The organism is Paenibacillus sp. Soil787 (assembly GCF_001429545.1).
Taxonomy (GTDB): Bacteria; Bacillota; Bacilli; order Paenibacillales; family NBRC-103111; genus Paenibacillus_E.
On sequence record NZ_LMSP01000012.1, the window covers coordinates 288357 to 403699 of the forward strand.

Below are 115343 nucleotides of genomic sequence, written 5' to 3' on the forward strand. Positions count from 1 at the left end.
GGGACGCCCGAGAAGTCTGGTAACGGTCTCTATGTCTCCTTGCTGTAATGATTCACGAATGAGTGTACTGCTAACTTTTTCGCCATCCATATGAAAGGGTCTCACCACTTCTACAGAAAATTTCCCATGACTCAACTCGCAGAGCGAATCCGGGGTACCTTTACCTTGAAAGCCAAACGTAAAATCAAAACCACATATAACACTTTCAACACCAAGTCGATCCAATACTTGATCCACGAAATGTTCTGGGGATAACCGCATTAAATTGGCATCAAAGGTAACAATGTATGTATGATTCACACCTAGCGATTCAAACATCTTCATTTTCTTACTCATCGGAGTAATTAGATCTGTATACTTATCTTGACCCATTACTGCTCTAGGATGTGGGTGAAAGGTCATAATGGCCGCCTTCAACCCAAGTTTCTTAGCCGTGCGCAGGGCTCGTCCAATGACTTCTTGATGTCCCAAATGTACACCATCGAAATCACCAATTGCCACCACTTGCTCTCCTGCTATTAGATCCATATCATCCATATTAATGGGGTATGCTATTGGTATTATGCGCATAAGTTCATTTCACCTACCCATGTCAACCTGTCCCGTGACGTTATTATTAGAGGAAAACTTTGGCTGGGATCAGGACTTGGCTAGCGCTGTTCCATTCATACAAACCAAGAAAACGATCATCAGGCGAATAAGCCCTGAAAATGTTTTGCGATGCGTCTGCATGAGCCGTCCGATTCGCTGTCATAGCTATTTTCTTCCCCTGTAGTGCATGTACGGCTTCCCCGGCAGATAGTTCAATGAATGGGATATGTGAAATCGCCTGATCCATAGGAATCATATGCGCCTGCAGTAATCCTTGAACCTTCATTTGTTCAATCTGTTCAAATGTTAAGCACTGCTCTTGGCGAATACTGCCCGTCGATGTCCGAATCAAACTTTTCATCACCGCCGGATAGCCGAGAGCCTTGCCAATATCCACACATAAGGTTCTTATATAGGTCCCTTTGGAGCAAGAAGCACGAAATTGAATCTCTGGATGATCTAGTGATAGGTCCATATGAAGAATGTCTAGCTTATGAATCGTCACTTTACGTGATTTCCGCTCTACTTCTTTGCCTTCTCGGGCTAATTCATAGAGTCGTTTCCCATCAATCTTGACTGCTGAGAACATCGGTGGAATCTGTTCGATTTCTCCGACAAAAGAACGAAGAACCTCACGGACTCTCACTTCATCCAAAGTTACCTGTGAAACTTCTTCCAATACAGCACCTGTCATATCTTCCGTGTCGGTAGAAAGACCGATTCGAAGCTCAGCTTCATATTCCTTAGGCAGCTCTTGAATGTACTCAACCATTCGTGTTGCTCTACCTATACATAATGGCAAAACACCGGTTACTTGCGGGTCAAGCGTTCCCGTGTGGCCGATGCGTTTGATCCCAAGGATACCTCTAACTTTGGCTACAACATCATGAGAAGTAAAGCCTACTGGTTTCCATACAGGCAAGATGCCTTCTAATGTCATTTTAACTCGTTCCCTACTTCCTGAACCATTTTGGCTACTGCTTCCTCAAGTGTACCTTGGATTGTACAGCCTGATGCACGAACATGGCCGCCACCGCCAAGTGATTGCGCAATCGCAGCAACGTCAACAAGTCCTGAAGAGCGGAGACTTACTTTAATTACGCCAACTGCTTTCTCTTTAAATAGCATGCCCACTTCTACGCCTTCCACATTACGCGGATAGTTGACAAGCCCATCCAAATCATCGCTTGAGGCACCAGTCAACTCTAAATCTGCTAGAGAAACAGCAAGCCATGCCAATTTACGATCATTCGCAAATGAAAGTGTAGATAAAGCTTTCTGCAGAAGTACGATTTGCGAATAGCTGACTCGTTCCAGCACTTGCTCAGCTATAACAGAGCCCTGAACACCAAGTGATAACAGCGTTGCTCCAATCTGCATGACCTCAGGCGAGGTATTCGAATACCGAAAGCCACCAGTGTCTGTCAGCAAGCCCGTATAAATGCAATCACCAAACTCCAAATTCGGTACAAGCTTCATATGTATGGCTAAATCATACAAAATTTGAACGGTTGCAGCGGCATCATGTTTAATCAAATGGCGCGAACCAAATTTATCGTTCGTTGGATGATGGTCAACATTGAGCAGCTGAGCCTGGTCATCAAAAAGAGTGCTGATCCTACCCATTCTGGAGAAATCAGCACAATCTACACTTATGATGGTTTGATAAAGCCTTTCAGGAGCTTCCTTGCCAAAATCAAGTACTTGATCACTTCCCCATAAATAGGAAAATTTAGAGGGCATAGCGCCCTCATTAATCATTGTAAAAGATTTTCCCAGTTGTTTAAGAATCCAACCGGTTGCATACGTAGAACTGGCAGCATCCCCATCCGGTTGGATGTGAGATACCACCAGGAAATCATCATGCTGCTCGATAAACTTAGCTGCTGCTGCCAGCTGCTGGCTGTATTCGGTGGCATGGTTCATTCCAATGCTCATACGTTTGGATTTCCTTCCTGATTCAGCTTGTGCAACAAGTTATCGATATGACTTCCATAATCAATAGAAGCATCAAACTTAAATTGCAGCTCTGGAATTTTACGTAAACGAATTCGTTTGCCTAATTCCGAACGAATATAACCAGAACCTACAGAAAGAGCTTTAAGTGTTGCTGCTTTCTCTTCTTCTGTCCCCATTACGCTAAGAAATACGCGAGCTAAGGATAAATCGTTCGTTACTTCTACACCCGTAACGGTCAAGAAACCAATACGCGGATCTTTCAATTCGGACTGAACGATCTGGCTTAATTCTTTCTTGATTTGTTCGCCAACTCGACCTACACGAACTCTAGCCATTTGTCATCACCTCTCAACGGACTCCATGATGAAGGCTTCAATAATGTCGCCCTCTTTAATATCATGATAACGCTCAAGAGATATACCACACTCATAACCTTGCGCCACTTCTTTTTGGTCATCCTTGAATCGTTTCAGGGAGTCAATTTTACCTTCGTGCACGACAATACCGCTGCGGATCAAGCGAGTTTGTGCGTTACGAGCAATTTTGCCTGATATAACCATACATCCTGCAATTGTACCTGAACCCGTAATTTTGAAAACATTACGAACTTCTGCCTGACCGAGTACAACTTCTTTAAAGATAGGATCCAGCATGCCCTTCATCGCTTGCTCGATTTCTTCAATTACGTTATAGATAATGTTGTGCATACGGATATCAACTTTCTCTTGATCTGCCGTTGCTTTCGCCGCAGGCTCAGGACGAACATTGAAACCGACAATAATCGCATTAGATGCAGAAGCCAGAATAATATCAGACTCCGTAACAGCACCAACACCGTTGTGAAGAATTTTGACGCGAACGCCTTCCACTTCGATCTTCTCAAGGGAGCTTTTCAGAGCTTCAACAGAACCTTGAACGTCACCTTTGATAATTACATTCAGCTCTTTGATTTCGCCGTCTTTAATGTGTTTAAAGAGGTCATCTAGCGTCACGCGTGAATTCGCCGTCATCTCGGATTGTCGAAGTGCAATGGAACGACGATCTGCAATGTCTCTTGCCTTACGCTCATCTTCATAAGCAAGGAATGGATCCCCAGCTTGTGGAACTTCTGTAAGACCCGTGATTTCAACTGGTGTTGAAGGACCCGCTTCTTTCAGACGTTTACCTTTATCATTTACCATCGCTCTTACGCGGCCGAAGCATACGCCAGCTACGAAGCTATCTCCGACTTTCAATGTACCATGTTGAATCAGGATTCTGGCAACTGGACCACGACCTTTATCCAACTCGGCTTCGATGACGGTCGCTCTAGCACGTTTGTTCGGGTTAGCTTTATACTCTTGAACTTCAGCAACAAGAAGAATCATTTCAAGCAGATTTTCAAGTCCAATCCGTTGTTTTGCAGAAATTTCGCAGAAAATCGTATCTCCGCCCCACTCTTCTGGAACCAACTCATATGCTGTAAGTGCTTGTTTGATTTGATCTGGATTTGCGCCTTCTTTATCAATTTTGTTAACTGCAACAATAATCGGAACGCCTGCCGCCTTAGCATGGTTAATTGCTTCAACGGTTTGCGGCATTACGCCGTCATCGGCAGCAACAACGATAATTGTAATATCGGTTACCTGTGCACCGCGGGCACGCATGGTTGTAAACGCTTCGTGACCAGGCGTATCCAAGAAAGTGATTTTCTTTTGGTTAACTTCAACTTGATAAGCACCGATGTGCTGCGTAATACCGCCTGCCTCACCCTCGGTTACACTTGTTTTACGAATAGCATCAAGTAAAGTCGTTTTACCATGATCGACGTGACCCATAATCGTAACAACTGGCGGACGCTCGATCAAATCTGCCTCATCGTCAATTTCTTCGAAAGTCTCGAAATTATCTTCTTCGACTTTAATCTTAATTTCAACTTCTACGCCAAACTCGGAGGCAATCAATTGAATGGCTTCCAAATCTAGCTCTTGGTTAATTGTTGCCATTGTACCCAAGAATAAAAGCTTTTTAATAACTTCAGAAGCATCTTTGTGAAGTAATTTCGCTGTTTCACCAACGGTCATACTGCCACGAACGATGATTTTCTTAGGTGTATTGTCAATTTTTTCTTTTTTAACGGTTTCTTGTTGATATCTGCCTCTATTGTTACCGCGTTGATTGCCTCTGTTTTGTCCACCAGGCCCACGATTTCCGCCGGAACGGTTATCATCAAAACGCTTAGGTGTTGGTTTGGATTTCTTAGTTGTAATTACACCCGCTTTAGCTGCTGCATCATCCAATTCGGCTGCTGTTGCACCTACGTGGAACTGCGGCTTCGCTTCTTGAATGACAGGTCTTCCGCTTTGATTATTGTTGCGGTTATCAAACGGTTTAGACTGACGGTTTGGACCAGCACTGCGGTTCGGTCCTGCATTTTGCGGACGGCCGCTATTTGCGCTCTGTCCACCACCAGCTCCCGGTCCTCCAGTACCCTGACTTGGACGGGAACCTGCATAGTTGCTATTCGTGCGTGGAGCTCCACCTTGACTGTAGCCTTGACCGCCGCTAGGACGTTGGCTATTGTAGCCGCCAGTGGATCCACTTGGACGCTGACCGCCTGAACTTCCACCTTGATAACCCGTACGTTGTCCACCTTGGCTTGATCCTTGACCACTAGGGCGCTGTCCACCTGTGCTTCCACCTTGATAGCCCGTACGTTGCCCACCTTGGCTTGAGCCTTGACCGCTAGGACGCTGTCCGCCTGGATTTGAACCTTGATAACCTGTTCGTTGTCCACCTTGTCCTTGACTGTTTGGACGTTGCCCGCCTTGCGATGATCCTTGACCACTTGGGCGTTGATCGCGCCCAGGCTGAGCTGGACGACTAGCCGTATTAGGCGTAGACTGTCCTTGAGGCGCTGTTACAGCACCATTTGTAGTTGTGCTGTTCGTTGGTTCTGAAGCAACTGGCTTCGAAGCCGGTGTTGCTGCACCTTTATTCTCTTGTGCTGGAGCCTGCGTTGCAGGGTTCTGATTCGTCGTAGATGAACTCACATTTCCTCCGTCCGTAGCTGCTCGTTTGGCAGCCGCATTGGCTTTAATATCACGAAAAAACTTTTCTACACTGCTCACTGCGTCATTTTCCATTACGCTCATATGATTGTTAACGGGAATATTTAGACGTTTGAGGATGGTTATAATTTCTTTGCTGCTCATATTGAGTTGCTTTGCGTATTCGTAAACGCGAGTCTTATCTTTATTGTCTTGTTTATTGGTCAATATGTTTCACCTCCGCAGGATTATCTTGACTCTTCTGCAGCATCTGCGCGAAGCCTCCGTCCAATACACCTATGGTGACACGCATCTCTTTCCCAATGCTGCGGCCCAATTCATACTTCGTACCTATTTCCATGAGTTTAATCCCATAGAATTGGCATTTGTCTTGAAATTTCTTACGTGTATTAGCGGATGCATCCTCCGCCATAATGACAAGTTTGGCTTCTCCCGAGCGAATCGCTTTAAACACACCTTCATCACCGGTAACTAGCTTCCCTGCCCGCATCGCCAAGCCCAATTGGGATAGAAATTTAGGATTCATCCTCAGACTCCTCTTCTTTGGAAGAGAGGAACTCATCTTCAACACGAATGAAATCTTGCTCCAATTGGTCATAAATATCGGCACCAACGGCATGCTTAAGGGCTCTATCCAGGGCTTTACTTTTCTTCGCCAATTTAAAACAAGAAACTTTACCGCACAGGTAGGCACCGCGCCCAGACTTTTTCCCTTTAAGATCTATGAGAATTTCATCTTCAGGCGTTTTGACGATGCGGATCAAGTCCCTCTTCGGCATCATTTCCTGGCAGGCCACGCATTTTCTCAGAGGGATTTTTCTCTGCTTCATTTTGCTCACCCCTTGCTCCGAACAAAAACTTAATCGACACTCACAGAATCTTGATGCATTTCTTCTGAATAAGTTTTCACTCTGCCATATTCTTGTTCGGCTTGTGTTTCACTTTTGATGTCTATTTTCCAACCTGTCAATTTGGCAGCAAGACGAGCATTTTGCCCTTTGATTCCAATAGCCAGAGAAAGCTGATAGTCAGGTACAATGACACGCGCCATTTTTTCATTTTCATGAATTTGCACTTCAAGCACTTTGGAAGGACTCAGCGCATTGGCTACGTATTCTTCCACGCTTTCCATCCAACGTACGATGTCTATCTTCTCGCCGCGCAGTTCGCTTACAATCGTTTGAACACGTAATCCTTTAGGCCCTACACAAGATCCTACTGGATCAACTTCAGCGTTGCGAGAATGAACAGCAATTTTGGATCGGAAACCGGCTTCACGTGCAACCGAACGAATCTCGACCACACCATCAAAAATTTCAGGAACTTCCAGTTCAAAAAGACGCTTCAACAGTCCTGGATGTGTTCTTGATAAAATGATTTGCGGTCCTTTCGTCGTATTTTCCACTTTCGTGATATACGCTTTAATCCGATCGCCCTGTTTGAACTTATCCGTAGGCATCAATTCAGTTAAAGGCAGAACAGCCTCAACTTTACCCAAGTCCACATAAATGTTACGTTGATCTTGACGTTGAAGGATACCCGTAACGATATCTTCTTCCTTGTCGATAAAAGCATTATAAATTAAGCCACGCTCGGCTTCACGAATACGCTGAGTCACCACTTGTTTGGCAGTTTGAGCAGCAATACGTCCGAAATCCCGAGGAGTCACTTCAATTTCAACGATATCTTCCAATTGGTAATTCGGATTAATTTCACGAGAAGCGTGAAGTGAAATTTCCAATCTTGGATCTAATACTTCCTCAGTTACGGTTTTACGGGCATATACCTTAATGAGGCCAGTATGGCGATTGATATCAACTCGCACGTTCTGTGCGGTGTTGAAATTACGTTTATAACTTGAAATCATCGCTGCTTCAATTGCATCGATAAGTAACTCCTTTGAGATACCCTTCTCACGTTCAATTTCCGACAGCGCTTCGATAAAATCCGTGTTCATTTGAACTGAGTCCCCCCTTTCAATAAGTAACGATCACTAAAAAACGATAGCTAGACGAGCGCTTGCTACTTTAGCGAACGGGATAATGATTTTCTTTTTGCCAATTTCAATAACGAGTTCTTCCTCGTCAAAAGAAAGCAGCAAACCTTCAAATTCCTTGGAACCGTCTATCGGTTCATAGGTGGTAACAAATACATGACTATTCACAGCCTTGTGATAATCTTGTGTCTTCTTAAGCGGACGTTCCGCGCCTGGTGAAGAGACTTCCAAGAAATAGGCATCAGCAATCGGATCTTTCTCATCCAATTGAACACTTAAGTATTCACTGATGCGGCCGCAATCATCTATATCAATTCCGCCTTCTTTGTCTGCATAGACACGAAGGAACCAGTTGCTGCCTTCTTTGACATATTCAATATCCACGAGTTCAAATCCATTTTGTTCAATGAAATCCTTCAGCATGTCCTCAATGACGGATTTGATTTGCGCTTGTGTAGCCACAGATAAATGTACCTCCTAAATTGACTTTTCCTTATCGTATATTTCCGAAAAGTCCTATATCAAAATGTAAAGAGTGGGTTTCCCCACTCTTTAATCACAAGATGATATCCTCATTATTGCCAATAAAAATTATACCATAACCATTCTTTGCATTACAATAGCAAACTTGTTAATCATTTTCACTTGACAGCTAAAAGTTTTTCGAAGAAAACTCACTTCGGAAGCTTAGAATAAGGACAATTGATTCGATTCCGGAAGTCCACGGAAGCATCCCATCGCGCTGAGCATCTCAATGACCGTCTTTGAGGCTTTAGATCGATTCTGGAAATCTTCGATGGAGAGGAAGTCGCCCTCCTCTTTGGCGGCGGCAATATTTTTAGCTGCATTATCTCCGATACCTGACATTGCCGCAAATGGCGGAATAAGTGACGTACCATCGATAATAAACCGTGTCGCATCCGATCGATAAATGTCAATTGGCTTGAAACTGAAGCCACGTGATGTCATTTCGAGTGACATTTCAAGAATAGATACCATCGCCTTCTCCTTCGGCAGCGCCTGGAAGCCCTTCTCTTCAATCTCAATCAATTTTTTAAGAATGGCATCATACCCTTGGCAAAGAAGTTCAAGATCAAAGTCCGCTGCACGAACACTAAAGTATGTCGCATAGTAGGCAATAGGATGATACACCTTAAAGTAAGCTGTACGAACAGCAGAGATAACGTAAGCAGCGGCATGCGCTTTTGGAAACATATATTCAATCCGTTCACAAGATTCAATATACCAAGCTGGCACATTACAGCGTTTCATCTCATCTTTCCATTCATCTGTAAGCCCCTTACCTTTACGAACACTCTCCGTAATTTTGAAAGCAAGACCTGCATCCATTCCTGCTCTATAAATCAAGAAGAGCATGATATCATCCCGACAACCAATAACCGTCTTAATGTTGCATATCCCTTTTTTAATTAACTCCTGTGCATTACCTAGCCAAACGCCCGTTCCATGGGATAATCCCGAAATTTGCAATAAGTCGGCGAAGGAGCTTGGCTGCGTTTCCTGAAGCATCTGACGAACGAACTTGGTTCCCATTTCCGGAACGCCATAAGTAGCTACTGGGGACCTGATTTGATCCGGTCTGACTCCAATCGCTTCTGTCGAGTTGAAAATGCTCATCGCTTTCGGATCATTCATAGGTATGGTCGTTGGATCAATGCCAGTTAAATCTTGCAGCATCCGCATCATTGTCGGGTCGTCGTGTCCGAGAATATCAAGTTTCAGCAAATTGGCGTCAAAGGCATGATAATCAAAATGGGTTGTTTTCCATTCCGAATTCTTATCATCTGCTGGATATTGTACGGGTGTGATATCATCAACTTCTATATAATCCGGTACAACGACAATACCGCCAGGATGCTGACCTGTACTTCTCTTCACACCCGTACAGCCCGCAGCTAGTCGGCTAATCTCAGCACCGCGCCATTTCTGACCTTGCTCTTCTTCATACTTCTTAACGAATCCGAATGCCGTCTTCTCGGCGACAGTACCGATGGTACCCGCACGGAATACATTCTTCTCACCAAAAATTTCTTTCGTAAAATTATGCGCTATTGGTTGATAAACGCCAGAGAAGTTCAAATCGATATCGGGAACCTTATCCCCTTTAAAGCCAAGAAACGTCTCAAACGGAATGTCGTGACCGTCACCTTTTAAATTCCCGCCGCAATTCGGGCAGACTTTGTTCGGAAGATCGAATCCACTCGGAACACTACCGTCCAGGAACCACTCACTATGCTGACAAGATGCGCAAATATAATGAGGAGGCAGCGGATTAACCTCGGAAATGCCTAACATCATCGCAACAACCGAAGACCCAACGGATCCCCTTGAACCTACGAGATAACCGTCCGCATTCGACTTTTTTACAAGACGTTCGGAAATCAAATAGTTGGCAGAGAAACCGAACTTAATAATCGGAACAAGCTCTTTCTCAAGCCGGGCTATAATGACCTCCGGAAGTTCATCTCCATACATTGCCTTCGCTGTATTATAACAGGTTGTCCGAATTTCTTCGTCGGCCCCTTCGATGATGGGTGTGAACAGCTTATCCGGGAATAGTTCAATGACTTCAAACCTATCTGCCAGGTCATTCGTACTGCGCACGACTACTTCAAGCGCCTTTTCTTCACCAAGAAACTTGAATTCTTCCAGCATCTCTTTGGTTGTACGGAAATGAGCATCCGGCTTTTTCATAGCTTTAAGTGGACTAAACCCGGTAATACCATTAATGGCAATATCTCTGCATACTTTCTCACGAGGATTCAGATAATGCGCGTTCCCTGTAGCAATAACCGGTTTGCCTGTCTTATAACCAATTTCACAAACACGTCGCACAGCATTTTCTAAATCTTCAACGCTGCCAACAAGACCCTTCTCTACCAGATGCATGTTGTAGCTCACAGGTTGAATTTCAAGAATGTCATAAAACTCAGCCACTTGCTCAGCTTCTTCGATCGATTTGTTAAGTACAGCTTCAAAGAATTCCCCTTTTTCACAGCCAGACGTGATAAGAAGACCTTCTCTTAATTCGACCAGCACACTTTTGGGAATTGTTGCGGAACGCTGTAAATAGGTTGTATGGGATAAGGATATAAGTTTGAATAAGTTCTTCTTCCCAACGGCATTTAGCGCGTAAACACAGCAATGGAAAGGACGTTGATTGGACAAATCTTTTCCTACATAATCATTCAATTTAGCAAGATTCGTTATTTGTCGATCATTAGCCTCGTTAATTAAATGGTATAAAACAAAGCCTAATGCAATAGAGTCATCAATCGCACGGTGATGATTGTCCAAGCCTACTTTAAATTTATCCGACAAGGTATTCAATCGATGGTTCTTCATTGAAGGGAATAGAAATCTAGCAAGCTCAAGGGTATCAAGTACGGAGTTCGTAACCTCTGGCAATCCCATACGTTTCAAATTGGCTTGAAGGAAACCCATATCAAATCGTGCATTATGGGCTACGAGAACGCAATCTCCAATAAACTCAATGAACTTAGGAAGCTCTTCCTCGATATCAGGTGCATCTTTTACCATATCATCATTAATGTTCGTCAATTGTTGAATGTTGTAAGGAATTTTCTCGTGGGGATTAATGAACGTTGCAAATCGCTCAATTTCTTTACCGTCCTGCATTTTAACACCTGCAAGCTCGATAATTCGGTTATTGGTAACCGAAAGTCCCGTTGTCTCTACGTCGAATATCACATATGTTGCTTGCTTCAGATCCATATCCTGACCATTCATCACAATAGGAACAGAGTCATTCACAACGTTGGCTTCCACACCATAAATCACTTTAATTCCGTGCTTTTTGGCTGCTTTACCTGCATCAGGGAAACATTGAATGTTACTATGATCGGTAACCGCGATGGCTTTATGTCCCCATTTAGCCGCCATTTTCACATATTGATCGATCGGTGTTAATGCATCCATCGTACTCATGGTTGTGTGAAGATGGAACTCAACACGCTTCTCAGCTGCATCGTCCATCCGATCCTTGGGAGCCATGACTTCATACAGGTCATTCGGAATCATGACAAGTTCAGGGATTTGCATGAAACGGTCATATTCGACCTTACCTCGCGCTCTAATCCACGTTCCATTCGCAAGCAAGCTCATAATCTTCACATCATCTTTGGTTTTCGCAAATACCTTCATCGCCAAAGAATCTGTAAAGTCGGTCAGGTTAAATGTAAATAACGTATTTCCATTTCTCAATTCCTTGACATCTAGTCCAAATACGGTACCCTGAACCGTCACTTTCTTCTCTTCTTCTTGAATGTTCTTGAGTGGCGTCGGCACCTCTTTGATATCAATACCCATGACAAGCTTGAGATCCGTATCTGGTAATGAGGATTCCTCTTCTTCCATGTCAATGGACATCATGATCTCTTGGGTAATCGTCTTCTCGCCTTGCTCGCGCTGCTTCGCAAATTTCTCGTACTCAGCTTCGATCTCAGTAGAATCACTAACCGCATATTTTACGTTTAATTCGGTTTGAAAAAAATTATGAAAAAAGTTCCGTATGAACATATCTACATTTTTCTTTCTAGCAAGTTCAAGTCCAATCTGATCAAGCATAATGAGCGTTAATGTATGACCTTGTACCTCAAACCTTGACTTCGACATCCAACCGTTAATCGACGCTACTTCTCGCTGCAGCCACTCCATAAATAGGCTCCAGTATTCCTCCACCAAAGCAGCGGGTTCTGCTTGCTCATATTTCCAGATAAAACGAATCTTCGCAATCTGAGCAAACTTCTCTTGAATCATTTTACAAAAAGAGCGGTAAACATTCTGAGGCACTATTTCATTTTTCACCAAATAAAAGGTCCAGTCGCGATTTTTACGACTAATTTCTACTTGCTCGATGTAGCCTTCCGCAAAAAATGACCGCACGATATCGGCTGGAATCTCGGCTTGCTGCATCAAAAGCTCAAAGCGATTCCGTTTATCAGCCAAATTACTCATGAACAGCCTCCCCATAAAAATACCAAGGGCAATGGAATTGTTGCTTCCATTTGCCCTTGATTGTAATTAATAACTTCGGCCAAAAACGACCGTATGTTTAGCGGCATCGCCGCAAACCAGACATGTTGATTTCGTTTCTGCGGGTGTGAAAGGAATATTCCGGCTTGTTGCACCCGTTTCTTGCTTCACTTGCTCTTCACAAGCGTTAGAGCCGCACCAGCCAGCTAAAGCAAACCCGCGTTTGGTCTCCAAGAACGATTTGAATTCATCAATGGAATCCACCGCTATGTAATGCTCGTCACGGAACTGCTTCGCTTTATCATACATCTGCTGATGAATCTCAGCAAGTAAATTTTGAATTTCTTCGACAAAATTCGCTTGTTGAACTATTTTCTTCTCCCCGCTTACACGAGAGACGAGAACAACTTGTCCATTTTCCATGTCACGAGGCCCTAATTCAACACGAATCGGTACACCGCGCATTTCATATTCATTGAATTTCCAACCAGGGCTTTGATCTGCACGGTCATCCACTTTAACGCGAACGCCAGCTTTCTTTAGCTCTGCATACAATTCGTCGACCCGTCCAATCACTTGTTCACGTGTTTTTGGCGGACCAATCGGAATCATGATGACTTGCGTAGGGGCAACTTTAGGCGGCAATACCAACCCACGATCATCCCCATGAACCATAATAAGTGCACCGATGAGTCGAGTACTAACTCCCCATGAAGTCGTATGGGCAAATTGATGCTGATTTTCACGGTCCAAGAACTTGATATCGAAAGCGACAGCAAAATTCGTACCCAGATAGTGAGAGGTCCCTGCTTGCACCGCTTTCCCATCTTTCATCATCGCTTCAATGGAGAACGTATCAACAGCTCCCGCGAACTTCTCAGAAGGAGTCTTCTGCCCAACAATGACTGGGATCGCTAAGAAATCTTCCGCAAATTGGCGGTATACATCCAGCATTTGCATCGTTTCGCGGCGAGCATCCTGCTCATCTTCATGAGCCGTATGACCTTCTTGCCACAAGAACTCCGTAGTTCGAAGGAAAGGCAATGTGCGCTTTTCCCATCGAACTACGTTAGCCCATTGATTAATCAAAAGAGGAAGATCGCGATAGGAGTTGATCCATTCCGAATACATGTGACCAATCATCGTTTCCGAAGTTGGACGAATAGCTAGACGTTCTTCCAGCTTCTCCCCGCCTGCTTCAGTGACCCAAGGCAGCTCTGGATTAAAGCCTTCCACGTGTTCTTTTTCCTTCTGGAAAAAACTCTCTGGAATAAACAAAGGGAAATAAGCATTCCGGTGACCCGTTTCTTTAAATTTACTATCGAGTTCACGCTGTATGTTTTCCCATATTTCAAAGCCATCCGGCTTAAACACGATACAACCGCGCACTGGCGAATAGCTCATCAAATCAGCTTTCTTGATCACATCTATGTACCAACGGGAGAAATCCTCTCCCTGTGGTGTTATCTCTTTAACAAACTGTTTATCGTTTGACATAAACCCTCCTACAATATTAGGACTATCCCTTAATTAATCTTAAAATGTCATTGTAAGTAACTGCCACCATGAGCAGCATGAGCAGTGCAAAACCAACAAAATGAACCATACTTTCTCGATTCGGATCAATTGGTTTCCCGCGCAATGCCTCTAGGCCCATAAATAGAAGTCGACTTCCATCTAAAGCTGGAATAGGCAGGAGATTAAATATACCTAAATACAAGCTTAACGTAGCTGCCCACGAGATTAAGTAAGTTATTCCCATTTTGGCAAACTCTGCTGATACTTGAGCTGTCCGGACAGGTCCGCCAAGATCATCAAGTTTAAACTGCAGCATAACTAGCTTCTTTAAACCAGTCACAATGCCAATTGTTGTTCCAACGACTTGCTCGTAGGTGCCAGTTATCACTTCACTAAAGGTTGCGCTTCTGCGGTCCCCAGAAATGACTACGCCCAGCTTGCCAGCCCCTGCTTCCATTTCGGGTGTAACTTGAAGTGTAATTGGATTCCCTGCACGATCCACAACCCAGGTCATCGGCTTTCCTGCGGAGGATTGAATCGAGGTGACAAGCTTCTCGCGGTCATCACCAATCGGCTGATTATCAATCGATATGATGATATCTCCTTTGTGAAGACCCGACTTCTCTCCTGCCTTACCTGAAAGTACGGAATCCAGCTTAACGTTCGTAAATACGCCTGACATAATAACAACGATTAAGAACAACACAATGGCGAGAATGAAGTTCATCACAGGCCCCATCACAATAGCAATTGCTCTCTGGCCAACCGTTTTCGAACCAAACTGACGATCATATGGAGCAATCTGTGTTTCTGTCCCTTTGGTTACCATCATAGCCTGTGGATCAATGGGGTAAGTAACTCGTTCTCCGTCAACATCAAGTGCTACTTGAAGCGCTCTTTCTAAATCAATTTGTTCCACGACACCAATAATCACATTTGATCGCCGATCTAGTTGATCAAGATATAGAGATGACACTTGATTTTGTTTATTTAATTTGACGGCAACCGTTTGTCCAGGGTTCACTTGGACGATTTCCGGGTCTTCCCCTGCCATGCGAACGAATCCACCAATCGGCAAAATGCGTAAGGTATAGCGCGTTTCCCCTTTTTTATATGAGAAAATTTTGGGTCCAAAACCGATTGCAAATTCTCGAACTAAGATGCCTGCACGTTTCGCAAAGTAAAAATGACCCCATTCATGAATCGTAACGAGAACGAAAAACAACAAAATAACCTTCAATCCAACTTCTATGGCTGACAAGTCGTATTTCCTCCTTCGAGTTTTCTTCAGAAAACTTACCTATGTTTGCAAAAACCATAACGTTTTCGTTTGAAAACCTGCCTTCTAAGCATCCACTTATGGACAGCATGTTCTTAGATTACCATTATTGAACTGCTGAATACAAGCTATGCCCTTTTAGCACAGTATACGAGCTGGGAGTTTGAATTAGACTTTACTTTACAAAGTGCCTAGATGATAGATTAAAAAAAGAGCCGAGCCAACCTCGCTGACCTAAGCTCTCATGAAATTAAAATACGATGGATGATGCAAAGGCTCTTGCCCAAATATCCTGCTCATGAATAACGTCTAGATGAGGGGTCGAGTGGGATTCGTGTTTCTGCAAAACAGCATCAATGATCTGCTCAATTTGCAAGAACGTAATCTCACCTTTAAGGAAACGTGCAACGGCGATTTCGTTAGCTGCATTATACACTGTAGGTGTAGTGCCTCCTTGATTGCCGCTCTCAAAGGCCATTCGTAAACATGGATACCGATTGTAATCCATCTCGCGGAAATGAAGCTTTCCGATGGCAGCCAAATCTAGCCGATTGGTCGGCGTCGGATATCGGTCTGGATAGGTTAATGCATATTGGATAGGAACTCGCATATCCGGATTACCGAGCTGAGCAATAACACTATTGTCAACAAATTCTACAAAGGAATGAATGACACTTTCAGGATGAATAAGGACATCTATTTGGTCATAGGAGAGATCGAATAACCAATGAGCCTCAATGACCTCAAGACCTTTATTGACCATCGTCGCGGAATCAATGGTAATCTTAGCTCCCATCGACCAATTCGGATGTTGGAGAGCTTGTTCGACCGTTACTCCCTCTAATTCTTCACGCGATCGATCTCGAAACGAACCACCGGAAGCGGTAAGCGTTATTTTCGCAATTTGCAAGCGATTCTCACCATTCAAACATTGAAAGATTGCCGAATGCTCACTATCAATAGGCAGCAAAGACACACCTTTTCGACGAATCGCATCCTTTACAATATGGCCTGCACTCACTAGCGTCTCCTTATTTGCAAGACCAATGTGTTTGCCAGCTTCAATCGCTGCCATCGTAGGCTTAAGTCCCTGACTCCCTACCAACGCTGTTACTACCAAGTCTGCATCTGTTGATGCAGCAACTTCCATTAATCCTTCTTCACCATATAATACCTTGGTAGATGACAAAACATTTCTAGAAACTTCGTCGGCCAGCTCTTTTGTCGCTACCGATACAACTTTTGGGTGAAACTTTTTAACCTGTTCAATTAATAATTGACTATTGTAACCACCAGATAAGGCTTCAATCTGAAATTTATCTGGGGCATGCTGGGCAATATCTAAGGTTTGTGTACCAATTGACCCTGTTGAACCCAGAATGGCAATCCGTTTCATCCTATTCCACCTCGCCTATGACTGTTAGTGAGTAAGAATTCCAAGCCAATGAATAAATGGAAATACGATAAGCCAACTATCCATCCGATCGAGTACACCACCATGCCCGGGAAGTAAGGTTCCTGTATCTTTAATCCCCTTAACTCGCTTATAAGCCGACTGTATTAAGTCTCCGACTTGTCCAACAACGGCAATTACGAATCCAAGCACCAATGCCTTGCCAAGCCCAAGCATATCCGGTGCATACCAAGCGAATCCTAGCGCGGCAATCATCGAAATAACGACGCCGCCTATAGCTCCCTCAATTGACTTCTTAGGACTGATTTGCGGCCATAGAGGATGTTTCCCGAGCTTCGAACCGACAAAATAAGCTCCTGAATCTGAAGCCCAAATACATACAAACACAACGATTGACCAAAATAAGCCATGCTCCGCTAAGCGTGTAGCAATCATATAATTGAATCCAAAACCTATGTAAATGACACCAAGTAAAATAACAGAAACCTGATCTATTGTAATCGTATTTTTTGAAGCGACTGTTACGAAAAGCAAGACAAACATAGTCAGCCAAATAATGGCGGACGCAGAAACGGGAAGTGAACCACCAAACGTTTCCCAAGGCACCGTTAAGTATAACAAGGAGATTAAACCAACAACCGCTGTTAATTTATACTTCGTGAAACCATTCATTTGCATATATTCACGATAGCCGATAATTGACAGTAACACGATTAACCCAGCGTACCAATAACCACCTAATACTAATAACGTAATGAATACGAGCCCGGCAATGACTCCCGTGACGATCCTTTGCTTCAAGATGAATCCCCCTAGATGAACACGCGCCGGAAGCATACGAAGTGATTAGATACCTCCGTATCTTCTCCCGCGGCGCTGATATTCTGCAATTGCTTGCATAAATAATGATTCCGTGAATTCCGGCCAATACGCCTCCGTAAACCAAAGCTCCGAATATGCTAATTGCCAAAGAAGAAAGTTGCTTAGTCTAAGCTCCCCACTTGTACGAATTAACAAGTCCGGATCTGGTAAATCCGAAGTTAACATATAGGAAGAAAAGCTTGCCTCATCCAAATCTTCTATTTGTAGTTTGCCATTTTGAACATCACGAATCATATCCTGAACACCAGCAATCATTTCTTTACGCCCACCATAATTTAAGGCAAAGTTCAGAATGAGTCCTGTATTATCTTTCGTCCGTTCGATAGCTCCCTCAATCGCTTTGAGTGTGTAGTCAGGTAAGCCTTCTTTCCAACCCGTCATTCGGATACGAACATTGTTTTCGATCAGCTCTTCAATTTCTAAAGGAAAAAATTCTTGAGGAAGTTTCATCAAAAATTCGACTTCTTCCTTCGGTCTTTTCCAATTTTCCGTTGAAAAAGCATACATCGTTAACACTTTAACACCGATCTCATTTGCAGCCATCGTAATTTTCTTAACATTTTTCATCCCGGAATGATGCCCTGCTACACGAGGCAAGCCTCTTTGCTTAGCCCAACGACCGTTCCCGTCCATTATGATAGCGACATGTGCTGGCACTTTATCCAATTCGATAGCTGGTATAGCTGAAGAAACAGACTTACCATTAATTCCTAACCATTTCTTAATTAGCTTGAGCACAGTTGTTCCTCCCAACTAGGGAAAGATGAAAAACCCCCAGCGAATACCCGGGGGCATATCTATCTTATACTTCCATGATTTCTTTTTCTTTAGCAGCCAAAACTTTCTCAACTTCAGCTACGAATTTATCCGTGAACTTTTGGATATCTTCTTGATGTTTGCGGGACTCGTCTTCGGATATCCCTGCTTTTTCTAACTTTTTGATCTCATCGTTAGCATCACGACGGATGTTACGAATAGCAATCTTTGCTTCTTCGCCAAATTTCTTGGTCATTTTCACAAGGTCGCTACGACGCTCTTCTGTTAAAGCCGGAATAACAATTCGAATAACCAAGCCGTCGTTAGATGGCGTTAATCCTAAATCAGACTTCATAATCGCTTTCTCAATCGATGTCATCGAACTTTTGTCCCATGGTTGAATGAGTAACGTACGTGAATCAGGTGTTGTTAAATTCGCAAGTTGATTCACAGGTGTCATCGCTCCGTAATACTCCACTTGGATGCGATCTAATAAAGATGGCGTAGCACGACCTGCACGAAGAGAAGTTAAGTCTCTTCTCAAAGCGCCAATTGCTTTATCCATCCGATCTTCTGCATTCTTTTTTACTGATTGTGGCATGGTTTAGACACTCCCTTTAACTGTAGTCCCAATTTTCTCGCCAAGGACCACTCGTTTGATATTCCCTTTTTCTGTGATATTGAACACCACTAACGGGATGTTGTTATCCATACAAAGGGAAGATGCGGTGGAATCCATGACACCAAGATTGTTACTGATAACTTCCATATAGGTTAACGTCTCGAATTTCTTCGCTGTTGGATCTTTGAATGGATCTGCCGAATACACGCCATCCACTTTGTTTTTGGCCATGAGAATAACTTCTGCTTCAATTTCTGCTGCTCTTAAGGCCGCTGTTGTATCCGTTGAGAAGTATGGATTCCCTGTACCTGCCGCGAAGATAACAACTCTCCCCTTTTCAAGGTGACGCATTGCTCTTCTACGGATGTATGGTTCAGCTACCTGCTGCATAGTAATGGATGATTGAACTCTTGTAGGCACATCCAGATTTTCCAGTGCATCCTGCAGAGCCAATGAATTCATGACCGTTGCAAGCATACCCATGTAATCGGCTGTCGCACGATCCATACCTTTCTCACTACCTGCAATACCTCGCCATATGTTTCCACCGCCCACAACGATAGCGACTTCTACATTTAATTCCACAACATCCTTCACCTGTTGGGCAATGGAAGTAATCACTTCCGAATCAATGCCATAACCCTGCTGTCCTGCCAAAGCTTCGCCGCTCAATTTTAGCACTATTCTTTTATAAAAAGGTTGACCCAACTTGTATAACCTCCGTTTCAATGCTTGAAAAGATCTCTCTTATGGGCTAAAAAAGAAGGAACACCAAGTGTTCCAACTTTTTTAAATGCCTATTATAGTTTAACTTGGGACATAACTTCTTCCGCAAAGTTCTCTTGTTTTTTCTCAAGACCTTCACCAAGGCCGAAACGTACGAAACGACGAATGGAGATGTTCTCACCGATTGCAGCGATTTTCTCATTCAGCAATTGGTCAATTGTTTTGTCTGGATCTTTAACGAATTGTTGCTCCATCAAGCAGAACTCTTCGTAGTATTTACCAATTCGACCTTCAACCATTTTATCAATGATTTTCTCTGGTTTACCTTCATTCAAAGCTTGGTTACGAAGAATTTCTTTTTCTTTCTCCAAAGCTTCAGTAGGTACTTCTTCGCGACGTACATAAGTCGGGTTTGCCGCAGCGATATGCATTGCGATGTCTCTGCAGAAAGTACGGAATTGCTCTGTTTTACCAACGAAGTCAGTTTCACAGTTGATCTCAACAAGAACGCCTACTTTACCGCCAGCGTGAATGTAAGATTCTACTGCGCCTTCTGTAGCAATACGGCCTGCTTTGTTAGCTGCAGCAGAAAGACCTTTCTCGCGAAGCAATTCGCCCGCTTTAACGATATCGCCACTTGCTTCTTCAAGCGCTTTCTTGCAATCCAACATTCCTGCGCCTGTTTTTTCACGTAATTCTTTCACTTGTGCTGCTGTAACTGCCATTGAAAGAAACCTCCCGATAGTTGTTATTGGTATGTAATACCTATTGATTCTTTAAAAAAAGGGTGGTGACAGGCTGTTACACCTTCCAACCACCCTTTTCACATTCCTATGGATTAAGCTGTTGTTTGCTCGCCTTGGTGTGCTTCGATAACTGCATCAGCAATTTTAGCTGTTAATAATTTAACCGCACGAATCGCATCGTCGTTACCTGGAATCACGTAATCAATTTCGTCCGGATCGCAGTTTGTATCAACGATACCAACGATTGGGATACCCAATTTGCGAGCTTCCGCAACAGCAATACGCTCTTTGCGTGGGTCGATAATGAAAAGTGCACTAGGCAGACCTTTCATGTTCTTGATTCCGCCCAAGAATTTCTCAAGACGATCTTTCTCTTTACGGAGAATGATAACTTCTTTCTTAGGAAGAACTTCGAAAGTACCGTCCTCTTCCCATCTTTCAAGAGTTTTCAAACGGTCAATACGTTTTTGAATTGTTTGGAAGTTAGTTAGCGTACCACCCAACCAACGTTGGTTGATGAAGTACATTCCGCAACGTTCTGCTTCTTCAGCAACGGAATCTTGTGCTTGTTTTTTCGTTCCTACGAAAAGAATCGTACCATTATCTTCAGAAACGGATTTAACAAAGTTGTAAGCTTCCTCAACTTTTTTAACCGTTTTTTGTAGATCGATAATGTAAATACCGTTTCTTTCTGTAAAGATGTATTTGTCCATTTTCGGGTTCCAACGACGTGTTTGGTGACCGAAATGTACGCCAGCTTCTAAAAGCTGTTTCATGGAGATAACTGCCATCCCCAATCCCTCCTCTAAAATGGTTTATTTGGTATCCGCCGCCTGTCGCATCTTTGCATAAAACTTACCGAAGTAAGCACCATTATGCAAATTGACGGGCGTGAGTTTTTAACACCGTGAATAAATATACCACAACTGAAATGCCTATGCAACCTTTTGTCATGATAGTCATTTTGCCCTACAACTGGCACGCATATGTGTAGAAACAACAAAAACAGACCTCATAAATAAAGATCCATTTGTCGGACTATCTATTGAGCTGTCATTAAATTGGTTACGAGTTTGGGGATATCCGTAACTCCTTCAAAAACATGGTAACCGATTTGAATTTTGGTGTTGCCACCTTGTTTATCAAGCTCCGTAACGAAAGCTTTACGATCTGTAATAATGCCAGATTTCACGAGAAGTTCACTGACAGCTGTGGCATCAAGATTTGGCTGTACATAAATAACTATTTTCGGAGCAACTTCAGGTGTATTTGCTTTGGGTTGTTCCTGAGGTTTAGCTGCCGCCATTTTGTCTGTTTCCTCTTTGACCTTTTTCAATACGGCTGCATCGAGCTCCGTTTGCGTAAATACTTTTGTATTCTTATCAAATACTTGGTAGTATTTCGCAGCTTCGCCCCTTAACTTCTGAGGATCCATTTCATCCAATGTTATTCCCGTTTGACCAGGTGCACTAGCCCGTACGGACATAATTTGCAGAAGTAAGGCTCCTATAATAATTCCAGTCCCAATTCCAAAAACGTACGACCTATTTTTAAACACGAGCCTTCTCCTCCTGTCTGGATAATTGAAGGATTAGACTGACCTCGCCTTTATTCATCCCTAGCTTCTTAGCAATAGCTTCGACGCCTTTTCCTTGATCATGCAATGAAAAAAGCTCTTGGTATCTGCTCTTCATACTCAATCCAGTATAGATGGGTTCTTCCACCACCGATTCTTTAGCAGGTGCCACAAGCTCAGAAGAAGTGACTTGAACAGAATAGGCTGAATTATCAGCAGGTATTCCCGAGATAACAGCAGGCTGAACATCAGAAAGCACGTCAGCTGCCGAATTTGTTCTATGATTCGTTTGATGATTGACATGCACTTTCGTTAATTCCTGCGACAGTTCATGCTTTTGCTTCTCCAATGATTCCAGTCTGCCTGCAAGCTTAGCAAGCTCTATCTCGTAATCTTGTTTCGTTTTGGAGAACAGATTGAGCAGCGTTTGATTCTGTTCATCCATCTCCGCAGCGAAATGCTCGATGGTTTCCTCGATCTCTTGGACTACGTTCGTCTTAATGGACGGTGCCGCTTGTTCTTTAGGCAGGAAACGCGCATAGACAATCAAGATAAGACCTAGAAGTACGACATACATCCACGGCTGCATAGCCATAGGGATCACCTTTTTCTATATGTGAGATAACTAGTTATAAGGATAAATCAATATGATGCCCTTTATACGGATGATCTGGCTGATGGCTGCCTTCAGAGGAAGCCGAATCTGTCTTCCCTTTGTTCTTAGCCTTACCTTTATTAGACTGCTGACGCTGGTCGCCATGATCCTTGAGATCTGGGCGAACGCTCTCTTCAAGCTTGCTGCTGCGATGGCGATCCTTCTCCGTTATTTGGGCAGCTTGATTCTCCAAGATCGTTTCGTCCTGTCGTGGTTTTTGCATAAGCTGATTTTGGCGGATGCCCGCTTCATCATTTTTGTGTACAGCGAACTGTAAATCGATGGCTTTAAAACTCATCGCTTACCATCTCCTTCACTCACACATAAGCACTCATCGAAATATCGCCTTCACTTAAACGGAATGTCATACGGCTTGTTGGATCTTTGACAAATTTCGTATACCGGCCAATGACAATCTTCGTTCCCCCGTACATAGTAGACAATACTTCTACTTTCGCTTTTTCGGAGTCTTCTAACGATTTCTCAATCTCTAGAATACGTTCTTTGATCGTATTTTGCTCTTCTAAAGCTTGCTTTTTCGTATGCGTCAACTTGATTCGCATAGCCACTTTTTCCGGTCCTAGTTGACCTGCTGCAGCTAATTGATTCAAAAGCGTGAGCGCTTTATCCGTTTTATCCATATTTTCCATGTATACTCTTAATTGGTTGCGTAAGTCAATCATTTCATTACGAAGCTCTGGAAGAACACCAACTTCAACAACTGTAGCAGTCGACATCGAATTCCCAATCGTTCTAGCAGTAACACGCTCCCCAGCTTGTATGGTCCCTCCAACTATGAGTCCTTTGGAACCACTACAATTTACAGCCTTGCCTGCTCTAATCGTTGAGTGCATAATACTCTGAGAAACCATTAATTCTCCTGCGACTTCAACAATAGCATCTTGAATGAAGGAACTTTTTACATTCTTACCTGCTTTGACATGTGCTTTATTCTGTCCAACAATGCCTGCACTAATATCAATAGAACCTTCGGCTTCAAGTTCTGCGGCTTCCACGCCACCAGTGATACGTATATCCCCAGCTGCACGGATTTTAAAACCAGGAAGAACATTTCCTCGAATAACCACTGTACCGATAAAATCAATATTCCCAATATTATAATCAACATTTCCATTCACTTCATAGACAGGAAACACATTAATTTTGTCACGATCTGTTCTTACCACCATGCCATCAATGGTAGAATAAAGGCCCATTTGTTCAGCGTCTGTAACTACATTCTTACCTAATTTGAATCTCGCTTCTTTCCCCGCTTTAGTAAAAAGGGTCTCACCTGTAACCGCTCTTCCCGGTGTGCCTTCCGTTGCCAGAAAACGCTGTCCGATAAGCTGTCCTTTTCTAACATTATGAAGCGATACAACTTCCTTATAATTTACCCTGCCGTCATCCAGCTCTAGTGGTTTTTTGTCATCCTCATCAAAATCAAAAATAAATTTAATATAGCCGCTCTGGCCTTCTATTGCCTTCGTTCCCGCTGCAATTGCAACTTTTTGATGATAAAAAGGTTTCGGATTTGCAGCAATTTGAGCAAGTAAAGGTCGATTTACACCGTTAACGATGTGATTCGTTTGAACTAACTCTTCCAATTGACCTGCTGTTACTTTAAAATCGTCTTCAGCATTGTTAATTAACAAATAAGCTGTTAATTTGTCATCCGAGATGGAAATACTTATGTAGAAATCCAAAGGCATGTTCCTCTCAAGCATAGACAAACCACCTTTCATGACCTTCTGATTGTATGTTATGTATCTTGAAATAATTGCGTCTTAAATCGGCCTAGTACGCCTTTAAGCCGAAGAATTGCTTTCGAATGTAATTGTGAAATACGAGAAGGTGACAAGCGCATAACCTCAGCAATTTCACTTAAGGAGAGCTCTTCGAAATAGAATAACGAGACAACCGTTCTCTCTTTCTCCGTTAATCGTTCAATAGCCTTCGCCAATGACTCCTTCAAATAAAACTCATTAACCTGAAACTCCGGGTTCTTTGCCTTTTCGTCAACAAGTAAGGAAAGACGTGTTTCCGAATCTTCCTCACGGATGGGATCATCAATCGAACAAACAGTTGTAATCGAAATATCCTGAAGCATCTGCTGAAAATCTTGCTCACTAATTTGTAAATAGTTGCTAATTTCAGCATCCGTAACGGATCGTAGATACTGCTGCTCTAGCTTCTGGTAAGCATCCTCAACCTTCTTGGCCTTTTCTCTCACAGAGCGAGGTACCCAATCCCCTTGCCGAAGTCCATCAATAATAGAACCGCGAATTCTCCAAGAAGCATAAGTTTCGAATTGCAGTCCGCGCGAGTAGTCAAATTTCTCTACGGCATCGATAAGGCCCATCACACCAAAGCTCGATAGATCCTCTCTCGAAACACTTTTGGGAAGCCCAATTGCCATACGTCCGGAAACATAATCGACTAAGGGCAAGTAACTCTCGATAAGCGACTGCTTAGCGGGAACCCAGCCCTGCTCCTTCCATTGCTTCCATAACTCGATGTTGACTAGTTGTGATTGCTTTTGTTCGATCATGATTTACGTTTCACCATCCTTAGTCTTCAGACATTCGCCTTAAGGCACCCGCCAGTTGTTCAGGGTCCAAATTATTCTTGGTGACTAGCTTAGGTGGATTCAGTGGTGAAAATTGCATTTCCTTTGAGAGTAAAGAGTTATTGCTGCCCAGGTTAGCCTTCATCATCTCCCGTGTTTCCTCATCCTCATCTGGTGTAGTCAAATCCAATGATTGACCAACGGACGATTCCGTTGCAGGATTCACAGTAGATGCTCCGCTCGCTGCATGTTCAGCTCCTATCATTACACCCAACACCCATCTAAAACCAAATGTCAGTACGAATAAAATAAGAAAGCTGTATGCACTTTTAAGACAAGTAGAAAGAAATATATTATTGCCGATCGATAAGGCAAATGTAAATAAGCCAGCCAATGACGCTACGATGACATTAATTCGCATGGTTCCAATCATCATTAAATTTCCTTTACTCCTAATTGGACACTTCGAATAACCAGGATGCCGGTTTCACTATGGAATTCTATCGTTCGACCGTAATTAGCTCCGGTATCCTCAGCACGAATCGGAATTTTGTATTTATTCAACATTTCCTTACAAGATTCTACATTTCTCGGACCAATTCTCATCGTATCATTATTCCCCGCAAATGCAAACATTTGAGCACCGCCAACAAGCTTAGCTTCTAGCCTATTCACTGCAGCTCCGAGCTTTTCCATTCTGGAAATTAACTCAGGAATAGCCGTATCCGCGTATTTAGCAATGTTCAGCGAGCCTTCACGAGCTATCTCGGACGAAGGCAGCATCACATGAGCCATACCTGCCACTTTTACGCGGCTATCATATAAGGTTACACCCACACACGAACCCAGCCCTGTTGTCTTCAATACACCTGTCTGGTGAGCAACATTCAGGTCAGCCATCCCTACTTTAATTAAATTATCTAACGTCATGGAGACTCTACCCCTAATGCCGAAAATATTTTGCCAAACGATTCCGGATCAGGAATTAAGAAGAAATGCCCTTGTACTTCATTTTTCCCTTCCATAAACTTGGTATCAATGAGAAGTGCTTGATCTCCCATTTGGCCAAATTGCAATAATCCATAGCTTAAAATGGCACCAGCCATATCAATGGCTAACGCAGGGACAGTAGGCTGCATATTCAAATTCGTAAAATCAGCAAGAGAGGATAAATAAGAACCGGCTAGAATATTGCCGATTTCATTCAAAGCAGATAATTCCAGTTCTGAATACTCTTCTTGATTTTCGATATTTAACCCAATCAAGTCCCTTAGCATATTTTTGGCAGCATCTAAATCAAGAATAAAAAACATATTTCCAGGCGCGTCTCCATCTACTCGTAAGAAGATAGCAAGAACTACCGTCTCTGCTCCGCCAACACTTTCACAGATTTCTTCAAAAGGAAGCATTCTAACCTTTGGAACAAGCATATCAATCGGCTTATCCAGCAAAGTAGATAGGGCGGTAGCTGCATGCCCCGCACCTATGTTACCTACTTCTTTGAGAACGTCCATTTGAAAGTCTTCTAAACGGCTAAACACATCCACAAGCTATTCCTCTATTCTTTCTAACTGTTGCAGTTCATCGCGATCCAATACTTGTTCTAAATTCAGCAAAACAAGCAATCTTTGTTCACCGACACGTGCTATACCATCCAGATACTTGGCTTTGATGCCGCCAACAATTTCTGGTGGATTATCAATATTGTCCGTGTCCAGATCGATAACATCATTCGCAGAATCTACGATGAGACCCACTTCAAAGTCACCGGCAGATACAATGATAATACGAGTAGCATCTGAATAAGCTTGCTCTTCAAGTCCGAATCTTGAGCGAAGATCAATAATAGGGATAACCACACCCCGAAGATTAATAACGCCTTTAATAAATGCCGGTGCTTTAGGTACGCGCGTCATTGGCTGCATTCTTTCGATCGTTCTAACTTTCTCAACTTCTACGCCGTACTCTTCCGTTCCAAGTGCGAAGACGATTACCTTTTTCTCTTCTCCCATTGTGAAACCCTCCCTAAAAGTATGTAATTATTTAATCAATGCATTCGGATCAATGATCAATGCGACTTGTCCATCTCCTAGAATCGTTGCACCGGATATTGCAAATAGTCCGGATAAATATTTACCTAATGTTTTGAGAACGATTTCTTGTTGACCAATAAATTCGTCTACCATCAAGGCAACTTGTTTGTCCCCTTTGCGTACAACAACAATTTCGGTCTCTTCTTCAAGATCCTCATTGAAATCTGGCACATCAAACAACGTACTGAGCGATACAAGAGGAATAACAGAATTACGATACTCCACCATTTTGTTACCGTGAATGTTGCGAATCTGTGTCTTCTGAATAGCCGAGGTTTCAACAATGGACGATAACGGTATCGCATATTTTTCACTACCAAGACGCACAAGCATGGCAGAAATAATAGACAACGTCAGTGGTAATTGGACAGAGAATTTACTTCCAAACCCTGGTTTGGAATCAACTTGAACATGTCCACCCAACATCTGAATCTTCGTCTTCACAACGTCAAGACCAACGCCACGTCCAGAAATATCAGAAATTTTCTCAGCCGTACTAAAACCGGATGCGAACAACAAGTTGTATACTTCCAGATCACTTAGCTTAGCTGCTTGTTCAGCTGTTACTAGGCCATTCTTCAGTGCAGTCTTCAAAACTTTTTCTCTATAAATCCCTCTACCATCTTCTTCAATTTCTATAAAGACATGATTCCCACTATGGAAAGCACGCAGTTGAATGGTACCGTGCTCACTTTTGCCAGCAGCCAATCGATCGCTAATTGACTCAATACCATGATCCACAGCATTACGCAGCAAATGTACTAAAGGGTCACCGATTTCATCAATAACGGTCCGGTCTAATTCCGTTTCTGCACCTGTAATAACCAAATCTACTTTCTTATCAAGCGATTTAGCCAAGTCCCTTATCATCCGTGGGAAGCGATTGAATACAGAATCCACAGGAACCATTCGAAGCTTCAATACAATATTTTGCAAATCACTGCTGACTCTAGACATATGTTCAACTGTTTCAGTCAGATCATTACGTTTGACCTCACTAGCAAGCTGTTCTAAACGTACTCGATCAATTAATAGTTCGCTGAACAGATTCATAAGCGCATCTAAGCGTTCGATATCAACCCGAATGGTACGACTTGCAACAGGAGCCCCACCTGCCGTTGGTTTTGCAACTACTGTTACTGGCTCAGCATTTTGTACGGTTTCGACTGATACAACAGGTGCGATCGCTTCTGCAACCGCTGCAGCTATTTCTTGTCTTGCTGTCTCAACTTCAGTTCTAGGACGGGATAATTCGGCAAGCGATTCTGAATCAACTGTAATAATGACGGCTGATTGAATTTCGGAAACGTTCAAAATTTCTTTCTCTAACGTTCCTTGATCAACCTTAGAAATAAAATAAAGGGAGAAAGAACGATCAAACTTCTCTTGTTCGATTTCTTGTACGGATGGTGTCGCTTTTACAATTTCCCCCATTCTCTCCAATGCATCGAAAACCATGTAGGCCCTTGCAGCCTTAAGGACACAATTCTCATTAACGCTTACTTCGATATAGAATACAAGAAAACCCGAATCAATGGACTGTTGAAGAATAGAAAATTGAAACTCATCTACTTCAATACCTTTTGCTGGTTCTTTCGCGACTGCCACTTCCGAAGCTTGTGCGGTTTTATAGTCACCTGTCACGATGGAACGAAGAGCAGCGACGATTGGTGAAACATCCGCTTTTCCTGTACCACCCTGAATAATATCTTCGACCATAGATTCCAATGAATCAAGACTTTTGAAAATGCAATCAAAAATGAATGGGTTCATTTCAATTTTACTGTTACGTACCAAGTCCAACACATTTTCCATCTCGTGCGTTAGGGCAGCGATATCCTCGAAGCCCATTGTTGCAGACATCCCTTTCAATGTATGAGCAGAGCGGAAAATGTTATGCACAATACTAATATCCTGAGGATTACTTTCTAAACTAAGTAAGTTCTCATTCAAAGATTGCAAATGCTCTTTCGATTCATCGATAAACATGGATAAATATTGACTAAGTTCCAAAACCACACACCTCCAATAGAATCATTATGTAACCTGTTTGTTAAATTTCATTTAATTAAGTACGCATTGAGCTAATCGATTGGCAATATCCTGCTGTGGCAGAACATGCATCGCAGCTTGGATCTCTACAGCAGCCCTAGGCATCCCGTATACGACACAAGTTTCTTCGCATTCGGCAATGGTCGTTGAGACACCGGCTTGCTTTAGTGAGAGCATGCCTTTGGCTCCATCGCTGCCCATACCTGTCATCAGGACGATGTGCCGCTTCAACTCACTCATACCAAGCAAGGACTCAAACATGACATCCACTGAAGGACGGTGGCCAGAACGGGGTTCATCTTTGGTCAAGCGAATTTTGTACGTCTTCTCCGAATCCTTGTAGATGACCATGTGCCATCCTCCCGGTGCTACATAAGCTGTTGCCGTTTGGAGCACATCCCCTTCCGCAGCCTCGACTACCTGTATCTGAGAAATATCATTCAGACGTTGGGCTAATGATTTGGTGAAATTAGGTGGCATATGTTGAACAATTAAGATCGGCGCAGGAAAACCTGCAGGAATATGAGAGATCACCTGATGTAAGGCACGTGGTCCTCCGGTTGAAGTACCAATGGCTACAAGATGATCGAAATGCGTTGAACCAGGCTTTGCAGCAAGTTTAGTATCGGGTGCTTTCATCAAACTGGCATCACTCTTGGCTATTAACGGTTGATAAACCCTCGGAGGCACAGGCTGTTTCGGAACCGGCCTTAACTTCGTTCGAACTGCCATATGCAGCTTCTCATGCAGAAGTTGTTTAACTTTATACAGGTCGAGAGATATGGAACCTGACGGCTTTCGAATAAAGTCGACAGCTCCCCACTCGAGCGCTTTAATCGTTTCGGAAGCACCCTCTTGAGTTAAGGAACTTAACATAATGACGGGCGTTGGTTGTTCTGCCATGATTCGCTGTAAAGCATCCAAGCCGTTCATTATTGGCATTTCTACATCCATCGTAACGGCATCGGGGCGTAATAGCTTCACTTGTTCAATGGCTTCTTGACCATTTTTGGCTGTTCCTATTACTTTGTACTGAGGATTATCTGAAATCAAATCGCTTATAATTTTTCGCATAAAGACGGAGTCGTCTACGACAAGAATGTTATATAGTGTCAAACTGCTTCCCTCCCTCATATGAGCATATTCGACACGATTTGCGAAAATCCTATTTCAAAAGTTTCATCATTTTATTTAAAAAGCCCTTGACACCGGATGTAGGTGTGTCAATTACTCGATAACCGTTCATATAATTATCGACTAATGTTTGAAGACTTCGTGATGCAGCCGAATTCGGAAAAGCAACAGTAAAAGGTACTTGCTTTTTAACCGCCTTGGATACAGCCACGTCATCATCAACGAATCCTAATGTAGGGATATGGATATCCAGAAATTGTTTAGCTACTAAAGAAATTTTATCAGCCGTGTGCTTGCCTTCTTTTGCATCGGTTACACGGTTAATAACAAGTTTAAAAGAAACATCATGTCCCATTGAGTTAACCATTTTTATAATGGCATAAGCGTCTGTTATGGAAGTAGGCTCAGGTGTTGTTACAACAAATGCTTCTTCGGCTGCTAGTATAAATTTCAGCGTTTCTTTGGACAATCCGGCCCCTGTGTCAAAAATGATAAAATCAACATACCCATTGAGCTGCATAACTTGCTCGGCAAAGTAATTCAATTCTTCATCGGTTAAGCGAAGTAAATCGTTAAAGCCAGATCCACCTGCTATGAAATCTAAATCATTGTAGCCTTTCTGGATAATTTCCCAGATCGTTTTTTCCTTTTTCAATAAGTGATATAAATTGTATTTGGAGGAAATCCCCATCAGCACATCAATGTTGGCAAGCCCAATATCTGCATCGAAGACAAGAACCTTATAACCTTTGGACTGAAGCGTTAAAGCAAAGTTAAGCGTAAAATTTGATTTACCTACGCCTCCCTTTCCGCTAGTCACGGTAATAATCCTGGTTGCTTTTGTGCCTTTGTCATTCTGTAACTGTACCAGGTTCCGCAACCCTTCTGCTTGATCCTTCATGCTCTAGGTTCCTCCAATAACAAATCGATGATTTGCCACTCATTCATTTCCGTAATATCGTCGGGTACACTTTGACCGTTCGTAACATATGAAAGCTGCAATGAGAACTCGTGAACAATATTTACAATCGCACCATAGGTGTCTGTTTCATCCATTTTGGTAAATAATACTTTGTCTAGCTTAAACTTATTAAAATTGTTTGTAATTGCTCTCATGTCCCGATACTTTGTAGTTAAGCTCAAAACTAGAATAGTCTCACTATTTCCTTGTGTCTTTAGCAAGGAGTTAAGCTCCGAAACATACATTTCATTTCGAAAATTGCGTCCAGCCGTATCCATGAAAATGACGTCACATTCTGCTAGATTGTGAAATGCTTTCGCTAAATCCTGTGGTGAGAAAACAACTTCAAGGGGTACATTCAAGATTGTTCCATATGTTTTTAACTGTTCAATTGCCGCAATTCGATAAGTGTCTGAAGTAATGAAACCAACCTTACGTTGATACTTCAACACTTGTTCCGCAGCTAACTTTGCTATGGTTGTTGTTTTTCCAACTCCAGTTGGACCTACGAAATGTACCACGCGAGTTTGGGGTGAAATTTGTTTGGAGCGATCAGATTGAAACACTGGCCCAAGTTTGGATCGCACGACTTGAAGAGCTGTCTCATCTGTTATAGGCTCATCTGCAAGCTGAAAATCGGCCACAACTTCATCCATGATTTGATGAACTAACGTAGGATCAACTTCTTGGTCAATTAATCGTTGCTCAATCTTCTGTAATGGTTCAGGGAGATTTGACTCCTCAGACGCATGAGTAAGCTTTCTCATCATGTCCTTCATTTGTTTGAGCTCCTCCATGAGGTGCTCATCTTTGAGAATGCCTCTATTAGGCGCATTTACCGAAACCGGCGAGTAAATCTGCTGTGAAGCGAAACTCTTTTGCGTCTCAACGCCTGCGCTTACGGTAACTGGTTCTTTTTTGGCCGAAACAGGAGCGATCACATCTGGAACATCTGGAAAATCAGATAGTTGCGATTGGGCTCTTGGAGGTTGATCTTGACTAATGACTCTTTGCTGTTGAGGCTGATGAGTCTGAGGTTGGGGTGTAAACCGCTGAGCAGCCCCTCCTGAATTCGTTGCGCCATCGATTGCAGCGATAACTTCAATCTTTTTCTTACCGAATAAACCAAGAAAACCCCCTGTGCGAATTTCCTTGGTATTGAGGATTACTGCATCCTTGCCTAAATCCGTGCGAATTTTTTGCAAAGCGTCAGGCATGGAATCGACAACGTATCTTTTTACTCTCATAAATTGACTACCCCCATACTCTGAATTTCAACGCTAGGCTCTAATTCGCTGTAGGATAATACAGGTATATCTTGCAATGTTCTTTCAAGCAATTGTCTTAAATACATCCGAATCGTTGGCGAGGTTAAAATAACAGGCTGTTGTCCGGATTGTATCAATTTAGAAACTTGCTCGCTGACACGATGATAAATAATTTGTGACGAGGATGGGTCAAGTGCCAAGTAGCTTCCTTGGTCAGATTGCTGAACAGAATCGGCAATTTTCTTTTCCACAGAAGGACCAACCGTAATGACTTTTAGAGAATCACCTAAAGAAGTAAACTGTTGTGTAATTTGTCTAGATAGTGATTGTCTTACATATTCAGTCAGTATTTCTGGATCCTTTGTATAAGAGCCATAATCAGCTAGAGTCTCTAATATCGTTACCAAGTCACGTACAGAAATTTTCTCACGCAGTAACTTAGCCAATACCTTCTGTACATCCCCTACCGACAACACGGAAGGAATAAGATCATCAACAAGTGCTGGATAAGACTCACGTACATTCTCAATAAGTGCTTTCGTTTCTTGACGACCCAGAAGTTCATGTGTATGTTTCTTAATAATTTCGGTTAAATGTGTAGCCACTACAGAAGGAGGATCAACGACGGTATAGCCAGATAGCTCCGCTCTTTCTTTGGTCGCTTCATCTATCCATATAGCAGGCAATCCAAAGGCAGGCTCAGTCGTTTCTATACCTGCTATCGAATCATCATCTATACCAGGACTCATGGCTAAGTAGTGATTAAGAAGTAGTTCGCCGCGTGCAACCGTATTGCCTTTTATTTTGATGATATACTCATTCGGCCGTAGTTGAATGTTGTCACGAATACGAATTACGGGTACAACAACCCCAAGCTCAAGCGCACATTGTCGGCGAATCAAGATAATCCGATCTAGTAAATCTCCACCTTGTTGTGTATCAGCAAGAGGTATTAAACCATACCCGAATTCAAATTCAATGGGATCGACTTGTAACAAGGAAATGACACTTTCAGGGCTACGAACTTCCTCAATTTGCTGCTCCTCAACCAATTGTTCTTCTTTGATCGCTTCGCGCTCCAAATTCTTTTGCATTTTAAAAGCAGCGTAAATTAACAATCCGGCTATCGGGAATGTAGTGTACCAATGTATTGGTGTGAATAGGCTAAGCACCATAAGAGTACCTGCAACAATATAAAGAAGCTTAGGTTGTCCGGTTAACTGTTTAGTGATATCGTGGCCTAAATTTCCTTCTGATGATGCCCGTGTTACGATAATACCCGCAGCAGTTGAAATCAACAGGGCAGGAATTTGGCTGACAAGTCCATCACCAATGGTTAGGATCGAGAATGTTTCTATTGCTTTGGAAAAAGACATCCCTTTCATCGTCATCCCAATAATAAAGCCACCGATCAAATTGATGACAAGGATGATGATGCCGGCAATGGCATCCCCTTTAACAAACTTACTTGCACCATCCATAGCTCCGTAGAAGTCAGCTTCTCGTTCAATCTTTTGTCTACGTTCACGAGCTTGGACCTCGTTGATTAAACCTGCATTCAAATCTGCGTCAATACTCATTTGTTTTCCCGGCATCGCATCGAGTGTAAATCTCGCTGCAACCTCGGCAACACGCTCAGAACCTTTGGTAATTACGATGAATTGTACCAAGACAAGGATGAGAAACACGACGAATCCCACGACGATATTGCCTTGAGCAACGAAAGAACCAAAAGTTCTGACCACGTCGCCTGCTTCTGCATGCGACAAAATGTTCCGCGTTGTGGAGACGTTTAACGCTAACCGAAACAGTGTCGTAATCAAAAGTAAAGAAGGGAAGATCGAGAACTGAAGAGCTTCTTTAGTATTCATAGCAACCAAAATAATCATTAAGGCAATCGATATATTAATAATTAATAGAAAATCCAGCAAAGGGATTGGAACCGGTACAATCATCATTAATACAATACCGATAATACCTATAAGAACCAATAAATCCTTGATCTTCATCTGATTGTACCCCCCTCCTCATTAGTTCGTTTTGCCCTTTACTTTATATACATAAGCCAATACTTCTGCGACAGCCTGGAACAGCTCAGCGGGAATAGAGTCACCAATTTCCACCTGTGCAAAGATCGCTCGAGCAAGCGGTTTATTTTCCATTGTCATAATACCGTTTTTCTTCGCAACTTCTTTAATCTTTAAAGCAACGTAATCCGCGCCCTTAGCAATAACAGTCGGGGCTTGCATATTGTTCGAATCATATTTCAAAGCAACGGCAAAGTGGGTTGGATTGGTAATAATTACATCTGCTTTGGGAACCTCTTGCATCATGCGCTGCATGGCCATTTGACGCTGCTTCGCACGGATCTTACCTTTAATAAGTGGATCCCCTTCACTCTTCTTATACTCATCTTTAATATCCTGTTTGGACATTTTGAGACTTTTCTCATATTCATACTTTTGATAAATGAAATCAAAAATGGCAAGGACAATTAATATCGCTCCAATTTTGATCCCTAGTTTTAGCGTGACGGAGGCAATAAATGAAAATGTACTCTCCAGTGGAGCATGCCCAAGGCCTAGTAGTTTAGCTTTTTCACCCATTAATGTCGTGTACACGACATAGCCAATAATCAACATCTTCATTGTCGACTTAAGAAAATCCATGACGGTTCGTAGCGAAAAAATGCGTTTGAAACCCTCGATCGGATTGATTTTGTTAAACTTCATCATCAGGGGATCGCCGATGAACATAAAGCCAATTTGGGCATAATTTCCAATAAAAGCTACTAAAACAACAAGGATAAAAATGGGAGCTAAGATGGTTAACCCTTGTTGGACTAAATCTACGAATAATACTTGAACGTTTGCGGCTGTAATGTCCATCGTCAGTTGATTCTCATAGACGTTGCGAAAAATGTTTACCATCTTCTCTTTCATATATCCACCGAACATGAGGAACGATAGAAATGAAAAGAGTAATATCAATGCCGCAGGTAAGTCCATGCTCTTCGCAACTTGGCCCTTTTTACGAGCATCTTGCCTTTTCTTTGCTGTAGCAGATTCCGTCTTTTCCCCAGCAAACCATTGTAAATCGAGCTTCAATCGAAATGTTTGGGACACGGCTTACCTCCTACTTAGGTGATGGTTGCTGTGTTCCGCTAATCAGTTGAAGCAACTTCTCCATGTAATCAAAAATCGTTGCAAATAAATGTTGAAATTGAGATATTAATTCCGGGAAAAGGATGACTAGCAGAAAAAAACCAAGAATCATTTTCAGAGGTGCGCCGATAACGAAAATATTGAATTGCGGAGCAACCCTCGTTAAGAGTCCTAATCCTAAATCTGTCAAAAAAAGGGCTGCTATAATAGGAGCAGCGAGTTGGAACGAGAGATAAAACATTTTGGATAGCGATTGAAACAAGAAATTCGAAATTTGTCCATCATAGATGCGTGCGAACAGTTGATTGTCCAGCGGTATCCAGCGGTAGCTGTCAATAATCGCTCTGATCAAAAAATGGTGCCCATCAAAAGAAAGAAAAAGCAGCACGGCAATCATATATTTAAGGTTACCTAACATTGGGGTTGAGGCCCCTGTTAGAGGATCAATTACACTCGCCATACTGAAGCCAATTTGCATATCCATAAAAGAGCCGGCAATCTGGACAACTGTAAAAAAGATATAAGCGAGAAAACCAAGTAAAACGCCAACAAGCATTTCACGAATGATCAATAGAAGGTATTCACCGTCCATGGGAAAGGGTTTACCCAACCCCATAGTCGCAAAAATGATGAATGAGATGAATACAGAAAGACCGATTTTGAACATCATCGGAACATTTCTAGAAGAGAGAATAGGAACTACGACAAAGAACGATGTAATTCGACAAAAAATAAGCAGAAAGATAGGAATAGCTTGAAAAAAGTATGTCATATCGCTCACAACCTATCCAACGAATTTGTAAAGGTTGTTGAGTAAATTAAAAGTAAAGTCAACCAGTGTATTCATGATCCAAGGTCCAAATATTAAGATAGACAGCAGAACCGCAACAATTTTGGGAACAAACGCTAAGGTTTGTTCTTGAATCTGTGTCGTTGCTTGAAAAATGCTTATGATCAGACCAACGACAAGCCCCATAATAAGCATGGGTGCACTTGCTTTAAGCACAGTATAAACAGCCTCACCGGCAATCCGAATTACAAATTCCGAGCCCATTTAGAAACCTCCGATATCTTGATCCTTAACCATAGCTTAGGAGTAATGATCTCACCACAAGATACCAACCATCTACAAGTATGAAAAGTAGAATTTTAAAAGGGAGTGAAATCATAACAGGCGGTAACATCATCATTCCCATTGCCATTAAGGTACTGGATACAACCATATCTATGACCAGAAACGGGATGAAAATCATGAACCCCATCTGGAAAGCTGATTTCAGTTCACTTATTGCGTATGCCGGAACTAATGAAGTAATCGGTATATCTTCTACGCCTGTAGGTGCCTTAGCTTTGGTATAATCTAAGAACAACTTTAGATCCTTCTGACGAGTATGTTTGAACATAAACTTCTTCATTGGTAAGGATGCTTTCTCAAAAGCCTGGGTCTGATTAATCTCACCCTTCATATAAGGCTGCAGAGCAGTCTGATTAACCTCCCCCAATGTTGGAGACATAATAAAAAAGGTTAAAAACAGAGCTAGTCCGATTAAAACCTGATTAGGCGGCATCTGCTGGGTTCCAAGTGATGTTCGAACGAAACCAAGCACGATGACAATTCTTGTGAAACTAGTCATTAAAATAAGAAAAGATGGCGCAAGACTTAAAACGGTTAATAAGAGCAGTAAGGTTACTGTGTTAGAAGATCCAGCAGCAGTGCCACTAGTCCCAATATTCACATTTAACCCAGGGATCGGATTGTTTGGATCTGTTTCAGCAGCAGAAGCTGTCAGTGATAAGAGGAACACTGAAATCATTACAATCAGAAGCGTAAGAACTAATTTATTTCTTTTCATTCATCATTCAACCGATCTGTATGTTTTTGATCAGAAAGCCATTCGTGAGCATCTTTATTACGGTTTGATACTCGCTGCAGCCTATCGTGAAATACTTGTTGAAAGGATGAAGTGATTTCTACTTCTTCCTCGATCTCTTTCTTTCTAACAGGAAGCTTGCTTATCCACTTACTTATTGCTCCAAAGCCTACGCGATCATCCTGAGATGAAGTAAGCAATTCCGAGATATACGCAACTTCATCGGCGTCATTGATCTTATCCAACAATTGAATGTTCTCACCGACGCCAACCACGAAGAGCGAATGACCAATTTCCACAATCTGAATAGATTTGTTTTGTCCGAGGGGAACCCCACCTAAAGAACGTATTGAGTTCCCGAACATAGTACCTTTATTTTTCTTAGCTATGTACTTTATAAGTACAAAGAATAAGAGAATAATTAATACGAGAAAGAATATGACCTTAACAATCATGCCAAACGAACTAAATGTGTCGGTGGCCGGAAATTCCGATGTTGGAAGACCTTGTCCCGGCTCTGTTTCAGCAAAGCTCATGGATTTGGTATATAACAATGCGACTAAGCTTATTATTACAGTAATCAGTCGTTTCGATTGGAGTCTTCTCATAGTCACAACCCTTTCGGTTTATGTAAGACTCAACCGAGCGTTGACGGTTTAACCTAGAGTCTTTTTAATTGCTTCGATAACACGGTCTGCTTGAAATGGTTTCACGATAAAGTCTTTTGCCCCTGCTTGAATAGCGTCAATAACCATGGCTTGCTGCCCCATTGCGGAACACATAATGACCTTTGCAGTAGGTTCGATTTTTTTAATTTCTTTCAATGCTTGAATACCGTCCATCTCAGGCATCGTAATATCCATAGTAATTAAATCTGGTTTCAATTCCTTGTATTTTTCGATAGCTTGAGCACCATCATTCGCTTCTCCACAAACCTCATACCCATTTTTAGATAAAATATCGCGAATCATCATTCTCATAAATGCAGCATCATCAACAATAAGAATACGGTTAGCCATGAGTAAAATCCCCCTAAATTTAAATTATTGTAACTTTTGAATTCGTTCCCATTGGTTTACAATGTCAGTAACACGAACCCCAAAATTTTCATCAATAACGACAACTTCGCCTTTGGCAATCAACTTATTATTTACTAAGATATCTACAGGCTCACCTGCCAGCTTATCCAATTCAATGATCGATCCCTGGGAAAGTTCTAAGATGTCTTTAATTACCTTGTGCGTTCTGCCTAATTCTACCGTCACCTTAAGAGGTATATCCAGTAATAAATTAAGGTTTGTATCATCAGCCTGTCCCAACGAACCCGATTGTAAATTCCCAAATTGTACGGGTTGAACATTTACATTCCGATTCGGCATCCCACTATAAGCTGCCGGAGGCTGCTGATACATGGGTTGCTGTGGCGGGTACATCGGCTGTTGAGGTGGATACATCGGCTGCCCCATTGGTGGCTGTTGATACATCGGTTGTTCATACATTGGCTGCTGTTGTTGGTACATAGGCTGCTCGTAAATGGGACTTGGAGCTGCTATAGGCGGCGTATGAGCTTCCTGTGTAGGTACTTGTGATGGTGCTGCAGGGGCAGGTGCTTGAGCCGCAGGCGCAGCCTCCATTGAAGAGTCAGAATCTCCACCCATGAGAATCGATACCATTTCTTTGGCGAATGGAACAGGTAATAATTGCATGATGTTAGAATCAATAAGATCGCCAATGGTAAGTCGGAACGATATCTTTATAAATACGTCCTCGTCCGGTAGATTTCCTTCTCCTTTCGACAAATTTAATATGTCGATTCCTGGTGGAGAGATATTGACAAATCGATTAAAGATAGTAGACATGGACGTAGCAGAAGATCCCATCATCTGATTCATGGCTTCTTGTACAGCACTGATGTGAATCTCACTAAGATTTTCATCACCGCCAGTACCATCACCGCCCATCATTAAATCAGCAATGACTTGAGCATCACGTGTTTTAATGACAAGTAGATTAATACCGTCAAAACCATCAACATAATTCACATGAACGGCTACATGAGGTTTTGGAAACTGCTCTCCCAATTCTTCTTTACCAATAATAGAAACCTTTGGTGTCGTTATGTCTACTTTCTTTCCAAGCAATGTCGAAAGTGCTGTGGCTGCACTACCGAAAGTGATATTACCAATTTCACCAAGTGCATCCTGTTCTAGGGGAGATAAATAGTCTTCAACTATAGGAGGCCCGTTAAAAGAAGTGGCTGAACTATCGTCCGAAGACTGTCTCAACAATGCATCGATCTCTTCCTGGGACAAATAATCTCTGTTATTCGTCATAATCTTCTTCTCCTTCGTTTACGATTTCTGTAATTTGTACAGCCATCTTCCCTTTTAAGGTACCGGGGCTTCCGAGATATTTCAGCTTCTCGCCCACTTTGACTTGAAGCGAATCTTCGACGGATTTATGCAGCGGGATTACATCGCCAGCCGTTAAGCCAAGAAAATCACGTATGGAAATTTCAGACGATCCCAATTCTGCAATGAGTGGCAGCTTGGTTTTTTCCAAGCGCGATTGAAGTGCTTCCACTTCTTCAGGTGCTCTCGTCTTCTTCTGGGAGACAAACCAATGATGCACAGAAAGTCGAGGCATAATGGGTTCGATGACAACATGAGGGATACACAAGTTGATCATCCCTGTTGTATCACCGATTTTGGTGCTAAGTGATATTAATGCAATGGTTTCATTGGGTGAAACAATCTGCATGAACTGCGGATTTGTTTCAAGTGCCTCTAAACGAGGTTGAATATCAATGATAGTCTTCCACGCCTCTTGTAAACTATCGAATGCTCTGCTAAAAATACGTTCCATCACAATCGTTTCAATCTCAGTTAAAGCATTAATTTTGGTTGGGGTCGTGCCTGCACCGCCCAACAAACGGTCCAACATAGCAAATGCGACATTGGGATGAACCTCAAGCACCATTCGACCCTCTAAAGGCTCCGCTTCAAAGATGTTCAAAATGGTCATTTTCGGGATCGAACGAATAAATTCGTCATAGGGCAGTTGTTCAACCTGGACAACACTGATCTGTACGAACGTACGGAGCTGGGCAGAAAAATACGTTGTTAAAAATCGTGCAAAGTTTTCGTGAATCCGGGTTAAGCTACGAATATGATCCTTTGAGAAACGTACGGCTCTCTTAAAGTCATAGGCCCTTACCTTCTTCTGCGTTTCCTCTTTTTTAAGTTCATCCGCATCCATTTCGCCTGAGGACAGAGCAGCTAGCAAGGCATCGATCTCATTTTGCGATAGAACATCAACCATTCGAGTCACCTCCTTTAAGCAAAATCAACAGCGAGTTATTGAAGTACTTTATCGGTTATCCATATTTGCTTGATTTTACCCTCATGCAGCAAGGGGTTAAGCTTGTTCATTAACGTAGAAGTTAATCCATCTGAACCTTTACTGCCTTCAATTTGTTCCTTTGTCAAATCCCCTAACGCCTGTACAATTGTGCCTTTAACAGCAGATTCTAGTAAATTATCAAATTCCGCTTTAGTCTTCGAATTCTCTAACTCAAAAGCCAAGCTGATTTTAATGAAATTCTGACTGCCAGATAAGTTGGTCAAAATATCTTTAATAATCGCTGTGTTTCCCTTTACAGCCTCAGCCGATGGTGCTTTCGTTGGCTTCACACTTGCAACAGCTTCCTGAGCTTTCACTGTAGGGTCTTTGGATTGATTGTTTTTCTCCATAAAGTTCCACAAAACAAAGGCAGCTGTCAAAATCAGAGTAATTGCAATTAGTATGGAGACAATGAGTATAAAAATTTTGTTCTTAAACACTTACGAACCCTCCGCATCCCTGGACTTTATTGTCGCTCGTACTGAGCCAATCTCCTGCATGTAGGTCCGCACTAAGCTTACCACAACCTCTGCCTTTTCGAGTACTGTGATTTTCTTACCTGTCGTCAACGTGATCATTGTGTCTGGCGTCTCTTCAATAAGTTCGATCAGTATGGCATTCAAGATAATGGCTTTACCGTTTAAACGAGTGAGAGAAATCATGTTTCTCCTCCTGTATCAGGATAAGGGGAGACTAGCTCCCCTCTTTCACATCAACTTAAAATTAATGTTTCAGATTAACGACTTCTTGAAGTACTTCATCCGAGGTCGTGATAATCCTAGAATTTGCTTGGAAACCACGTTGAGCAATAATCATTTCGGTAAATTCACCTGTTAAGTCAACGTTCGACATTTCCAGTTGTCCTGAGATTAGTGTCCCAGTTCCCGTTTCTGGATTACCTGCTGCCCCAACTTCAATTGCACCCTCTGGGTTTGCATTCGCTGTCATACGATACAAATTCCCGCCAATTTTCTCAAGACCTGAAGGGTTAATGACTTTAACGACGCCAACTTTCTGACCTGTAGTAACCGTTGCTCCTGTATTGTTAACACCGATAATATCGCCATTTTGTGCAATCGAGAATGAAACAATGTCATCTGGAAGCACAATCGGACCGGCACCATCAGCTCCCATAACATGTAGCCCATCTGCATTTACCAGGTTTCTGGTTGGATCTATAGTAAAGTTACCTGCTCTTGTCAAGTAAGGCGCATCAACCTGCTCGGTTGTACCTACTGCAAAGAATCCATCCCCGTTAACACGCAAATCAGTAGGGACATTCGTTGTCATTGCGCTTCCAGCCGTATGTACTGTATCAATAGCAGCCAAACTAACACCTAATCCTACTTGCTGAGCATTCACACCACCGCGATTCTCATCAGCAGCACTAACACCTGCAACAGTTTGACTTAGAATATCTTTAAACATAACACGGCTGCCTTTGAATCCGATGGTATTTACGTTCGCGATATTATTCCCAATAACATCCAATTTCGTTTGAAAACCACGCATACCTGAAACGCCTGAGTACAAAGATCTTAACATCTAATAGGCCTCCTAATCGGATATAAATATAATGAGCTGCTTCAATCGCTCCACAGCCCCAGGCTTCCTGCACGGTCGAGCCTGATGGTTAAGAAATAATTATGGCACTATCTATTTGCGTAAAAACATGTTCATTCATGGCGTTTCCATCAAGCGCCGTTACAACAGTTCGGTTAGGAACATTAACAATTAAAGCATTTCCACCTAAAATCATAAGTGCATCCTTGGCACCTTTAGCGGCTACTTTATCGATGGCTGTACTAAGCTTATCCAATTGTTCAGGCTTTAGTTGAATGCCTCTCTCTTTGAGTCTAACCTCTGCATGATGACTGAAACGAACAAGTTGCTCCTGAAGAAGTTTCTGAAAAGTAGGATTACCGGATTTGGTTACCGGCTGCTGTACAGGTGTTCGTCTCGTAGACGCAGGAGAAACCGCATTAGGATAAAGCTGCCCTAAGGATATTCTCTCTGTCATTTGGTTTCTCCAACATTCTCAATTTTCTTGAGCTTGTCCAGAGAAATTTCCACTCCCTTCACATTCGCGTATTGATTTCCTTCTTTAAATGAGATGGAATCAACAACACCAGACTTTTCAACCGATGCTCCAGAAGAGTCAATCTCCGACCATGTGATTGATTTACCGATTAATCCTGAAACAAAACCAAGTGATTGACGCATTAGCTTCATTTCACCAGCCATATTGGTCAGTTGCTCTACGGATGTGAATTGAGCCATTTGTGCAATAAACTCTTTATCTTGTAAAGGCTGTGTCGGATCTTGATTTTGAAGTTGTGTAATCAAGATTTTAAGGAAATCATCTTTGCCTAACGTTTGGTTGTCTTTATCTTTCGATTTTGCTTTATTTCCTGCATTGATCAAATCCGTAACATTACCTGAAATCGGGCTTGTAGCCACACTTTCACCTCCAACTGCTTCATATAGATTGCTGTTTAGGCAATAACATCGAAGGAGTTACCATTAACTATCGTTCGTATTTGAGCTACATGTTGTATTTCTTGATTAAAATCAATTGAATCTTCCTCATAGTTACCAGAAGCATTTTTACTTTGACGCTGAGATTGACTAAACGTTTGCTGTTGCCGTTGATCTTGGAACATACTGGATTGCATGTTTTGATTTTGAGTGACCTCAAGCTTCTCAACTTGCAAACCTTGCGTTTGAAGAGCTTGTCTTAACTGTGGAAGCTGGCTTTCCAGCATCTGCTTACCTGCTAAGGAATCAGCTGCAAATTGAGCTACCAGTTGTCCATCCTGCATCGAAATTCTTACATCAATATGACCAAGATTTTTAGGGAATAAAGATAGTTTAGCTTCAGAAAAACCGCCAGCCATTGTTATCTTCATGTTCTTTAATACATGCTCTGTCATTTCTTCAGTAAAATTCGCCGCACTGATTGTTGTTGTTGCCACTTTATCAACTGGAATAGCCTGTTGCGCTTTCTGCAGATCACCTATCGTAACGATGGAATTCGTTGTTGGAGCATCTTCAGTCGGCAAATCAACAAGGTCTACAAATGATTCTTCGGACGCTGTAGTGGGCTCTACAACTGGTGCGTGGAGTACATTCCTTATTGCTAAAAGCTCAAGCTTTGACTTAGTTGGTTGCATGAGTGTAAATGAATCTCCATCAACCTTCTGCTCAACACCAAGCTTGTTCACCTTTTTAACATGACTAGCTCTGTTAGCAGATGTGGTATCACTTTTACTTCCTTCTACTAAACCTTCAGAAGCCTTGGTTACTTTCGCTGCAGCATCAGTTATTGATGTTGATCCCTTCAATGTCGCCATTAACTCTGGAAGCAAAGGCTCAATCGTGCTAAGTAAGTCCTGGTTCAAAAACTTCAAAAGAGGATTGTCAGGCTGCTGTTTAGTCAAAGTTGTCAATGTCAGCAAAGTATTCTGAGCCTGCAAGTTTAATGTATCTGCTGGTTGAAGATTCAATCCATTCGGTAGTGTGAAAGCCGCATTAGATTGTGAATCACCAAGTGTACTTAACAACTGCTCAGCGTCTTCGAACCACTTCTTTACCTTCTGATCTTGTAATAATTGTTCAGCTAGCTTAGGATTACTGTTCATTGCCTCCAAAAGCATCTCTGGCAGAGATTGATCTTCCGTTCCTTGTTCGCCCTCTTGTACAGCGGCACCTTGAAGGGGTAGTACCAAGCTTTGAAGCATTTGAAGCAGCATGTTCAGAGAAAGTGCTGAATCGGATGCATTGGCATCACCAGAAGCACTCTCTTGTCCAATTTGACCATCTAATACTTGATTAAAAGAAGTATCTTTAGTTGCCGTTTCAGTCGTACTTGCTTTACCTGTTACTGCTGAAGCAGCATTGTTTCCTGTAGGTACTGTTGGCATTTGAACGTCCATTTTTTTCACCTCCCTTCGTGAAATCAATGACATTACTGAACAAGTTTAGATGAAATTGAAGCAGCGATTTCTTTATTTGCGTCTGACAAAGAAGACATTACTTTAGAACGAGAAGCGTTATCCATCCCACTGAGAATAGCTAACACTTTATCAGGGTTAGATTTATTCATTTCCAGCAGGACGTTGGAAGCACTTTTCGGTGTCATATTGGCAAAAGTTTGCCCTAAATCTGTTTTACTTACGGATGTTTCGGCCTTCGTCGCTCCATTCGTTGTCAATCTCTCTTGCAAGGCAGCAATTTGTTTATCACGAACAGGAACAACATCCTTAACTCCGATAGAAGCCTCCGCCGCTATAGCAGGGGTCATTTTTTCAAGAATAGCTCCACGACTATCTGCTTTCATCATTGAAAACACAAGAACCATTTCTTTAGGTGTCAATGCTTCAATAATAGGGGCAGCTTTACTTGGATTCATTTTTGCATATATATTCGCTAGTTGAGTAATTTGATTGTTGTATTCTTCTTCGGTTTGAGTTTTACTTTTTAGCTTCTCTTCCAAGTCAGTTAACTTCGCCTGAGCATCTTTCAATGAAGTATCCTTCTGCTCGGTTGTCGAATCTGCTTTCTGCAAAGCCGTTTGAAGTTCAGCGATTCTTGCGTTTAGCTTCGTTATCTCTTCATCTTTATTCTTGATGCTTTGCTCAGAAGTCGGTACCTTACCATCACTCGTCACTACTGCTTTTTCTTTGGGAGCAGGGACGATAGTCCCAATGACCGGTGTATTATGCAGCGCCTTCTGTATACTGCTCTTGATATCATAATCAAAAATTGACAACAGTACGAAGAGCAAAACTGCCGTAAACACAAAGGGGATGACAAACCATATCAGAAAACGTTCCAGTGCACTATAAGATGCACCCTCTATGCTTGTATCGGCCATCTCCTCTTCCCTCCTTTACCTTCCTCAATACGTTAGCCGCCTGAAACGGTTATTGGCCATTTCATCTAGAGCATCTTGCTCTTTTTTGGCGACAAAAGATTGAAATTGGTTGTAAGCCTTCTCTCTTGCCTTTGACCATACTTTCTCATCAATCATTCTTTCCGAAAGATGTTCCTGCTTTTTGAGTACGACATGCTGTGCTTGCTGCACATCCAGATGCTTGCGGGCGATCTGTTGATCAACATGGTTCATGTAATTTTGCATTAACAGCATCTTGGAAATAGATACCGAACCGCTAGATACATTTGCCATTTCGTTATGAAGGTTATCTTTTTGCTCAAACAATCCATGCAAGCTCGTTTCTTCGTTCCTTAGTTGCCCCATTGCCTCAGATAGTATCCACTCAGCCTGTGTTCGTTCATTGTTTTTCAAATCGACAATTTGCTGGAAAGAATAACGAAAATTCATTCAAGAGCCTCATCCCTTATAAAATTCATGAATCAAACGTTCTTGAGCTTCTTCAAACGTCAACTTCTCAGAGGTTTTTTGCTTCGTGAAATCCCATATTGCCTCGATATTATCCATAGCGATATCAATATTTTGGTTAGAACCTTTTTGGTATGCCCCTAAATTGATAAGATCTTCCGAATCTTTATAAATAGAAAGAAGTCGCTTCAATTGATCAGCTGCTTCCATGTGTTCAGTAGGGACTATTTCTTTCATGACTCGGCTTACGCTGGATAAAACATCGATGGCTGGGTAATGACCCTTATTAGCAATGCTGCGATTTAGGACAATGTGTCCGTCAAGAATACCTCGTACTGCATCAGCGATAGGTTCATTCATGTCATCCCCATCTACAAGCACGGTATAAAAAGCGGTAATGGAACCCTTTGGTCCCGTACCTGAACGCTCTAGCAGTCGTGGTAGCATGGCAAATACCGAAGGCGTATAACCACGTGTAGCTGGAGGTTCTCCAACAGCAAGTCCGACCTCACGCTGCGCCATAGCAAAACGAGTGACTGAATCCATCATCATCATGACATTTAAGCCGCGATCTCGAAAATACTCGGCAATACTAGTTGCAATCATCGCACCTTTGATTCGAATCAAAGCGGGTTGATCCGAGGTTGCAACAATCACAACGGATCTAGCAAGTCCTTCAGGACCTAAATCCCTTTCGATAAAGTCTAGAACCTCTCTACCACGCTCACCAATAAGAGCAATTACATTGACATCAGCGGATGTATTACGGGCAATCATACCCATCAACGTACTTTTACCTACACCAGAACCAGCGAAAATACCGACACGCTGACCCTTGCCAATTGTTAATAGGCCATCAATGCAGCGAACACCAACCGAAATTGGATTCAAAACGCGTGGTCGTGTAAGCGGGTTTCCGGGTACATTATTCGTTGAATATTGTGCCATTCTAGAGGGCAGGAAAGAACCATCTAAGGGTTGTCCCAAACCATCTAACACCTTGCCAAGCAGCTCATGGCCAACTTGGACTGTAAGCGGCTTTCCGGTACCTACGACGTCGCATCCAGGACCTATGGCATCCAAATCACCGAGTGGCATCAGAACTACTTTATTGCTGCGAAATCCAACGACCTCAGCCTTTAACGGCTTGTTAGACTTGTGCGGATAAATGTAGCAAAGATCGCCAATGCTCACATCAGGACCTTCTGACTCAACTGTCAGCCCTATCACTTGCGTCACTTTACCGTTGACTCTAATCGGATCAATCGTATGTAGATGCTCCTTGTATTTATCAACATTTGGGAGCTTGCTGCTCATGACTCGGATACCTCACTTTGAGTTGCCAATTGTCTTAACGCCGACTTAATCTCTTTTAACTGAGTATCAATTCTGGCATCAATGCTTCCAAATGAGGAACGTATCACACAGCCACGGTCTTGTACCGTAGAGTCCGGTATGATCTGTAATTCTGCTTGTGAATCAATGGAAGTCAGTAACTCTTCGCGTGCATCTTGGATATAAGCAAACTGTGAAGGCGCTACACAAAGTGCGATAATTCCTTTTTCTCGTCTGCGTGAAAGTACCATCTGAATTAAATCAATGACCCATTCTGGATTCAAAGTTAACTGACGCCCAATCACTTTCTCAGCGATGGAAGTGCTAAGCTCAATTAAGAATGGTTCTGATTCTTGAATGATTTGCTGCTTAAGCTTGTAGGTTTGTTCCAAAATGGATCGAGCCTCAGTTAACATATCACCGTATTCTTGTCGGAGTTTATCTTCGGCTTGAACAATCCCTTGTTCATAGCCCTCATCGAATCCTGATTGTCTGGATAGCGCGATGTGCTCTTCATCTTCAGCACGGCGGCTCTCCCACCAACTCGTTATCTCTGCCTGCGTTTGTTCTCTAAGCGCAGCACACTCTTGCATCGCCTGATCGATTTGTTCATGGGCAAAAGCTTCAGCGTCTTGAAGGATCTGCTCCTTCATACTTGTAGCTTCTGTTAGTTCCTGCTGCTGTTCCGGAGTCAATTGATTGGCTTCATCCGTTAACATACCAGTGCGTAATAATTCAAGTGGTGATATCGTTTTTACTAATTTCTTATCATCTAATGGAAAATAAGCGAATGATTTAATGACATTAGACAATAATATCATCTCCTCCACCACGTGCGATGATGATTTCACCAGATTCTTCTAGGCGGCGAATCGTTGCAACAATACGGGTCTGAGCTTCTTCAACATCACGTAAACGCACAGGTCCCATAAATTCCATTTCTTCCTTAAAGGTATCCGCCATACGTTTGGACATATTCTTGAACAAGGCATCGCGAACTTCTTCGCTTGCAACTTTAAGGGCAAGCTGTAAATCCGCATTCTCAATGTCGCGAATAATTCGCTGAATGGAACGATTGTCGATATTGACAATATCTTCGAATACAAACATCCGCTTCTTAATTTCTTCCGCAAGTTCCGGATCCTGAATTTCGAGGGAATCGAGAATGGTACGCTCTGTACCCCTATCAACACCATTCAGAATTTGAACGATGGAAGAAATACCACCTGCATTTGTGTAATCCTGAGTTACCGTTGAAGATAGCTTTTGTTCAAGAACGCGTTCTACCTGGCTAATGACTTCAGGAGAGGTGCTATCCATGAGTGCAATGCGCTTAGCAACATCAGCTTGCTTTTCCTGTGGTAATGAAGACAAAATGATCGAAGCTTGATCTGCCTGCAAATAAGACAAAACTAAAGCGATTGTCTGCGAATTCTCATTTTGAATAAAGTTTAGAATTTGAGCTGGATCTGCTTTTCTTGCAAAATCAAAAGGTCTCACTTGCAGAGTGGCAGTCAAACGATTGATAATGTCAAGCGCTTTTTGAGATCCCAAAGCCTTTTCCAAAATATCCTTGGCGTAAGAAATACCACCTTGAGAAATAAACTCTTGGGCTAAGCATATCTGATGAAATTCAGATAAAATAGCTTCTTTTTCATAAGAATCTACTTTTCTAACGTTCGCAATTTCTAACGTTAATTGCTCAATCTCTTCTTCTCGCAAGTGTTTAAAAATTTGAGCAGACACCTCAGGGCCTAAACTGATCAAAAGAATGGCTGCCTTTTGTCGTCCTGTTAACCCTTGCAGAGCAGCTTTGGCCATACAAGTGCACCCCTATTCGTCTACTAACCATGTACGAAGCAAATTGACAAAGTCTTCTGGTCGCTTTTTTGCAAGAGTCTCTAGCTGCTTGCGTACTTGATTTTCATTCGTAACATTTTCGATATCAATCGTTGGAAGTTGTGCTTTGCCTGCTGCGAGATTCATTTCTTGATCCAACTGTTGTTGCGCAGCTTTTCTTCGTTTTCTAATTGCGAACCCTGCAATTAATCCAATTGCAAGCGCCGCTAAAGCTAAACCTGCATAGGTTAAGTATGTAGTCGTTTTCGAAGCCAGTGTATCCGTAGGTCTTGCAAAAGAATGTGCGAATACCGTAACTTTTTTCTGTAAATCTGCGTCTGTATATGTAACCTTATTATCTGCTAAAGCGGTTCTTACGATATTTACTAGCGCACTTTGCACCGCTGCCTTAGTCTCAGCCGTCAATGAATTGGGATCATCTTTAACCGGAGGCTCAATTCCTACATTTATACTTAGGTCTTTTACAACATAAGGCGTAGAGATAATATCGTTCGTAATTCGATTGACTTCATAATTGACAGTCTTATTATTTTTCTCTGAGTTAGATTTGCCTGAGCTGGCCGCCCCTGGGTAGCCTGGAACATCTGTAGCCCCTGTACCTGGTACACCGCCTGTATCAGCACCATTGTTCTGATACGACTCGCTTGCTTCCTGTAGAGAAATTTCCAACCCTTTTTGATCCACTTGATTCGGAGCGCTGACTAGCTGTTCTTTACTTTTCTTTTGATCAAAATTCATTGTTGAGAATATACTTACATTTACTTTATCTCGGCCAAACATTGTACCCAGCATCGTATTGATATTCTTCTGTAAATCATTTCGGAATTGATTATTAATATCTGCTTGACTACTTACTAAACTCGTAGAAGACGTTCCGCCGACCTTCGAAGATACCAGACTCTGTCCATACTGGTCAGAGATCGTTATATTCTCTAAAGGGAGATTCTTAACACTATGCGAAACTAAATTATAAATTGTATCAACCTTTGCTTGATCTAGTGTGTAGCCCTGTTTCGTTTGCACGACAACAGATGCCGTTGCTTTCTCTTGCTGTTGCTGTAAGAAAGGTCCTTCTTCTGGAAGAGAGATGAGAACTTTTGAACTAGCGATTGCTTGATTAGCGTTAATCAACTGTTGAAGCTCGCCTTGAATCGCGTTCAAGTATTTGACTTTGAATTCGTTGTCTGTAATACCAAATGAACTGCTGTCGCTAAATGCACCAAAGCCTAAAGAGCCGTTCTTATTTAAACCTTGGGACTCAACACCAAGCTTTACATTTGCTACTTCGCTTGTTGGTACTTCGATACTTTTACCATCAGCGCTAAGATGATACGGAATCTTTGCTGTATCCAGATAGGACTTGATCGCTGAAGCATCACTCGGCTGTAATTCCGTAAATGCGAGTGAATATTCCGTTTTTGATAAATTAATGCTTATAATTGCCGCAGTAAGAATCAGTAGGACAACTGTTGCTATAAAAGTGATTTTCGTAGTTCTACTATAACGATTCCAATATTGCTTCACCTTTTCCCAGTACTGGAGCAGGTTCTCGTTCACTCTGTCACCTCATCGAACCAAAATTTAGCAGCATCTAAGTCAATCACAGCTGCATTCTCATCATTTCTTGGTATGCTTCAAGGACTTTGTTTCTGACCTGTACAGTCAACTCAAGCCCTAGCGATGCTTTCTCAGAGGCAATTGTCAGTTGATGAACATCGGAAAGCTCACCTTTGATGAAACTCTGATTCAAATTGTCAACTTGCTGTTGTTGCGTGTTTAAATTTGTTATGGCGTCATTAAGGAACGAACCGAATCTTTTACCAAGGTCAGCAGCCCCTTCACCAGAGTTATCCTTTGGTTGAATGGAACTCATGATGTTTAGTGGACTGTAACTTATTTTGTCAATCATGATGCAACCTCCTGTAGTAGTTATCTACCAATCTCCAAAGCTTTGGTTATCATTGATTTACTTGCATTAAGAGCGGTTACATTGGCTTCATAGGATCTAGTAGCAGAAATCATATCGACCATTTCTTTAAGCACATCAACATTAGGCATATAAACAAATCCGTTCCCATCCGCATCTGGATGAGTTGGGTTATATACTTGTTTCAAAGGTGATTTATCTTCAAAAATTTTATTCACCCTTACACCTTCGCCAGTACCATCAGCCATTGCCGATTTAAGCGACTGCGCAAAGCTGGGCTGTGACTTCGTTTCGAAAGCAACTAACTTCCTTGTATAGGGAACCCATTTCCCATCTACGAACTTAGCACGTGTTGTATCCGCATTCGCTATATTAGAAGAGACAACATCCATTCTTAATCGCTGAGCAGTAAGTGCCGATGAACTGATGTCAAATCCATTGGTTAACCTCATTGGTTATTACTTCCCTCCTAAGACTGTGCGCATTTTTTTGAACTCGCTGTTCATTTGTTGAATCATTGCATTGTATTTAAGTTGATTTTTGGCCATTAAAGACATTTCATAATCCATATCGACATTGTTCATATTGTTATTAATCGCTGTCGATTCATCTGTTTTTATTTCTGAATTTGGCAGATTTGTGGATTTCCCTATTAAGAAATGCCTAGGGTCTGTCCGATAACCTTCTATAGAGGGTGTTGATGAATCCATCTGACCTTGTAAAAGTTCTTCGAACACGACATCTGATCGCTTAAAGAAGGGTGTATCCGCATTGGCTACGTTGTTTGCTACAACCTTTTGTCTCAGAGTCGATGCATCCAGCGATCGCTCCATCAAGTTCCAACTTGGTTTGTCTAATAAAGACATTTCGATACCCCCGTCAATAGAATATTCGACTTATACTTCAACATTGTAATTATCGATTCCTTCTTATTTCGACATTATTTTCATAAAATAATTTGAAATGGACCTTATTGTAGAATTATGTAAAACATTCGGTAACCTTCCTTATCATCTAAGATATCACGTAAACTTACAATAAGAAAAAAGCCCTATCTTTTACAAGACAGGACTTTTTTATGTGTTTAACTATAGTTTTGTTTTTAATTGCTCAATACTTTGTATTAATTGCTCATTTAAAATACGGATATAAGTGCCCTTCATACCAAGCGAGCGAGTTTCAATAACTCCGGCGCTTTCCAGTTTGCGAAGTGCATTAACAATAACAGAACGAGTAATGCCTACCCGATCGGCAATTTTGCTCGCTACCAAAAGACCTTCCTTACCATCTAATTCTTCAAAAATGTGTTCCACTGCTTCCATTTCACTGAAAGATAAGGAACCGATCGCAACTTGAACGACTGCTTTACTTCTAGCTTCTTCCTCTATTTCCTCGGCACGTTCTCTTAATATTTCCATTGCGATAACTGTAGATCCATATTCAGCCAGAACTAAGTCATCATCAATGAAAGTTCCTTCGCTACGACTTAAAATAAGTGTTCCCAATCGAGAGCCGCCACCAATAATTGGTACTAAAGTCGTATGCGTGTATGGAAACATATCCTTCATTTGCTCCGTGTAATAGAAATATGGACTGTCAGGTTCTGCTGTTGATGATGTTTCCTCAATCTTCAAGAGCAGATTGTTAGACTCCATCGGAAATCTGCGTTCAATTAATATGGTCTGATTCATTTCGGGTGAAACCGGATCATTCGTTACCGCATATCCTAAAATTTTGCCTTTGCGGCTAACGACGTAGATATTCGCGATAACAATATCACGCAGCACCTCGGCCATATCCATAAAGCTAACTGCATTGCCAGCTTCTTTTTGCAGCAAGCGATTTAGCCTTCTTGTTTTATTTAATAAACTCATTTAACTGCCTCCTACTTACTTCACCATGCGATAGTTCTTTATTATAAGATATATTGACTTAAATCTCGGTTTTGTACAATATCACTAAGCTTCTCACGGACATATTCCGGGTTAATGACAATAGACTCCAATGTAAGCTCAGGCGCTTCAAAAGATAGATCCTCCAGCAATTTTTCTAAAATGGTGTGTAATCGCCGGGCACCAATATTCTCGGTATTCTGATTAACTTCAACAGCAATACGAGCAATTTCATAAATAGCTTCGTCCGCAAACTCAACCGTTATACCTTCCGTTTGCAACAAAGCAGTATATTGTTTGGTTAATGCATTTTTAGGTTCTTTTAAAATAGAAACAAAGTCTTCCAAGGTTAAGTTACTTAACTCTACTCGGATCGGGAACCTTCCCTGAAGCTCTGGGATTAAATCAGAAGGCTTTGCAATATGGAAAGCACCTGCACCAATAAATAAGACATAATCCGTCTTCACGGGCCCATATTTGGTTACAACCGTCGATCCCTCTACAATCGGTAAAATGTCTCGTTGAACACCTTCCCGAGAGATGTCCGGTCCGCTGCCGCCGCGGCTATTACTTGCGATCTTATCGATCTCATCAATAAAAATTATACCGGATTGTTCTGCGCGGTTAACAGATTCCTGGATCACTTCATCCATGTCAATCAATCTTTGCGCTTCTTCCTGCGTCAACACTTTCCTAGCTTCCTTAACAAGCAGCTTACGTTTCTTCATTTTCTTCGGGAGTAGATTGCCGAACATCTCCTGCATATTCATTCCAGCTTGTTCATTGCCTTGGCCAGCCAGCATATCCATCATCGATGGTGAAGAGTCTTCCACCTCGATTTCTACAACTTCATTCTCTAATTTACCATTAGTCAATTGCTCTGCGATTTGAGCCCTTTTAGCGGCAAGCGAAGGATCTGGCGCACTTTCTTCTTGATCCGGTTGGTTTTGCCCTCCAAACAGCATTTCAAGAGGATTACGCTGCGTTTTGGCACGCGTCGGACTTGGTGCCAACAAGGTAACAAGGCGCTCGTTAGCGAGCTTCTCAGCACGGTCTTTGACCTTTTCCATCCGCTCAACCTTAACCATGCGTACTGAAGTTTCGATCAGATCACGTACCATTGACTCCACATCGCGACCAACATAACCAACTTCTGTGAATTTGGTCGCCTCGATCTTAATAAATGGTGCGCCTACCAATTTAGCTAGTCTGCGAGCAATTTCAGTCTTTCCAACGCCGGTAGGCCCGATCATAAGTATATTCTTCGGAACAATTTCATCCCGCATAGACTCATCCACGAGGTTTCTCCGATATCGGTTTCGCAGAGCAATAGCAACCGATTTTTTCGCTTTTTTCTGACCTACTATGTATCGATCCAATTCTTGGACAATTTGTTTAGGTGTAAGGGAGCTGTTTGCCATTTTGTACCCTCCTAAAAGTTTTGCTTTAGCAAAACTAACATCGTAAGCGTAAACTGAGTTTTCCGTAGGAAAACTTGCGTCGTAAGCATAGGCTTAGTTTTGCTTTAGCAAAACTAACATCGTAAGCGTAAACTATTCAATCTCTTCCACAATGATATTATGATTCGTAAACACGCATATTTCGGCTGCAGTCGTTAGGGCAGCGTGGGCTATTTCCTTAGCACTTAGTGACGACGCATGGCGATACAATGCTCTTCCTGCAGCTAATGCAAAACTGCCGCCAGACCCAATAGCCAAAATACCGTCATCAGGTTCAATAACTTCACCATTTCCTGAGAGCAGCAGTAAACCGGATGAATCCATAACGATCATCATGGCTTCAAGCCTCCGCAGAACGCGATCTTGACGCCAATCCTTCGTAAGCTCCACCGCAGCACGCTGCAAATTACCGTGGTGTTCCTCCAGCTTGCCTTCGAATTTCTCAAAAAGTGTAATCGCATCGGCAACAGAACCAGCAAAACCAGCGATGACCTTCCCTCTATGTAAACGCCGAACTTTTTTGGCCGTGCTTTTCATAATCATGCTGTTGCCAAATGTCACTTGCCCATCTCCGGCAATAGCTCCCTTACCTTGATGACGAATGGCAAAGATTGTTGTCGCATGAAACGTAGCTTGATTAGGATCCATCTTTTCTCACCTCTCAAATGGAATCATACACCATGAAAGTCACTCTCTTTGCGCTGGTTTCGGTCTCATAAATGAGATAAACCTCTAGCGAGATCAATTCAAGAAATGACCGCATCTAGAGGTAAATGTATGAGGAAACGAATGAAAAATGCTACAAAACATAATTATAGTACCATAGCCAATAGACCAATTACAACCTACTCTGCATATGTTTTCTTAAAATTCTGAATACTCTCCAAAGCTCGATTAGCCAGCTTCTCGTATTTTTCTTTTTTATTGCGAATTCGTTCAGGTAACTGTGGAAGTAAACCGAAATTAGCATTCATCGGCTGAAAATGTTTGAAGTCGGCTGTCGTGATGTAATGTGCCATACTCCCTAAAGTCGTTTCCTCAGGTACAACCAAGCAAGACTGCCCTTTAGCTAAGCGCCCCGCATTCATACCTGCTATAAGACCAGAAGCCGCAGATTCCACATATCCTTCTACACCCGTCATTTGACCTGCAAAAAACAGATTCTCACGACGTTTAAATTGATAAGTCGGTTCAAGAAGCTTAGGAGAGTTAATAAACGTGTTGCGATGCATAACACCAAAGCGTACGAACTCTGCTTGCTCTAATCCTGGAATTAAGGATAACACCCGTTTCTGCTCTCCCCACTTCAAATGGGTTTGGAAACCGACTAAGTTATACAAAGTTCCCGCTGCATTATCTTGACGTAGTTGAACGACAGCATGCGGCATCTTACCTGTATGTGGATTTATTAAACCGACTGGTTTCATTGGCCCGAACAGAACCGTTTGTCTACCGCGCTTCGCCATGACTTCTAAGGGCATGCAGCCTTCGAAATAAATTTCTTTCTCGAATTCCTTCAGTTCAGCAACCTCTGCAGTGATTAAAGCTTCATAGAAAACATTGAACTCTTCTTCTGTCATAGGACAGTTAAGGTAAGCAGCCTCTCCTTTGTCATAGCGGGAAGCCAAGTACACTTTATTCATATCAATGGAGTCCTTCTCCACGATCGGAGCTGCTGCATCATAAAAGTACAAGTACTCCTCACCCATAAGCTCTTTGAGGCCTGCAGAAAGTGCTGGTGATGTTAATGGACCTGAGGCAACTACGGTAATGCCTTCAGGCAAAGTTTGAACTTCCTCATTGCGAACTTCTATGAGCGGATGGTTGCGAAGCGTCGTTGTAACAGCTTGAGAGAACCCGTCACGGTCAACAGCTAACGCACCCCCTGCCGGTACAGCATGCTCATCTGCACAAGTTAGAATGAGTGAATCCATACGTCTCATTTCTTCCTTTAGTACTCCGACAGCGTTGGTAAGGCCATTCGAACGTAGAGAGTTACTACAGACTAACTCAGCAAATTGATCAGTTATATGGGCTGGGGTTTTACGGACATTACGCATTTCGTATAAAGTAACAGGCACACCCTGACGGGCAATTTGCCAGGCGGCTTCACTTCCAGCCAATCCTGCACCGATGACTGTTACTCTTGGATATTCTGGCAAAATCGGACACCTCTAATCTTTCATATCATCTGAATTATCATCACTAGCTTCTTCTTTATGATCACACTGTGTACATTGAATAGTCACACCGTTCTTGCTTCTTTTCTCGATCATCATCGAGCTGCAAACAGGACATGGCTTATTGACCGGTTTATCCCATGAAACAAAGTCACAGGCTGGATACTGATCGCAGCCATAGAAAACACGCCCTTTTTTGCTTCTGCGTTCGACAATTTTCCCTATATGACAAGTTGGACATGTAACACCAATATCTTTAATGATCGGTTTCGTATTGCGGCAATCCGGGAATCCAGAGCATGCCAGAAACTTACCGAAACGCCCCATTTTATAGACGAGATGTTTACCGCATTTCTCGCAAATCTCTTCTGAGATTTCATCCTGAATTTCGATTTCCTTCATTTCCTCTTCAGCGAATATAAGCCGCTTTTCAAAGGACGTGTAGAACGTATCCAGAACTCGGACCCAGTCTTCTTTTCCTTCTTCGACGAAGTCAAGCTCTTCTTCCATATGAGCCGTAAACTCGATATCAAGAATTTCAGGAAAAAACTCCTGCATCAATTGAATAACTAATTCACCTAGCTCTGTAGGCACGAATTTCTTCTCTTCAATGGCAACATATCCACGCTTCTGAATCGTCTCCAGTGTCGGTGCATACGTACTCGGACGCCCAATACCCATTTCCTCTAACGCCCTTACTAAACGCGCTTCTGTATACCTTGGAGGCGGTTGAGTAAAGTGCTGCTTCGGATCCACGCTTTGCTTCTGTAAAGAATCTCCCTTAGTCAGAGGCGGCAGCAATTTGTCCTCTTCTGTCGTCCCGTCGTCATTGCTCTCGACATAAACTTTCATAAATCCAGCAAACTTCATCTTGGACCCATTTGCTCTAAATACGGTTTCTCCAGCTGTTAAATCAATGGTCATCGTATCCAGGATGGCTGAAGACATTTGACTAGCTACGAAACGATCCCAGACCAGCTTGTACAGACGATATTGATCTTTACTGAGAAATGCCTTCATTTGATCGGGTTCTCGAAGTACAGATGTAGGTCGAATACCTTCATGCGCGTCTTGCGCATTAGCATTTTTCTTCGTGTACTGGCGAGGTGTCTCCGGGTAGAAATCAGGGCCATATTTATTAAAGATAAAATCTTTGGCTTCTTCTTGGGCAACCTGCGAAATACGGGTGGAATCGGTACGCATATAGGTAATCAAACCAACCGTACCTTCTTTTCCTAGGTCTATTCCTTCATATAACTGCTGTGCCACAGACATCGTCTTCGACGCACGGAAATTAAGTTTCCTCGCAGCTTCCTGCTGCATAGAGCTTGTAATGAAAGGAGGAGAAGGATTACGCTGGCGTTCTTTCTCTTTCACTTCTTTCACTGTGAAAGCATCACTGCCCATCGCAGCTAAAATCAGATCGACATCCTCTTGCGAGTGTAGTTCCTTTTTCTCACCGTTTATGCTATGATACTTCGCTTCGAACACGGTTTTACCAGCATCCAAAAGGGCGGTAATCGACCAATATTCTTCAGGTTCGAAGGCCTTGATTTCATTCTCTCTGTCTTGTATCAATTTAACCGCAACCGACTGTACACGGCCTGCTGATAATCCTTTTTTTACTTTTTTCCAAAGTAAAGGACTGATTTTATAACCAACGAGTCGGTCCAATATGCGCCGAGCTTGCTGTGCGTTAACGAGATCTTGATTGATTCGGCGCGGAGTTTTGAAAGCATCCTTTACCGCATCCTTCGTTATCTCATTAAATACAACACGGCAGAGTTCTTCGGAACCAACGTCCAAATAATGAGCTAAGTGCCAGGCAATAGCTTCACCTTCACGATCCGGATCCGCCGCCAGATATATTTTTTTTACTTTTTTACTCGCATCTTTTAATTCTTTAAGTATAGAACCTTTACCGCGGATTGTTATGTATTTAGGCTCAAAGTTACGATCCACTTCTACGCCAATTTGGCTTTTCGGAAGGTCGCGAATATGACCCATTGAGGCTTTTACGATAAATTTACTTCCCAAATATTTGCCAATGGTTTTGGCTTTTGCTGGTGACTCAACTATGACTAAAGAATCCGCCATGGATCGTCCTTCCTCCCCTCTTGGTTTCAAGGTAAAGTCTATTGGCGAGAAGAAAAGCTTCGTATTAGCCTATGCTAGTATGTAAGTAGAACCCGGAAGCTGTTTAATCGCCTTTTTCATTAGTAAAGATAACAGAACTGCATGCAAATGTCCAAACGTAAATTGACCGTCCTCTAACAGCGCATCAATCGAGACAGGCTCATTCGACAACTTTCGAACAATTTTGTCTTCCTCATCCGTAAGCGAAAATGCCGGCAAAGGCTTCTTCATGGCACTCTGATCTTCCGCGCTTAACATATGTTTATAATCCTCAACAATCTCATCAACACGGGTAACTAGTTTAGCGCCATCCTTTAGAAGCTTGTGGACACCACTACTTTGGTTAGAGTCAATTGGACCAGGAACTGCGAATACATCTCTTGATTCATCTACGGCAAATTCTACTGTTATCAGCGAACCACTATCTTCTGCTGCCTCTACAACCGTAACTCCTAATGACAATCCGGCTATGATTCGATTCCTCTGCGGGAACATACCTGGCTTCATACCCGTACCAATGGGATATTCAGAAATGATAACACCCACTTGTTCTATATTTCGATATAATAATGCATTCTCACGCGGATAAATTTGATTAATCGCACATCCAAGAACAGCAACCGTTTTGGATTTACCTTGCAATGCACCAATATGGGCCTTGCTGTCAATACCTCTCGCCAATCCGCTCACGATACCGAATCCTGCTCTTGAAAGGGCAGCTGCCCACTCCTCAGCAATCTTTTTCCCATAAAGCGTAGGGGTACGTGTTCCTACCATACCGAGGAGACGCCCATTTAATAATGATACATTTCCTTTCACATATAAAACCCAGGGAGGCTGCGCAATTTCTTTAAGAATCGATGGGTAGTCTTCATCCAAAAGCGTAAGAATTTGAATGGATTGCTTCTTATATAACTGAAGCTTTTGCTCAATAAAAGTCGGTGTAAACCGCGTGGCGATTTGTTCAGCAATGGAAGTTCGTATACCTTTGGAGGCAATTGCTGCAGCCGAAAGCTTAAACAGCTCCTCAGGTTCAGGAAAGCGGCTCAGGAGCTGAAGAATCGTTTTCCAACCAACGCCCTCGAGCTCGTGAAGACCAAACAAAATAAAACGATTATCCATAAGTATATACACTCCCTTCTAGAATAACAAATGGTTGCAAAGCCAAGAAAAACAAAAAACCTCCCAAATCCCTGAAACAGGGATATGGAAGGTTGCTTACCTTCGTTAGAAGAAAACTATTTTTTTGTGATGACTTTATCCAACATGCCTTTTTCTTCAAGCACGCTTACAAGTGTAGAACCCATCTCGGACGGTGTAGCCGCAACGCGGATACCGCATCTTTCCATAGTTGCAACTTTCTCAGCTGCTGTTCCTTTACCACCAGAAATAATGGCGCCAGCATGGCCCATACGTTTTCCTGGAGGAGCTGTTTTACCGCCGATAAAGCCTACAACTGGCTTCGTCATGTTCGCAGCAACCCACTCAGCCGCTTCTTCTTCTGCCGTACCGCCGATTTCACCAATCATGATGACAGCATACGTATCTGGATCATCGTTAAAGCGCTTGAGGATATCGATGAACTCGGAGCCTTTAACAGGATCTCCACCGATACCAACAGCAGAGGATTGTCCAATACCGCGAGTTGTCAATTGGTGAACTGCTTCGTAAGTTAGTGTTCCGGAACGGGAAACTACACCTACGTGACCTGGCGTATGAATGTAGCCCGGCATAATACCGATTTTGCACTCGCCCGGTGTGATAACGCCTGGACAGTTAGGTCCGATTAGAACGGTTTTCTTGCCTTCCAGATAACGCTTTACGTTAACCATGTCTAGAACAGGAATACCTTCTGTGATACAGATAACCAGATCAAGCTCAGCTTCGATAGCTTCGATGATTGACTCTGCAGCAAAAGCTGGTGGTACATAGATAACGGATGCCGTAGCACCAGTTGCATTTTTAGCATCGATAACCGTGTTGAAAACTGGAAGCTGAACTAGCTCACCGTTTTCCAATGTGATATCTACTTTTGTTCCGCCTTTACCTGGGGTTACGCCACCAACCATTTGTGTGCCGTATTCCAGACCGCCTTTGGTATGAAACAAACCCGTAGCGCCGGTAATCCCTTGAGTAATGACTTTTGTATGTTTATTAACCAAAATACTCATGATCTATTGTTCACATCCCCTATATTATTTGAAACCGCTCGGGTTTAAATTTTATTTAACTAATGCAACGATTTTTTGTGCGCCATCCGCCATGGAGTCAGCAGCAACAATGTTCAAGCCGGATTCGTTAAGAATCTTTTTGCCAAGTTCAACGTTTGTTCCTTCAAGACGAACAACAAGCGGACGGGAAAGTCCAAGCTCTCTAGCAGCAGCTACAACACCATCAGCAATAACGTCACAACGCATGATACCACCGAAAATGTTAACGAAAATCCCTTTAACTTGCTCATCGGACAAGATGATTTTGAAAGCTTCAGTTACTTTCTCTTTCGTAGCACCGCCCCCTACGTCTAGGAAGTTAGCCGGGTCTCCGCCGTAGTGCTTGATAATGTCCATAGTGGCCATAGCAAGTCCTGCGCCGTTAACCATACAACCGATGTTACCATCAAGAGCAATGTAGCTCAGGTCATATTTAGAAGCTTGAATTTCTTTCGCATCTTCTTCTTCAAGGTCACGAAGTTCAACGATATCTTTGTGACGGAAAAGAGCGTTGGAATCAAAGTTCAATTTGGCATCAAGAGCCATAACGTCGCCAGAACCAGTAACAACCAATGGGTTGATTTCGGCAATGGACGCGTCTTTCTCTACGAATGCTTTATAAAGAGCAAGCATGAATTTAACTGCTTTATTAACAAGCTCATTAGGAATGTTGATGGAGTAAGCAAGTCTGCGTGCTTGGAAAGCTTGAAGACCGATCGCAGGATCCACAACTTCTTTGAAGATTTTCTCAGGAGAATGCTCAGCAACCTCTTCAATCTCCGTACCGCCCTCTTCAGATGCCATCAAAACGACGCTACCTGTAGCACGGTCAACAACAACACCAACATAATATTCTTTCTTAATGTCACAGCCTTCTTCGATCAAAAGACGTTTAACTTCTTTGCCTTCTGGACCCGTTTGGTGAGTGACAAGAACTTTACCGAGAATTTCGCTAGCATATGTACGAACTTCATCGAGGCTTTTGGCTACCTTAACGCCGCCTGCTTTTCCGCGACCTCCGGCATGAATTTGCGCCTTTACAACAACGACGGATGTTCCGAGTTCTTTCGCTGCTTCAACAGCTTCGTCAACGGTAAAAGCAACTTTTCCGTTAGGAACGTTGACTCCGTACTGTCTCAGGACTTCTTTGCCTTGATACTCATGGATATTCATTTCCTAAAATCCTCCTATCAGTATGGACTTTCTATACGTGCTATACAGGGAAAAAGTGTCATTTCCTATTTGTGTAGTGCACGAAATAAATCTTGCTGCCGGAATTAGTATCACACTTCTTCACAAGCCCTAACCATTGTATCACTAATTTTCGACAGTTTCCTTATTTTTTTCGTTAAGCCGTTAGAAGTTTCCTTTCACACTGAAAAACTTTAGCTATCACTTACAACCAAGGATAAACGACTCCGTCGTCCTTCAGGGACGAGCGCGTTTGTCTAGGTAGATGCGAAGCAAAAGTATAAAACTTATACGCTTACCTACATAAAAAAAAGACGCATTTTCATTAGCTGAAAAATACGTCTAACATCGACTTTTTTAGTAATGCGGCGTTGTTGGTGTATTCATTCGCGGTTCACGTTCTGCTTGTTTAATGAAGCGAAGCTCATTACCCGTGAAACTGCACACCAAGCATTGAATCGTAGGTTCTGGCTCTGGAATTGCGTCAGGATCCTTGAATTCTGTAATATTTCCTGAAAGCGCATCCTTCAAAAACGATTGAGAATAACTAGTAATTACACTGAACTTGATACGATTGGAACGACAATTGGGACAAAAATACGGTTTCTCCTGCATATCATCACCTCTAGTTCCAGTATGTGCAAGCCGTGCATTTTTAAAACGTATGCGGTGATCATTTCCGGATTGCGTAATTTTACCATTATCATATACAATAAGGGCAAAGTATAAAACGGATCAATAAGGAAGCACCTTTTATCCCACTTTATGACAGCTCGAAACAGCTGCGTAACTATGGAGAGGAAGGTGTTTTTTCATGTATGGCAAAGTCATGAGCGCTTGCTTGCAGGGAATAGAAGGACAAACGATCGAAGTAGAGGTCGATATTTCAAGTGGCTTACCTCAAATTAACTTGGTGGGTCTCCCCGACTCGGCCATTCGGGAATCTGTCGAAAGAGTGCGCTCCTCCATCAAAAACTGCGGTTACACATTCCCCATGGATCGGATTACAGTCAATCTCGCGCCAGCAGATTTACGCAAAGAAGGCTCATCATTTGATTTAGCTATTGCGGTCGGAATTTTGATTACAACGGGTCAAGTGTCAATGGATAGCATTATGAACACTTTGTTTCTAGGTGAACTAGCATTGGACGGTTCTCTTCGCCCTATACCTGGTGTTCTTTCAATGGCACATGCCGCTAAAAAGCTAGGGATAAAACGTGTATGCCTTCCCTTCGCGAATGCTCCTGAAGCTGCTTTAATAGAAGGTATTGAGGTGTGTGCGATAACTAACCTTTCTCATTTCAAGTCCTGGAACAAGCAATCCCATCACGAATTTATATTTAATGGCATTAATTATAAAGGTAGTGAAATTTCGACAATTTCTGCTGAAGAACATAGCTTTGTCGAAGATTATGCCGATGTCAACGGACAACACCAAGTGAAGCGTGCGATGATGATCGCCGCGGCCGGGATGCATAATATTCTGCTATTGTGTTACATTATCATGCTATTCCTTCAGCATTTTCAATTAGTCATTAGATTCCTTAAATAGAGTCTAGTGCTTGGCTATACAAATCAATATTCATCGCTGGAACGGTACCCAAGTTTTGCAATTGAGTAAAGAGTTTAATAAAGAAGAAAATTAACGATTCTTCGTTAGAACTGATATCAATTGTCCCATCTGGCTGTAAGAGGAACGAGCCGCTGTCTAATGCACAACCTATATTAAGGCGTTGCTTTGGTTCCAACAATTCAATTATTTCTTGAAAGCTCTTTCCGAATGCTGGATTCCAATCGGATGAAGTGGTAATTATACCAGCTACAATGTCAAAAATAGGTCTTGCTGGATAGACTCCCCCAGCATGAACGATATTCACCGATGTACGATTGAGCAAGCGGACAGACTCAGCCTTCTTTGCTGCATACTCAATGTGTTGTTTGTTAAGCGTTTGCTTTACTTCAAAGATGGCATATACGCTCTCCGCTGGAATGTATTTTACCCCTGCATGACAAAAGACAAAAGGAGAGTATTGTTGGTCGTAAATGACAAGATCTATTTGATCACTGCGTGTTCCAGTATGATCCACGATGAAGGCAGTGTCTACACAATAACGGTTTGGCAAATAAGTACCAAGAAATTCTATCCAACTTAATTCGACTGCATTGCCTTTGGTAGGTGCATGTGTAACATGATTACGGATCAATTTTAATTTCATAAGCATTTCCTGTTGCATTTCGAGAAACAGTTCTTTCATGTTGACTTTATTCGACATTATGCATCTCCCTACCAAATGATATCTTTCCAATATTTTTGAGAACGACTTTCTTTGGCTTTTTTCTGAATCGCTTCTTTTTCGTACTTAAACAAATCGTCGGATATAACATTGTTTGTGTTTGCAGGATCGATTATCTTTTTACTTAAGAACTCATCACGCAGATAATCCAATACTGCTAAAAAGTTGCTTGCAGGGGTGTTTTTTCTTTTTCCGCTTAATGCCTCTATAACAGATAACTCCAAGTAGATCGATGGAAAATCTAAGTTGTGCAGTTTACGCCAGATCTTCAGCAATACGATTTCTGTTATCCTTCCAGAATTCTTCACTTTGTTAATATGTTCGATTACATTAGTTTGAGTCCAAGTGTCTCTTTTACTGATGTAAAGGCTATGATCGTTTGTGTTGCCAGGTCTTTTTTTGGCAGGAACCAAATCAACTTGCTTCCCAGCAACATTCAAACCTATAGACACATTTTGTTTCCGCGTCTTATATCCTGCACCTTCAATATGATTAAAAAGTGAGTCATAAATTTCATTGAGGGGATTACTGGTAGTTGATTTAATTGAAATAAACAAGTCAAGGTCAGATGATAAGTTAATCGCTGTCCCTTTCGCTCTAGAACCTGACAGGTAAACATCATTTAGGCATTCACCAGCCCATTTAGAGATAAGTTTTTTTAAAGGATTGATCACATCCCTCTCTGTAGCTCCATCAATTTCAGATTTTATATGATATTTGTTTGCAATCTTAAGTACATATTCGTCCGACATACTTTTCCCCCTGTGTAAACAAAATTATGACTTTGACTTTGACTTTGACTTTGACTTTCTTTGACCTTAATAAGATATTCCCATATTAGTCCAATTAAGTCAAGCTAATTCCATACTACTTAACGTACAATGATTGTCTGATACTAAAAAAAAAACGCTCCCTGCACATTGGCAAGAGGCGTATCTATAAATGAAGTATTAAATTTGTGTCAGAGCGTCAAATACACTCAACTCATATGTGATAATGGGCTTAACCTTCGATGATTCACGTTTGTCTTTCTTCGTAATAAATGGCACGACTTCTGAAGTGATCACGAATTTAGAAATAAGGTCTAGGATTTCCTCGCGGCTATACTCTTCCTTGACGGTAAGGGCGTTCAACTTTGCTATCTTCGATTCCAGTACGTCAATATCATTTAGAATGTCTTCGTTAGTCTGTGCCAAGGTGTTGATTTGTGCTTTAATTGCTTCTTTCTTAGCGTCTATATCCTGCTTCAGCTCATCAAAAAGAGATTCTTTAACCTGACCTTTCACGACTAAACGTATTAATGTTGTTTCTTCATTATCAAGTTCCACTAGTTCAACGGTCTTGGCGTTCAATTCCTCCACGGCGGGAGCGTCTATACGATTCTGTAACGCTTCAATTTGAGATCGAAAGGCTTCAAGCTGTTTGTCTTTCTGTGATGCAAATACCGCTATAAGCCCATTAGTTGCTATATCGTCAATCTGTTCGTTAATTGCTTTCTCTTGGACGTTGATATTATCACAATGCTCCGTACCTTTCGTCTTCTTCGTTGAACAGTTATAGAAAGCCCGTCCTTTGTCGAGATTTCGGGTGTACGAACTACCACATTTGCCGCAAAAGATTTTACTCGCCAGATCGCTGACACCCTTGTAAATGCCTTTTTGATTTACGTGGCTAACCTTGCCTGAGCGAATTGTATTACATTTATCGAATAGTTCTTTACTAATGATAGCAGGTACGCGGTTCTCGAATACTTGCCACTTATCGGAATCCTTAACTTTTGGCGTAATCTTGTTAAACACAGTACCTGTGTCGTATTTGTTACGCACCAAAGTTCCATAGTATTTTTCGTTAGATAACATGCGTTTAATGAATGATGCTACAAACGGTTTACCTTGGCGAGACCGTATACCGTTTTCCTCTAAGTAATTCATAATACGGCGAATACCCAAACCCTCGGCGTACATTTCAAACACTTTACGTACTACTGAGGCTTCTTCCTCCACGATGGTCAATTCACGCGAATCCTTACTATATTGGTATCCCCATATTTTATTGTTCGTAAAAATCACGCCTTTCCGTGCTGACTCTGCTAAACCAAACCGCATTTTAGAACTCTTGTCGATGCTTTCCTGTTGGCTAAAGTTAAGAAATAAATTAAGCATAAATTCTTTATCTATACTATCAAATATCAAATTGATATCCAAGAAATAAACGTGTACTCCCTTGTTTAGTAGTTCGCGTAATACGTCAATGACTAACACATTACGGGCGAAACGGCTAGTACCTTTAACGTGTATCTGATGGAATTGCGGCTCTCTGTGCGAAGCGGTGAAAACGGATTTCTTACTATTGATTTTCGTTTCATCAAGTCCTGCGTCGTAGAGCATTCGGGAAAACTCTTCACGACGATTAAGCGAAGTGCCAGAGATTCCACGATCAGCGTATACACGGAATAGAGTAAGGTCTTTATTCTTGGATATCTCACGCTCAAAGTAGCTACGTTGGTTCTTAAATGATGTTTCTTGTTCTTCACTACCAGTTGAGACACGGCAATAAGCCGCGACCTTTATATTAGTGGATCGACTCTTTTGTTTGCTTACCAATGTGGTTTCTTGGGACATTATGACACTTCCTTTTACGTGATAATGTTTCTATATCGAAATGGTAACATTGTCATTGTTATGCGTCAATAGATTGTTCCGTAATTTCTCTCGAGCCATCGGAATATATCGTAATTGTATAAATGCAATTTGAGGTCTTTATACGGTATTCAAGTGTAATAGTACGGAACATATGATGCTCATCCTCCTTTATCAGATGTATAAGTCTTTCTACTTTGGATTTGCTCGGACACCACGCACATTTTTTATGTGTCAAGTCTTTCACAGGTGTTTAACAAGCTAATCAAGCTGTATTAACCCCCCGCGGGGTCTGGAATCGATTTTTGCCTTTTCACCCGCCACCGCACATTCCCAGTAAGACTAAAAATGTTCCCTAAATCGCGTTTTTACTTCACCGCACACCTTGCCAAAGCCTGTAAAATGGCATGAAAATCCCCTTTTCCAGTGACGGATCGGGGGGTGTTCAGTGGCTGTTCAGTTACGGATCAGATGTGTCATTTGGCGTACCAAGCGTAGTTGTCAGGGAACGGGCAGGGTCTCTTGAAATCCATCTTGTACATGAGGATCGTTTCATCGATCAGGGGAATTAGACGTTCCTCGGTAATCCCCTGTGCATAATCGATAGTCTGTGATTCATTCTTCCAAACGTAGATACCAAACTGGGGATCGTGTGACCCACTCATGAAGATTTCAATGTCATCTTTGTCCGTCAGCTTTAACAGAATACAATCAGCATCGGCACTTTTGACCTCATACTTCTTGGATAGTTCGGGCAGGATACGTACCATGATCTCCTTGTTACGAGCGTTAATCTTGGCGAATGTTAGTTTCATGTTGTTTGCATTCATTAGTTGTTTCCTCCTACTGGAATTTTGTTTAGTGTAATCTGGTAAGCCACTGCATTCTTGATCATTGTGTACTTGTACCGAATCGTTGACGGAGTCCCTAATAATTTGAGACACGCTCTGTGATTCTTGATGTCCATCTCTTGTACATTTTGACCATAGTGGATTTGAAAATCAGAAGTCGTTCCTTCCACCTGTGACCAAACCACAACGATATTACGCTCGTGATCCAATGCGTTCATAAGGTAGTTGAATGGCTGCTCCATTGTGCAGTTGATGATCGAGTTAGTGTCGATCCCTTTGTCGCATGGTTTAAATACGATCAGGTTGTTTCGTTCAGGAGAATAATACGTCTCACGAACCTTACCCGAGTTACCTTTGAAGAATGGGCGAAGATTGTCACCGTTAATTGTTAAAGCGTTAGAGTACATTGAAATCATTTGAATTCCTCCAATTTGTTTTGTTTTGTTTTGTTTTGTCTTACATACTAGATGTCGTATCGGACACGGGATTTTCACAATATGATATTCTTCCAGATTCTCACAATAATGTTTGTGACAAATTGGCATTGTTTAACCAGAGTATCTGAACACTTGAACACAATGAACTGTGTTCTCTATAGATGTAGTAATAGGGTAGAAAATCGTATTCTTGGGTAACCTGTTAGTAACCAGTGGGTAACCTTTCGGGTAACCTCTGAAAGCCATTTTTATCAAGGGGTAACCTCGGTAACCTGTCTTTCGAAAATCTATGTTCCTGAGTTAGCAAAGAGTGATAATAGATATAAATAACTATACAAATAACTTCTTTAAAATATAGGTTACTTACGTTACCCCTTACTCTCCCATGGGTTTGGAACGTCTACCAAAAAAGTTACCCCTAGGTTACCCTGAAGTTACCCTGCTTGCTTTAGCTTGTATTTCTTAGCTACCTGTCCATTGACCTTGACTGACCCGACCTCTAGCCCACGTACTTTTTCAAGCGTGTCCTTGAGCATCTTCTTACTGTGAACCGTCAGTCCATTTTCGTTCGCCCAAATCTCGTACATGTCATAGACCTCTGGAGGACGCAGACCAACGAAATAGTCAGTTGTGTGTCCCTCGATATACTCCAAGACATTATTATTGTCCGCGTGGTATTCCTTATTGTGGTTTGCAACTACTTCTGGAATTTCGATCTCCCCAGTGTGGTGCAACTTTTGGTACGCTTCTACGATCAGCTTCATCCAGTATGACTTTGCTTCTGGTGTTGTCAGTTTGGAAATGAATTTTGGGTCTTTCTTGGTCGGCTTGGAGAACATCGGCAACCATACTACCCGCCTTTGGTACGCTTCACCCTTCTCAAACGATTTCAAAGCATGGTTTGAAGTGAAGATCATCGAAGTCGTCAGGACAGCATCCTTGGACTGTTTGAACAGCATCCTTGTAGCCACATAGTCACATGTTGCCACGTTCTTGAGTCGCTTCATTTGCTCGTGGTCAATGGGTTGATCTTTAATGTCATCACCAAGGTTAAATAACTTACCCTGCATCCCCACGAAGTAGCGTTCGTCCGCGATCTCCTCGATGGAATTGGATGAACAGTTCTCTTCGCCCAGTAATAGACGAATGATTGTCAGAAGCGTTCCTTTACCATTTCCACCGTCCCCGATCAGGACGAAGAACTTTGCGATCTGTCTCTTGACTTCTGGATTCGTTATCAGACCGTGTGCCATCATTTGTAGAATCAGCTTGACATAGCCTTGATCACCTTGGGACAAATGCTGCAAGTAACTGTCCACAGCTTCTACAGCTTCGGCATCCTCGTTGTACTCAACATCAACGTAATACGGAGTGAACTCGTGAGAATCCAGTTCATAGAAATTCCCGCTTCTGAGAACACCATTCTTGAGTTTGATATCCCACCCATTGACAGGTTGTTTCACGTTACGGATACGCTTGTCCATTTGACGAATGACCTCTTCGACGTAATGAGTCTTCTTGTCAGGTAGCTCCTCGTACACCTCTTGAATGAACTCGCCAGACACAAACCGTACTCCATTGTATGAATATAACTGGTCGTTGTATTTGACAACTTTGAGCTTCTTTTTCAAGGACTCTGCAACTTGTGGTTCTTCGTTCTCCTTGGCTTCGATCTTCTGATCTCGTGCAACGGTGTCGAACTCTTTCTCTTCCATCGGTTCAGCGAACACATGCTTATTAATGAATGATAGTACCTTCTTGTGATCGGTCACGGACATGATCTTGAACTTATGGGAATGCAATTTCTGATTCCGTCCATCACCCTCGCCCAATCCATCCAACGATTCCAACTTAGTGCGAATGTACAGGAAGTCGGGTAAATCTTGACGAATGCCAGGGTTCACTATATCCCGCAACTTTCCACCACGCTTGATCGTGATTGCCTTGGTATTTGAGATGTGTTTGTACTCCACTTCGAAGCCTACTGGACATACAGAGCGAGTGCCCTTGAACGCTTTGGGCTTCTTAAAGTAGAGATGCACTCCCCGATCAGTCCAAACGATTTGGGTCTTAATGTCAAAAACTTGAATCATCTTCTCAAGCATTTCCCTTGGCTTATCATCGATGTCCACGATCAGATCATCATTGGACAGTACCCATCCCGCATCTTTGAAAGCTTCGTGCATTGGTGACTGATCTGCGATTACACTTGCGAATTTCTGACCCTCTTTGAACTCAATGTACATTATTTCCACTCCCTACTTAGTTGTTTACAATCCTTGCAAAGACCTTGACTGATGTTGCACATCTTACTCAACCATTTCAACTGATTGCAATGTTCGCAGAAATCCTTTTTCACGGGATCGTGACCTTGCCAGTGATTCTTGTGAACGATAATTTCAACTCGTGTATCCATGTCATTTCCCGCCCTTCAAAGTATCTTGCTTGATGTAGTCCAAGATCAGTTCACGAAGTACCCCACTCATGTTCAGTGCCTGACGCTTTCTGAAGAATTTCAAGATAGTCTCGTGATCCTCTTTGCTGCATTTGAAATGTACGCCTTTACCTTTACCAATCATTATTTATCGCTCCATTCGTTAGTTGTTGTGTAGACCATTTTGGTCAAAAATAAAAGCTTTGCTTCCTATACTGTTAAGCGTGTTGTGACCCCAACTTATGAGTGTCAAATCAATAAGCGTATTCGATCGGTTCACGCAGATTGATCAACTTTGGCGATTAGCTTGTCTACTCGCTTCAACAGCCAGTTCAATTTGTCGCGAGTAATGCCCAAATGGTCACATATCTCTTGTTTCGCCCCTCGCTTGCCTTTTAGGTCACCCTTGATCTCGTAGTAGCCAACGATGGCATCAGCTTCTTTAGGAGTGAATCCTGAGCGTATAAAGCGACCTCGTTTTTCTTCTTGGGCTTCAGATACCAGATAAAGTGTCACAGGATTGTTGTCCGCTAGGAATCCGTCAGAGATATGATCAAACCACTCTGTAAATGTAATTTCCCGATCATTACCTTGGATGACCGCTCTTGCCGTTCCTGCTTCGTCAGTCTTCTTTGTTGCAGGTTTTGGAGAGTAACTACGCTTCTTCATTTCCTCTTCTGTCAGTGGCACGATCAGTCCCGCGTCCAGTTTAGCTTGGTAGTATGCATCCTTACATTCGTTGAACTCGTGGACTCTGTGGTATTGGTTTATAGGACGCAATACCGATTCAACGTATCTGCTTCGAAAGTCCCTCGTAGTTACCCCCTTTAGCCCTCCTGACAACCATGTTTCAAATGATATCCCAGAGTCGTTCCCGTAGCGGTCACGATACTGATTCTCCAAGTGTGCCAAGCTGAGAATGACATTTTCCATCCGCTCATTGATTGACTTGGGTCTGTGTTGCCTTCTGACAAAGTTGAGTTCATCGATCAGTACACCGTACATGCTTCTCAAAACTTCTGTTCCCATCTCTCGTTCGCCCTCTCTCATGTAAATTGTTTCTCATGTGCCATCTGCCGTAAGCAAAGTTCAAAAGTCACAAGTGCCTGTAAAATCCTTTACGCTAACTAAAGGTCAATACCGACCTGTTTTCACAATTGCCTCCTCATTAGGACAATCACAGTGAATCTGGATAATTCACAATCGATCCCGATCCTTACACACGTATAAGGAACGAAATGAAGCTAAAATCCCATTTGCCTTACACTACTTAAAGGAAAATCGGCAAGGAATATCACAACGCGATTCCAAATGACTTCCCATTCAACTCGCTCACATCCCTATAAGGATCAAAATGAAGCGAATTTCACAATTGCCTACATTCCCTATGTCGTGAGTTTTCTTGAATTTTCACAAAACTACTTTCAAAATAGGTGATCTTCTCTCATTGAAATAATCGTAGCGAGATTGCAAAATTCACAAACGCAACTCAAAAAAGCCCTCTGCCGTAATTGGCAAAGGACTGGTTACAAGCTATATTCGAGTTTTGATCAATACAGGTTACGTGAAAAAAGTTTTCCAATCACACTCATAACTCGACCCCTCAAAAGGCTTAACTATATGTAAGGGAGAACAGGAAGCCAAACTGGTTGTTGTGGTTTACTTGGAAGTTACGCAACACCAAGACGAAATAACCGTTCCTCCCTTACGTGGGAAATTGGAAGACCAAACTGGTGGAGAAAGGTACTGTTTTTGTGGTGATTTCGGATACCATTCTTACGAACCCACCAAGATGAAACAACAATTTCCCATTATCCCTTGCATTGAACACGCATCGTCTGTGTGTTGACTGGAGCGGGTAATACCGCTTTTCATTGCTAGTCCTTCCTTTCGAGTGGAGTCATCCACAACTCGTCCCATCTCTTAAACGACGGTGGGACAATCTTTTTAAAATAACTATCAAACATATAGGAGTTGAGCATATGTCGCGATTTCCAAAAGCGAACTATACAACACACGGTGGGAAACGAATCTATCGCTCGTCATTTGATCGATTCATGGACGATTTCAAAAGAACTTTATTCAAGAAGGAGGATGTGGAATGGAGAAGCGATTTATCCCCGAAGAAACGACCCGTATCGAAGCACTGAGACAACGGGCTGTAAAGGTTCGCAACAATGCCATAGACGGTTTGATCGAACTGAACAAACTGGAGAAGGAATTACGAGAACTGAGCAAGGAGGAGGTGATACAAGATGGAGAAGGAGACTAGGATCGCTGCTGTTGACAAAATTAGCGTTCGCTCTGAGAAGCAGTTCGCCCTTATTGATCCAGAAACAAGAGAAGTTATCGGGACACTTACTCAGCAACACATGAGCGATGGTCGTATTTTCACAACCCGTGACGAGACATCATTGGGTAAACGCAAGGCAGCTACCGCTACTACAAAACGTAGCATGACAGAAGCTGACAAGAAACAGATCGCAGAACTGGACGCTTATTTGAAAGAAATGAAACGCAAGAAGTAATTGAATTGGGGGACAGAAATGGATTCACGCCCTATGAGATGACGGGCAACAATAAAACTAATCCTATAGGAGCGTGACCATACCATGGCACTATTATCAAAAAAGAAAGTATCTTTCAACGAACTGGAATCAAAAACTATCACCAAGATCAATGCATTCCTTGCAAAGAGAAATGACGCGAATGCTGCGGTATCCGAATTCACCTATGAACTTCGTGAACTTAACGATCAAATCCATGCAAAGAACGAAGAGTATGCAGACACTTACAATTCCGATCTGTTACGCGAGATTTCAGTACTGAAAAAGAAGAAAGCTGATGTAATAGAACTAGCTCAAATTCAACGTGAAGCTTTTGGCAAAGGTGATACAAAATTGGTTCTGACTGATGCCGATATTGCCGACCTGACCAAGACCCTTGCACCATATCAAAAGCGTGAAATGGAAGCACGAGAAAAAGTGTATAAGCAGATCGCAGAACTTGAGAAGTCCTTGGAAGAACTGGAAGACGCTCGTGAAGAGTATCTAACAGACTACTGGGTTCCAATGAACAGTCTTGCAATCATGGCAACTGGTGAATGGTACCCTTTAAATCATCTGAAACACGAACAGCCATTACGTGAATCGCAAGTTAAGATGTATCAGATCACGTATCATAATGCATTCCCAAAAGGACTAATTTAATGAAAAGCAAAAGGGCTTTGGTAGGATATTATCCCGCCATTGCCCCTTTTTTATGCCAATTTGAAAGACTTTATAAAATAACTGAACAAATAATTTCAAATATGTTCACATCGTTACTCAGACTTGTTACAATTGGATTCAGTCGGTTTTAGAAAGGATTGTTTACTTAATGTCTGAGATCCACAAGTTCCATTACGGAAATTCCACCATTGATTATTCACTTACATATGGAACAAAGAAGAAAGACATTACCGTTTCGGTCGATTGGGTTAACGGGGTTGGTGTTAATGCTCCAGACAACATCGAGCAAGGCGTTATCGATCGTATTCTACACAAAAAAGCACCCTGGATTCTAAAGAAACTTTATGAGTTTAACGAAATCAAGCAGCTATCAATTCCTAAGGAGTATCTAAGCGGCGAAAAGTTTCCGTATCTAGGACGACAATACCGTCTTAAAGTAAATGTCAGTAATATCCGACATGCAACTTTATCGTTCCATCAAGGTCGGTTTATTGCAGAAATTCCGATGAATTGGGACGAATCACAACGTCAGCAACAATTATACGAACTTTTCCGTCACTGGTACATCACTCACGGATATATAAAGATACAAGAACGGCTAAGGTTTTATTCTGCCAAAATGGAATGTAGTCCGTCCAAGCTAATCGTGAAAGATCAGCAAATGCGTTGGGGTAGCTGTACGAAAAACGGAACGATCAATATCAACTGGAAGATACTGATGGCTCCGATGGCGATTGTTGATTATGTAATTGTTCACGAACTGGCACATATGAAGCAGCCCGATCATTCACCAGCATTTTGGGCAACGGTTCAATCTGTGTTGCCCGATTACGAAAGTCGCAAGGAATGGCTAAGGGTTCATGGTGCTACTCTTACCTTTTGAAGTGGACTTTCGCTAAGTCCAGAACCTTTTGAGGCAGGGACTCTAGCTTATCACTCGGACATTTACTTGCCCGTAGTTGACGCTTGATTCTCTGTCTCATCTCTCTTTGTACGTCTTCCTTCTCCGTCCATTCAACGACCTGAGCAAGCCCCGAAACGTCCTCAACGATGATCTGCGTTAAGTCTTTCATAGCCTCGTTATCTTCATCGGTTTTTCCTAGTTCCTTTTGAAACATTAAATAAAAAGCATACTCTTGTTTCGATAATCCCAATTTCTCCGCTTCACTGGTGTAGCCCTTCATTCCGTTCAACAATTCTTTCAATTCCAGTACAAGCTGCACAGCTTCGATACGATCTTCTTTCCTAGATAGGATCAGCTTCTCCAGCTTTTCACGCAGCGATGTGTAGTAAACGGGGTTTTCATCCAACTTAACTTTGATCTCATGACGAATTGCATGTTCCATTTCTGAAGCCTTCGCTTCGTCCGATTTCATATCGTCGATCTTTTGCGAAAACTTGCTGGACAGAATATCAATTGGGTCATGTAGAATTTCGATTGAACTGGCTGTGATATTGTCCTCGATCAGCTTCTTTACCTTTTCGCCACAGTCACTAATGTCCAATTCATCGTCACGAAAACGTTGCTTTGCCGCCAATCTGACTTTCCCCAAAAACTTCAAATCTTCACGATACGGATTCGCGGCAGGATTCGGCATGATCATGTCCATACTTTGGGAAAACTTCTTAAAAGCAATATCGAAATCGGTACGAACATCTTCTGGTTCCAAGACTTTGATGCACGCTTCCAAGTCGGTCTTGTTTATTGAATCAAATAATCTCATAGCAGAACGATGACGGGTCTGTAGACGCGGCAGCTCGCTGGAGATAGGCAACATAGCCCCTTGGACATCCCTATCATTAAAGATGCCTAGAGCCTGTTTTAGAAAGCCTGAGACGCCGTAGTAATCAACGATCAGTCCGTAATCCTTTTTGTCGTATGTACGATTAACACGAGCAATCGCCTGTAACAGATTATGCTCTTTTAGTGGCTTATCGAGATACATAACTTGTTCGATTGGGGCGTCAAATCCCGTCAACAGCATATCACAAACGATAATGAACGCTAGCTTATCTTCCGATAACGGCTTTTTGAAACGTTCTATATACTGTTTCTGCTGGTCTTTAGTCAAATGAAATTGCTTCAACTCGTCAGAATCATTATGCGATCCCGACATAATAACAACCGACTCAGGAGCGTTTAACTTATCCAGCGTATTTTTATACAGAACAGCCGTCTCACGATTAATTGCAACGATATGAGCCTTGAAGCCATTTGGTTTTATGTGCGTCTCATAATGTTCGAGGATATCTAGGCATATGGCTTCAATCCGTTTTGGGGATGCTGTAATGGCTTCTTCGTTAGCATACTTCTGTTTGATACGTTCCCGATCTTCTTCCGAATACATCTGGAACATACGTTCAAATAACGCATCCAACGTTTTCCCTTCGATATTCAGTTCGGGCATCCTGCCATCATAAAGAATCGGAACCGTCGCACCGTCTTCGACCGCCTGTTGTATTGTGTATGTATCTATGTACGACCCGAACGTTTTTGTCGTGCTTTTGTCCTGCTTGTCGATCGGTGTTCCCGTAAATCCTAAGTAGCATGCGTTAGGAAGCACGGTACGCATGTTCGTCGCCAACCCTTTGTATTGCGTACGATGACTTTCGTCAACAAGCACAAAGACATTTGGAGCCGTACTTAATGCAGTTGCGTCTTGGTCGTCTTGAAACTTTTGAACCGTTGTCATGATAGTCGTACCTGATCCAAGTTTCAGCAGATCGCGAAGTTTTGCTACACTAGTAGCCTGACTAGGATTGGGAAATCCGCAACGTCTGAACGTATTTGTAATCTGAGTATCCAAATCTTTTCGGTCGGTGACGATCACGATCGTCGGATTCTCCAGTTGTTTCACGCGGCGAAGTTTTACCGATAGATACAACATCGTCAGTGACTTACCCGAACCTTGCGTATGCCAAACGACACCGCCGCGATCCTCTGGTGATGCCGCTGTTTGGATGCGTTCGATGGCTTTATTAACGGCACGGAACTGTTGGTATCGTGCTAACTTCTTGATCGTCTTGCCACCTTCAGGTTCGTATACTATAAAGTTCTGAATCAAGTCGAGTAGATTCTGTTTGGTTAACATCCCAGCGACTAATATGTCCTGTGGGTTTGGGCTATCTGCAACATCAGTCAAAGTTAGTGGGTACGGGTCTTTCCACTCACCGTAATGACGCAGTCTTGCACCGACTGTAGCATATTTTGCTTGTTGACCACACGTTGTAATCAACATTTGATTGTAGTAAAACAGTCGCTCCGAATCCCGTTGATAACGTTCCAACTGTTTGACGGCTTGGGCGATTGGACTGGTGATGAAAGCACTTTTGCACTCGATGACGACCAGCGGAATCCCGTTAACAAATAGAATAACGTCTGGAATGATATTATCAGTTACGCCGCCAACCTTGAATTGGTCAACTACCAGAAACTCGTTGTTGTCAATGTTATCGAAGTCGATCAATTTGACCGTCTGATTCTTTTTACCCTTGCCTAAGTCTTGTTCGATGGAAATGTAATTGACGATGTCGTTGTACAGACGTTCATTAGCTTCCATCAAGCTGGAGGATTCGATGTGGGTCACGTATCGAACGACCTTGCGTAAGTTGTTGGCATCGATCCAAGGATTGATCCGTTTGATGGCATTTTCCAGTCGACCTTCTAATACAATCTCACGTAGCGTATCCCGCTCCGCAACCAAAGCCGAGCCATGAATATATACATAGCCCAGTCGTTTCAGTTGGTCGATGATGCGATTTTCAACGAGTTGCTTCTCGTTCCAGTCGTTTGTGGGTGTTGTCATACTACGACCACCTCAGCGTTTTCGTCTACGTTGACGCGTACTTTGCCTGTAAGAAGGGATTGCATTAATGCTTTCTTTAATTCAATCTTCTTATCTCTTTCTAGTTTATTGACTCTGATTTGGTCATCTAAAGATGCAAATATCCTCACAATTTTCTGTTGTTCTTCCAAAGGCGGCACCGCAAATTTAAGCTGTTTCAGCTTATTAAAAGATAAAACTAGTTGTGACGTCCCGACTACAACTTTTGCAATTTGTTTAGACAAGTAGTTATTTAAAACTGACGCAAAAAAATCTGGATTTACACCAACAACCTTAAATACAGGGTAAAAGTAACTTATAATCCCTCTATCAATAATGTTATTAACGTTAAAAATGAAAACACCGTCATCACTTCTTGACCTATATGTGAAGAAACCTCGTGGTATAACGTGGTAGCCTATGTTTTCGTTTGTTGTAACTTGACGATTATTAAAATAATCTGTCTGAAATACAAGCCCTTTACGTGAAGATGTCAATACCGGATATTGATTATTTACTGTGGTTTTCTCTTTATATTCTTCAATATATTCACCCAATTGCTTAATTTCCCACTCCGTAGGAATCTTGCCGAACTCCGTTCCCTTGAACTCGGTGTGATCGATTCCTTTAGTTAACAACTGTTGCATCAAGCCCTGCTTGACGACTTCCGTTTGCTTGATGATCGCTTCTGTCTTGGCGATGGCGTCGTCAACGGACGTCAGGACGGCTGCGATTTTACTTTGCTCCAGAAGTGGCGGAAGTGGTAACTTAAACTGGCGTATTTGTTGATAATTTAGTCCTTCTCTCGTTTGACCTGCTTGTTCCTCACGGATTTGCTTTTGACCATAAAAAGAATTAAGAAAATGTGATAAAAAACGATAATCCACCTTACTATTTGGTCTGAGAATACAAACGTGTTGATTAACATTTGCTTCCCCAAATCCAGTTGGAACATATGTACTTCGTCCTATTGAAGCACCAGTTATGTTTAATAAGACATCATGCTCCATTACTTTTGAACGTGCCATTTTGTTATGTGTCTCATTATCAATAAAAACTATATCGTCCATCCTTAAGCCATCTTGATAAACGTTCTGACTTCTAATAAATGGAATACCTTGACTTAAATAGACAGAACTCCCGCCCTTAGGAGTTGCACCACTCCCAATAAACATTAAAAATTCATCAAAAAGATTGACTTCCCATTCACTCGGAACCTGACCGAAGTTCGTTTTTTTTATTTTTTCATTCACCATAGCCCAACTCCCTCAGATACCCGTTCATCACCAATTCGACTTCTTGCCGTTCTTCTTCCAGTTTCCTCAAATCTGCAATTGCTTCCTCCACGTCAATCTCTTCTACTTCATCGGTGGTATCTACATAACGAGCAATATTTAGATTGAAATCGTTCTGACGAATCGCTTGTATGTCAACAACACGAGAATACTTTTCAACTTCTTCCCATTTACAATAGGCATTGAGTATCTTTTCGATATCCTCGTTACGCAAGAAGTTCTGGTTCTTACCTTCTTGGTAATCGTTTGCCCCATTTAGGAAGAATACTTTGCCCTTCTTGTCAGCGTCCTTTTTTCGGTTAAACACGAGAATACACGCTGGTATGCTCGTTCCGTAGAACAAATTAGAAGGCAGTCCAATTACTGCTTCAAGTAAATCTTCTTCCGATAAACCTTGACGAATCGCACCTTCCGCCCCGCCACGAAACAGAACACCATGCGGCATAACAACTCCCGCTTTTCCCGTATGGTTAAGTGATGAAATCATATGCTGTACGAATCCCAAATCGCCTTTGTCTTTTGGTGGCAAACCGAAACGAAAGCGTCCGTACCCATCTTCTTCAATGTCTTCACGCCCCCAATTTTTCAAACTGAACGGAGGATTTGCAATCACACGGTCATACAGCATTAACTCGCCATCCTCAACCAATTTGGGGTCACGGATTGAGTCACCTTTTTCGATACGATGATCACTTAGACCGTGCAATAACATATTCATTTTACAAATCGCCCACGTATTTAGATTCTTTTCCTGACCATGAAGCGTCAAGTTACGGGGATTGCCGCCCTTGGACTTTATATAGTCAACAGATTGAATCAACATACCTCCTGACCCTGCGGTCGGGTCACAGATACGCATTCCTTCCTCTGGCTTAATCAGTTTAACGATTAGTTCAACGACTTTGGTCGGTGTATAAAATTCGCCACCCTTTTTCCCAGCATCGTCGGCAAACTTTCCAATCAAATACTCATAAGCCCGACCTAACATATCTGGCTCTGATAAATTGGCGTTCGATAAGTCGATGGACGAGAAATGCTGAATCAATTGCAGAATTACTTTATCGGGTAATTTCTCTTTATCGTTGAAGTCAATAGTTGCCAGAACGCCTTGCAGCGTAGCATTATCTTCTTCAAGAAGTTCAAATGCTATGTTAATAGCCGCCCCAACGTCTTGGGTTACGGTACGCAAGTGTGACCATCTTGCTCGTTCTGGAACGAAGAACTGATGCTCATCATGATCGTTCCAACCGTAGTCTTCGCCTTCTTCACGTTGGATACGTTCTGCCACTTCCACAAATACATCATTCAATCGTTTCAAAAACAACATTCCGAATATGTAGTTTTTATAATCTGAGGAATCGATGCTCCCACGTAAAATGTTAGCTGATTCCCATAAATGTGATTCAAGTTGCTGTAACGTCAATTTTGACATGATGATTTTTGCCTCCAGTAATCTAGTAATCGACTGTATTATTTCGCTGACATTCAGTGTAATTCCTTCTGAATCGAAAAGATCGTGTCTAATATATAGTAAATTGTGAACGGAGGAAACATTTAACCCCAAGGATATTTACAAATAAATACAGTTGAGTTATTATGGAAATAGCGGAAGCACCGCCATATCGTGTTAATTCACGTTTGGTTTGGTGCTTTTTTATTTTTACTATCAGATTATCGGGGGAAAAAATAATGGCGAAACATGTAATGACTGACGCGGATTTAGACAACTGCATCTTCTTTCAGACCGTTGTAGAGGTTAGTTTTGGAGGGGAATTAGCTGATGAGGGACTAGTGCAGGACTATACAGATGAATCAGTTAAAATCAACGGATGGCACTATTTACGTTGTAATTCTACCATCAAAAAAAGCAGAAAACGTTGATCTATCAAGCTTTTTCAGTACCTTGATAATGTATCATAACTGGCTTTTAATTGGTCCTCCCGGTACAGGGAAAACGATGCTCGTAAAGCGCATGCCCTCGATTCTGCCGCCTATGACTGACAAAGAAGCCTTAGAAGTCACGAAAATTTACAGCGCCTCAGGAAAGCTTATTGATCGCTCCTCTCTCATGCGTACAAGATCGTTTAGAGCTCCGCACCATACGATTTCGCCAGCCGGACTTGTCGGAGGCGGAACAATACCCAAACCCGGAGAAGTTAGCTTATCTCATCGCGGCATTCTTTTTCTGGATGAACTTCCGGAATTCACGAGAATGGCCCTCGAAGTACTTAGACAGCCGCTTGAGGATCGTCATGTTACAATTGCAAGAGCAAGAGCGGTTTACACATTCCCCTCCCACTTTATTCTGGCTGCCGCCATGAATCCATGTCCTTGCGGGTATTATGGAACCCAAACAGAAGGTAATGCATGCACCTGCAGTCCAGCTAAAATTGTTCATTATCGTTCTAAGATATCAGGTCCTCTGCTTGATCGTATCGATCTGCATGTCGAAGTGCCTAAACCAAGTTATTCACAACTAAAGGAACGAACCAATCACTTGTCTTCCAAAGAAATGTTAATCCAAGTTATGCGCGCACATCAAAGACAACAACAACGCTATGCTGGAACAGGCATTCAGCATAATAATGAATTGAGCGGGAAGCGGATGAGACAAATTTGCCATTTAACACCAGAAGGCGATCAACTGCTTAGTGCTTCTTTTGAAGCTTTGGGACTTAGTGCAAGAGCCCATGATCGCATCCTGCGGCTAGCCCTTACCATCGCTGATCTCGAGGAAAGTGACAGTATCCAGCCACAGCATCTGGCAGAGGCAATCCAATACCGTAATTTGGATAAAAAGCAGCGGATTGAGGAGATTGAGATTTGATGTTGTGAAAAAGAGCCTTTTGACGCGTTGTCTTTATCGACAGACGGTTCTCAAAAGGCTCCTTGTATGTGTTCTATATGAGGTGCGTCTCCATCTACGGATACTTCTACAGTGATCACATCAAATTGAATGGACTGCTCGTATTTTTGAAAACGATGTAAGTAAAATTGTGCCGTCTCTTTGACTTTCAATTGCTTGCGATAGTCGACGGATTCTTTGGCTGAGCCAAAACGACCTGAAGGACGCCTTGTTCTGACCTCAACAAAGATTAACTTATTGGCTTTCTCAGCAATAATATCAAGCTCGCCAGTGCGGCAGCGCCAATTACGCTCCACAATTCGGTAATCATGCTCACTAAGAAATGCTTCAGCCAACTCTTCGCCAAGCTTCCCCAACTGCTTCCGATCATCTTTACGAAGCTCTGTCATCTTTCATTCCTCGACGATCTCATTCGGTTATCTGAACGATAGATAAAACTTAACACCTCTGCGACCAATTGATACAGTTCTGGGGGAATTTCTTGATCTAAATCCAACTTCGACAACACTTCAACCAATGAGGAATCCTCCTGAATGGGGATCCCATTCTCCTTGGCTTTCTGCAGAATGGCTTCTGCCATGTGTCCTTTCCCTTTTGCAATGAGGGTTGGGGCTTTTTGTGCTTCAGGTGAGTAGCGAAGCGCTACAGCCTTCTTAAGAGGAGTCGGCCCAGACTCCTCAGATGCATTCTTTTGCTTGGTCATGCTCGGAAATCCACCCCTTTGTAGGCTTTTGGCTGATATAGCGCTCGAAGGTCTACTCTTCCGTCAGATGCCCCTTGCTTGGAAGCTTCATTCTCTACAACAGGCGGCTGTGGATATGGCGAGCATTTTAATGAGATAAATTGGTAACCCGCTTTATTCATAGCTGCTGTTATTTCTTCTTTGGACTCCTCCATTAAGGGAGCTAACGCAGGATGATCATTGTGGATGTTCAAGGATACGATTTTGTTGACGACATGCACATCAAGCAAAGTATTGCCCATTACTTTCATTTGCAGGTCAAACAGCAAACGACAATTGCTCGCGTCTACTTCCCCGCGCTTTCCTTTGCGGGATTGAATGTGAATGGCGGCAGATTGCTGGCCAGTACCATCCATGAAGGGGACAAACAATGTCATATGGGCAAACATAGAGCTCTTGTCACCAGTCAACATGAGCTGTTGTCCTGTAATTTGCCCAAGAGCTTGCTGCGCCGCTCCTTTGAGCGGCGCTGGCGTGTCATCTGAGGCTGTGAGCTGCAGCAGCAGACTCTTTAGTGTGTCAGCAGCAGGCTTGACAGTGTCGTCCTGCTGGGATGCTGTGGCGATCAGATTAGGCAGCTGATCGTCTGTGTTGTTGCGACCCCGTAGGATTGCGTCTGCGCGCTCATCTAGCTTCAACGCTAGATGAGACTCGTGCTCCACGCCTACGGCTTTGAGCATGCGGCTGATCCAGTTTGACTCTGGATCAGCCTCGGGCACGCTTGGCGCAGCGCTGCGTTGCTGCGCCTCTGGTGGAGCCGCCTTCTGCTTCGCAGGCGGCTCTGGTTGTACCTGCGAACCCGCCGCGGGCGGTTCGCCTTGTGCAGGCTCAGCGCTGCGCGCCTGAGCCTCTGGCGAGGCCGCCTCCGCTGCGCGGGCGGCCTTGGGCCCCGCCGCCGGCTGCGCCGAGGCGGCGGCAGCGGTCTCCGCGCGTGGCGCAGCCGCCGCGGGAAGCTCCGCGCCCGCTGCAACCGCTGCAGCGGGCGGAGCCTTAACGGCAGCAGCCGCAGGCGCGCTGCCGGGCACCACAGGCGGCGACCCTGCGGGAGCCGCCTTAGCTTCACCGCCAGCCTGCGAAGCAGCTGGCGAAACCGCAGCTGCGGCGGAAGCCCGCAGCTCCTTGAGCAGCGATAGCACCTGCTTCGCGGTATCAGCTGCTGGATGTGCTGTATCTTGCTCAAGCAGGGCTGTCGCCTGCTGCTCTAGCTGCTCCAGCACCTTACCGACAGGCGGCCCCGTGGTAACCTGTCTCAAAGCCCCCACAGTCGCCTCTGTGAGCGGCAATCCCTTTTTGTAGGCAAGGATTGCAGCCTGTGCCCATTCTTCCTTATTGACACCCTCAGGCATGCTGCGCATGACAGCCTCAAAAGCCTTCACGTTGTCCTTGGATAGCGGAACGCCTTCCTGCTGCATCTGCTGCACCATTTGACGATTCCCAGCCGTATCTTTAATCGTGAATGCCTTTAACAGCTCGCTAAGCGAATCATCAGCTATTTGCAAATCTGACGCCGTTAGTGGCTTGAGCAGGATTTGACCGCCACTAGACTCCGGCTGCACTTGCAGCATCGTAACATCCCCTTGCTTAAGGGGTGTTTCCAACTTAGCCCGAACTTGCACACCGCCAATATTAATCAACGCTTCTTGGTCACTCAGCAACTGAAGCACAACACCTTTAACAATTTGTCCTACTTTTAGTTCAAGCACCTTACTTTCAGATGCTGTTAAATCACCGACTAAACTGCGAATTAAACCACTAATATTTATGGCATCTCACCTCAAATCTTCCTAACGCTTATGTATATTATCGGCGGCTGATTGCCTTTTCGTTACAATAATAAGTTATATGAGATCCAATTCCAGCTGTTCAGACTCCACAACATTCTCTTTCTCTTCTAATTGCGCCATCACATTACGTATAAATAATTTCCGATGCAGCGGTGTAGGTCCATAACGCAAAAGCATTTCTCTATGGTGCTTTGTTGCATATCCTTTATGTATAGCAATTCCGTACTCGGGATATTGTTCATCCCATTCCACACACATGCGATCTCTGGTAACCTTAGCGATTATCGAAGCAGCTGCAATAGATTGACTAAGTGTATCTCCATGAATGATCGCGGATTGCTCTATGTCCAACTCAACATTCTCCGCATCAACAAGCAGATAATCAGGTGCTATAGCTAACCGCTGCACGGCCTGCTTCATAGCAAGTCTCGCTGCTTGTTTTATATTAATCGCATCAATCCTATCCACATCCACAATACCTATACCAACAGCTAATGCCTCATTCATGATCTGATCATAAAAGACATCTCGCTTCTTTTCAGAAAGCTTTTTGGAATCGTCCACACCTTCCAGCACATATCCCATCGGAAGTATAACCGCAGCTGCTACGACATCCCCAAATAAACAGCCTCTTCCTACCTCATCGATACCCGCAATAAGAGTAAAACCTTGCTCCCACAGTAGTTTTTCATGCTCTAGCAATGGCTTTCGCCCCTTTCCATCTCCTCATTATAAAGGATTGGCGTTTAGACAAGCCATACCCATTTTTTCACATTCTCAGTATAAAAAAGAAAAGTCACCCCCAGACCCGCTTGATTAGCTAAGTCCAAAAGTGACTGTACCTTTATCTCTTCTTATCTTTTATCTAAAGGCTTCTCCAAAGAAATACGCCCCATCTTGCCCGCTCTAAGCTCACGAATAATGATTAATGAGGCTTTGTCCAAATCCACTTTGCCCCCGCTCACAATCGCTCCGCGCTTACGACCGATAGCCTCCATGACTTTGACCATTTCCTGAATATCGTCCAAATCCTCAGGAAGGTCTTGAACCCCAAATCGTTCTTGAATACCGGCCCCATAATTCTGAACCATATATTTAACGACAAAGAGTGCAATCTCGTCTAAATGAAGCAGTTCTTCCTTAATGGCTCCCGTTGCTGCCAATCTCATTCCAACCATTTGGTCTTCGAATTTTGGCCACAAAATACCTGGCGTATCGAGCAAGTCCATTTCGGTTCCAACTTTAATCCATTGCTGCCCCTTCGTAACACCAGGCTTATCTCCGGTTGCTGCAATCTTCTTACCTGCTAATTGGTTAATCAACGTCGATTTCCCAACGTTAGGGATACCTACGATGAGCGCTCTTACGGCACGGGGATTAATCCCTTTGCTAAGCTGCCGTTCAATTTTATGGGCCCAAAGCTGCTTAACTCGCGGCAAAATTTCTTTGACGTGCGTTCCGGTCGCTGCATCAATCGGCAAGGCTGGCAGTCCTTGGTCAGCAAAATATTTAACCCATTCTGCAGTCACTTGCGGATCTGCCAAGTCATTCTTATTCAGCAGTACCAATCGCGGTTTATCTTTCAAAATCTTATCAACCATCGGGTTCCGACTGGAGAGCGGTATGCGGGCATCCAAGAGCTCGATCACAACATCAATCAGCTTAAGCTTTTCTTCAATCTGTCTTCGAGCCTTGGTCATGTGACCGGGAAACCATTGAATGGTCATTCTTCTTCACCTCAAAAATGTATGAAACTGATTTTGCTCACTGGCCAAAAAATGACTTCCGCACGGCCTACAATTTTGTTGTAAGGTATGAAGCCAATCGCTCGGCTGTCTTTGGAGTTACCACGGTTATCTCCCATTGCGAATATTTCATCTTCAGGCACTTTTTTCTCTTGAAAATCGGATAACGTATTATAGGGATGTCCTTCTTTTTTCGCCTGCTCAATCGCATCCTTGATATAAGGCTGATCAATCTCTTGACCATTAATGAACACCTTGTCACCCGTAACCTTTACGGTCTCACCTGGGAGAGCAATTACGCGTTTAATGTAATCCTTACCTTCCGGCGCATGGAAAACGATAACCTCGCCGCGTTTGGGTGAGCGAATATCATAAACAATTTTATTGACTATGAGTCGTTCACCTGTGAAAAAATTCGGACGCATGGAATCTCCATCAACAATAAAAGGAGAGAACAGGAACCAACGAATGATAATCACGAGCACTCCCGCGATCACTAATGCTTTGATCCATTCCCATGTTTCGCTTTTCGTCGTTTTAACGGGAGTCGTTTCTGTTGTTTTATCCGGCTCTATGTAAGGCTGTTCTTGATTACTGTGTTCCATCACTGATTGCCTCTTTTCCAGTTTTGGTTTATCTCTAGTATGTACCATGAAAATGAAAAGGAGACTTGCCTGAACAAGCCCCCCGTTTTCTTATCGAATTTCTTTAATTCTTGCTGCTTTACCACGAAGACCACGCAGATAATAAAGTTTCGCACGACGAACTTTACCACGGCGAGCCACTTCAATCTTGTCAATCTTCGGAGAATGGAATGGGAAAGTTCTTTCCACACCCACACCGTAAGAAATTTTACGAACTGTAAACGTTTCGCTGATTCCACCGCCGTGGCGTTTAATAACAACACCTTCGAACAGCTGAATACGCTCACGTGTACCCTCGATAACTTTTACGTGTACTTTAAGTGTGTCTCCTGGACGGAAATTAGGAATATCCGTACGGAGTTGCTCTTTCGTAATCTCTTGAATAAGATTCATAGTTGACTCCCTCCTTCCACACAGGTGTTCATTCCGCTTATTGGCATAGTCGTTCTTAGTTGTTATGCGTAGAGGACCACCAGACTCGAACTGTTGAAAAATTCACAACAGAATATATACTATCATAGACAGGAAAGAAATTCAATAGAGAAGTTTTTGGGGGCTTACTCCTCTTGTTTCCGCCCTTTCCATTCAACCACCCAAGCTTTTTCTTCTTTGGATAGTTCTCTTCCTTCAAGCAAATCAGGACGGCGTTCTAGTGTTCGGAACAGAGACTCCTTGAGGCGCCAACGCTTCACATTTTCGTGATGCCCTGATAACAACATCTCAGGTACTTCCCAATCTCTAAACTTAGCAGGCCTTGTATAGTGGGGATATTCCAGCAAGCCTGTAGAGAATGAATCCGTCACGGCTGACATCTCATTACCGAGCACACCAGGCAGCAGCCTCACTACGCTGTCTATAACAACCATAGCGGGTAACTCGCCGCCTGTTAACACATAATCACCGATGGATAGTTCTTCCGTCACTAGATACTGCCTAATGCGCTCATCATAGCCTTCATAATGACCACAAATAAACACGAGATGCTGTTCGTTAGACAGCTCCTCCGCTTTCTTCTGCGTGAACGTCTCCCCTTGTGGACACATAAGAATCACTCGCGGCTTCACTGAGTCTTGTCCATCTTCTTGATGTATAGGCAAACTCTCCACAGCAGCAAATATCGGTTCTGGCTTAAGAACCATCCCTCCACCGCCGCCATATGGATAATCATCTACTGTGTTATGCTTATTATTGGAATAATCTCGAAAATTAACCGTCTTGAGAGCAACAATCCCCTTGTCACGAGCTTTCCCTAAAATGCTGGACGAAAACACACCCTCGAACATTTCCGGGAACAGGGTCAATACATCGATTCTCATTCCATTAATCCTTCCATCAGATGAATACGAATCGTTTTGTTGGCAATGTCTACATCCAGTATCACATCATCAATGACAGGAAGCAGCAGCTGTTTGCCTTTCGGTAAAGAAACGACCCATACATCATTAGCCCCTGGTGTCAAAACCTCAGAAACAAGCCCTAACTCTTGGCCTTCTTCCGTAACGACCTTACAGCCAATGATCTCGTGATAATAGTATTCTCCCTCTTCAAGCGGCTGCTGTTCCTTAGCTTCAATCTTAAGAAGCGAGCCTTTGAATTTCTCAACTTCATTAATGTTAGAGAACTCTGCAAACTGCAAGATAAACATATTTTTATGTAAGCGGGAGGTTTGCACCGTCACCGGCGTTTGCTTATTTTGAGAATCTACAATAATCAATGCATTTCCTTTATCGAAACGCTCAGGAAAATCAGTTTCCGGAACCACTTTTAGCTCTCCGCGAATACCATGGCTATTCACAATTCGACCAACTGTCACAAGTTTTTCGCTCATATGCGCTTGCCCAACCTCCACATTAATTTACCTTCAAAACCATACAAGAAAAAGGTTAGGAACTAAATCCTAACCTAATTTCTTATGAAACGATTTCAACAGCTACCCGTTTCGTTTCTTTCACTGCTGCCGACGTGACAACTGTTCGGAGCGACTTCGCAATCTTGCCTTGCTTGCCAATCACTTTACCGACATCGCCCGGATGGACAGAAAGCCTGTACTCGATCTTGTCATCTTTCTCCACCACAGTGACACGTACTTCTTCCGGATGATCGACAAGAGCCTTAGCAATAACGGTGATAAGATCCTTCATGAACCCACCCTCCGAAAGATAACAGATTACTTCTGTAATTTCAGCTCGTGAAACTTAGTCATCAGACCTGCTTTTGAGAACAAGCTGCGAACTGTATCGGACGGTTGAGCGCCAGTTTGAAGCCATTTCAGCGCTTTCTCCTCATCAAGAGTTACAGCTGCTGGTTCAACAATTGGGTTATAAGTACCGATTTCTTCGATAAAACGACCATCACGCGGGGAACGGGAATCCGAAACCACCACACGGTAAAAAGGAGCTTTATGAGCGCCTACACGTTTAAGACGAATACGTACTGCCATGAAAAATCACCTCCTACTTAGAATAAAATGCTTATTTAAAAGGGGAATTTAAATCCCTTGCCTAGTTTCTTCATGCCTTTGGCACCTTTAGGTCCCATCATGCCGGAAAACTGCTTCATCATTTTGCGCATATCGTCAAATTGCTTAATGAAACGGTTGACCTCTTGTACCGAGTTGCCGCTGCCTTGAGCAATCCGTTTGCGACGGTTCGCATTGAGAAGTTCAGGCTTGCGTTTCTCTTCGGTTGTCATCGACTTCACAATAGCTTCAACACGTGCCATTTGTTTGTCGTCAACCTTCATATCTTTCATGCCCTTGATCTTATTCGCTCCTGGCAGCATCTCAAGAATTTGATCCAGAGGCCCCATCTTCTTCACTTGCTCCATTTGATCAAGGAAATCCTCGAAGGTGAATTCGGCGTTGCGCATTTTGCGCTCCATCTCTTTCGCCTTGTCCATGTCGATACCGGCTTGCGCTTTCTCAATCAAGGTAAGCATATCGCCCATGCCAAGAATTCTTGAGGCCATACGATCAGGGAAGAATGGTTCTAGAGCATCCATTTTCTCACCGCTAGCCACAAACTTAATTGGGCAACCTGTTACAGCTTTAACCGATAACGCCGCGCCACCGCGGGTATCGCCATCCAGCTTGGTCAGTACAACACCCGTAAGCTCAAGCTGCCCATGAAAGCTTTCTGCAACATTGACTGCATCCTGCCCGGTCATCGCATCGACAACGAGCAATATTTCATCCGGTTCAACAGCAGTTCGAACATTTTTCAGCTCGTCCATCAGGTTTTCATCAATGTGCAAACGACCTGCGGTATCGATAATGACATAATCATTACCGTTATCCTTGGCATGCTGAAGTCCTGCTTTAGCAATATCGACAGGATTTACTTGATCGCCGAGTGAAAATACCGGAACATTGAGTTGTTCTCCAAGAACCTGCAGCTGCTTGATCGCAGCCGGACGATAAATGTCACAGGCTACAAGAAGCGGCCTATGGTTTTGTTTAAGGAGCATCTTCGCTAGCTTACCAGATGTTGTTGTCTTACCTGCCCCTTGCAAACCTGCCATCATGATGACAGTTGGCGGTCGGTTCGATCGAGCTAACTTACTTTGTGTACCGCCCATAAGTGCGGTTAGCTCTTTGTTAACGATATCGATAACGACCATGCCTGGTGTGAAGGATTTCAATACTTCTTGTCCGATGGACTGTTCCTTCACCTTAGCAATAAAGTCTTTGACTACTTTAAAGTTAACGTCCGCTTCAAGCAGCGCCAATCGTACTTCGCGAAGCGCTTCGCCTACATCTTCTTCCGTCAGCTTACCTTTGCTTCTCAGCTTACCGAAAACGTTCTGTAACCGGCTTGCCAATCCTTCAAATGCCATGCGCTTCACCTCCTGCTTCTGGACTTTTTATGTTTTAATCGATCCCTACTATTGTATCAAAAAGTTCCGTTGTTTTCCTCTTTAGCTCTGGTTCGCAAACTTCAAGCACCTGAACCAGTTCCGAACGCAGCTTCATGCGTTGTTCGTGCTTATGTACCAGATGCAATTTGCTCTCATATTCCTGAAGAGTTGACTCTGCTCGTTTAATATGTTCATAAACCGCTTGGCGGCTAATTTCAAAATTCTCAGCGATTTCTCCTAGCGAGTAATCATCATGAAAATACAGTTGGAGGAACGTTCTCTGTTTATCGGTCAACAGCGGTTCATAGAAATCAAATAGCAAGTTAACGCGATTCGTTTTCTCAAGCATTTGATCGATCGACATGATCCACCTCCGTAAAGGTTGCACGCTTGACAGCAGCACAACAGAACTTATCATACTGAATTCCAAGATGAATGTCAAGCATTTGACCTTGTCAGTTTAAGAACAAAAAAAAACCTCTAACCAATAAACGGCTGAGGAGAATTTTTCATACATCAGAGAAGCAAATGATTAAACATTTTCTTCTTTTTGCTCGCCGATCCATTTGCCAAAAAGGGCATGCACGAATTGCTCGGAATCAAAAGGCTGAAGATCATCCATTTTCTCACCGAGGCCAACGAACTTCACAGGAAGTGATAACTCCTGACGGATCGCAACAACTATACCGCCTTTGGCCGTACCATCGAGCTTAGAAAGCACCAACCCTGTCAGACCTGTTTTATCACCGAAAAGCTTTGCTTGGCTGAGTGCATTTTGTCCGGTAGTAGCATCTAAAACGAGAATTACTTCATGAGGAGCATCTGGAACTTCACGCTGGATAACGCGGTAGATCTTATTCAGTTCCTCCATCAAATTCACTTTGTTTTGTAAACGACCCGCAGTGTCGCATAACAAGATGTCTACACCACGCGTTTTCGCAGCCTGCACCGCATCAAACATGACGGCAGCAGGGTCGGAGCCTGAATGCTGTTTAATCACATCCACACCAACACGCTCGCCCCAAGTTTCCAACTGCTCAATGGCTCCGGCACGAAATGTATCGCCTGCAGCCATTAATACTTTTTTTCCTTGAGATTTGAACATGTGTGCCATTTTACCGATTGTCGTTGTCTTCCCTACGCCATTCACACCAACAAACAAAATGACAGATAAGCCATTTGGATTTAACTTCAGTCCTGCATCAGCGTCACCCTTTAACAGCTCGATCAACTTTTCGGAGAGGACCGGTTGCAGTTCCGCGGGATCTTCTATTTTGCGGTTCTTCACCTCGGCGCGAAGCTGATCGATTAGCTTAAGAACTGTATTTACACCCACATCAGCGCCAATTAGAATTTCTTCAAGCTCTTCATAAAAGTCTTCATCTATCTTCTTTCGGCGGCTAAATAAATCATCCACACGATCGACGAAGGCATCTCTTGTTTTCGTTAGTCCTTCTTTGAACTTATTCGTAACCGCTTCGGCCTTGCTGGAAATACTTTCCTTTAATCGTTTAAAAAAGCTCATGGTTCCTCCTAATAAAATAACATTTACCCTAATTATGATGCGGACATGGCCGCTTCTTCATCCTCTAAACGAACGGAAACGAGCTTGGAAACACCACCCTCTTGCATCGTTACCCCATACAGCACATCCGCTTCCTCCATTGTCCCCTTGCGGTGCGTAACCACGATAAATTGCGTCATTTCAGAGAACTCACGCAAGTATTCGGCAAAACGAGATACGTTCGCTTCGTCCAAAGCAGCTTCTACTTCATCGAGTACGCAGAATGGAACCGGCTTTACGCGGATAATCGAGAATAACAGTGCAATTGCTGTGAGAGCGCGCTCTCCACCGGAAAGAAGCTGAAGATTTTGCAGCTTTTTACCTGGCGGCTGTGCAACAATCTCGATACCTGTATCCAGCATATTCTCCGGTTCAGATAGAATCAAATCCGCACGGCCACCACCGAATAATTTAGCAAATACGACGCCAAAATGCGAGCGAATCGCATCAAAGGTGGTCTTAAACCGTTTGGACATTTCTTGATCCATTTCACGGATGACCTGATAAAGCGTCGTTTTAGCTTCGATCAAGTCGTTTTTCTGAGAGTCTAAGAATTCATAACGCTCAGAGACCCTTGCATATTCTTCAATAGCGCCAAGGTTCACATCACCGAGCGAAGCGATCTCACGTTTAAGTTCACGCACTCTGCTCTGCGTACCTTGGATATCCTCAGGAACTGGGTAGCGCTCTTTTGCTAGCTCATAGCTAAGCTCATATTCTTCCCCTAACTTCTTCAGCAAGTTTTCTAGTTCAACATCCAGTCGAGTTACACGGACCTCAGTTTGATGCAGACCCTCTTCAACCTGTTTCAACTGAATACGTTGCGTCCGTGTTTCATTTTCTCCTTGCTCAAGCTTATGTAACCATTCCGTTCGCTCAGCTCGTTTGAAATCAATGTTTTCTGAGCATTGCTGCTTCTTGAGCTTGAGATCGTTAAGTAATTCAACTTGTAGTACAGTCTCTTGCTCAAGTGCAGCCATATCTTTCTCCAGCTGCTCAAGCAGACCGCGGTTCATTTCCATCTCGCGATCAACTTCTCCAAGATCCTGCTGCAGTCGACGCTGTTGATCCTGAAGTGACTGTTTCTCTTGTGAAATAGAAGCAACCTTGACCTTCAAATCCGTCAACTGGCTTTGCAGCTCTTCCTTTTCCGACTCACTCGCTTTACGGGAGTGCTCGGCATCTCGAATCGCTTGCTGCAAAGAAGCTTCCTCTTGCTGCAGTTCAGCAAGCGCTGCTTCAGACGCGACTTTCTTCCGTCCAAGATCAGCCTGCTCTTCTAGCAGCGAACCTCGATCTTGACTATCCAGCGTAAGCTGTTCCTCGACTGTACGGCTCTCAGACTCCAGAGGATTCAATTCTGCCCGAATTTGCTGCTCTGTGATACGCTTTTGCTCACCCTGTTGACGGAGCTGTTCGATCGTCATCATATCATCCGTAATCTCGCGCTTCATCACGCTGGATTGGCTGCGCAAACCGCTGAGCTGCTGCTCGGAAGTTTTAATCTCCTGATCCAGCTCCTCAATTTGACGTTGACGCCCAAGCAGATTCGTTGATTTCTTCTGCAAGCTTCCGCCTGTCATCGAACCGCCAGGGTTCACGACATCACCTTCCAGCGTCACAACCCGATAGCGATACTGTGCTTTTGCAGCGATATGATTCGCATCTTCTAAGCTCTGCGCCACGACAACATTCCCAAGCAGGCTTGAGAAGATGTTCTGGTAGGTGGATTCAAATGAAACAAGATCTACAGCAAGCCCGACAAAACCTTTGGAAGATTTCAAAGAACTAAGCTCACTGTCCGAAATCGAGCGGCCGCGAATAACATTCATAGGCAGGAACGTAGCTCGTCCCATTTGACGGCGCTTCAAGAAGGCAATGGCTTCACGCCCATCCGCTTCGGTCTCGACAACGATATTTTGCAAGGCGCCGCCGAGCGCCGTCTCAATCGCCGTCTCAACGTCAGCCGGCACCTTAACAAGCTCAGCTACGGCCCCGCGAATACCACGCAAATCCTTGCGGCTCTTCGCTTTAAGAACTTCTTTAACTCCTTGCATGAAGCCATCGTAATCATTTGCCATCTCTTTCATCGTATCGCGGCGAGATGTCAGCGCATCCAGCTTCTGCTCCCATTTGCGGACCATGCCTTGTGCTTCATCGAGCAGCCCTTGCTTGCTTTTCAAGCTTTGGGTTAACTGCACATACCTTTGTCGTTCGTTCTCAATTTCGCTTACCGTTTGTTCCAATTTAGCCGTCAACTCTTGCTTACGGACTGAAATCTTCTCGCGCTGTTCCGCCCATTTCTGACGTTCTTCATCAAGCCTTTCCAAACGACGACCGATGCTTTCCGTTTGCTGCTCAGCGTAACGAATCTCGTTCCTCGCCTGAGCCATTCGGTTTAATGTTTCCAACAATTCGCCCTTCAACTGATCTTCAGGTGAGGAACTGATACCACCGTTAACTCCAAGTAACCGCTGTTCTTCCGCGGTCAGCTTGGCTTGAAACTCAAATAGTTGGGCGCCAATTTGGATGATTTTCTCCCGCTGTTGACTCAGCTCAGCTTCTTTATCTATTTTACGCTGCTCTTGCATAGCGATTGTAGCGCTTAGCTGCTGGTGATTAGCTACATAATTCTTTTTTCGTTCCTTGAGCACTTCGCCATGCCCTTCGCACTTCTCAAAATCTTCGCTCAGCTGAAGTAAACTTTCTTGAAGCTTTTCCAGCTCCTCCTCTAACCTGCGAGTTTCCCATCGATGCTTCTCTAATTGCGCATCATGCTGATTCACAATCGTCGAAAGCTCTGTTTGTTCCTTGATTAGTTTCTCTAGCAGTTGCTTCGCATCGTTCCATGAAATGTAAATCTGATCAATTTGATGCACATACATTGCAATCTCACTGCTTTTGAGCGTCTCCCGAAGCTCTTTATAGCGAATCGCCTTTTCAGACTGCTCGCGAAGCGGTTCAATTTGATCCTCAAGCTCAGAAACCAGGTCGTGAATCCGCAGCAAATTTTGCTCGGTGTCACTTAATTTTTTCTCAGCTTCACGTTTACGCGATTTATATTTAACAATCCCCGAAGCCTCTTCAAAAATCCCACGACGATCTTCGGATTTCGTACTTAAAATTTCTTCGATACGGCCTTGTCCAATAATCGAATAAGCTTCTTTTCCTATCCCCGTATCCATAAACAATTCTGTAATATCTTTCAGGCGGCAGGGCTGCTTATTAATTAAATACTCACTTTCCCCATTACGATGCACTCTGCGAGTAACCGTCACTTCATTGAAGTCAAGTGGAAGCGATTGCGACGTATTATCTAGCGTCAGCGAGACTTCCCCATAATTGACAGCTCGACGCGCATCACTGCCTGCAAAAATAACATCTTCCATTTTACCGCCACGTAAGGACTTCGCACTTTGCTCACCTAACACCCAGCGGATACCGTCCGAAATGTTGCTTTTTCCACTGCCATTAGGACCTACAACCGCGGTTATACCGCGCACAAATTCCAGTTCCGTACGGTCTGCGAAAGACTTAAACCCGGATAATTCAATCCGTTTCAAAAACATGGTCTCACCTCAGAAATTATTGTAACATATCCCTAATAAAAATAAGAGAAAAAAACAAAAAAGGCGGCCGCAGCCGCCCCTTAAAGCCATATGCATTGCATTACCGCTGAACGGTCACATTCAATTTCGACAAGGCCCCAGCAGCTGCCTGCTGTTCCGCTTCTTTCTTGGAACGTCCTGCTCCAGTTCCCAGAAGGTCGGCATCCATGTGCACTTCAGCTACAAACTCACGTTCATGAGCAGGCCCTCGTTCGTTCACAATGCGGTATTCCAATGAACCCATGTTGTGATGTTGGATATGCTCCTGCAAGAGAGTCTTGTAATCAATAATTAACAATTTACCTTCACTGGAGATCTTTGCGAAAACGTGCTTTTCGAGAAAACCTTTTACGATATTCAAGCCTTGATCAAGGTATAAAGCTCCAACAAAGGACTCGAAAACGTCGGCAAGGAGCGCCGGGCGTGACCGCCCTCCAGTTAACTCTTCCCCTTTACCAAGTAATACAAAAGCACCGAAATCCAAATCATCAGCGAACGTAACGAGTGACGGCTCACAAACGATAGACGCCCTGAGCTTCGTCAATTCACCTTCTGAACGCCCTGGATAAGAATCATATAAAAATTCCGAAACCGTTAGTTCAAGGACAGCATCCCCAAGAAACTCCAGACGCTCGTTATCTTTATGCCCAGCAATACGGTGTTCATTGACGTAAGAAGAATGGGTAAAAGCTTGCTGAAGCAGCTCTTTTTTACGAAATGTAATCCCTATTCGCTGCTGCAGTTCTTTAATATCACGGTTCATTGCCTTTATTCACCACCCAGAGAGAATGATATTCCGTTATCTTTCTTCGTAGGAAGGCAAATTATGCTTCAAACCTTTTCAAGATAATCGTTGCATTATGTCCACCAAAACCAAATGAGTTCGACATCGCAATGTCAACCTTCGCCGCGCGGGCTGTGTTTGGCACATAATCCAAATCACATTCCGGGTCTTGGTTGACCAGATTGATCGTCGGTGCAATCAAGCTATTAGAAATGGTTAAACCACAGATAACTGCTTCTACACCGCCTGCAGCGCCAAGTAAATGCCCTGTCATTGATTTTGTAGAGCTAACAGCTACTTTGTAGGCATGTTCACCAAAAGCCTTCTTAATAGCCGTAGTCTCTGATCTATCTCCTACTGGCGTAGACGTTCCATGAGCATTAATGTAAGAAATCGACTCTGGGCTAATGCCCGCGTCTTTAATTGCTTTGACCATACAACGTGCTGCCCCGTCCGGATCTGGATCTGTCATGTGATAAGCATCACCGCTCATCCCATAACCAATCACTTCGGCATAGATGCGTGCCCCACGCTTCTGCGCATGTTCTAGCGATTCCAAAATCATTACGCCTGCTCCTTCGCCCATGACAAAACCATCGCGGTCTGTATCAAACGGGCGGCTCGCCAAGTGAGGCTCTTCATTGCGAGTTGACATCGCACGCAAAGCGCAGAAGCCAGCCACACCAATCGGCGTAATCGTTGCCTCAGCACCGCCGCAAATCATTACGTCAGCATCGCCACGTTGAATCATTTTGAATGAATCACCGATGGAGTGTGTACCTGTCGCACAGGCAGTAACAGCCGTGGAGTTCGGTCCTTTTGCTCCTGTAATCATTGAAACTTGACCAGACGCCATATTCGCAATCATCATCGGAATAAAGAAGGGAGATACGCGTTTCGGACCCTTTTCCAAAAGAATTCTATGCTGTTCTTCCCATGTATTCAATCCACCAATTCCTGAACCAACCGATACGCCCACACGTTCAGGATCCGTATCTTCCTTTACATTCAAGTTCGCGTCTTTTAGCGCATTAACCGCACCAGCAACAGCGAATTGAACGAAACGATCCATTCGACGTGAATCCTTACGATCCACATAATCTTCAATATTAAAATCTTTAACCTCAGCAGCAATACGAGTCGGATACTCGCTTACATCAAAATTCTCGATCAAACTGATTCCGGATTTACCAGAAGTCAGATTGCCCCAAAACGTTTCTAAATCTTGACCAAGGGCAGTAACTACGCCCATACCTGTAATTACAACTCTGTTCATTTGTACCACCTTCTATGTAGTAAAGCACCATTGTTTATTGTTTGAAAATGGAGAGAAAGTCCCGTCTTGATTAGAAACGGGACTCGGTAGACTATTACGTATGAGATTTTATGTAATTCGTAACTTCTCCTACAGTCGTAATCTTCTCGGCATCTTCATCGGAAATTTCTAAATCGAACTCATCTTCTAATTCCATTACTAATTCAACTACATCGAGAGAATCAGCACCTAGATCTTCTTTAAAAGATGCTTCGAGGGTGACTTCAGCTTCATCAACCCCTAGACGATCGACAACAATTCGTTTAACACGATCCAATACGTCGGACATCCGGTTCACCTCCTCTTTGGTATTATACGAGAATCTCTGACAGATTGCCAGTAGTCAATTTTGAGATTCTCTTTCTGGTAAAACTTACATGTACATGCCGCCATCCACATGAAGTGTTTGGCCTGTCATGTAGGACGCATCGTCTGATGCTAGGAAGCGAACAACTTTAGCAATTTCCTCAGGTTGGCCAAGGCGTTCCAGTGGAATTTGCTTCAACATTTGCTCCCGCATCTCGGATGACAACTTGTCCGTCATATCGGTTTCAATGAAACCTGGCGCTACAGCATTCACCGTAATGCCTCGAGAAGATAGTTCTCTCGCAGTCGCTTTGGTTAAGCCAATAACGCCCGCTTTTGCTGCTACATAGTTGGCCTGACCCGGGTTACCGAGCACACCCACTACAGAAGATATATTAATAATTCGACCGAAACGCTGTTTCATCATCGGGCGAGTAACGGCTTTTACACAGTTGAACACACCCTTGAGATTCGTAGCGATGACTTGATCGAACTCTTCTTCCTTCATCCGCATGATTAAATTGTCTCTTGTTATGCCAGCATTATTCACAAGAATATCAATTTTACCAAAACTTTCTAGCGTTTGCTTCACTAAATCATCGGCTTCTTGAAAACTGCTTACGTCGGCACGCAGCTTAATCGCTTTACGTCCCATGGCTTCAATCTGCTCAACAACTTCTCCAGCAGCGGCTTCACTTCCTGCATAGTTCACAACAACATCGGCCCCATGTTCAGCCAAATGCAAAGCAATCGCTCGGCCAATACCTCGAGATGCCCCTGTTACCAGTGCCACCTTACCCGTTAACATGATTGTGTACCTCCTGCATATACTTCTCCAAAGCTTCTAGACTGCCTACCGACACGGTTTTCACCGTTTTGTCTACCTTTTTGATCAGACCGGCGAGAACCGTTCCCGAGCCAAGCTCAATAAACGTATCGACGCCTTGGCCGATCAGATAAGCAATCGTGTCCTCCCATAATACTGGGGAGTAAACTTGCTCTACAAGCAGCCCGCGAATATCGCCTGGCTGCTTGACAGGACGAGCCGTTACGTTGGCCACAACGGGCACGGCTGCGTCACTCATCTCGATCGACGCGAGCACTTCTGCGAGGCGCTCGGAGGCTGGCTTCATGAGTGAAGAGTGAAAGGGCCCGCTCACCTCGAGCGGTATGGCACGCTTCGCTCCGGCTTCTTTGCAGCGTTCTACAGCTGCTGCAACGCCCTCTTTACTGCCCGAGACGACGATCTGTCCCGGGCAGTTCACATTGGCGAGCTCCACGACGGAGCCGCCGCTTGTGATAGCCGCGCATAGCTCCGCAAGCGCTTCGCGCTCGGCTCCCAGCACGGCTGCCATGGCACCCAGGCCGCCAGGGACGGCCTGTTCCATGAACTCGCCGCGGGCCCGCACCGTGCGGACCGCGTCTTCGAACGCGAGCACGCCCGCTGCGACCAGCGCGCTGTATTCACCCAGACTATGTCCTGCGACATAGTCTGGCTTAATGCCAGCAGCCTTGAACGCTTCCAGACAAGCGATGCTTGTTGTCAGCAGCGCAGGCTGCGTGTGATACGTGATCTTCAATTGGTCCTCAGGCCCTTGGAAGATCAGATCAGATAACGAAAAGCCCAGCGCTTCGTTAGCGCGCTCAAAATATGCTCTAGCTGCAGGATGATTCAAGTATAAATCATGCCCCATACCCACGGACTGCGAGCCTTGACCAGGAAATACAAATGCTACTTTACCCATACGAGAAAAGGATCCCCTTCCGCGATAATTTTCAGTAATTAATTGTGGATTTTAACTTAAAATTCCATTTTTCCGTCAAGTAACTATTTTTCTAACACCCTTATTAACACTATCCCCTTGGCTCAGTTCTTCAGTTCTTCAGTTCTTCAGAGCCCACTCAATTTGTTTACTGAGTCTCGGGGATAGTGCCAATAGCAGCATCACCCGAAAAACTTTTATCAGTTGTAAAACTTTCAACCAATCGTGGATTTATCCAGCTAACCCTCAGGTCTAGTGGAAGAGCTGAAAGTATGGCTTTCTAGATACCTGAGCCTTAGGGATAGTGCCAATAGCATCACTCGAAACTTTTATCAGCTGCAACCTTTTTCAGCCGACCGTGCATTATCCAACATAGTAACGGACTACCAAACCAAAGCAGCTGCACCCCAAGTTAGGCCGCCGCCGAAGCCGACTAGCACGAGGCGATCGCCTTCATTCAATCTACCCTGCTCAACAGCTTCAGCGAGAGCTACCGGGATAGAGGCCGCGGACATATTGCCGTACTTGTCTAGGTTGATCATGCATTTGTCGTCAGTCAGTTCTAGACGATTTAATGAAGATTGGATGATTCTCATATTCGCTTGGTGCGGCACGAGCAGATCGATGTCTGCTTTTTCCCAGCCTGCTTTGCGCAGCACCTCATCAGCGGCATTGCCCATGATCCGGACTGCAAATTTGAAGACTTCAGCTCCGGCCATATAGATGTAGTGCAAACGTTGGTCAATGGAGGCTTGTGAAGAAGGGTTGCGCGACCCGCCACCTTCCATTTTCAGGAGCGGACCTCCTGTGCCGTCAGCGCCCAACTCAAACGATTTGAAACCTCTATGTTCAGGCACTTCCCCAATAACAACGGCTCCAGCACCATCGCCAAAAAGAATGCATGTGTTTCGATCTGTATAGTCAGTAATTTTGGATAAACAATCAGCGCCAATGATAAGAGCATGTTTATATGTACCTGTGGCAATGAAGTTAGAAGCATTAGCTAGTCCATATACAAAGCCTGAACAAGCTGCTGATAAGTCAAAAGCTGCTGCTTTTTTGGCTCCCAGCTTCTCTTGGAGAATACATGCCGTCGAAGGGAATGACATATCAGGTGTAATCGTCGCTACTATAATTAAATCAAGTTGATCTGCCGTAATCCCAGCATTTGACAGAGCGATCAATGCGGCTTCATAACAAAGATCAGATGTAGCTTGTCCTTCGGAAGCTATTCTTCTCTCACGTATACCCGTTCTGGTCACAATCCACTCATCATTCGTTTCGACCATGGTTTCCAGTTCCTGATTAGTTAAAATTCGTTCTGGTACATATTTACCCGTTCCGAGTACCCCAACTGGTATTAAGTTCATGTTGTTATATCTCTCTTCCCGTGGCTAATTTCGGCAGATATCGTGCCAACCAAATCATTTTGTAAGGCTATTCTCGCTTGACGAACTGCATTCTTAATGGCATTCGCATCGGAGGAGCCATGGCTTTTTAGGACTAATCCATCAATTCCCAAAAACGGGGCTGCCCCATGTTCGTTATAATCCAACTTTTTGCGGAATTGTGTAAGTCCTGGCTTCAAGACAGCCGCTGCAAGTTTGGTGAAAAAGGTTTTGGTGAACTCTTGTTTCAATGCTGAGAAAATGGTAGACGCAGCGCCTTCCAATGATTTCAGCATGATATTTCCCGCGAATCCATCGCACACGATGACATCGCATTTGGCACGAAGCACTTGAGAGGATTCGACATTTCCCACAAAATGAATAGGAGCTTGTTCCATTAAAGGGTATGCCGCTTTCGTTAATTCATTCCCTTTGGTCGCTTCTGTACCCACATTCAGCAGGCCTACACGAGGCTTAGTAATGCCGTGTACTTTGGAGCGGTAAATACTACCCATAATGGCGTATTGAATCAGCTGTTCGGCTGTTGCATCCATATTAGCACCCAGATCGAGCGCAAGAACACCGTTTCCATCCATAGTTGGAATCATAGGCGCCAGCGCAGGACGTTCAATCCCTGGAATTCTTCCTACGACTAGCAGTCCAGTCGTCATCAAAGCACCTGTATTTCCTGCTGAAATCATGGCTTCCGCCTTCTTCTCACGTACCAGCCTTCCTGCTACCACCATAGAAGCATCTTTTTTGCGGCGAACGGCCTTTACGGGCTCATCCTCTGCTTCAATGACTTCTTCCGTGTGATGGATCGTTAGGTTCGTTGGCCTTTCTGTGAGATGCGCTTCAATCGCGGCGCTGTTGCCGACCAGAATGATTTGAACATCCTTCCATTCTTTGGCCGCTGCGAGTGCACCTTCCACTACGATTTTAGGGGCATTGTCGCCTCCCATTGCATCAATCGCGATTCGCATGCAGCTTGTCCTCCCTATCTAGATGTTGCTCTTTCTTCGAATGAAAGATCACAAAGTTGCCTCGAAAAACCGTTTCATCGCCAACATATGAAAACACCTCGACTCTTGCTTTCCCTTTGGATACGGAACGCACATAGGCTTTGGCGATACATTTCTCTCCGAGCTTTACAGATCGAATAAAACGGATGTCTGCAGAAGCTGTTAAAGCTATGGGATCGTCGATGACGGCAACCGCCAGGGAGTTCGCTTGCGAGAAAATATGATGTCCTCTTGCAATTTTGGTTCTTGAGAAAACATGATCTTCTTTAATTTCAAAAATCGAGATACCGCTTTGATCGAGCTGTAAATCAATCACTTCTCCAATAATTTCATCAATTGGCAGTGAGCGTACATGATCATACGTTTTGACCGCCATATGCTTCATTCGTTCCCGCAGCTCAGGAATGCCGAGTTCCAACCGATCCAAGCGGACGGTTTGGATACTGACCTGAAACGTTCGCATCAGTTCCTCGTCTGTCATAAAAGGATTAGCTTCGATGGCTTGAAGCAATTGCTGCTGCCTTTGTCGTTTAGGAAGGCGTTCGATGGCGAGCACCACCTTATCTCGTGAGATCTCATCTTATTACCAGATACTAAACTGTAGTATATTAAATTTATAGCCAAAAAGAAAGCAAAAAAAATAGCACCTCACACTAGGATGAAGTACTATGTTCAATCTTATGCTTTTACGATCTCTCTACCTTTGTAAGTTCCGCAAGACTTGCACACACGGTGTGCTAGCTTCAGTTCTCCACATTGTTCACATTTCACCATGCCTGGAACTTCCAATTTAAAGTGAGTACGGCGCTTGTCGCGACGAGTTTTGGACGTTCTTCTTTGAGGTACTGCCATATTCAAAACACCTCCTTATACGAATTTCGGGCGTTGCCTTATTCTTTGTTAAAAAAGTCCGCGAGACCTGCAAGCCTAGGATCAATCTTCTCCTGCTTACAGCCGCAATCACGTTGATTACGATTCTCTCCGCACACGGGACAGAGACCTTTGCACGCTTCGTCACAAAGTGGTATGTACGGTAAACCGACCACTACATTTTCTACAACGTAAGGCTCCAAATCGACTTTATCTCCAACCACCAAATGAATATCCTCATCTAAATCTGGATCTTCTACTTCTGGTTTTTGCATGAAGACTTCCTCAAAAGGAAGTTCGATTGTTTGGTTAGTGTGCGATAAGCATCGTGAACAGCTTAACTCCAAGTTTAGCGTTAACGTACCGTTAACTTTTGCTTCTCCATCTTCATACACGGCTTGAAGATCGACGTGTACGGGACCATAACCAAGGATATCTTGACGTCCTTCGAAAGGATCGGTCAAGGTCAATTCTTCGGTCATATGAACCTGCTTTTTAAGAGATAGCTCTTTAAAACGTATTTGCATGTTATTTCACCCCAAACAAACAAAGATTATTATATCTAGTTTGTATGCCTTTTGTCAATTTAAATTATATTATTTTTACTAGATCCAGCTTATTTCGGAGGCAAATTTGCTAGAAATTTGAGTGCATCTTCCATGGTGCCGATTTCTACAATTTTCATTTTCGTCTTAATTTGATTCGCTCTCTTGACAGCGTCGGAGTAATTCTCCACTTTGGTACCATCTTTAAAAGTTACATCCTTGGGGGCGAAGAAATATTCGGCCTTTTCTCGATCCGCGGCAATGATTTTATGCTGAATACCGCCAATTGGACCTACAGTGCCGTCGCTTTCAATCGTTCCTGTCCCTGCAATGCGATAACCCTTGGTGATATCATCCGCTACGAGTTGATTGTAAATCTCTAAGGAGAACATTAATCCCGCCGAAGGACCGCCAATCTCACCAGCCTTAATGGATACTTGTTGCTCCTCTTGGTCTGCTTTTACAGCCTGCATATCCGCTGGTACAACGCCAATGCCGGCCCGCGGCTCGCCCTGCTCGCCTTCCTGCTTAGGAAGCGCACCGAGGGTAAGCGCAGCTTGCTGTTCGATTTTTTTCCTCGAATACGTGATAGAAATTGTATCCCCTGCTTTTTTACCTTTAAGTGAGCCAAGTAAATCTTGAGCGACCTTCACTTCTTTATCTCCAGCTTTTAAAAGCACATCTCCCGGTTTGAGAACCTTTTCTCCCGATAGGCCAGGCAGCGTCTGGAGTACCATAACCCCTTCATGATTGATATGAAAAGGAATCTTCGCTTGCTTATATGCCGCTTGAATAGCACTCGCTTGGGATGTCAACATAACATACTCTTGACGCTGTGAATACTCTTGCTCCGATTCACCTTTACGCAAAACACTCGTTTTGGGCTGAATCTCTTCATAAGGATTTACGAGACCGATTAAATAATTGACCATGTTGGCATCAGCAACTCGCACCGTGGTTAGCATTAGCGTTCCCTTTTCGTCACCAGATCCTTTGGGGATCGTCACCATCGGTTTAATTTCCTCCGCGGTCCCTGGCATGAGTATAAAAAATGGAAGTCTTACAAAAAACAACAAATAAACAATGACTACTCCGACTATCGCGGATATTAAATAGCGCCTAGTCGCCGATCTTCTCGGATATCGATACGAGTCATTCGACCATGTACGAATCGTATTCTCTTCTTCGTTCTCCATACAGGTTCCCCTTCCTGATCCCTTATACAAGTGGTATCTCTTCCTTTACCTGCCAAGCGAAAGCTTGGTCTAAACCCGCATCCTCTAGCGTACAATTGAAGCATGTTTAAAGGACGAGGTGATAATATGCAGCCTAAGAATATAAGATCCAACTCCAAATTAACAACGCTGGTACTGGGGTCTTTGGCTGCCCTTGTAGTCGTGTCAATCATTTTATTCCCGGACAAAGCATTTCAGTCTTCGCTCGAGGGACTTACTATTTGGTGGAAGCTTGTCTTTCCGGCCCTAATGCCTTTTCTCATTATGACCGAGCTGTTAATCGGTTTTGGTGTTATTCAAGGGATAGGCGTTCTTCTGGAGCCGCTGACGAGAAATGTATTCCGTCTTCCCGGAGTAAGTGGATGGGCGCTAGCATCAGGCCTTATAGTAGGATTTCCTACCGGAGCCAAAATTACAGCTACCCTGAGGGAAAAAAAACTCATCTCCCAAACAGAAACAGAACGACTAATGGCACTGTCCCATTTGTGCAGCCCTTTATTCCTGATAATGGTGGTAGGCGTCGGCTTTCTGCACAGCGCTAAGCTGGGCTTCATACTTGCAGTAGTCCATTATATCTCGGCTATTTTAACAGGATTTTTGATGAGAAATCCAAAAAAAGCACAGCAGCCTTTTGCTGACTCCCATGAACTCCAATTAGCCACCTTGCGGCCTAATCATCAAGCTTCCGCTTCCGTTTGGAAAATCTCCTTATCAACGATGCGCCAAGCTTATTTACATGATGGACGTCCATTTGGCAAGCTGCTCGGGGATTCGGTAACCTCTTCCGTGCAAACCTTGATGCTAATTGGCGGTTATATGATGATTTTTTCCGTACTGATTAATGTAGTTAACATAACTCATCTTACAGAAGTATTTCGACCCGTCACACACTATTTACTTAGTTTTATGAATGTTCACACCGATACCACATCTCAGTGGCTCAAGGGGACTCTGGAAATCCACCTGGGTGCCTATGCTTTTAGCCAAGCACAAGGCCTCTCCTTACTTCCGCAAATGGCGCTTCTAAGCGCTTTTCTTGGCTGGGGAGGCTTGTCTGCTCACGCACAAGTTGCTGGCTTTCATCAAAAAACAGATGCTCGTTACCTATTCTTCTTCCAGTCCCGTGTTCTGCACGCTGTACTCGCTTTAGTTTTTACCGTTCTGTTTTGGAAGCCGCTGCAGCTGCTTTTGCTGGATTCTGAGCCCAGTTTTCTTTGGTTAGACAAAGCCAAAAGCGAGTTTCCTAAGGTTGCCTTTCCATTGAACGGCGAATCGGCATGGGGCCTGTTGGGACCTATGCTGACGCAGTTCCTTTTATTATTCACTTTGATGATGATTATTTCAACGGTTCTTAGAATTTTCAAAAAGAAAGCCATTGATTCGTAAACCCCATTAGCTTCGAGGGAATTTCTTTTTCAATGCTTCTTCCACCTCAGCTGGAACCAGATCTTCCACCGGTCCGTGAAACTTAGCAATCTCCTTCACAATACTTGAGCTCAAGTACGAGAACTGAGGCTTCGAAGTCATGAAGAAAGTTTCTACATCAGGATTCAACTTGTGATTCGTCGAAGCCATCTGCAATTCATACTCAAAGTCAGAGACCGCCCGAAGCCCACGAACAATTAGACGCACATTGCGAGCCTTCATATAATTAACCATCAAATCTCTAAAACCATCCACCTCTACATTCGGCAGATCCTTGGTCACTTTCCTAATGAGCTCCATCCGTTCTTCCAATGTGAACAGAGGATTCTTAGAAGTGTTATTCAGTACAGCAACAATCAACTTATCAAACACCTTTGCCGCTCTATGTATAATGTCAAGATGGCCGTGTGTAACAGGATCAAAACTGCCTGGATAAACGGCAACTGTGCTTCCGTGTTCTTGCCTCATCATGTTGTTCATCTCCTTAAAAACTTGCTCATATTTATTCTGCTGATCCTTTGTAAATCGTGACAGCGGTATCTCCGTAGTCGGATCTTCTCAGCTGTTTAAACCCACCGATGGTATCTTCGAGGACATCCTTAGCATCGTGTTCTACAACTATCGTGGCATTCAATTGAACGATCGATTGCTCTTCCATCTTGCTTATCAGCTCCGCGATAAATTTCATTTTGTACGGAGGATCAAGGAAGACGAGTTCAAATTGCTGCTCCCGCTTCGCTAACGCTTTCAACGCCCGTGCAGCATCCGTTCGGTAGATCTCGGCTTGGTCCTTGAGACCTGCGGCTACTAAATTCTGCCCAATCGTGTCGATGCTTTTCTTCTCGATATCAATGAAGACAGCCTTATCCATCCCGCGGCTAAGCGCTTCAATCCCGAGTCCGCCTGTACCGGCGAATAGATCAAGTACTTGTCCTCCATCAAAGTAAGGACCGATCATACTGAAGATCGCCTCTTTCACTTTATCCGTTGTTGGCCGCGTGCTGGTACCGGGTACAGCTTTTAACGACCTGCCTTTGGCTGTGCCTGAAATCACTCTCATCTTACGTATTTCCCTTCTAGCTGGCTCATTCTTTTGCTATCGTACCACAAGCTCTAATCGGACACAAAAATTTTATCCCTGTGATGTATAAATTTCCCGTAAAACGGTCATCCTTGAACTATCGACATCAGAGGATGTCGTAGACAACCGCGGAGAAGACTTACGTTTCCCCATAAGCTCTTCGTCCGGTTTCTCCTCTCCCATGAGACGGTCGTGCAAACGACCGTCGTATTAATTTACTTTACTGTAATAAAAAGATCCTGATTTAAACAGGACCTAGAATATCGTCCGAAATCATCATTCGTGGCGGGCAGACTGTAAAATGAACGAATCCCCACTGGCCTACTCGGCCAGTGGGGTATTTTATGTCTTCGCATATACTCTTTCACAGCCTCTACCACAACTTAGCTCCACACGGCTTTCTCGCCAGCTGACGAGCAGCCCAAGTCGTACTTGTAGGATTTATCCTGGTTGAATACCAATAAAACTTATTTAGATTTATTTAACGCTGGGATCAAAAGGTCGGCTTTAGGAGAACCGATACCTGTTACTAAATCGTATCCAGCCTGAGCGGAATAGCCTCCGTTGCTTCCTTTGTTGATATCGTGATAATCATTTGTGTAGCCTAAAGAGTCGGTAGCACCCGCAATACTATATAAATTTGCAATTGCATTATAATTTGTTAATGGAGTACTGCGTCCTTGATCGGCAAGAGCGATCATGGCTGCCCAACAAGGCGCTCCGAAACTCGTTCCGCCGACTTGGAACCATCCTTTTTGTCCCGAGTACGACGTACTGTCGTAAACGGCTACTCCCGTGTTCGGATCGGCATCCCACGAAACATCCGGGGACCCTCGATACGAACCTACAACGGTTTGCCAAATATCTTCATAACTAGGCCTTGATTCATAGGAACTCGCACCGCCTCCCGAACCGGACCAACCACTCTCGCTTACATAACTTCCGGTCGAATCGGCATTTAATGTTGTCCCACCGACAGATAATACATATGGCGACGAGGCGGGCCAGGACATACCAGAGCCATTGTCTCCCGACGAAGCGACGTATACGACTCCCGAGCGTTGGAAGTGTGAATCGTAGCTAGCTTCGCTGGAAAATTCGGAACCGCCCCAACTGTTCGATACGACTTGCGCTCCATGAGAGGTTGCGTAATCTACCGCTGCAAGCAAATTGGAAAGAGTCGCCGACTTCGCAACGACTAACAAGATTTTGGCTTGTGGTGCCACCGCGTGCGCCCACTCGACGTCGAGTGATGTCTCCAGCGCCCAGCCGCCATCCGCCTTGTTCGGTTTTCCATTCGGATAAGCAATCGTAAGGTCTGCGGGAGGAAGGCCGAACTGAGTATTGAAGACTTGGAGATCGTTCACGATTGTCGGACTGCCGTATGCATCGATTATGGCAATTGTTTGTCCGGCACCAGTATAAGTAGAAGATAACCGATCCAAACCGTACATTTTTTTGATTTGCGCAGGCGCAAATCCATTTTGATAATTAGGAGTGGCACCGTTATTTTTGATATGAATAGGTGGATGTGCATCCTGAAGCGGCGCCGCCGAAGAAAAGCCGACTATGCACAAAAAACATAAAAAAGCACATGCCAGAACCGAAAAATATTGTAACCATTTTTTCATTATTATCCTCCCAAAAGAAAAATTAAATTCCAATTTCTTCTTGATTCTACAATGATAAATATATGGATTGAATCATACAAAATGCCCATTTTTCACAATCTTCTGACATTTTTCTTTGAAAAGCATTACATTCTCCCTAGGTCTGTAATTAGCCCTCTATAATTGTTGCAAGGAGGGCAGTTCCACAGGGATGATCTAAAAGTCTTTCTTGTCACACCATTGATATTACATAGTTAATGTTGACTATCAGTCGGACTTAGAAGCGATCGCGCAAGCGGTCGCCGTTATTATTTTATATGTATTAACTATCGTTCGATATCGATTGCAGCGGTGTCGCGGGTGTCGGGCAGAATGTAAAATGAACGAATCCCCACTGGCCTACTCGGCCGGTGGGGTATTTTTATATCTTCGCATATACTCTTTCACGGCCTCTACCACAACATCAACCATCTTCTTATTCTGTTTCGCGGCGAATATCTTTAACTCAGTATGGAATTGATCATCGAAATCAAATGTTGCTTTTTTCTTATTTACAGGTTTCTGTATACCTGTATTTACAGTTTCCTGTATTTCTTGACTCCGCCGTTTTCCTAATAACTGCTCAATCGCATCACGCTTGGACACGCTGCTCCAGCTCCTCGACAAAATTTCTATAATTGCTTAGTGCCGATGTATCCGTATTACTGTATTCCTGTATTCCTGTAATAGAAAACTCCTTGATTCTATTTCTTCGCTTTATTTCCGTTCGAAACACAGCTCCCTCGTATTCTCTCCTTACCCTATCAATGATTGTTCTAGAATCGATCATTGTTGGCAATATGCCGCATAAAACAAGGTCCAGCTTTTTAACCTCTTTGATGTGAATCATTGTTGCAATGTATCTATCCAGCGCGTCATAACACATTGGTTCGCATTGCAGCATGACGACTGCATAGTCTGAAGCCACTAAACCATTAATAGTGTGCTCTCCGAGATTTGGAGGTAAATCAATAAGTATGTAGTCGTATCTGGCCTTAATTATATGTAGTGTATCTCTCAAAATGGTCGAACTCATTGAAGGATTTTGATGGATAAGCATGGGCAGAGTTGCAAGCATTTCATCAGCCGGAATGAAGTGAAGGTTGTAGGTTAACTTGCGGATGTAGGGGGTGGGATTTCTGTTTTTACACGCCTCAAAAATAGTCATTTTGGAGTAATCGTGTATATCTCGTTGAGTAAGAAACTGTGTCAAATTACCTTGGCTATCGAAGTCCACACAGAGAACCTTGTACTTCTTAGAGAGAAGATACCCCGTGATGGCTGTGGTTGTCGTTTTGCCAACGCCGCCTTTTTGATTACCGATTGAAATAATGGCTCCCATTACCCATTCCTCCTTATTTCTGTAAACCTTTATTCCTGTATATAGTTCTACAATAAATCTATTTAAAAGGGGGTCATGCACGGTCAAGTCGAGAGTGAATACCGCAACAAACCTTCATTTTCGCCGCGGGGCACTTTAAATTCCAATCAATTTTGGAACAACAAAAACGGAGCCACGCGGGATTGCGGGCTCCGTTTTCTAATTAATTATGGAATATCACACATACCATTTTATAGGTATTATCGTAGCTGCAGTTTCTTATGGGAAATACTTCTTATTCTATCCCACTTGTTTATTCAGAATCATTCGTATCATTGGTTTCCTCTTCCGGTAGCTGCTCCTGAGCAACTAGGGCTGGGGAATCGATAAGCGCCTGGAACTTTACTTCAATTGGCTCTGGCCGACTACGACCATACAGTCGTACATAAATCTGCTCTATCTCCTCACCGGTGAGATCACCTTGTTTTAGCAGCTCCTCAGCAATGGTATGGACGAAGTCGGCGTGTTCCCTTACTAGATTCTTTACTTCGAGCATTTGATCCTTCAGAAGCTCGTTAATCTTTGGTCGGAGTGCCTTAAGTGCATCGGCCCGCGAGCCCGTTGCAAGCCAACTGAACAGTTCATCGCCCATACCGACCATACCGAGGTAAGCGCCGGCCATCTCTGTAGCCTGCTGCAGATCGGAGGTGACACCGTTTAATTTTTTCCCTAAGAACACCTCTTCCACTGCCCGGGCTGCCAGACAGACTTGGATCTCCGCTAGGATCTCACTATCGCTTCGGTTATACCGTTCATGCATCGGCTTGGTGGCAGCTAGACCGAGCGCACCGCCTCGTCGGATAATCGTCACTTTCCAGACACGGTCGTGGGGCTTCAATAGGTACTGCGCAACCGCATGGCCTGCCTCATGGTAGGCGACATTCCGCTTCTCGTCATCTCTCATGGAGCGGAGCGGCTGTTTGAGTCCCCACTCATAGGTCTCCATGGCAGCCCGAAAGTCCTCGTAACTAGCTTCCTGGGCTCCCCGTTGGTGGGCGATAACAAGCGATTCATTGACGATATGTTTGATCTGTGCAGGGCTGTAGCCAACCGTATCGAGCGCCGCTGCTTCCGGAGTCAGCGTATAGTCCCGTTTCACTTTTCGGAGATAGTACTGGAATACGTCCACCCGGCCATCATAGTCGGGGGTATCGACCCAGAGCTGCCTGTCGAAGCGGCCGGGCCGGAGAAGAGCAGAGTCGAGTACATCGGGAAGATTGGTCGCTGCGACCGTCAGCACCGGCGGACGCTCTGCCTTCTTTCGCCGCAGCCCGAGCGAGCGAAGCAGCTTGGCAAACCTGGAGTTGTCGATGTTCGGCGGGTCCATCTGCAAGAGCAGCTCGTTGAGCAGGCCAGAGCCGCCACCCATGCCGAGCATTCCTCCGCCGCCTCCACCCGCCTGTCGACTCATTCCGATGGCGTCAATCTCGTCGATGAAGATGATGCAGGCGCCGTACACAGTTGCCAGCTTCCGGGTCTTCTTGTAGAGGCCCATCACCTTCAGGTTGCCGACGCCGAAGAACATGTTTTGAAAGCTGGGGGCCGAGGCATAAGCAAATGGCACCTGTGCTTCGTTTGCGATCACCTGAGCCAGGTAGGACTTACCCGTGCCGGGAGGACCGCAGAGCAGCAAGCCTCTGATCGCCTCACCACCCATTTCTTTGAACTCTTTTACACCTTTGAGCAGGGTGACGATCCGTTTGGCATTCTCAACGATTTCAGGGTTACCCCGGTAGTCATCCCATGTGGCCCCCGTCTCTCCAGGCAGAATCCAATACGTGCGTCCACGGGCTAAGAACCAGAAAAGGGCTACGAACTGGACGATCATGAACATTATGGCAAAGAGCAGCTGCATCACAATACCGATAATAGTCAATGCGATATTCCAAGATGTCGGGCCTCCTGCCCATAGCAGCATGCCGGTTAAGACGAGCGCTGCGACCCATAGGATGAATGTTCGCCACTTGATCCACTGATATCTCTTCATGGACTCACTTCCTTTAAGACGGTTTGTATTATTCTATGAAAACCATAGGCCTCCCATGAAGGAAGGCCACAGTCTTATTTATTGAAATTTTCTTTTAATGTCCAATATATACTTGAGAATTGCAGCGATACCTCCAACGAAATAAAAAATCATAAGAGTCCACACCGTTGGATCTGTTGGAACCAAGGATAAAACAATCTCTAATGGCAGGACAATATATAGGACATCTTTCAAATAACCTAATACAAAAGTTGGATCAAAAGAACCTTTCCAAAATGATTGGAAGAAGGCGATTAGAAAATCAATGATCATTAATCCGAATATGGCCCACATGGTGTATATCATCCAGTCTGCAAGTGTAAATGTCATTTATCTCACCACCTTCCTACATACTATGCTAGGAATTCTTACATGATACAGTTTTTCATCAATCTGCCTACCAGTAAATTCTATACCGTTCTTTCTAAACTTGTATTCCCTCCTACATGCTTCATATGATATGATAGAAACAAGAACATACATTCTCTTTATTTCGCATTCATCTTACAGTCAGAAAAGAAGGTATCCTATGCAAGATCACACAATTTTTGAGCGTTTGCGTAACAAATATGCGGACGAAGACAGGGCCAAGCTGGTCATGCTGCAATTAAGAACGTTAATGGAGCAGAAGAAAAAGAAGAAATGGTATCAAAAATGGAAGAAGCCGACCAAAACGCAGCCGACGAGTTGGAACGAATAACTGGCATTCATTTAATGGTAGAAAATCAGGAATATAAATAGAAGCTTTCCTTTCGTAGTAGAACTACTGAGGAGAGCTTCTTCACCTTTAGTTGTTTCTTTTTCGTGAATAATACAATACACCGAGATAATGTGCTCCTGTAAATAGGGTGAGAATTCCAAAGAACAGCAGGAACCCTCCTTCACGATCACGGAAGAATAATTGCAGAACGAAAAGCGCAAGTGATATTTCGCTCCATAGAAGCGTTCTTCTTTTGAGCTGGGTCAGATCTGCCGTAGATCTGCTTATTTTGCGAAGATTCATGAATGTAAGACCAGCGAGTACGATTACGCCAATGACGATCACGAGAATGTAACTTGAATTGCCTGACATGTGATTCCCCCTATTTCTGATGGTTCAACTTTATCTTCTATTCATAGTAAGACATTATATCTAAGATACATGGAATACGGCTGGATGTCTATTTAGATTTGTCCCTTTTAAAAAGGATTTTAGCTTCTTCCGTGGAACATATTTGAATGTGTTATCTAAATCTCACAGCGAGGAGCTTACATCATGTCTACCCTAACATTTAAAGAATTAGAAGAGTCTGATATTCCCCTTCTAATGGATATTTACAATTATTTTGTCAGGCACACGACTGTTTCTTTTCACACGGAGCCCGTAGAAATATCAGAATTTACCGAGAGTGTTATTCATCCAAACCCGCGCTACCAAACTTATGTAATAACATGGGATGGGAGCCTTCAAGGATACGTACAAGTCATGCCGCACAAGAAAAAGCAAGCCTATGATACGACCGGGGAAGTGACGATCTATTTGCATCCGGAATGCACGGGCAAAGGATTGGGCTCGGCAGCCATTCAGTACATTGAAGCGGTAGCCAAAGAGCGCGGCTTTCACACTCTGATCTCCACCATTTGCGCGGATAATAAACCAAGTATTCATATGTTTACGAAAAATGGCTATACACAGTGCGCACATTTCCGTGAGGTTGGCTTTAAATGGGGCCAATTTCTCGATATCGTTACCTATCAGAAAATCATATAAGAGGTTTATGGCGTTAGTAAACGCCAGTTCAAACCCCCGTCTGTCGTTCGCCACAAATCTCTAGCATCCAAAAGCCAGCCGCCAGTCGCTGTAGGAAAACTTAGGTGTATACTTGCAGCTAGAGGCTGGAATGTGCTA

Annotated in this window: 120 protein-coding genes (2 of these 120 cut by a window edge); 9 read left to right on the forward strand and 111 right to left on the reverse strand. The window is 43.4% G+C overall.

Annotation, left to right across the window (positions count from 1 at the left end):
- The 65 genes from ASG93_RS13855 to ASG93_RS14175 form a co-directional block, all read right to left on the reverse strand.
- Positions 1-570, reverse strand: the 5' portion of a protein-coding gene (locus ASG93_RS13855) for a bifunctional riboflavin kinase/FAD synthetase (RefSeq protein ID WP_056832836.1). Its footprint begins 366 nt before the window's first position; 570 of the gene's 936 nt are visible here — the first part of the coding sequence; the start codon lies at positions 568-570; the stop codon falls past the left edge of the window.
- Between the two features lie 46 nt (positions 571-616).
- A complete protein-coding gene (gene truB, locus ASG93_RS13860; protein ID WP_056832838.1) occupies positions 617-1531 on the reverse strand; it encodes a tRNA pseudouridine(55) synthase TruB in 915 nt (304 codons plus the stop codon).
- Positions 1528-2529 (reverse strand): DHH family phosphoesterase, encoded by a 1002-nt coding sequence (locus ASG93_RS13865; RefSeq protein ID WP_235550847.1) that lies wholly within the window; start codon positions 2527-2529, stop codon positions 1528-1530. Before ASG93_RS13865 ends, truB begins: the two co-directional genes overlap by 4 nt.
- Positions 2526-2885 (reverse strand): 30S ribosome-binding factor RbfA, encoded by a 360-nt coding sequence (rbfA, locus tag ASG93_RS13870; protein ID WP_047672920.1) that lies wholly within the window; start codon positions 2883-2885, stop codon positions 2526-2528. Before rbfA ends, ASG93_RS13865 begins: the two co-directional genes overlap by 4 nt.
- A 6-nt stretch (positions 2886-2891) precedes the next feature.
- A complete protein-coding gene (gene infB / locus ASG93_RS13875) occupies positions 2892-5807 on the reverse strand; it encodes a translation initiation factor IF-2 (RefSeq protein WP_063891867.1) in 2916 nt (971 codons plus the stop codon).
- Positions 5797-6126 carry a L7Ae/L30e/S12e/Gadd45 family ribosomal protein gene (locus ASG93_RS13880; protein ID WP_171648885.1) on the reverse strand — a complete coding sequence of 110 codons (330 nt, stop codon included), beginning with the start codon at positions 6124-6126 and terminating at the stop codon, positions 5797-5799. The genes infB and ASG93_RS13880 overlap by 11 nt, the downstream gene beginning before the upstream one ends.
- A complete protein-coding gene (rnpM, locus tag ASG93_RS13885; RefSeq protein ID WP_029195245.1) occupies positions 6116-6430 on the reverse strand; it encodes an RNase P modulator RnpM in 315 nt (104 codons plus the stop codon). The genes ASG93_RS13880 and rnpM overlap by 11 nt, the downstream gene beginning before the upstream one ends.
- A 29-nt stretch (positions 6431-6459) precedes the next feature.
- On the reverse strand, positions 6460-7557 hold the full coding sequence (gene nusA, locus ASG93_RS13890) for a transcription termination factor NusA (RefSeq protein ID WP_047672911.1): 1098 nt from the start codon (positions 7555-7557) through the stop codon (positions 6460-6462).
- Between the two features lie 36 nt (positions 7558-7593).
- Complete coding sequence (gene rimP / locus ASG93_RS13895) at positions 7594-8058, reverse strand: ribosome maturation factor RimP (RefSeq protein WP_029195243.1); 465 nt, start codon at positions 8056-8058, stop codon at positions 7594-7596.
- Between the two features lie 225 nt (positions 8059-8283).
- Positions 8284-12594: a PolC-type DNA polymerase III gene (locus ASG93_RS13900; protein ID WP_056832843.1), complete on the reverse strand. Its 4311-nt coding sequence runs from the start codon at positions 12592-12594 to the stop codon at positions 8284-8286.
- Positions 12595-12660: 66 nt separating this feature from the next.
- Positions 12661-14109 carry a proline--tRNA ligase gene (gene proS, locus ASG93_RS13905; protein ID WP_056832845.1) on the reverse strand — a complete coding sequence of 483 codons (1449 nt, stop codon included), beginning with the start codon at positions 14107-14109 and terminating at the stop codon, positions 12661-12663.
- 22 nt (positions 14110-14131) lie between these two features.
- The gene (gene rseP, locus ASG93_RS13910; protein ID WP_056832847.1) at positions 14132-15391 is read right to left on the reverse strand and encodes an RIP metalloprotease RseP; all 1260 of its coding nucleotides are present in this window, start codon (positions 15389-15391) and stop codon (positions 14132-14134) included.
- 268 nt (positions 15392-15659) lie between these two features.
- Complete coding sequence (locus ASG93_RS13915; protein ID WP_056832849.1) at positions 15660-16805, reverse strand: 1-deoxy-D-xylulose-5-phosphate reductoisomerase; 1146 nt, start codon at positions 16803-16805, stop codon at positions 15660-15662.
- A gap of 24 nt (positions 16806-16829) precedes the next feature.
- The gene (locus ASG93_RS13920) at positions 16830-17624 is read right to left on the reverse strand and encodes a phosphatidate cytidylyltransferase (RefSeq protein WP_056832851.1); all 795 of its coding nucleotides are present in this window, start codon (positions 17622-17624) and stop codon (positions 16830-16832) included.
- A 45-nt stretch (positions 17625-17669) separates the two neighbouring features.
- Positions 17670-18443, reverse strand: a complete 774-nt coding sequence (locus ASG93_RS13925) for an isoprenyl transferase (RefSeq protein ID WP_056832853.1) — start codon at positions 18441-18443, stop codon at positions 17670-17672.
- A 64-nt stretch (positions 18444-18507) separates the two neighbouring features.
- A complete protein-coding gene (gene frr / locus ASG93_RS13930) occupies positions 18508-19062 on the reverse strand; it encodes a ribosome recycling factor (protein ID WP_029195236.1) in 555 nt (184 codons plus the stop codon).
- Between the two features lie 3 nt (positions 19063-19065).
- Positions 19066-19791 (reverse strand): UMP kinase, encoded by a 726-nt coding sequence (pyrH, locus tag ASG93_RS13935; RefSeq protein ID WP_029195235.1) that lies wholly within the window; start codon positions 19789-19791, stop codon positions 19066-19068.
- A 92-nt stretch (positions 19792-19883) separates the two neighbouring features.
- Positions 19884-20534, reverse strand: a complete 651-nt coding sequence (gene tsf / locus ASG93_RS13940; protein ID WP_056832855.1) for a translation elongation factor Ts — start codon at positions 20532-20534, stop codon at positions 19884-19886.
- 113 nt (positions 20535-20647) lie between these two features.
- Entirely contained in the window at positions 20648-21346 is a 699-nt protein-coding gene (rpsB, locus tag ASG93_RS13945) for a 30S ribosomal protein S2 (RefSeq protein ID WP_029195233.1), read from the reverse strand.
- Positions 21347-21597: 251 nt separating this feature from the next.
- Complete coding sequence (locus ASG93_RS13950) at positions 21598-22113, reverse strand: hypothetical protein (protein WP_056832857.1); 516 nt, start codon at positions 22111-22113, stop codon at positions 21598-21600.
- The gene (locus ASG93_RS13955) at positions 22106-22726 is read right to left on the reverse strand and encodes a hypothetical protein (protein ID WP_056832859.1); all 621 of its coding nucleotides are present in this window, start codon (positions 22724-22726) and stop codon (positions 22106-22108) included. The genes ASG93_RS13950 and ASG93_RS13955 overlap by 8 nt, the downstream gene beginning before the upstream one ends.
- 34 nt (positions 22727-22760) lie before the next feature.
- Positions 22761-23084 (reverse strand): hypothetical protein, encoded by a 324-nt coding sequence (locus ASG93_RS13960; protein WP_056832861.1) that lies wholly within the window; start codon positions 23082-23084, stop codon positions 22761-22763.
- 19 nt (positions 23085-23103) lie between these two features.
- The gene (locus ASG93_RS13965; protein ID WP_056832863.1) at positions 23104-24513 is read right to left on the reverse strand and encodes a DUF342 domain-containing protein; all 1410 of its coding nucleotides are present in this window, start codon (positions 24511-24513) and stop codon (positions 23104-23106) included.
- Positions 24514-24548: 35 nt separating this feature from the next.
- Positions 24549-25337 carry a FliA/WhiG family RNA polymerase sigma factor gene (locus ASG93_RS13970; RefSeq protein WP_056832865.1) on the reverse strand — a complete coding sequence of 263 codons (789 nt, stop codon included), beginning with the start codon at positions 25335-25337 and terminating at the stop codon, positions 24549-24551.
- A 19-nt stretch (positions 25338-25356) separates the two neighbouring features.
- Positions 25357-25791, reverse strand: a complete 435-nt coding sequence (locus ASG93_RS13975) for a hypothetical protein (protein WP_056832868.1) — start codon at positions 25789-25791, stop codon at positions 25357-25359.
- Positions 25791-26285 carry a chemotaxis protein CheD gene (locus tag ASG93_RS13980; protein ID WP_056832870.1) on the reverse strand — a complete coding sequence of 165 codons (495 nt, stop codon included), beginning with the start codon at positions 26283-26285 and terminating at the stop codon, positions 25791-25793. The genes ASG93_RS13975 and ASG93_RS13980 overlap by 1 nt, the downstream gene beginning before the upstream one ends.
- Complete coding sequence (locus ASG93_RS13985) at positions 26282-26869, reverse strand: chemotaxis protein CheC (RefSeq protein ID WP_414858871.1); 588 nt, start codon at positions 26867-26869, stop codon at positions 26282-26284. The genes ASG93_RS13980 and ASG93_RS13985 overlap by 4 nt, the downstream gene beginning before the upstream one ends.
- A gap of 36 nt (positions 26870-26905) precedes the next feature.
- Positions 26906-27367 carry a chemotaxis protein CheW gene (locus tag ASG93_RS13990; protein ID WP_056832874.1) on the reverse strand — a complete coding sequence of 154 codons (462 nt, stop codon included), beginning with the start codon at positions 27365-27367 and terminating at the stop codon, positions 26906-26908.
- 27 nt (positions 27368-27394) lie between these two features.
- Positions 27395-29461 (reverse strand): chemotaxis protein CheA, encoded by a 2067-nt coding sequence (locus tag ASG93_RS13995; RefSeq protein ID WP_056832876.1) that lies wholly within the window; start codon positions 29459-29461, stop codon positions 27395-27397.
- Positions 29462-29512: 51 nt separating this feature from the next.
- The gene (locus ASG93_RS14000) at positions 29513-30616 is read right to left on the reverse strand and encodes a protein-glutamate methylesterase/protein-glutamine glutaminase (protein WP_156410891.1); all 1104 of its coding nucleotides are present in this window, start codon (positions 30614-30616) and stop codon (positions 29513-29515) included.
- Between the two features lie 49 nt (positions 30617-30665).
- Positions 30666-31535, reverse strand: coding sequence for a MinD/ParA family protein (locus tag ASG93_RS14005; protein WP_056832880.1), 870 nt, complete (start codon positions 31533-31535; stop codon positions 30666-30668).
- Positions 31532-32842: a flagellar biosynthesis protein FlhF gene (flhF, locus tag ASG93_RS14010; RefSeq protein ID WP_056832882.1), complete on the reverse strand. Its 1311-nt coding sequence runs from the start codon at positions 32840-32842 to the stop codon at positions 31532-31534. The genes ASG93_RS14005 and flhF overlap by 4 nt, the downstream gene beginning before the upstream one ends.
- Positions 32839-34872, reverse strand: coding sequence for a flagellar biosynthesis protein FlhA (gene flhA / locus ASG93_RS14015; protein WP_056832884.1), 2034 nt, complete (start codon positions 34870-34872; stop codon positions 32839-32841). Before flhA ends, flhF begins: the two co-directional genes overlap by 4 nt.
- A 21-nt stretch (positions 34873-34893) precedes the next feature.
- Positions 34894-35988, reverse strand: a complete 1095-nt coding sequence (gene flhB / locus ASG93_RS14020) for a flagellar biosynthesis protein FlhB (RefSeq protein ID WP_056832885.1) — start codon at positions 35986-35988, stop codon at positions 34894-34896.
- 10 nt (positions 35989-35998) lie between these two features.
- Complete coding sequence (gene fliR / locus ASG93_RS14025) at positions 35999-36799, reverse strand: flagellar biosynthetic protein FliR (protein ID WP_056832888.1); 801 nt, start codon at positions 36797-36799, stop codon at positions 35999-36001.
- 12 nt (positions 36800-36811) lie between these two features.
- Positions 36812-37081, reverse strand: a complete 270-nt coding sequence (gene fliQ, locus ASG93_RS14030; protein ID WP_056832889.1) for a flagellar biosynthesis protein FliQ — start codon at positions 37079-37081, stop codon at positions 36812-36814.
- 25 nt (positions 37082-37106) lie between these two features.
- Positions 37107-37880, reverse strand: coding sequence for a flagellar type III secretion system pore protein FliP (fliP, locus tag ASG93_RS14035; RefSeq protein WP_056832891.1), 774 nt, complete (start codon positions 37878-37880; stop codon positions 37107-37109).
- Positions 37877-38506: a flagellar biosynthetic protein FliO gene (locus ASG93_RS14040; protein WP_063891868.1), complete on the reverse strand. Its 630-nt coding sequence runs from the start codon at positions 38504-38506 to the stop codon at positions 37877-37879. The genes fliP and ASG93_RS14040 overlap by 4 nt, the downstream gene beginning before the upstream one ends.
- A gap of 48 nt (positions 38507-38554) precedes the next feature.
- Entirely contained in the window at positions 38555-38917 is a 363-nt protein-coding gene (locus ASG93_RS14045; RefSeq protein WP_029195368.1) for a response regulator, read from the reverse strand.
- A gap of 24 nt (positions 38918-38941) precedes the next feature.
- Positions 38942-40231 (reverse strand): flagellar motor switch phosphatase FliY, encoded by a 1290-nt coding sequence (gene fliY / locus ASG93_RS14050; RefSeq protein ID WP_056832893.1) that lies wholly within the window; start codon positions 40229-40231, stop codon positions 38942-38944.
- A complete protein-coding gene (gene fliM / locus ASG93_RS14055) occupies positions 40221-41219 on the reverse strand; it encodes a flagellar motor switch protein FliM (RefSeq protein ID WP_056832895.1) in 999 nt (332 codons plus the stop codon). Before fliM ends, fliY begins: the two co-directional genes overlap by 11 nt.
- Before the next feature lie 35 nt (positions 41220-41254).
- Complete coding sequence (locus ASG93_RS14060; protein ID WP_056832896.1) at positions 41255-41740, reverse strand: flagellar basal body-associated FliL family protein; 486 nt, start codon at positions 41738-41740, stop codon at positions 41255-41257.
- Complete coding sequence (locus ASG93_RS14065; protein ID WP_029195364.1) at positions 41741-41962, reverse strand: flagellar FlbD family protein; 222 nt, start codon at positions 41960-41962, stop codon at positions 41741-41743. It lies immediately after the preceding gene.
- Between the two features lie 61 nt (positions 41963-42023).
- Positions 42024-42845 (reverse strand): flagellar basal body rod protein FlgG, encoded by an 822-nt coding sequence (gene flgG, locus ASG93_RS14070; protein ID WP_056832898.1) that lies wholly within the window; start codon positions 42843-42845, stop codon positions 42024-42026.
- Between the two features lie 88 nt (positions 42846-42933).
- Complete coding sequence (locus tag ASG93_RS14075; RefSeq protein WP_056832900.1) at positions 42934-43320, reverse strand: TIGR02530 family flagellar biosynthesis protein; 387 nt, start codon at positions 43318-43320, stop codon at positions 42934-42936.
- On the reverse strand, positions 43317-43760 hold the full coding sequence (locus ASG93_RS14080; protein ID WP_056832902.1) for a flagellar hook capping FlgD N-terminal domain-containing protein: 444 nt from the start codon (positions 43758-43760) through the stop codon (positions 43317-43319). The genes ASG93_RS14075 and ASG93_RS14080 overlap by 4 nt, the downstream gene beginning before the upstream one ends.
- 35 nt (positions 43761-43795) lie before the next feature.
- Complete coding sequence (locus tag ASG93_RS14085; protein WP_056832904.1) at positions 43796-45235, reverse strand: flagellar hook-length control protein FliK; 1440 nt, start codon at positions 45233-45235, stop codon at positions 43796-43798.
- Positions 45236-45267: 32 nt separating this feature from the next.
- Entirely contained in the window at positions 45268-46176 is a 909-nt protein-coding gene (locus ASG93_RS14090; protein ID WP_063891869.1) for a hypothetical protein, read from the reverse strand.
- A gap of 24 nt (positions 46177-46200) precedes the next feature.
- On the reverse strand, positions 46201-46644 hold the full coding sequence (gene fliJ, locus ASG93_RS14095) for a flagellar export protein FliJ (protein WP_056832906.1): 444 nt from the start codon (positions 46642-46644) through the stop codon (positions 46201-46203).
- Positions 46645-46653: 9 nt separating this feature from the next.
- A complete protein-coding gene (gene fliI / locus ASG93_RS14100; RefSeq protein WP_056832908.1) occupies positions 46654-47979 on the reverse strand; it encodes a flagellar protein export ATPase FliI in 1326 nt (441 codons plus the stop codon).
- A complete protein-coding gene (locus ASG93_RS14105; protein ID WP_414858864.1) occupies positions 47976-48818 on the reverse strand; it encodes a FliH/SctL family protein in 843 nt (280 codons plus the stop codon). Before ASG93_RS14105 ends, fliI begins: the two co-directional genes overlap by 4 nt.
- Complete coding sequence (fliG, locus tag ASG93_RS14110) at positions 48802-49818, reverse strand: flagellar motor switch protein FliG (protein ID WP_056832910.1); 1017 nt, start codon at positions 49816-49818, stop codon at positions 48802-48804. The genes ASG93_RS14105 and fliG overlap by 17 nt, the downstream gene beginning before the upstream one ends.
- 12 nt (positions 49819-49830) lie before the next feature.
- Positions 49831-51414: a flagellar basal-body MS-ring/collar protein FliF gene (gene fliF, locus ASG93_RS14115; RefSeq protein ID WP_056832913.1), complete on the reverse strand. Its 1584-nt coding sequence runs from the start codon at positions 51412-51414 to the stop codon at positions 49831-49833.
- 43 nt (positions 51415-51457) lie between these two features.
- Complete coding sequence (fliE, locus tag ASG93_RS14120; RefSeq protein ID WP_029195353.1) at positions 51458-51766, reverse strand: flagellar hook-basal body complex protein FliE; 309 nt, start codon at positions 51764-51766, stop codon at positions 51458-51460.
- Between the two features lie 20 nt (positions 51767-51786).
- Positions 51787-52236 carry a flagellar basal body rod protein FlgC gene (gene flgC / locus ASG93_RS14125; RefSeq protein ID WP_047672814.1) on the reverse strand — a complete coding sequence of 150 codons (450 nt, stop codon included), beginning with the start codon at positions 52234-52236 and terminating at the stop codon, positions 51787-51789.
- A gap of 6 nt (positions 52237-52242) precedes the next feature.
- A complete protein-coding gene (gene flgB, locus ASG93_RS14130; RefSeq protein ID WP_056832915.1) occupies positions 52243-52650 on the reverse strand; it encodes a flagellar basal body rod protein FlgB in 408 nt (135 codons plus the stop codon).
- Positions 52651-52872: 222 nt separating this feature from the next.
- Positions 52873-53658, reverse strand: coding sequence for a GTP-sensing pleiotropic transcriptional regulator CodY (gene codY / locus ASG93_RS14135; RefSeq protein WP_029195350.1), 786 nt, complete (start codon positions 53656-53658; stop codon positions 52873-52875).
- A gap of 41 nt (positions 53659-53699) precedes the next feature.
- A complete protein-coding gene (gene hslU / locus ASG93_RS14140) occupies positions 53700-55097 on the reverse strand; it encodes an ATP-dependent protease ATPase subunit HslU (RefSeq protein WP_056832917.1) in 1398 nt (465 codons plus the stop codon).
- 132 nt (positions 55098-55229) lie between these two features.
- A complete protein-coding gene (gene hslV / locus ASG93_RS14145) occupies positions 55230-55784 on the reverse strand; it encodes an ATP-dependent protease subunit HslV (RefSeq protein ID WP_056832919.1) in 555 nt (184 codons plus the stop codon).
- Positions 55785-55981: 197 nt separating this feature from the next.
- Positions 55982-57298: an FADH(2)-oxidizing methylenetetrahydrofolate--tRNA-(uracil(54)-C(5))-methyltransferase TrmFO gene (gene trmFO, locus ASG93_RS14150; protein WP_056832921.1), complete on the reverse strand. Its 1317-nt coding sequence runs from the start codon at positions 57296-57298 to the stop codon at positions 55982-55984.
- Between the two features lie 12 nt (positions 57299-57310).
- On the reverse strand, positions 57311-59413 hold the full coding sequence (gene topA / locus ASG93_RS14155) for a type I DNA topoisomerase (protein WP_056832923.1): 2103 nt from the start codon (positions 59411-59413) through the stop codon (positions 57311-57313).
- Positions 59414-59482: 69 nt separating this feature from the next.
- The gene (gene dprA, locus ASG93_RS14160) at positions 59483-60574 is read right to left on the reverse strand and encodes a DNA-processing protein DprA (RefSeq protein ID WP_056832925.1); all 1092 of its coding nucleotides are present in this window, start codon (positions 60572-60574) and stop codon (positions 59483-59485) included.
- 116 nt (positions 60575-60690) lie between these two features.
- Positions 60691-61623 carry a succinate--CoA ligase subunit alpha gene (gene sucD / locus ASG93_RS14165; protein ID WP_056832926.1) on the reverse strand — a complete coding sequence of 311 codons (933 nt, stop codon included), beginning with the start codon at positions 61621-61623 and terminating at the stop codon, positions 60691-60693.
- A 51-nt stretch (positions 61624-61674) separates the two neighbouring features.
- Positions 61675-62835, reverse strand: coding sequence for an ADP-forming succinate--CoA ligase subunit beta (gene sucC, locus ASG93_RS14170; RefSeq protein ID WP_056832928.1), 1161 nt, complete (start codon positions 62833-62835; stop codon positions 61675-61677).
- 375 nt (positions 62836-63210) lie between these two features.
- Positions 63211-63468 carry a hypothetical protein gene (locus ASG93_RS14175; RefSeq protein WP_056832931.1) on the reverse strand — a complete coding sequence of 86 codons (258 nt, stop codon included), beginning with the start codon at positions 63466-63468 and terminating at the stop codon, positions 63211-63213.
- 199 nt (positions 63469-63667) lie between these two features.
- Here ASG93_RS14175 and ASG93_RS14180 point away from each other — a divergent pair, with 199 nt between their 5' ends.
- Positions 63668-64405 carry a magnesium chelatase domain-containing protein gene (locus ASG93_RS14180; protein ID WP_056832933.1) on the forward strand — a complete coding sequence of 246 codons (738 nt, stop codon included), beginning with the start codon at positions 63668-63670 and terminating at the stop codon, positions 64403-64405.
- Here ASG93_RS14180 and ASG93_RS14185 read toward each other — a convergent pair.
- The 8 genes from ASG93_RS14185 to ASG93_RS14215 all read right to left on the reverse strand — a co-directional run bounded on the left by ASG93_RS14185 (position 64398) and on the right by ASG93_RS14215 (position 72558).
- Entirely contained in the window at positions 64398-65126 is a 729-nt protein-coding gene (locus tag ASG93_RS14185) for a DUF6602 domain-containing protein (protein ID WP_056832935.1), read from the reverse strand. The genes ASG93_RS14180 and ASG93_RS14185 overlap by 8 nt on opposite strands.
- Before the next feature lie 11 nt (positions 65127-65137).
- Positions 65138-65899 carry a nucleotidyltransferase domain-containing protein gene (locus tag ASG93_RS14190; RefSeq protein ID WP_056832937.1) on the reverse strand — a complete coding sequence of 254 codons (762 nt, stop codon included), beginning with the start codon at positions 65897-65899 and terminating at the stop codon, positions 65138-65140.
- Between the two features lie 198 nt (positions 65900-66097).
- A complete protein-coding gene (locus ASG93_RS14195; RefSeq protein WP_056832939.1) occupies positions 66098-67768 on the reverse strand; it encodes a recombinase family protein in 1671 nt (556 codons plus the stop codon).
- A 494-nt stretch (positions 67769-68262) separates the two neighbouring features.
- Entirely contained in the window at positions 68263-68616 is a 354-nt protein-coding gene (locus ASG93_RS14200; protein ID WP_056832941.1) for a hypothetical protein, read from the reverse strand.
- The gene (locus tag ASG93_RS14205; RefSeq protein WP_056832942.1) at positions 68616-69053 is read right to left on the reverse strand and encodes a hypothetical protein; all 438 of its coding nucleotides are present in this window, start codon (positions 69051-69053) and stop codon (positions 68616-68618) included. Before ASG93_RS14205 ends, ASG93_RS14200 begins: the two co-directional genes overlap by 1 nt.
- Positions 69054-69508: 455 nt before the next feature.
- Entirely contained in the window at positions 69509-71320 is a 1812-nt protein-coding gene (locus tag ASG93_RS14210) for a phage/plasmid primase, P4 family (RefSeq protein ID WP_056832945.1), read from the reverse strand.
- A gap of 171 nt (positions 71321-71491) precedes the next feature.
- Positions 71492-71653, reverse strand: coding sequence for a hypothetical protein (locus ASG93_RS35090; RefSeq protein WP_156410892.1), 162 nt, complete (start codon positions 71651-71653; stop codon positions 71492-71494).
- A gap of 131 nt (positions 71654-71784) precedes the next feature.
- Positions 71785-72558, reverse strand: coding sequence for a hypothetical protein (locus tag ASG93_RS14215; protein WP_056832947.1), 774 nt, complete (start codon positions 72556-72558; stop codon positions 71785-71787).
- 1051 nt (positions 72559-73609) lie between these two features.
- Here ASG93_RS14215 and ASG93_RS35095 point away from each other — a divergent pair.
- The 4 genes from ASG93_RS35095 to ASG93_RS14230 all read left to right on the forward strand — a co-directional run bounded on the left by ASG93_RS35095 (position 73610) and on the right by ASG93_RS14230 (position 75621).
- On the forward strand, positions 73610-73780 hold the full coding sequence (locus tag ASG93_RS35095) for a hypothetical protein (RefSeq protein WP_156410893.1): 171 nt from the start codon (positions 73610-73612) through the stop codon (positions 73778-73780).
- Entirely contained in the window at positions 73764-74036 is a 273-nt protein-coding gene (locus tag ASG93_RS14220; RefSeq protein WP_056832948.1) for a hypothetical protein, read from the forward strand. Before ASG93_RS35095 ends, ASG93_RS14220 begins: the two co-directional genes overlap by 17 nt.
- An 84-nt stretch (positions 74037-74120) precedes the next feature.
- Complete coding sequence (locus ASG93_RS14225; protein WP_056832950.1) at positions 74121-74717, forward strand: hypothetical protein; 597 nt, start codon at positions 74121-74123, stop codon at positions 74715-74717.
- A 169-nt stretch (positions 74718-74886) separates the two neighbouring features.
- On the forward strand, positions 74887-75621 hold the full coding sequence (locus tag ASG93_RS14230) for a M48 family metallopeptidase (RefSeq protein ID WP_056832952.1): 735 nt from the start codon (positions 74887-74889) through the stop codon (positions 75619-75621).
- Here ASG93_RS14230 and ASG93_RS14235 read toward each other — a convergent pair.
- From ASG93_RS14235 to ASG93_RS14245, 3 genes are read right to left on the reverse strand one after another with little or no spacing between them, the layout of a single operon-like run.
- Complete coding sequence (locus ASG93_RS14235) at positions 75611-78544, reverse strand: type I restriction endonuclease subunit R (protein ID WP_056832954.1); 2934 nt, start codon at positions 78542-78544, stop codon at positions 75611-75613. The two genes, ASG93_RS14230 and ASG93_RS14235, sit on opposite strands and share 11 nt — an antisense overlap.
- Positions 78541-79818 carry a restriction endonuclease subunit S gene (locus ASG93_RS14240; protein ID WP_056832956.1) on the reverse strand — a complete coding sequence of 426 codons (1278 nt, stop codon included), beginning with the start codon at positions 79816-79818 and terminating at the stop codon, positions 78541-78543. Before ASG93_RS14240 ends, ASG93_RS14235 begins: the two co-directional genes overlap by 4 nt.
- Positions 79808-81289: a type I restriction-modification system subunit M gene (locus ASG93_RS14245; RefSeq protein WP_056832958.1), complete on the reverse strand. Its 1482-nt coding sequence runs from the start codon at positions 81287-81289 to the stop codon at positions 79808-79810. The genes ASG93_RS14240 and ASG93_RS14245 overlap by 11 nt, the downstream gene beginning before the upstream one ends.
- 375 nt (positions 81290-81664) lie before the next feature.
- On the opposite strand from ASG93_RS14245, the gene ASG93_RS14250 reads away from it, so the two are divergent.
- Entirely contained in the window at positions 81665-82684 is a 1020-nt protein-coding gene (locus ASG93_RS14250; protein ID WP_056832961.1) for a YifB family Mg chelatase-like AAA ATPase, read from the forward strand.
- 50 nt (positions 82685-82734) lie between these two features.
- On the opposite strand, the gene ASG93_RS14255 is transcribed toward ASG93_RS14250, so the two are convergent.
- From ASG93_RS14255 to ASG93_RS14380, 26 genes are all read right to left on the reverse strand, one after another.
- Positions 82735-83112 carry a YraN family protein gene (locus ASG93_RS14255; protein ID WP_056832963.1) on the reverse strand — a complete coding sequence of 126 codons (378 nt, stop codon included), beginning with the start codon at positions 83110-83112 and terminating at the stop codon, positions 82735-82737.
- Positions 83109-83426 (reverse strand): EscU/YscU/HrcU family type III secretion system export apparatus switch protein, encoded by a 318-nt coding sequence (locus ASG93_RS14260; protein ID WP_056832965.1) that lies wholly within the window; start codon positions 83424-83426, stop codon positions 83109-83111. The genes ASG93_RS14255 and ASG93_RS14260 overlap by 4 nt, the downstream gene beginning before the upstream one ends.
- Positions 83423-85168 (reverse strand): hypothetical protein, encoded by a 1746-nt coding sequence (locus ASG93_RS14265; RefSeq protein WP_056832967.1) that lies wholly within the window; start codon positions 85166-85168, stop codon positions 83423-83425. The genes ASG93_RS14260 and ASG93_RS14265 overlap by 4 nt, the downstream gene beginning before the upstream one ends.
- A 135-nt stretch (positions 85169-85303) precedes the next feature.
- A complete protein-coding gene (locus ASG93_RS14270) occupies positions 85304-85951 on the reverse strand; it encodes a ribonuclease HII (RefSeq protein ID WP_063891870.1) in 648 nt (215 codons plus the stop codon).
- A 152-nt stretch (positions 85952-86103) separates the two neighbouring features.
- Positions 86104-86976: a ribosome biogenesis GTPase YlqF gene (gene ylqF / locus ASG93_RS14275; RefSeq protein WP_056832969.1), complete on the reverse strand. Its 873-nt coding sequence runs from the start codon at positions 86974-86976 to the stop codon at positions 86104-86106.
- Between the two features lie 11 nt (positions 86977-86987).
- The gene (gene lepB, locus ASG93_RS14280) at positions 86988-87599 is read right to left on the reverse strand and encodes a signal peptidase I (RefSeq protein WP_082614900.1); all 612 of its coding nucleotides are present in this window, start codon (positions 87597-87599) and stop codon (positions 86988-86990) included.
- 90 nt (positions 87600-87689) lie between these two features.
- Positions 87690-88031 carry a 50S ribosomal protein L19 gene (gene rplS, locus ASG93_RS14285; RefSeq protein ID WP_028558249.1) on the reverse strand — a complete coding sequence of 114 codons (342 nt, stop codon included), beginning with the start codon at positions 88029-88031 and terminating at the stop codon, positions 87690-87692.
- A 164-nt stretch (positions 88032-88195) separates the two neighbouring features.
- Positions 88196-88954, reverse strand: a complete 759-nt coding sequence (gene trmD / locus ASG93_RS14290) for a tRNA (guanosine(37)-N1)-methyltransferase TrmD (protein ID WP_056832970.1) — start codon at positions 88952-88954, stop codon at positions 88196-88198.
- A complete protein-coding gene (gene rimM, locus ASG93_RS14295; RefSeq protein WP_056832972.1) occupies positions 88951-89466 on the reverse strand; it encodes a ribosome maturation factor RimM in 516 nt (171 codons plus the stop codon). The genes trmD and rimM overlap by 4 nt, the downstream gene beginning before the upstream one ends.
- An 82-nt stretch (positions 89467-89548) precedes the next feature.
- Positions 89549-89779: a KH domain-containing protein gene (locus tag ASG93_RS14300; RefSeq protein WP_056832974.1), complete on the reverse strand. Its 231-nt coding sequence runs from the start codon at positions 89777-89779 to the stop codon at positions 89549-89551.
- Positions 89780-89805: 26 nt separating this feature from the next.
- On the reverse strand, positions 89806-90078 hold the full coding sequence (gene rpsP / locus ASG93_RS14305) for a 30S ribosomal protein S16 (RefSeq protein WP_056832976.1): 273 nt from the start codon (positions 90076-90078) through the stop codon (positions 89806-89808).
- A gap of 35 nt (positions 90079-90113) precedes the next feature.
- A complete protein-coding gene (ffh, locus tag ASG93_RS14310; RefSeq protein WP_056832978.1) occupies positions 90114-91472 on the reverse strand; it encodes a signal recognition particle protein in 1359 nt (452 codons plus the stop codon).
- A gap of 34 nt (positions 91473-91506) precedes the next feature.
- Complete coding sequence (locus ASG93_RS14315; RefSeq protein WP_056832980.1) at positions 91507-91857, reverse strand: putative DNA-binding protein; 351 nt, start codon at positions 91855-91857, stop codon at positions 91507-91509.
- Between the two features lie 168 nt (positions 91858-92025).
- Positions 92026-93018, reverse strand: coding sequence for a signal recognition particle-docking protein FtsY (gene ftsY, locus ASG93_RS14320; RefSeq protein WP_056832982.1), 993 nt, complete (start codon positions 93016-93018; stop codon positions 92026-92028).
- Positions 93019-93050: 32 nt separating this feature from the next.
- Positions 93051-96626, reverse strand: a complete 3576-nt coding sequence (gene smc, locus ASG93_RS14325) for a chromosome segregation protein SMC (RefSeq protein WP_056832984.1) — start codon at positions 96624-96626, stop codon at positions 93051-93053.
- Between the two features lie 100 nt (positions 96627-96726).
- Positions 96727-97428: a ribonuclease III gene (rnc, locus tag ASG93_RS14330; protein ID WP_056832986.1), complete on the reverse strand. Its 702-nt coding sequence runs from the start codon at positions 97426-97428 to the stop codon at positions 96727-96729.
- A 61-nt stretch (positions 97429-97489) separates the two neighbouring features.
- Positions 97490-98725, reverse strand: a complete 1236-nt coding sequence (gene fabF / locus ASG93_RS14335; RefSeq protein ID WP_056832988.1) for a beta-ketoacyl-ACP synthase II — start codon at positions 98723-98725, stop codon at positions 97490-97492.
- Between the two features lie 94 nt (positions 98726-98819).
- Positions 98820-99053 (reverse strand): acyl carrier protein, encoded by a 234-nt coding sequence (gene acpP, locus ASG93_RS14340; RefSeq protein ID WP_028558238.1) that lies wholly within the window; start codon positions 99051-99053, stop codon positions 98820-98822.
- Between the two features lie 84 nt (positions 99054-99137).
- On the reverse strand, positions 99138-99878 hold the full coding sequence (fabG, locus tag ASG93_RS14345) for a 3-oxoacyl-[acyl-carrier-protein] reductase (protein WP_047672764.1): 741 nt from the start codon (positions 99876-99878) through the stop codon (positions 99138-99140).
- On the reverse strand, positions 99865-100815 hold the full coding sequence (gene fabD, locus ASG93_RS14350; protein ID WP_056832990.1) for an ACP S-malonyltransferase: 951 nt from the start codon (positions 100813-100815) through the stop codon (positions 99865-99867). The genes fabG and fabD overlap by 14 nt, the downstream gene beginning before the upstream one ends.
- Before the next feature lie 401 nt (positions 100816-101216).
- On the reverse strand, positions 101217-102203 hold the full coding sequence (locus tag ASG93_RS14355) for a beta-ketoacyl-ACP synthase III (RefSeq protein WP_056832992.1): 987 nt from the start codon (positions 102201-102203) through the stop codon (positions 101217-101219).
- Complete coding sequence (gene plsX / locus ASG93_RS14360; RefSeq protein ID WP_056832995.1) at positions 102200-103204, reverse strand: phosphate acyltransferase PlsX; 1005 nt, start codon at positions 103202-103204, stop codon at positions 102200-102202. The genes ASG93_RS14355 and plsX overlap by 4 nt, the downstream gene beginning before the upstream one ends.
- Positions 103188-103802 carry a transcription factor FapR gene (gene fapR / locus ASG93_RS14365; RefSeq protein ID WP_047672754.1) on the reverse strand — a complete coding sequence of 205 codons (615 nt, stop codon included), beginning with the start codon at positions 103800-103802 and terminating at the stop codon, positions 103188-103190. The genes plsX and fapR overlap by 17 nt, the downstream gene beginning before the upstream one ends.
- 119 nt (positions 103803-103921) lie before the next feature.
- The gene (rpmF, locus tag ASG93_RS14370) at positions 103922-104095 is read right to left on the reverse strand and encodes a 50S ribosomal protein L32 (protein WP_029195321.1); all 174 of its coding nucleotides are present in this window, start codon (positions 104093-104095) and stop codon (positions 103922-103924) included.
- A gap of 38 nt (positions 104096-104133) precedes the next feature.
- On the reverse strand, positions 104134-104640 hold the full coding sequence (locus tag ASG93_RS14375) for a YceD family protein (protein ID WP_056832997.1): 507 nt from the start codon (positions 104638-104640) through the stop codon (positions 104134-104136).
- Between the two features lie 89 nt (positions 104641-104729).
- Entirely contained in the window at positions 104730-105854 is a 1125-nt protein-coding gene (locus ASG93_RS14380) for a SepM family pheromone-processing serine protease (protein WP_056832999.1), read from the reverse strand.
- A gap of 126 nt (positions 105855-105980) precedes the next feature.
- Between ASG93_RS14380 and ASG93_RS14385 the strand changes: the two genes are divergently transcribed.
- Positions 105981-107279: a nucleoside recognition domain-containing protein gene (locus ASG93_RS14385; protein ID WP_056833001.1), complete on the forward strand. Its 1299-nt coding sequence runs from the start codon at positions 105981-105983 to the stop codon at positions 107277-107279.
- A gap of 6 nt (positions 107280-107285) precedes the next feature.
- Here ASG93_RS14385 and coaD read toward each other — a convergent pair whose 3' ends face one another.
- From coaD to ASG93_RS14420, 7 genes are all read right to left on the reverse strand, one after another.
- Positions 107286-107789: a pantetheine-phosphate adenylyltransferase gene (coaD, locus tag ASG93_RS14390; RefSeq protein WP_056833003.1), complete on the reverse strand. Its 504-nt coding sequence runs from the start codon at positions 107787-107789 to the stop codon at positions 107286-107288.
- A 31-nt stretch (positions 107790-107820) separates the two neighbouring features.
- Positions 107821-108378: a 16S rRNA (guanine(966)-N(2))-methyltransferase RsmD gene (rsmD, locus tag ASG93_RS14395; RefSeq protein ID WP_056833005.1), complete on the reverse strand. Its 558-nt coding sequence runs from the start codon at positions 108376-108378 to the stop codon at positions 107821-107823.
- A 488-nt stretch (positions 108379-108866) separates the two neighbouring features.
- Positions 108867-110030: a S8 family serine peptidase gene (locus ASG93_RS14400; protein WP_056833008.1), complete on the reverse strand. Its 1164-nt coding sequence runs from the start codon at positions 110028-110030 to the stop codon at positions 108867-108869.
- A 378-nt stretch (positions 110031-110408) separates the two neighbouring features.
- Positions 110409-110654, reverse strand: coding sequence for a hypothetical protein (locus tag ASG93_RS14405; RefSeq protein ID WP_056833009.1), 246 nt, complete (start codon positions 110652-110654; stop codon positions 110409-110411).
- The gene (locus ASG93_RS14410; protein ID WP_056833011.1) at positions 110641-111390 is read right to left on the reverse strand and encodes a ParA family protein; all 750 of its coding nucleotides are present in this window, start codon (positions 111388-111390) and stop codon (positions 110641-110643) included. Before ASG93_RS14410 ends, ASG93_RS14405 begins: the two co-directional genes overlap by 14 nt.
- 292 nt (positions 111391-111682) lie before the next feature.
- Entirely contained in the window at positions 111683-113416 is a 1734-nt protein-coding gene (locus ASG93_RS14415) for an AAA family ATPase (RefSeq protein ID WP_082614901.1), read from the reverse strand.
- Between the two features lie 78 nt (positions 113417-113494).
- Entirely contained in the window at positions 113495-113785 is a 291-nt protein-coding gene (locus ASG93_RS14420; RefSeq protein WP_056833013.1) for a hypothetical protein, read from the reverse strand.
- Between the two features lie 199 nt (positions 113786-113984).
- On the opposite strand from ASG93_RS14420, the gene ASG93_RS35100 reads away from it, so the two are divergent.
- A complete protein-coding gene (locus ASG93_RS35100) occupies positions 113985-114155 on the forward strand; it encodes a hypothetical protein (RefSeq protein WP_156410895.1) in 171 nt (56 codons plus the stop codon).
- A gap of 87 nt (positions 114156-114242) precedes the next feature.
- On the opposite strand, the gene ASG93_RS14425 is transcribed toward ASG93_RS35100, so the two are convergent.
- Positions 114243-114527 carry a hypothetical protein gene (locus tag ASG93_RS14425; protein ID WP_056833015.1) on the reverse strand — a complete coding sequence of 95 codons (285 nt, stop codon included), beginning with the start codon at positions 114525-114527 and terminating at the stop codon, positions 114243-114245.
- 183 nt (positions 114528-114710) lie between these two features.
- On the opposite strand from ASG93_RS14425, the gene ASG93_RS14430 reads away from it, so the two are divergent.
- A complete protein-coding gene (locus ASG93_RS14430; protein ID WP_056833017.1) occupies positions 114711-115205 on the forward strand; it encodes a GNAT family N-acetyltransferase in 495 nt (164 codons plus the stop codon).
- Positions 115206-115210: 5 nt separating this feature from the next.
- Here the strand turns inward: ASG93_RS14430 and ASG93_RS14435 are convergent, their stop codons facing one another.
- On the reverse strand, positions 115211-115343 hold the 3' portion of the coding sequence (locus tag ASG93_RS14435) for a WD40/YVTN/BNR-like repeat-containing protein (RefSeq protein ID WP_056833019.1). The gene runs 902 nt beyond the window's last position; the window shows 133 of its 1035 coding nt (coding positions 903-1035); its start codon lies beyond the right edge, outside the window — the gene reads right to left on this strand; its stop codon occupies positions 115211-115213.

Coding starts and splice junctions, on each gene's coding strand:
- ASG93_RS14255 (WP_056832963.1), bottom strand. CDS start 83,112: ATGACAGAGCTTCGTAAAGATGATCGGAAGCAGTTGGGGAAGCTTGGC.
- ASG93_RS14400 (WP_056833008.1), bottom strand. CDS start 110,030: ATGAAAAAATGGTTACAATATTTTTCGGTTCTGGCATGTGCTTTTTTA.
- ASG93_RS13970 (WP_056832865.1), bottom strand. CDS start 25,337: ATGATCGAACAAAAGCAATCACAACTAGTCAACATCGAGTTATGGAAG.
- trmD (WP_056832970.1), bottom strand. CDS start 88,954: ATGAGAATCGATGTATTGACCCTGTTCCCGGAAATGTTCGAGGGTGTG.
- ASG93_RS13915 (WP_056832849.1), bottom strand. CDS start 16,805: ATGAAACGGATTGCCATTCTGGGTTCAACAGGGTCAATTGGTACACAA.
- ASG93_RS35095 (WP_156410893.1), top strand. CDS start 73,610: ATGGAGAAGCGATTTATCCCCGAAGAAACGACCCGTATCGAAGCACTG.
- fliE (WP_029195353.1), bottom strand. CDS start 51,766: ATGATTGACAAAATAAGTTACAGTCCACTAAACATCATGAGTTCCATT.
- ASG93_RS13880 (WP_171648885.1), bottom strand. CDS start 6,126: ATGAATCCTAAATTTCTATCCCAATTGGGCTTGGCGATGCGGGCAGGG.
- coaD (WP_056833003.1), bottom strand. CDS start 107,789: ATGATGAGGCAAGAACACGGAAGCACAGTTGCCGTTTATCCAGGCAGT.
- ASG93_RS14180 (WP_056832933.1), top strand. CDS start 63,668: ATGTATGGCAAAGTCATGAGCGCTTGCTTGCAGGGAATAGAAGGACAA.
- ylqF (WP_056832969.1), bottom strand. CDS start 86,976: ATGACCATTCAATGGTTTCCCGGTCACATGACCAAGGCTCGAAGACAG.
- ASG93_RS14230 (WP_056832952.1), top strand. CDS start 74,887: ATGTCTGAGATCCACAAGTTCCATTACGGAAATTCCACCATTGATTAT.
- topA (WP_056832923.1), bottom strand. CDS start 59,413: ATGGCGGATTCTTTAGTCATAGTTGAGTCACCAGCAAAAGCCAAAACC.
- plsX (WP_056832995.1), bottom strand. CDS start 103,204: ATGCGAATCGCGATTGATGCAATGGGAGGCGACAATGCCCCTAAAATC.
- ASG93_RS14300 (WP_056832974.1), bottom strand. CDS start 89,779: ATGAAGGATCTTATCACCGTTATTGCTAAGGCTCTTGTCGATCATCCG.
- rplS (WP_028558249.1), bottom strand. CDS start 88,031: ATGAATCTTATTCAAGAGATTACGAAAGAGCAACTCCGTACGGATATT.
- smc (WP_056832984.1), bottom strand. CDS start 96,626: ATGTTTTTGAAACGGATTGAATTATCCGGGTTTAAGTCTTTCGCAGAC.
- ASG93_RS14175 (WP_056832931.1), bottom strand. CDS start 63,468: ATGCAGGAGAAACCGTATTTTTGTCCCAATTGTCGTTCCAATCGTATC.
- flhF (WP_056832882.1), bottom strand. CDS start 32,842: ATGAGAGTAAAAAGATACGTTGTCGATTCCATGCCTGACGCTTTGCAA.
- ASG93_RS35090 (WP_156410892.1), bottom strand. CDS start 71,653: ATGATTGGTAAAGGTAAAGGCGTACATTTCAAATGCAGCAAAGAGGAT.
- ASG93_RS14425 (WP_056833015.1), bottom strand. CDS start 114,527: ATGTCAGGCAATTCAAGTTACATTCTCGTGATCGTCATTGGCGTAATC.
- fabF (WP_056832988.1), bottom strand. CDS start 98,725: ATGAACAGAGTTGTAATTACAGGTATGGGCGTAGTTACTGCCCTTGGT.
- ASG93_RS14105 (WP_414858864.1), bottom strand. CDS start 48,818: ATGATATTATTGTCTAATGTCATTAAATCATTCGCTTATTTTCCATTA.
- ASG93_RS13975 (WP_056832868.1), bottom strand. CDS start 25,791: ATGATGATTGGAACCATGCGAATTAATGTCATCGTAGCGTCATTGGCT.
- frr (WP_029195236.1), bottom strand. CDS start 19,062: ATGCCACAATCAGTAAAAAAGAATGCAGAAGATCGGATGGATAAAGCA.
- flhA (WP_056832884.1), bottom strand. CDS start 34,872: ATGAAGATCAAGGATTTATTGGTTCTTATAGGTATTATCGGTATTGTA.
- fliG (WP_056832910.1), bottom strand. CDS start 49,818: ATGGCCAAAGCTGCTCTGCAAGGGTTAACAGGACGACAAAAGGCAGCC.
- ASG93_RS14045 (WP_029195368.1), bottom strand. CDS start 38,917: ATGGCTAACCGTATTCTTATTGTTGATGATGCTGCATTTATGAGAATG.
- ASG93_RS14005 (WP_056832880.1), bottom strand. CDS start 31,535: ATGAAGGATCAAGCAGAAGGGTTGCGGAACCTGGTACAGTTACAGAAT.
- rsmD (WP_056833005.1), bottom strand. CDS start 108,378: ATGAGAGTGATTTCAGGCACAGCCAAAGGCAGGTCGTTAAAAGCTGTA.
- ASG93_RS14380 (WP_056832999.1), bottom strand. CDS start 105,854: ATGGAGAACGAAGAAGAGAATACGATTCGTACATGGTCGAATGACTCG.
- flgB (WP_056832915.1), bottom strand. CDS start 52,650: ATGTCTTTATTAGACAAACCAAGTTGGAACTTGATGGAGCGATCGCTG.
- fliQ (WP_056832889.1), bottom strand. CDS start 37,081: ATGGGCTCGGAATTTGTAATTCGGATTGCCGGTGAGGCTGTTTATACT.
- ASG93_RS14430 (WP_056833017.1), top strand. CDS start 114,711: ATGTCTACCCTAACATTTAAAGAATTAGAAGAGTCTGATATTCCCCTT.
- fliM (WP_056832895.1), bottom strand. CDS start 41,219: ATGGTTGATGTTCTATCGCAAAATGAGATCGATGCCTTGCTAGCTGCT.
- lepB (WP_082614900.1), bottom strand. CDS start 87,599: ATGGAACACAGTAATCAAGAACAGCCTTACATAGAGCCGGATAAAACA.
- ASG93_RS14355 (WP_056832992.1), bottom strand. CDS start 102,203: ATGAACTTAATACCAGTTGGGGTACTCGGAACGGGTAAATATGTACCA.
- hslU (WP_056832917.1), bottom strand. CDS start 55,097: ATGGCAAACAGCTCCCTTACACCTAAACAAATTGTCCAAGAATTGGAT.
- ASG93_RS14235 (WP_056832954.1), bottom strand. CDS start 78,544: ATGACAACACCCACAAACGACTGGAACGAGAAGCAACTCGTTGAAAAT.
- ASG93_RS14210 (WP_056832945.1), bottom strand. CDS start 71,320: ATGTACATTGAGTTCAAAGAGGGTCAGAAATTCGCAAGTGTAATCGCA.
- ASG93_RS14085 (WP_056832904.1), bottom strand. CDS start 45,235: ATGGACGTTCAAATGCCAACAGTACCTACAGGAAACAATGCTGCTTCA.
- ASG93_RS14245 (WP_056832958.1), bottom strand. CDS start 81,289: ATGTCAAAATTGACGTTACAGCAACTTGAATCACATTTATGGGAATCA.
- ASG93_RS13865 (WP_235550847.1), bottom strand. CDS start 2,529: ATGAGCATTGGAATGAACCATGCCACCGAATACAGCCAGCAGCTGGCA.
- acpP (WP_028558238.1), bottom strand. CDS start 99,053: ATGTCCGACGTATTGGATCGTGTTAAACGAATTGTTGTCGATCGTCTA.
- ASG93_RS14190 (WP_056832937.1), bottom strand. CDS start 65,899: ATGTCGGACGAATATGTACTTAAGATTGCAAACAAATATCATATAAAA.
- fliP (WP_056832891.1), bottom strand. CDS start 37,880: ATGAAAAGAAATAAATTAGTTCTTACGCTTCTGATTGTAATGATTTCA.
- flgC (WP_047672814.1), bottom strand. CDS start 52,236: ATGAGGTTAACCAATGGATTTGACATCAGTTCATCGGCACTTACTGCT.
- codY (WP_029195350.1), bottom strand. CDS start 53,658: ATGAGTTTATTAAATAAAACAAGAAGGCTAAATCGCTTGCTGCAAAAA.
- ASG93_RS13960 (WP_056832861.1), bottom strand. CDS start 23,084: ATGAGTTTTAAAGCCATCGATTTACAGTTCGCTGTACACAAAAATGAT.
- rpmF (WP_029195321.1), bottom strand. CDS start 104,095: ATGGCAGTACCTCAAAGAAGAACGTCCAAAACTCGTCGCGACAAGCGC.
- ASG93_RS14040 (WP_063891868.1), bottom strand. CDS start 38,506: ATGAGAAGACTCCAATCGAAACGACTGATTACTGTAATAATAAGCTTA.
- rimM (WP_056832972.1), bottom strand. CDS start 89,466: ATGAGCGAAAAACTTGTGACAGTTGGTCGAATTGTGAATAGCCATGGT.
- ASG93_RS14065 (WP_029195364.1), bottom strand. CDS start 41,962: ATGATTTCTCTCACTCGTTTAAACGGTAAAGCCATTATCTTGAATGCC.
- ASG93_RS14205 (WP_056832942.1), bottom strand. CDS start 69,053: ATGATTTCAATGTACTCTAACGCTTTAACAATTAACGGTGACAATCTT.
- dprA (WP_056832925.1), bottom strand. CDS start 60,574: ATGGATAATCGTTTTATTTTGTTTGGTCTTCACGAGCTCGAGGGCGTT.
- sucC (WP_056832928.1), bottom strand. CDS start 62,835: ATGAATATCCATGAGTATCAAGGCAAAGAAGTCCTGAGACAGTACGGA.
- ASG93_RS14375 (WP_056832997.1), bottom strand. CDS start 104,640: ATGCAAATACGTTTTAAAGAGCTATCTCTTAAAAAGCAGGTTCATATG.
- hslV (WP_056832919.1), bottom strand. CDS start 55,784: ATGGATCCTAATCAAGCTACGTTTCATGCGACAACAATCTTTGCCATT.
- ASG93_RS14250 (WP_056832961.1), top strand. CDS start 81,665: ATGAATCAGTTAAAATCAACGGATGGCACTATTTACGTTGTAATTCTA.
- ftsY (WP_056832982.1), bottom strand. CDS start 93,018: ATGAGCTTTTTTAAACGATTAAAGGAAAGTATTTCCAGCAAGGCCGAA.
- ASG93_RS14215 (WP_056832947.1), bottom strand. CDS start 72,558: ATGAGAGAGGGCGAACGAGAGATGGGAACAGAAGTTTTGAGAAGCATG.
- rnpM (WP_029195245.1), bottom strand. CDS start 6,430: ATGAAGCAGAGAAAAATCCCTCTGAGAAAATGCGTGGCCTGCCAGGAA.
- ASG93_RS14075 (WP_056832900.1), bottom strand. CDS start 43,320: ATGACAGAGAGAATATCCTTAGGGCAGCTTTATCCTAATGCGGTTTCT.
- ASG93_RS14240 (WP_056832956.1), bottom strand. CDS start 79,818: ATGGTGAATGAAAAAATAAAAAAAACGAACTTCGGTCAGGTTCCGAGT.
- ASG93_RS14260 (WP_056832965.1), bottom strand. CDS start 83,426: ATGACCAAGCAAAAGAATGCATCTGAGGAGTCTGGGCCGACTCCTCTT.
- rnc (WP_056832986.1), bottom strand. CDS start 97,428: ATGAACCGTGATATTAAAGAACTGCAGCAGCGAATAGGGATTACATTT.
- ASG93_RS14385 (WP_056833001.1), top strand. CDS start 105,981: ATGCAGCCTAAGAATATAAGATCCAACTCCAAATTAACAACGCTGGTA.
- proS (WP_056832845.1), bottom strand. CDS start 14,109: ATGTCAAACGATAAACAGTTTGTTAAAGAGATAACACCACAGGGAGAG.
- fliI (WP_056832908.1), bottom strand. CDS start 47,979: ATGAGCAGCAAGCTCCCAAATGTTGATAAATACAAGGAGCATCTACAT.
- ASG93_RS13980 (WP_056832870.1), bottom strand. CDS start 26,285: ATGACGTTAGATAATTTAATTAAAGTAGGGATGGCTGACCTGAATGTT.
- fabD (WP_056832990.1), bottom strand. CDS start 100,815: ATGGGTAAAGTAGCATTTGTATTTCCTGGTCAAGGCTCGCAGTCCGTG.
- rpsP (WP_056832976.1), bottom strand. CDS start 90,078: ATGGCAGTACGTATTCGTCTTAAACGTGTAGGCGCTCATAAAGCTCCT.
- ASG93_RS13990 (WP_056832874.1), bottom strand. CDS start 27,367: ATGGGAGAAGAGAAAAAGGTAATCGTCTTCGCACTTGGAACGGAAGAG.
- fliR (WP_056832888.1), bottom strand. CDS start 36,799: ATGACATACTTTTTTCAAGCTATTCCTATCTTTCTGCTTATTTTTTGT.
- fliJ (WP_056832906.1), bottom strand. CDS start 46,644: ATGAATTTTCGTTATTCTTTCCAGCAAATTGTCGATTTGAAAAACAAT.
- ASG93_RS14195 (WP_056832939.1), bottom strand. CDS start 67,768: ATGTCCCAAGAAACCACATTGGTAAGCAAACAAAAGAGTCGATCCACT.
- flgG (WP_056832898.1), bottom strand. CDS start 42,845: ATGTTAAGATCTTTGTACTCAGGCGTTTCAGGTATGCGTGGTTTTCAA.
- tsf (WP_056832855.1), bottom strand. CDS start 20,534: ATGGCAGTTACAGCAGCACAAGTGAAAGAATTACGTGAAAAAACAGGC.
- rbfA (WP_047672920.1), bottom strand. CDS start 2,885: ATGGCTAGAGTTCGTGTAGGTCGAGTTGGCGAACAAATCAAGAAAGAA.
- ASG93_RS14090 (WP_063891869.1), bottom strand. CDS start 46,176: ATGGCCGATACAAGCATAGAGGGTGCATCTTATAGTGCACTGGAACGT.
- ASG93_RS14410 (WP_056833011.1), bottom strand. CDS start 111,390: ATGGGAGCCATTATTTCAATCGGTAATCAAAAAGGCGGCGTTGGCAAA.
- fabG (WP_047672764.1), bottom strand. CDS start 99,878: ATGTTAACGGGTAAGGTGGCACTGGTAACAGGGGCATCTCGAGGTATT.
- ASG93_RS14225 (WP_056832950.1), top strand. CDS start 74,121: ATGGCACTATTATCAAAAAAGAAAGTATCTTTCAACGAACTGGAATCA.
- ASG93_RS35100 (WP_156410895.1), top strand. CDS start 113,985: ATGCAAGATCACACAATTTTTGAGCGTTTGCGTAACAAATATGCGGAC.
- nusA (WP_047672911.1), bottom strand. CDS start 7,557: ATGAACACGGATTTTATCGAAGCGCTGTCGGAAATTGAACGTGAGAAG.
- ASG93_RS14415 (WP_082614901.1), bottom strand. CDS start 113,416: ATGAAGAGATATCAGTGGATCAAGTGGCGAACATTCATCCTATGGGTC.
- fliY (WP_056832893.1), bottom strand. CDS start 40,231: ATGACGAATAACAGAGATTATTTGTCCCAGGAAGAGATCGATGCATTG.
- ASG93_RS13965 (WP_056832863.1), bottom strand. CDS start 24,513: ATGCTTGAGAGGAACATGCCTTTGGATTTCTACATAAGTATTTCCATC.
- sucD (WP_056832926.1), bottom strand. CDS start 61,623: ATGAGTATTTTGGTTAATAAACATACAAAAGTCATTACTCAAGGGATT.
- truB (WP_056832838.1), bottom strand. CDS start 1,531: ATGACATTAGAAGGCATCTTGCCTGTATGGAAACCAGTAGGCTTTACT.
- ffh (WP_056832978.1), bottom strand. CDS start 91,472: ATGGCATTTGAAGGATTGGCAAGCCGGTTACAGAACGTTTTCGGTAAG.
- ASG93_RS14200 (WP_056832941.1), bottom strand. CDS start 68,616: ATGAATGCAAACAACATGAAACTAACATTCGCCAAGATTAACGCTCGT.
- ASG93_RS13955 (WP_056832859.1), bottom strand. CDS start 22,726: ATGGCTATGCAGCCGTGGATGTATGTCGTACTTCTAGGTCTTATCTTG.
- ASG93_RS13985 (WP_414858871.1), bottom strand. CDS start 26,869: ATGGACGTTCTCAAAGAAGTAGGTAACATAGGTGCGGGGCATGCAGCT.
- ASG93_RS14220 (WP_056832948.1), top strand. CDS start 73,764: ATGGAGAAGGAGACTAGGATCGCTGCTGTTGACAAAATTAGCGTTCGC.
- ASG93_RS14420 (WP_056833013.1), bottom strand. CDS start 113,785: ATGACATTTACACTTGCAGACTGGATGATATACACCATGTGGGCCATA.
- ASG93_RS14315 (WP_056832980.1), bottom strand. CDS start 91,857: ATGTCGATCGATCAAATGCTTGAGAAAACGAATCGCGTTAACTTGCTA.
- rpsB (WP_029195233.1), bottom strand. CDS start 21,346: ATGGCAGTTATCTCCATGAAACAGCTTTTAGAAGCTGGCGTACATTTC.
- ASG93_RS13900 (WP_056832843.1), bottom strand. CDS start 12,594: ATGAGTAATTTGGCTGATAAACGGAATCGCTTTGAGCTTTTGATGCAG.
- ASG93_RS14185 (WP_056832935.1), bottom strand. CDS start 65,126: ATGTCGAATAAAGTCAACATGAAAGAACTGTTTCTCGAAATGCAACAG.